The organism is Ruegeria sp. CI1, assembly GCF_056536925.1.
On sequence record NZ_JBQFQP010000007.1, the window covers coordinates 54,770 to 168,081 of the forward strand.

General features: G+C 59.4%; 107 protein-coding genes, 3 tRNA genes and 2 pseudogenes (2 of these 112 running past the window's edge). 60 read left to right on the forward strand and 52 right to left on the reverse strand.

Annotated elements, in window-relative coordinates; all coding sequences use genetic code 11:
* The 5 genes from ACR0LZ_RS09915 to ACR0LZ_RS09935 form a co-directional block, all read right to left on the reverse strand.
* Positions 1–140, reverse strand: the beginning of a protein-coding gene (locus ACR0LZ_RS09915; protein WP_480749642.1) for a glutamine synthetase family protein. It extends 1,219 nt beyond the left edge of the window; 140 of the gene's 1,359 nt are visible here — the first part of the coding sequence; its start codon is at positions 138–140; its stop codon lies beyond the left edge, outside the window.
* On the reverse strand, positions 140–820 hold the full coding sequence (locus ACR0LZ_RS09920) for a type 1 glutamine amidotransferase (protein WP_480749643.1): 681 nt from the start codon (positions 818–820) through the stop codon (positions 140–142). The genes ACR0LZ_RS09915 and ACR0LZ_RS09920 overlap by 1 nt, the downstream gene beginning before the upstream one ends.
* A gap of 59 nt (positions 821–879) precedes the next feature.
* Positions 880–2,199, reverse strand: a complete 1,320-nt coding sequence (locus tag ACR0LZ_RS09925) for a glutamine synthetase family protein (protein ID WP_480749644.1) — start codon at positions 2,197–2,199, stop codon at positions 880–882.
* Between the two features lie 117 nt (positions 2,200–2,316).
* Entirely contained in the window at positions 2,317–2,532 is a 216-nt protein-coding gene (locus tag ACR0LZ_RS09930; protein WP_480749645.1) for a GDCCVxC domain-containing (seleno)protein, read from the reverse strand.
* A gap of 194 nt (positions 2,533–2,726) precedes the next feature.
* Positions 2,727–3,230, reverse strand: coding sequence for a hypothetical protein (locus tag ACR0LZ_RS09935; protein WP_480749646.1), 504 nt, complete (start codon positions 3,228–3,230; stop codon positions 2,727–2,729).
* A 211-nt stretch (positions 3,231–3,441) separates the two neighbouring features.
* Between ACR0LZ_RS09935 and ACR0LZ_RS09940 the strand changes: the two genes are divergently transcribed.
* The 7 genes from ACR0LZ_RS09940 to ACR0LZ_RS09970 all read left to right on the forward strand — a co-directional run bounded on the left by ACR0LZ_RS09940 (position 3,442) and on the right by ACR0LZ_RS09970 (position 10,668).
* Positions 3,442–3,993 (forward strand): YeeE/YedE thiosulfate transporter family protein, encoded by a 552-nt coding sequence (locus ACR0LZ_RS09940; RefSeq protein WP_480749647.1) that lies wholly within the window; start codon positions 3,442–3,444, stop codon positions 3,991–3,993.
* Between the two features lie 2 nt (positions 3,994–3,995).
* Complete coding sequence (locus tag ACR0LZ_RS09945; protein WP_480749648.1) at positions 3,996–4,586, forward strand: YeeE/YedE thiosulfate transporter family protein; 591 nt, start codon at positions 3,996–3,998, stop codon at positions 4,584–4,586.
* Positions 4,587–4,725: 139 nt separating this feature from the next.
* The gene (locus ACR0LZ_RS09950) at positions 4,726–5,694 is read left to right on the forward strand and encodes an XdhC family protein (protein ID WP_480749649.1); all 969 of its coding nucleotides are present in this window, start codon (positions 4,726–4,728) and stop codon (positions 5,692–5,694) included.
* Entirely contained in the window at positions 5,691–6,692 is a 1,002-nt protein-coding gene (locus ACR0LZ_RS09955; protein ID WP_480749650.1) for a molybdopterin-binding protein, read from the forward strand. The genes ACR0LZ_RS09950 and ACR0LZ_RS09955 overlap by 4 nt, the downstream gene beginning before the upstream one ends.
* A gap of 155 nt (positions 6,693–6,847) precedes the next feature.
* Complete coding sequence (locus tag ACR0LZ_RS09960) at positions 6,848–7,333, forward strand: (2Fe-2S)-binding protein (RefSeq protein WP_480749651.1); 486 nt, start codon at positions 6,848–6,850, stop codon at positions 7,331–7,333.
* An 81-nt stretch (positions 7,334–7,414) separates the two neighbouring features.
* Positions 7,415–9,778 (forward strand): xanthine dehydrogenase family protein molybdopterin-binding subunit, encoded by a 2,364-nt coding sequence (locus ACR0LZ_RS09965; RefSeq protein ID WP_480749652.1) that lies wholly within the window; start codon positions 7,415–7,417, stop codon positions 9,776–9,778.
* A 98-nt stretch (positions 9,779–9,876) separates the two neighbouring features.
* Positions 9,877–10,668 (forward strand): FAD binding domain-containing protein, encoded by a 792-nt coding sequence (locus ACR0LZ_RS09970; RefSeq protein WP_480749653.1) that lies wholly within the window; start codon positions 9,877–9,879, stop codon positions 10,666–10,668.
* A 36-nt stretch (positions 10,669–10,704) separates the two neighbouring features.
* Here ACR0LZ_RS09970 and ACR0LZ_RS09975 read toward each other — a convergent pair whose 3' ends face one another.
* The gene (locus ACR0LZ_RS09975) at positions 10,705–11,607 is read right to left on the reverse strand and encodes a MurR/RpiR family transcriptional regulator (protein ID WP_480749654.1); all 903 of its coding nucleotides are present in this window, start codon (positions 11,605–11,607) and stop codon (positions 10,705–10,707) included.
* Positions 11,608–11,702: 95 nt separating this feature from the next.
* Between ACR0LZ_RS09975 and ACR0LZ_RS09980 the strand changes: the two genes are divergently transcribed.
* On the forward strand, positions 11,703–12,485 hold the full coding sequence (locus ACR0LZ_RS09980; protein WP_480749655.1) for a beta-keto acid cleavage family enzyme: 783 nt from the start codon (positions 11,703–11,705) through the stop codon (positions 12,483–12,485).
* Positions 12,482–13,804, forward strand: coding sequence for an aspartate aminotransferase family protein (locus tag ACR0LZ_RS09985; protein WP_480749656.1), 1,323 nt, complete (start codon positions 12,482–12,484; stop codon positions 13,802–13,804). The genes ACR0LZ_RS09980 and ACR0LZ_RS09985 overlap by 4 nt, the downstream gene beginning before the upstream one ends.
* 83 nt (positions 13,805–13,887) lie before the next feature.
* On the opposite strand, the gene infC is transcribed toward ACR0LZ_RS09985, so the two are convergent.
* The 6 genes from infC to ACR0LZ_RS10015 all read right to left on the reverse strand — a co-directional run bounded on the left by infC (position 13,888) and on the right by ACR0LZ_RS10015 (position 18,728).
* Positions 13,888–14,385 (reverse strand): translation initiation factor IF-3, encoded by a 498-nt coding sequence (infC, locus tag ACR0LZ_RS09990; RefSeq protein ID WP_480749657.1) that lies wholly within the window; start codon positions 14,383–14,385, stop codon positions 13,888–13,890.
* 208 nt (positions 14,386–14,593) lie between these two features.
* Positions 14,594–15,427 (reverse strand): ferredoxin--NADP reductase, encoded by an 834-nt coding sequence (locus tag ACR0LZ_RS09995; protein WP_480749658.1) that lies wholly within the window; start codon positions 15,425–15,427, stop codon positions 14,594–14,596.
* A gap of 106 nt (positions 15,428–15,533) precedes the next feature.
* Positions 15,534–15,941 (reverse strand): DUF934 domain-containing protein, encoded by a 408-nt coding sequence (locus tag ACR0LZ_RS10000; protein ID WP_480749659.1) that lies wholly within the window; start codon positions 15,939–15,941, stop codon positions 15,534–15,536.
* Entirely contained in the window at positions 15,938–16,699 is a 762-nt protein-coding gene (locus ACR0LZ_RS10005) for a phosphoadenylyl-sulfate reductase (protein WP_480749660.1), read from the reverse strand. Before ACR0LZ_RS10005 ends, ACR0LZ_RS10000 begins: the two co-directional genes overlap by 4 nt.
* Complete coding sequence (locus tag ACR0LZ_RS10010) at positions 16,689–18,353, reverse strand: nitrite/sulfite reductase (protein WP_480749661.1); 1,665 nt, start codon at positions 18,351–18,353, stop codon at positions 16,689–16,691. Before ACR0LZ_RS10010 ends, ACR0LZ_RS10005 begins: the two co-directional genes overlap by 11 nt.
* Positions 18,354–18,413: 60 nt before the next feature.
* Complete coding sequence (locus tag ACR0LZ_RS10015; protein ID WP_480749662.1) at positions 18,414–18,728, reverse strand: DUF2849 domain-containing protein; 315 nt, start codon at positions 18,726–18,728, stop codon at positions 18,414–18,416.
* 246 nt (positions 18,729–18,974) lie between these two features.
* Here ACR0LZ_RS10015 and ACR0LZ_RS10020 point away from each other — a divergent pair, with 246 nt between their 5' ends.
* Complete coding sequence (locus tag ACR0LZ_RS10020; protein WP_480749663.1) at positions 18,975–19,454, forward strand: Lrp/AsnC family transcriptional regulator; 480 nt, start codon at positions 18,975–18,977, stop codon at positions 19,452–19,454.
* 9 nt (positions 19,455–19,463) lie between these two features.
* Here ACR0LZ_RS10020 and ACR0LZ_RS10025 read toward each other — a convergent pair whose 3' ends face one another.
* The gene (locus ACR0LZ_RS10025; RefSeq protein WP_480749818.1) at positions 19,464–20,645 is read right to left on the reverse strand and encodes a cytochrome P450; all 1,182 of its coding nucleotides are present in this window, start codon (positions 20,643–20,645) and stop codon (positions 19,464–19,466) included.
* 47 nt (positions 20,646–20,692) lie between these two features.
* On the opposite strand from ACR0LZ_RS10025, the gene ACR0LZ_RS10030 reads away from it, so the two are divergent.
* From ACR0LZ_RS10030 to ACR0LZ_RS10065, 8 genes are all read left to right on the forward strand, one after another.
* On the forward strand, positions 20,693–22,426 hold the full coding sequence (locus ACR0LZ_RS10030; RefSeq protein ID WP_480749664.1) for a sensor histidine kinase: 1,734 nt from the start codon (positions 20,693–20,695) through the stop codon (positions 22,424–22,426).
* Complete coding sequence (locus ACR0LZ_RS10035) at positions 22,423–23,652, forward strand: sigma-54-dependent transcriptional regulator (protein WP_480749665.1); 1,230 nt, start codon at positions 22,423–22,425, stop codon at positions 23,650–23,652. The genes ACR0LZ_RS10030 and ACR0LZ_RS10035 overlap by 4 nt, the downstream gene beginning before the upstream one ends.
* Before the next feature lie 120 nt (positions 23,653–23,772).
* The gene (locus ACR0LZ_RS10040; protein ID WP_480749666.1) at positions 23,773–25,113 is read left to right on the forward strand and encodes a hypothetical protein; all 1,341 of its coding nucleotides are present in this window, start codon (positions 23,773–23,775) and stop codon (positions 25,111–25,113) included.
* A 51-nt stretch (positions 25,114–25,164) separates the two neighbouring features.
* Complete coding sequence (locus ACR0LZ_RS10045; protein WP_480749667.1) at positions 25,165–25,470, forward strand: hypothetical protein; 306 nt, start codon at positions 25,165–25,167, stop codon at positions 25,468–25,470.
* A gap of 387 nt (positions 25,471–25,857) precedes the next feature.
* On the forward strand, positions 25,858–26,859 hold the full coding sequence (locus tag ACR0LZ_RS10050) for a DctP family TRAP transporter solute-binding subunit (RefSeq protein ID WP_480749668.1): 1,002 nt from the start codon (positions 25,858–25,860) through the stop codon (positions 26,857–26,859).
* Positions 26,860–26,941: 82 nt separating this feature from the next.
* Positions 26,942–27,637 (forward strand): TRAP transporter small permease, encoded by a 696-nt coding sequence (locus tag ACR0LZ_RS10055; RefSeq protein WP_480749669.1) that lies wholly within the window; start codon positions 26,942–26,944, stop codon positions 27,635–27,637.
* Between the two features lie 4 nt (positions 27,638–27,641).
* Positions 27,642–29,078 (forward strand): TRAP transporter large permease, encoded by a 1,437-nt coding sequence (locus tag ACR0LZ_RS10060; protein WP_480749670.1) that lies wholly within the window; start codon positions 27,642–27,644, stop codon positions 29,076–29,078.
* 159 nt (positions 29,079–29,237) lie between these two features.
* Complete coding sequence (locus tag ACR0LZ_RS10065; RefSeq protein ID WP_480749671.1) at positions 29,238–30,962, forward strand: adenylate/guanylate cyclase domain-containing protein; 1,725 nt, start codon at positions 29,238–29,240, stop codon at positions 30,960–30,962.
* Positions 30,963–31,009: 47 nt separating this feature from the next.
* Here the strand turns inward: ACR0LZ_RS10065 and tpiA are convergent, their stop codons facing one another.
* The 5 genes from tpiA to ACR0LZ_RS10090 all read right to left on the reverse strand — a co-directional run bounded on the left by tpiA (position 31,010) and on the right by ACR0LZ_RS10090 (position 35,036).
* Complete coding sequence (tpiA, locus tag ACR0LZ_RS10070; protein WP_480749672.1) at positions 31,010–31,759, reverse strand: triose-phosphate isomerase; 750 nt, start codon at positions 31,757–31,759, stop codon at positions 31,010–31,012.
* Between the two features lie 119 nt (positions 31,760–31,878).
* Positions 31,879–32,241, reverse strand: a complete 363-nt coding sequence (locus ACR0LZ_RS10075) for a HesB/IscA family protein (RefSeq protein ID WP_480749673.1) — start codon at positions 32,239–32,241, stop codon at positions 31,879–31,881.
* A gap of 123 nt (positions 32,242–32,364) precedes the next feature.
* Positions 32,365–32,631, reverse strand: a complete 267-nt coding sequence (locus ACR0LZ_RS10080; protein ID WP_480749674.1) for a hypothetical protein — start codon at positions 32,629–32,631, stop codon at positions 32,365–32,367.
* A gap of 569 nt (positions 32,632–33,200) precedes the next feature.
* Positions 33,201–33,563, reverse strand: a complete 363-nt coding sequence (locus tag ACR0LZ_RS10085) for an SUF system Fe-S cluster assembly protein (protein ID WP_480749675.1) — start codon at positions 33,561–33,563, stop codon at positions 33,201–33,203.
* A 90-nt stretch (positions 33,564–33,653) separates the two neighbouring features.
* Entirely contained in the window at positions 33,654–35,036 is a 1,383-nt protein-coding gene (locus ACR0LZ_RS10090; RefSeq protein WP_480749676.1) for an adenylate/guanylate cyclase domain-containing protein, read from the reverse strand.
* A gap of 170 nt (positions 35,037–35,206) precedes the next feature.
* Here ACR0LZ_RS10090 and ACR0LZ_RS10095 point away from each other — a divergent pair, with 170 nt between their 5' ends.
* Positions 35,207–36,196, forward strand: a complete 990-nt coding sequence (locus tag ACR0LZ_RS10095) for a hypothetical protein (RefSeq protein WP_480749677.1) — start codon at positions 35,207–35,209, stop codon at positions 36,194–36,196.
* 4 nt (positions 36,197–36,200) lie between these two features.
* Positions 36,201–36,404: a hypothetical protein gene (locus ACR0LZ_RS10100; RefSeq protein WP_480749678.1), complete on the forward strand. Its 204-nt coding sequence runs from the start codon at positions 36,201–36,203 to the stop codon at positions 36,402–36,404.
* A gap of 40 nt (positions 36,405–36,444) precedes the next feature.
* Here the strand turns inward: ACR0LZ_RS10100 and ACR0LZ_RS10105 are convergent, their stop codons facing one another.
* From ACR0LZ_RS10105 to ACR0LZ_RS10115, 3 genes are all read right to left on the reverse strand, one after another.
* The gene (locus tag ACR0LZ_RS10105) at positions 36,445–37,065 is read right to left on the reverse strand and encodes a hypothetical protein (protein ID WP_480749679.1); all 621 of its coding nucleotides are present in this window, start codon (positions 37,063–37,065) and stop codon (positions 36,445–36,447) included.
* A 72-nt stretch (positions 37,066–37,137) separates the two neighbouring features.
* Entirely contained in the window at positions 37,138–37,416 is a 279-nt protein-coding gene (locus ACR0LZ_RS10110; protein WP_480749680.1) for an NfeD family protein, read from the reverse strand.
* Positions 37,413–38,306: an SPFH domain-containing protein gene (locus tag ACR0LZ_RS10115; RefSeq protein WP_480749681.1), complete on the reverse strand. Its 894-nt coding sequence runs from the start codon at positions 38,304–38,306 to the stop codon at positions 37,413–37,415. The genes ACR0LZ_RS10110 and ACR0LZ_RS10115 overlap by 4 nt, the downstream gene beginning before the upstream one ends.
* A gap of 261 nt (positions 38,307–38,567) precedes the next feature.
* On the opposite strand from ACR0LZ_RS10115, the gene tgt reads away from it, so the two are divergent.
* Positions 38,568–39,698, forward strand: coding sequence for a tRNA guanosine(34) transglycosylase Tgt (gene tgt / locus ACR0LZ_RS10120; RefSeq protein ID WP_480749682.1), 1,131 nt, complete (start codon positions 38,568–38,570; stop codon positions 39,696–39,698).
* 17 nt (positions 39,699–39,715) lie between these two features.
* Here the strand turns inward: tgt and ACR0LZ_RS10125 are convergent, their stop codons facing one another.
* Positions 39,716–40,870, reverse strand: a complete 1,155-nt coding sequence (locus ACR0LZ_RS10125) for a sugar-transfer associated ATP-grasp domain-containing protein (RefSeq protein WP_480749683.1) — start codon at positions 40,868–40,870, stop codon at positions 39,716–39,718.
* A 344-nt stretch (positions 40,871–41,214) separates the two neighbouring features.
* On the opposite strand from ACR0LZ_RS10125, the gene lon reads away from it, so the two are divergent.
* Together lon and ACR0LZ_RS10135 are read left to right on the forward strand one after the other, a co-directional pair.
* Positions 41,215–43,623 carry an endopeptidase La gene (gene lon / locus ACR0LZ_RS10130; protein ID WP_480749684.1) on the forward strand — a complete coding sequence of 803 codons (2,409 nt, stop codon included), beginning with the start codon at positions 41,215–41,217 and terminating at the stop codon, positions 43,621–43,623.
* A gap of 303 nt (positions 43,624–43,926) precedes the next feature.
* Positions 43,927–44,001 (forward strand) — tRNA-Val (locus tag ACR0LZ_RS10135).
* 102 nt (positions 44,002–44,103) lie between these two features.
* Here ACR0LZ_RS10135 and ACR0LZ_RS10140 read toward each other — a convergent pair.
* Positions 44,104–44,841: a porin gene (locus ACR0LZ_RS10140; RefSeq protein ID WP_480749685.1), complete on the reverse strand. Its 738-nt coding sequence runs from the start codon at positions 44,839–44,841 to the stop codon at positions 44,104–44,106.
* Positions 44,842–45,392: 551 nt separating this feature from the next.
* Between ACR0LZ_RS10140 and ACR0LZ_RS10145 the strand changes: the two genes are divergently transcribed.
* From ACR0LZ_RS10145 to ACR0LZ_RS10155, 3 genes are all read left to right on the forward strand, one after another.
* Positions 45,393–45,469 (forward strand) — tRNA-Asp (locus ACR0LZ_RS10145).
* A gap of 46 nt (positions 45,470–45,515) precedes the next feature.
* A tRNA-Asp gene (locus ACR0LZ_RS10150) sits at positions 45,516–45,592 on the forward strand.
* Positions 45,593–45,664: 72 nt separating this feature from the next.
* Positions 45,665–46,648: a DUF922 domain-containing protein gene (locus ACR0LZ_RS10155; RefSeq protein ID WP_480749686.1), complete on the forward strand. Its 984-nt coding sequence runs from the start codon at positions 45,665–45,667 to the stop codon at positions 46,646–46,648.
* A gap of 46 nt (positions 46,649–46,694) precedes the next feature.
* Here the strand turns inward: ACR0LZ_RS10155 and ACR0LZ_RS10160 are convergent, their stop codons facing one another.
* Positions 46,695–48,077, reverse strand: a complete 1,383-nt coding sequence (locus ACR0LZ_RS10160; RefSeq protein WP_480749687.1) for a M20/M25/M40 family metallo-hydrolase — start codon at positions 48,075–48,077, stop codon at positions 46,695–46,697.
* A gap of 335 nt (positions 48,078–48,412) precedes the next feature.
* Between ACR0LZ_RS10160 and hemA the strand changes: the two genes are divergently transcribed.
* From hemA to ispG, 3 genes are all read left to right on the forward strand, one after another.
* The gene (hemA, locus tag ACR0LZ_RS10165) at positions 48,413–49,636 is read left to right on the forward strand and encodes a 5-aminolevulinate synthase (RefSeq protein WP_480749688.1); all 1,224 of its coding nucleotides are present in this window, start codon (positions 48,413–48,415) and stop codon (positions 49,634–49,636) included.
* A gap of 129 nt (positions 49,637–49,765) precedes the next feature.
* Positions 49,766–50,980 carry a helix-turn-helix domain-containing protein gene (locus tag ACR0LZ_RS10170; RefSeq protein ID WP_480749689.1) on the forward strand — a complete coding sequence of 405 codons (1,215 nt, stop codon included), beginning with the start codon at positions 49,766–49,768 and terminating at the stop codon, positions 50,978–50,980.
* 72 nt (positions 50,981–51,052) lie between these two features.
* Positions 51,053–52,174 carry a flavodoxin-dependent (E)-4-hydroxy-3-methylbut-2-enyl-diphosphate synthase gene (gene ispG / locus ACR0LZ_RS10175; protein WP_480749690.1) on the forward strand — a complete coding sequence of 374 codons (1,122 nt, stop codon included), beginning with the start codon at positions 51,053–51,055 and terminating at the stop codon, positions 52,172–52,174.
* Between the two features lie 55 nt (positions 52,175–52,229).
* Here the strand turns inward: ispG and ACR0LZ_RS10180 are convergent, their stop codons facing one another.
* The gene (locus ACR0LZ_RS10180) at positions 52,230–52,985 is read right to left on the reverse strand and encodes a DsbA family protein (protein ID WP_480749691.1); all 756 of its coding nucleotides are present in this window, start codon (positions 52,983–52,985) and stop codon (positions 52,230–52,232) included.
* Positions 52,985–54,358, reverse strand: coding sequence for a M48 family metalloprotease (locus ACR0LZ_RS10185; RefSeq protein ID WP_480749692.1), 1,374 nt, complete (start codon positions 54,356–54,358; stop codon positions 52,985–52,987). Before ACR0LZ_RS10185 ends, ACR0LZ_RS10180 begins: the two co-directional genes overlap by 1 nt.
* Here ACR0LZ_RS10185 and ACR0LZ_RS10190 point away from each other — a divergent pair.
* The 6 genes from ACR0LZ_RS10190 (at position 54,357) to ACR0LZ_RS10215 (ending at position 62,911) form a co-directional block, all read left to right on the forward strand.
* Positions 54,357–55,502, forward strand: a complete 1,146-nt coding sequence (locus tag ACR0LZ_RS10190; RefSeq protein ID WP_480749693.1) for a pyridoxal phosphate-dependent aminotransferase — start codon at positions 54,357–54,359, stop codon at positions 55,500–55,502. The genes ACR0LZ_RS10185 and ACR0LZ_RS10190 overlap by 2 nt on opposite strands.
* A gap of 76 nt (positions 55,503–55,578) precedes the next feature.
* On the forward strand, positions 55,579–56,799 hold the full coding sequence (locus ACR0LZ_RS10195; protein WP_480749694.1) for an N-acetylmuramoyl-L-alanine amidase: 1,221 nt from the start codon (positions 55,579–55,581) through the stop codon (positions 56,797–56,799).
* Positions 56,800–56,910: 111 nt separating this feature from the next.
* Positions 56,911–59,400: a penicillin-binding protein 1A gene (locus ACR0LZ_RS10200; RefSeq protein ID WP_480749695.1), complete on the forward strand. Its 2,490-nt coding sequence runs from the start codon at positions 56,911–56,913 to the stop codon at positions 59,398–59,400.
* 69 nt (positions 59,401–59,469) lie between these two features.
* A complete protein-coding gene (prfB, locus tag ACR0LZ_RS10205; protein ID WP_480749696.1) occupies positions 59,470–60,597 on the forward strand; it encodes a peptide chain release factor 2 in 1,128 nt (375 codons plus the stop codon).
* Between the two features lie 84 nt (positions 60,598–60,681).
* The gene (locus ACR0LZ_RS10210) at positions 60,682–62,079 is read left to right on the forward strand and encodes an amidase (protein WP_480749697.1); all 1,398 of its coding nucleotides are present in this window, start codon (positions 60,682–60,684) and stop codon (positions 62,077–62,079) included.
* 25 nt (positions 62,080–62,104) lie between these two features.
* On the forward strand, positions 62,105–62,911 hold the full coding sequence (locus ACR0LZ_RS10215) for a DUF2189 domain-containing protein (protein WP_480749698.1): 807 nt from the start codon (positions 62,105–62,107) through the stop codon (positions 62,909–62,911).
* 36 nt (positions 62,912–62,947) lie between these two features.
* On the opposite strand, the gene ACR0LZ_RS10220 is transcribed toward ACR0LZ_RS10215, so the two are convergent.
* The 4 genes from ACR0LZ_RS10220 to ACR0LZ_RS10235 all read right to left on the reverse strand — a co-directional run bounded on the left by ACR0LZ_RS10220 (position 62,948) and on the right by ACR0LZ_RS10235 (position 66,879).
* A complete protein-coding gene (locus ACR0LZ_RS10220) occupies positions 62,948–63,169 on the reverse strand; it encodes a hypothetical protein (protein WP_480749699.1) in 222 nt (73 codons plus the stop codon).
* The gene (locus tag ACR0LZ_RS10225) at positions 63,166–64,323 is read right to left on the reverse strand and encodes an aromatic ring-hydroxylating oxygenase subunit alpha (protein ID WP_480749701.1); all 1,158 of its coding nucleotides are present in this window, start codon (positions 64,321–64,323) and stop codon (positions 63,166–63,168) included. Before ACR0LZ_RS10225 ends, ACR0LZ_RS10220 begins: the two co-directional genes overlap by 4 nt.
* A 178-nt stretch (positions 64,324–64,501) precedes the next feature.
* Positions 64,502–65,062: an acetolactate synthase small subunit gene (ilvN, locus tag ACR0LZ_RS10230; RefSeq protein WP_480749702.1), complete on the reverse strand. Its 561-nt coding sequence runs from the start codon at positions 65,060–65,062 to the stop codon at positions 64,502–64,504.
* A 65-nt stretch (positions 65,063–65,127) separates the two neighbouring features.
* Positions 65,128–66,879: an acetolactate synthase 3 large subunit gene (locus ACR0LZ_RS10235; RefSeq protein ID WP_480749703.1), complete on the reverse strand. Its 1,752-nt coding sequence runs from the start codon at positions 66,877–66,879 to the stop codon at positions 65,128–65,130.
* A gap of 425 nt (positions 66,880–67,304) precedes the next feature.
* Here ACR0LZ_RS10235 and ACR0LZ_RS10240 point away from each other — a divergent pair, with 425 nt between their 5' ends.
* Positions 67,305–68,153, forward strand: coding sequence for a HalD/BesD family halogenase (locus ACR0LZ_RS10240; RefSeq protein ID WP_480749704.1), 849 nt, complete (start codon positions 67,305–67,307; stop codon positions 68,151–68,153).
* Between the two features lie 53 nt (positions 68,154–68,206).
* Here ACR0LZ_RS10240 and ACR0LZ_RS10245 read toward each other — a convergent pair whose 3' ends face one another.
* Together ACR0LZ_RS10245 and ACR0LZ_RS10250 are read right to left on the reverse strand one after the other, a co-directional pair.
* Complete coding sequence (locus ACR0LZ_RS10245) at positions 68,207–68,854, reverse strand: response regulator transcription factor (RefSeq protein ID WP_480749705.1); 648 nt, start codon at positions 68,852–68,854, stop codon at positions 68,207–68,209.
* Positions 68,851–70,284, reverse strand: a complete 1,434-nt coding sequence (locus ACR0LZ_RS10250; protein ID WP_480749706.1) for a cache domain-containing protein — start codon at positions 70,282–70,284, stop codon at positions 68,851–68,853. The genes ACR0LZ_RS10245 and ACR0LZ_RS10250 overlap by 4 nt, the downstream gene beginning before the upstream one ends.
* A 250-nt stretch (positions 70,285–70,534) precedes the next feature.
* On the opposite strand from ACR0LZ_RS10250, the gene ACR0LZ_RS10255 reads away from it, so the two are divergent.
* The 3 genes from ACR0LZ_RS10255 to ACR0LZ_RS10265 all read left to right on the forward strand — a co-directional run bounded on the left by ACR0LZ_RS10255 (position 70,535) and on the right by ACR0LZ_RS10265 (position 75,037).
* Positions 70,535–71,617 carry a TRAP transporter substrate-binding protein gene (locus tag ACR0LZ_RS10255; protein ID WP_480749707.1) on the forward strand — a complete coding sequence of 361 codons (1,083 nt, stop codon included), beginning with the start codon at positions 70,535–70,537 and terminating at the stop codon, positions 71,615–71,617.
* Positions 71,618–71,737: 120 nt separating this feature from the next.
* Entirely contained in the window at positions 71,738–72,664 is a 927-nt protein-coding gene (locus ACR0LZ_RS10260) for a TRAP transporter small permease subunit (RefSeq protein ID WP_480749708.1), read from the forward strand.
* An 18-nt stretch (positions 72,665–72,682) separates the two neighbouring features.
* Complete coding sequence (locus tag ACR0LZ_RS10265) at positions 72,683–75,037, forward strand: TRAP transporter large permease (RefSeq protein ID WP_480749709.1); 2,355 nt, start codon at positions 72,683–72,685, stop codon at positions 75,035–75,037.
* Between the two features lie 117 nt (positions 75,038–75,154).
* On the opposite strand, the gene ACR0LZ_RS10270 is transcribed toward ACR0LZ_RS10265, so the two are convergent.
* The 12 genes from ACR0LZ_RS10270 to ACR0LZ_RS10325 all read right to left on the reverse strand — a co-directional run bounded on the left by ACR0LZ_RS10270 (position 75,155) and on the right by ACR0LZ_RS10325 (position 85,556).
* Positions 75,155–75,544 (reverse strand): VOC family protein, encoded by a 390-nt coding sequence (locus tag ACR0LZ_RS10270; protein ID WP_480749710.1) that lies wholly within the window; start codon positions 75,542–75,544, stop codon positions 75,155–75,157.
* A 6-nt stretch (positions 75,545–75,550) separates the two neighbouring features.
* The gene (locus ACR0LZ_RS10275) at positions 75,551–76,375 is read right to left on the reverse strand and encodes an arginyltransferase (RefSeq protein ID WP_480749711.1); all 825 of its coding nucleotides are present in this window, start codon (positions 76,373–76,375) and stop codon (positions 75,551–75,553) included.
* Positions 76,376–76,446: 71 nt separating this feature from the next.
* Positions 76,447–76,884 (reverse strand): RDD family protein, encoded by a 438-nt coding sequence (locus ACR0LZ_RS10280; RefSeq protein ID WP_480749712.1) that lies wholly within the window; start codon positions 76,882–76,884, stop codon positions 76,447–76,449.
* A 67-nt stretch (positions 76,885–76,951) separates the two neighbouring features.
* On the reverse strand, positions 76,952–77,395 hold the full coding sequence (locus ACR0LZ_RS10285; protein WP_480749713.1) for a DUF2852 domain-containing protein: 444 nt from the start codon (positions 77,393–77,395) through the stop codon (positions 76,952–76,954).
* A 751-nt stretch (positions 77,396–78,146) separates the two neighbouring features.
* Positions 78,147–79,664: an aldehyde dehydrogenase family protein gene (locus ACR0LZ_RS10290; RefSeq protein WP_480749714.1), complete on the reverse strand. Its 1,518-nt coding sequence runs from the start codon at positions 79,662–79,664 to the stop codon at positions 78,147–78,149.
* A 34-nt stretch (positions 79,665–79,698) separates the two neighbouring features.
* Entirely contained in the window at positions 79,699–80,043 is a 345-nt protein-coding gene (locus ACR0LZ_RS10295; protein ID WP_480749715.1) for a cupin domain-containing protein, read from the reverse strand.
* Positions 80,040–80,405 (reverse strand): cupin domain-containing protein, encoded by a 366-nt coding sequence (locus ACR0LZ_RS10300; RefSeq protein ID WP_480749716.1) that lies wholly within the window; start codon positions 80,403–80,405, stop codon positions 80,040–80,042. The genes ACR0LZ_RS10295 and ACR0LZ_RS10300 overlap by 4 nt, the downstream gene beginning before the upstream one ends.
* Positions 80,402–81,688, reverse strand: a complete 1,287-nt coding sequence (locus tag ACR0LZ_RS10305; protein WP_480749717.1) for a nucleotide disphospho-sugar-binding domain-containing protein — start codon at positions 81,686–81,688, stop codon at positions 80,402–80,404. The genes ACR0LZ_RS10300 and ACR0LZ_RS10305 overlap by 4 nt, the downstream gene beginning before the upstream one ends.
* Positions 81,689–81,712: 24 nt before the next feature.
* Entirely contained in the window at positions 81,713–82,774 is a 1,062-nt protein-coding gene (locus tag ACR0LZ_RS10310; RefSeq protein ID WP_480749718.1) for an ABC transporter ATP-binding protein, read from the reverse strand.
* Positions 82,771–83,553, reverse strand: coding sequence for an ABC transporter permease (locus tag ACR0LZ_RS10315; protein ID WP_480749719.1), 783 nt, complete (start codon positions 83,551–83,553; stop codon positions 82,771–82,773). The genes ACR0LZ_RS10310 and ACR0LZ_RS10315 overlap by 4 nt, the downstream gene beginning before the upstream one ends.
* Positions 83,553–84,407 (reverse strand): ABC transporter permease, encoded by an 855-nt coding sequence (locus tag ACR0LZ_RS10320; RefSeq protein WP_480749720.1) that lies wholly within the window; start codon positions 84,405–84,407, stop codon positions 83,553–83,555. Before ACR0LZ_RS10320 ends, ACR0LZ_RS10315 begins: the two co-directional genes overlap by 1 nt.
* A gap of 78 nt (positions 84,408–84,485) precedes the next feature.
* A complete protein-coding gene (locus tag ACR0LZ_RS10325; RefSeq protein ID WP_480749721.1) occupies positions 84,486–85,556 on the reverse strand; it encodes a polyamine ABC transporter substrate-binding protein in 1,071 nt (356 codons plus the stop codon).
* A gap of 178 nt (positions 85,557–85,734) precedes the next feature.
* On the opposite strand from ACR0LZ_RS10325, the gene ACR0LZ_RS10330 reads away from it, so the two are divergent.
* From ACR0LZ_RS10330 to ACR0LZ_RS10340, 3 genes and pseudogenes are all read left to right on the forward strand, one after another.
* Positions 85,735–86,658 (forward strand): GntR family transcriptional regulator, encoded by a 924-nt coding sequence (locus tag ACR0LZ_RS10330; protein ID WP_480749722.1) that lies wholly within the window; start codon positions 85,735–85,737, stop codon positions 86,656–86,658.
* A 7-nt stretch (positions 86,659–86,665) separates the two neighbouring features.
* A complete protein-coding gene (locus tag ACR0LZ_RS10335) occupies positions 86,666–87,961 on the forward strand; it encodes a nucleotide disphospho-sugar-binding domain-containing protein (RefSeq protein ID WP_480749723.1) in 1,296 nt (431 codons plus the stop codon).
* 159 nt (positions 87,962–88,120) lie between these two features.
* Positions 88,121–88,354, forward strand: a pseudogene (locus ACR0LZ_RS10340) (IS110 family transposase); the annotation flags it as partial.
* Here ACR0LZ_RS10340 and ACR0LZ_RS10345 read toward each other — a convergent pair.
* Positions 88,345–88,566: pseudogene (locus ACR0LZ_RS10345) on the reverse strand (DNA-binding protein); the annotation flags it as partial. The pseudogenes ACR0LZ_RS10340 and ACR0LZ_RS10345 sit on opposite strands and share 10 nt — an antisense overlap.
* Before the next feature lie 331 nt (positions 88,567–88,897).
* On the opposite strand from ACR0LZ_RS10345, the gene ACR0LZ_RS10350 reads away from it, so the two are divergent.
* Complete coding sequence (locus tag ACR0LZ_RS10350; protein WP_480749724.1) at positions 88,898–90,850, forward strand: ATP-binding protein; 1,953 nt, start codon at positions 88,898–88,900, stop codon at positions 90,848–90,850.
* Positions 90,851–90,999: 149 nt separating this feature from the next.
* On the opposite strand, the gene ACR0LZ_RS10355 is transcribed toward ACR0LZ_RS10350, so the two are convergent.
* Positions 91,000–92,052, reverse strand: a complete 1,053-nt coding sequence (locus tag ACR0LZ_RS10355; protein WP_480749725.1) for a site-specific integrase — start codon at positions 92,050–92,052, stop codon at positions 91,000–91,002.
* Positions 92,053–92,380: 328 nt separating this feature from the next.
* On the opposite strand from ACR0LZ_RS10355, the gene dusA reads away from it, so the two are divergent.
* From dusA to ACR0LZ_RS10380, 5 genes are read left to right on the forward strand one after another with little or no spacing between them, the layout of a single operon-like run.
* A complete protein-coding gene (dusA, locus tag ACR0LZ_RS10360; RefSeq protein WP_480749726.1) occupies positions 92,381–93,382 on the forward strand; it encodes a tRNA dihydrouridine(20/20a) synthase DusA in 1,002 nt (333 codons plus the stop codon).
* 30 nt (positions 93,383–93,412) lie between these two features.
* The gene (locus ACR0LZ_RS10365; protein ID WP_480749727.1) at positions 93,413–94,237 is read left to right on the forward strand and encodes a sulfite exporter TauE/SafE family protein; all 825 of its coding nucleotides are present in this window, start codon (positions 93,413–93,415) and stop codon (positions 94,235–94,237) included.
* Positions 94,231–95,016, forward strand: coding sequence for a hypothetical protein (locus ACR0LZ_RS10370; RefSeq protein WP_480749728.1), 786 nt, complete (start codon positions 94,231–94,233; stop codon positions 95,014–95,016). The genes ACR0LZ_RS10365 and ACR0LZ_RS10370 overlap by 7 nt, the downstream gene beginning before the upstream one ends.
* Positions 95,017–95,067: 51 nt before the next feature.
* Positions 95,068–95,784, forward strand: coding sequence for a SpoIIAA family protein (locus tag ACR0LZ_RS10375; protein WP_480749729.1), 717 nt, complete (start codon positions 95,068–95,070; stop codon positions 95,782–95,784).
* Between the two features lie 13 nt (positions 95,785–95,797).
* Positions 95,798–96,154 (forward strand): YybH family protein, encoded by a 357-nt coding sequence (locus tag ACR0LZ_RS10380; RefSeq protein WP_480749730.1) that lies wholly within the window; start codon positions 95,798–95,800, stop codon positions 96,152–96,154.
* Positions 96,155–96,157: 3 nt separating this feature from the next.
* Here ACR0LZ_RS10380 and ACR0LZ_RS10385 read toward each other — a convergent pair whose 3' ends face one another.
* From ACR0LZ_RS10385 to ccmI, 3 genes are read right to left on the reverse strand one after another with little or no spacing between them, the layout of a single operon-like run.
* The gene (locus tag ACR0LZ_RS10385) at positions 96,158–96,388 is read right to left on the reverse strand and encodes a DUF1289 domain-containing protein (protein ID WP_480749731.1); all 231 of its coding nucleotides are present in this window, start codon (positions 96,386–96,388) and stop codon (positions 96,158–96,160) included.
* A 17-nt stretch (positions 96,389–96,405) separates the two neighbouring features.
* Positions 96,406–96,870, reverse strand: coding sequence for a Holliday junction resolvase RuvX (gene ruvX, locus ACR0LZ_RS10390; RefSeq protein WP_480749732.1), 465 nt, complete (start codon positions 96,868–96,870; stop codon positions 96,406–96,408).
* On the reverse strand, positions 96,867–98,093 hold the full coding sequence (gene ccmI / locus ACR0LZ_RS10395) for a c-type cytochrome biogenesis protein CcmI (protein ID WP_480749733.1): 1,227 nt from the start codon (positions 98,091–98,093) through the stop codon (positions 96,867–96,869). The genes ruvX and ccmI overlap by 4 nt, the downstream gene beginning before the upstream one ends.
* Before the next feature lie 177 nt (positions 98,094–98,270).
* On the opposite strand from ccmI, the gene ACR0LZ_RS10400 reads away from it, so the two are divergent.
* The 5 genes from ACR0LZ_RS10400 (at position 98,271) to ACR0LZ_RS10420 (ending at position 103,903) form a co-directional block, all read left to right on the forward strand.
* Positions 98,271–99,515, forward strand: coding sequence for a sarcosine oxidase subunit beta family protein (locus ACR0LZ_RS10400; RefSeq protein ID WP_480749734.1), 1,245 nt, complete (start codon positions 98,271–98,273; stop codon positions 99,513–99,515).
* 16 nt (positions 99,516–99,531) lie between these two features.
* The gene (locus ACR0LZ_RS10405; protein WP_480749735.1) at positions 99,532–99,897 is read left to right on the forward strand and encodes a TfoX/Sxy family protein; all 366 of its coding nucleotides are present in this window, start codon (positions 99,532–99,534) and stop codon (positions 99,895–99,897) included.
* A gap of 18 nt (positions 99,898–99,915) precedes the next feature.
* A complete protein-coding gene (locus ACR0LZ_RS10410; RefSeq protein WP_480749736.1) occupies positions 99,916–100,245 on the forward strand; it encodes a sarcosine oxidase subunit delta in 330 nt (109 codons plus the stop codon).
* Positions 100,246–100,314: 69 nt separating this feature from the next.
* Positions 100,315–103,344 carry a sarcosine oxidase subunit alpha family protein gene (locus ACR0LZ_RS10415; protein WP_480749737.1) on the forward strand — a complete coding sequence of 1,010 codons (3,030 nt, stop codon included), beginning with the start codon at positions 100,315–100,317 and terminating at the stop codon, positions 103,342–103,344.
* Positions 103,337–103,903, forward strand: coding sequence for a sarcosine oxidase subunit gamma (locus ACR0LZ_RS10420; protein WP_480749738.1), 567 nt, complete (start codon positions 103,337–103,339; stop codon positions 103,901–103,903). Before ACR0LZ_RS10415 ends, ACR0LZ_RS10420 begins: the two co-directional genes overlap by 8 nt.
* A gap of 32 nt (positions 103,904–103,935) precedes the next feature.
* Here the strand turns inward: ACR0LZ_RS10420 and ACR0LZ_RS10425 are convergent, their stop codons facing one another.
* Positions 103,936–104,697: an FkbM family methyltransferase gene (locus tag ACR0LZ_RS10425; protein ID WP_480749739.1), complete on the reverse strand. Its 762-nt coding sequence runs from the start codon at positions 104,695–104,697 to the stop codon at positions 103,936–103,938.
* 98 nt (positions 104,698–104,795) lie between these two features.
* Between ACR0LZ_RS10425 and ACR0LZ_RS10430 the strand changes: the two genes are divergently transcribed.
* Genes ACR0LZ_RS10430 through rarD form a run of 3 tightly spaced genes read left to right on the forward strand, consistent with a single transcriptional unit; the run spans position 104,796 to position 107,275 of the window.
* Positions 104,796–105,395, forward strand: coding sequence for a superoxide dismutase (locus tag ACR0LZ_RS10430; RefSeq protein WP_480749740.1), 600 nt, complete (start codon positions 104,796–104,798; stop codon positions 105,393–105,395).
* 4 nt (positions 105,396–105,399) lie between these two features.
* On the forward strand, positions 105,400–106,281 hold the full coding sequence (locus tag ACR0LZ_RS10435; RefSeq protein WP_480749741.1) for a metallophosphoesterase: 882 nt from the start codon (positions 105,400–105,402) through the stop codon (positions 106,279–106,281).
* Positions 106,282–106,324: 43 nt separating this feature from the next.
* A complete protein-coding gene (gene rarD / locus ACR0LZ_RS10440) occupies positions 106,325–107,275 on the forward strand; it encodes an EamA family transporter RarD (protein WP_480749742.1) in 951 nt (316 codons plus the stop codon).
* On the opposite strand, the gene ACR0LZ_RS10445 is transcribed toward rarD, so the two are convergent.
* Positions 107,182–107,733 carry an LOG family protein gene (locus ACR0LZ_RS10445; protein ID WP_480749743.1) on the reverse strand — a complete coding sequence of 184 codons (552 nt, stop codon included), beginning with the start codon at positions 107,731–107,733 and terminating at the stop codon, positions 107,182–107,184. The two genes, rarD and ACR0LZ_RS10445, sit on opposite strands and share 94 nt — an antisense overlap.
* 126 nt (positions 107,734–107,859) lie before the next feature.
* Here ACR0LZ_RS10445 and ACR0LZ_RS10450 point away from each other — a divergent pair, with 126 nt between their 5' ends.
* The 4 genes from ACR0LZ_RS10450 to ACR0LZ_RS10465 all read left to right on the forward strand — a co-directional run bounded on the left by ACR0LZ_RS10450 (position 107,860) and on the right by ACR0LZ_RS10465 (position 112,424).
* Positions 107,860–109,344, forward strand: a complete 1,485-nt coding sequence (locus ACR0LZ_RS10450; RefSeq protein WP_480749744.1) for a LysM peptidoglycan-binding domain-containing protein — start codon at positions 107,860–107,862, stop codon at positions 109,342–109,344.
* A gap of 92 nt (positions 109,345–109,436) precedes the next feature.
* The gene (locus tag ACR0LZ_RS10455; protein WP_480749819.1) at positions 109,437–111,227 is read left to right on the forward strand and encodes an ABCB family ABC transporter ATP-binding protein/permease; all 1,791 of its coding nucleotides are present in this window, start codon (positions 109,437–109,439) and stop codon (positions 111,225–111,227) included.
* A gap of 59 nt (positions 111,228–111,286) precedes the next feature.
* A complete protein-coding gene (locus ACR0LZ_RS10460) occupies positions 111,287–111,694 on the forward strand; it encodes a DUF2147 domain-containing protein (protein ID WP_480749745.1) in 408 nt (135 codons plus the stop codon).
* 82 nt (positions 111,695–111,776) lie between these two features.
* On the forward strand, positions 111,777–112,424 hold the full coding sequence (locus ACR0LZ_RS10465; RefSeq protein WP_480749746.1) for a MarC family protein: 648 nt from the start codon (positions 111,777–111,779) through the stop codon (positions 112,422–112,424).
* A gap of 55 nt (positions 112,425–112,479) precedes the next feature.
* Here the strand turns inward: ACR0LZ_RS10465 and ACR0LZ_RS10470 are convergent, their stop codons facing one another.
* Positions 112,480–113,312, reverse strand: partial view of an efflux RND transporter permease subunit gene (locus ACR0LZ_RS10470; RefSeq protein WP_480749747.1) — the 3' end only. 2,962 nt of this gene lie beyond the right edge of the window; only the last 833 of its 3,795 coding nucleotides appear in the window; its start codon lies beyond the right edge, outside the window; it ends in the stop codon at positions 112,480–112,482.

Below are 113,312 nucleotides of genomic sequence, written 5' to 3' on the forward strand. Positions count from 1 at the left end.
CGTGCGAATTTCGATGCGGGTACCGCCTTGCCGCGGGCAATGCCGGGCAGGTCCGAGATGATACATTCGACTTCGTCCAGCCGCCGCCCTTCGAGAAAATCGCGGGCGGATTGCGGTAAGTTGTCAGTCCAATCGGCCATCAGGCCCTCTCTTTCCTCAAAAAATCGGCCATGAAGCGTCCGATGGCCTTGCTGTCGTTTGGTCCGTCCTGCCGGTTCGCTGCCTCGAGCAGCAGATCGTCGGGCACCACACCCTTGCCGCGTGTGCGCATCAGGCCATGCAGGAAGTCGTTGTCATATTCGGGGTGTGGCTGAACCGTCCAGATGGTGTCGCCATAGGCCACCACCGCGTTGCGGCAAAACTGGTTGCTGCCCAGCACGGTTGCCCCTTCGGGAAGTTCCGTCACCTGATCCTGATGCCAGGCGTTCAGGGTGACGGTATCCCCGTTCAGATCATAGTCGGTGCGCCCGACGGCCCAGCCGCCCTTGAATTTTTCAACCTTGCCGCCAAGCGCCTGCGCAATGATCTGATGGCCGAAGCAGACGCCGATCAGCGGCTGCCCCTGTTGCCGGATTTCCCGGATCAGGGTCTCGAGTTTCGGAATCCATGGAAGATCCTCGTAAGCCCCGTGGCGAGAACCGGTGATCACCCAGCCATCGGCATCGCCGGCGCCTTGTGGAAAGACGCCGTCGACGACCGCGTAGGTTACAAACTCGAACCCGTTGCCGCCCAGAAGCGCGCGGAACATGGCGTCATAATCGCCCGTGCTGTCGATGAGCATGTCCGGGGCATGGCCGGTTTGAAGAATGCCGATTTTCATGATTCACCAAATTTGATCAAATTAAACCTAGCCGATCTGAGCTGACCCGACAAGGGGGGTCAGACGGCCTCCAGATAGCTGAGCCAGTGCGACTCGGCGGGGCGGTCCGCGAAGCGGAGGATTTCCTGACGCTTTGTCATCGCCATGAAGCGGATCAGATCCGCTGACAGGATACGGGCGATCATCGGGTCGGTTTCGAAAGCTGAAACCGCCGCAGACCAATCCGACGCGAGTTGGGGCAGCCCTTCTATCTTGTAGGCGTTGCCCGAGATCGGGGCGGGCGGGGTCAGGGAATCCTCGATGCCGACAAGGGCTGCGCCAAGCACAACGGATAGCATCAGGTAAGGGTTGATGTCGCCACCTGCGACCCGATGCTCGATCCTGCGCGCCACCGGTGCGCCGCCGGGGATACGGATGGCGGCAGTGCGGTTTTCGTAAGCCCAGCAAGCCCCTGTCGGTGCGTGTGCGCCGGGAACCAGTCGGTCATAGGAGTTGCCGTGGGGCGCGAAGATCAGCGAACTGCCCGGCATTGCGGCGAGGCATCCCGCGACTGCGGAAAGCAATTCCGGGGTGCCTTCGGATCCGCCGTTGTCGAAGATGTTTTTGCCCGCCGCGTCAAGAACGGAGAAATGCACATGCATTCCGTTACCTGCGTCATCGGCATAGGGTTTTGCCATGAAGGTGGCGGCAAATCCGTGCTTGCGCGCAAGGCCGCGCACCAACGCCTTGAATAGCCACGTATCATCGGCGCAGCGCATGGCGGCCTGGTGGTTCAGGTTGATCTCGAACTGGCCAATGCCGCTTTCGGAAATGGCGGTTTGCGCGGGAATGCCCATCGCTTCGCAACCGTCGTAAAGCTCGGTAAAGAAGGCGTCGAAGGCATCCATTTCGGCCATCGACAGCACGGATTCGTTGACCAGACGCCGCTTTGTGATCGGGTTGCGCGGCGGTCTTGGGCTTTCCCCCGACGCGTCCAGCAGAGTGAATTCAAGCTCGGTCGCCGCAACCACGGACCATCCCCGCCGGGCATAGCGGTCGAGAACGGCGGCAAGGGCATGGCGCGGATCGCCGGCAAACGGGGTGCCATTGTCGTGAAACAGGCACATCGGGACCAGCGCGGTGGGTGTTTCGAGCCAGGGCATCGGCACCGGGCCGCGATCAGTTGGCAACAAGGTGCCGTCCGCGTCGCCGGATTCGAAGACCAGGGGGCTGTCGTCAATGTCCGATCCCCACAGATCGACGTTGAGCGCCGAATACGGCATCCGCACTGCGCCCTTGTCGAGCTTGCCTGCGTAACCGGGCGGAACGCGCTTGCCACGCATCTGACCGTTCAGATCGCAAGCCGCGACGCGGAAAGTGTGCAGGGTGCTCAGGTCCATGGGTATCTCCATTGCTCTTGGCAAGAGATGTAGCCGAGCAAAAATGACTTGTCACGACATTTGATCAAATTATTTCCAGCTCTGAAACCGACCGGCGGGCGGTTGTTAGGAACTGGTTCAGGATCCGCAACAACTTTGGCCGTCCTGGATGGGCGGGCAGGGGACAGTGCCGTAGGAACAGAACACGCAGCAGTCGCCCGGCTTTGGCTTCAACAGGGTCTCGCAGGACGTGCACTCATAGAACCACTGGCAACTGTCTGTCGGCATGACTTCATCCTGCGCATGGCCGCAAATCGGGCAGGTGAGGGTGCTTTGAAGAACGAGATCGGTCATACGGGCCTCGGAACCAAGAAACGCCGGGCAGGCAGGCGTCGGGACGGAATCTGGTTCCCTCGGTCTGGATTGTCCAATCGCGATTGTGCGAGGGATTGCAGATCGAGTGCCTCCCAGGCGCGCCGTCCGAGTTGCGTTGAGGGGCGCTGCCCCTCAACAAGACATTCAATACACGCGCTCAATGCGTTCTGTTGCTATTGCAACTGTTTGGCGTTGCATTCCCTTGCCATTTCGATGGCCTTGTAGGTTCCAGTCAGATCGACGTTGAATCCGAACTCTTTTTCAGGGAACACCGCCATGACCTTTTCCTTGGCTACCGCATCGACAAAGCCGGGATCGTCGGTCAGGACATATCCGCCGGAATACCCCTTGGTTATGTTCCCGCGCATGCCGGTGGCTTCCCCGACATAAAGGTTGTCGCCAAGAAGGATGGCAACGCCCTCTTTCTCGCCTTTCTTGATTTTGGTTTCGGCCTTGGTGAACACACCGACATATGCGACTCCGCGGTCGTCGGTCAGGCCCATCTGGACTACGTTCTCGGCCTCGTCGACGGCTTCGATCAGGCAGGATTTCTTTTCGTTGTCGATGAAGACCTTCCATCCCTCGACTTCGCCATATCGCTCAAATGTGTCGGCCAAAGCACTCAAAGGCGCCAATGCGCCAAATGCCAGGGCAATTGTTGTTGTACGAAAACTCAATGATTTTCCTCCATGTTCCGGCGCCCGGTTGTCAGATAACGAAAGCCCTGACCTTGCCGGAGCGCCCCGAGGGCAATGATCGCCACGCCAGCCCGGGTTTTGTCAAACGGAAATCTCCATGCCGAGATATCCGAACTTGATCTATGTCATGCAGTTCTTGGAATATGAATTATATTCTGATAGCAGAATGTGAAATCCGAAAGGAAACGCCATGCCTTTGAACTGGAAAACCGGAGGGCTTTTGCTGGGACTGGTCTTTTTTGCCGCCGTCCTGCTGGTCAAGCCCATCGGTGTTTCGACGCAATTCGTGATCCTTGACGGGATTGTGGCGGATATCGTCAATCCGGAACTCGTCACCCAAACGGACGAGGGGTACACCTCGACCAACGCCTATCTGGCGAAATCGGGTGGCAAATACGCCAAATCGGTTGCCAATCCGCTCAACTATTCCTTTGTCTTCGTGATCGCCATGATGATCGGCGGGTTCCTGTCTGTGCTGGCACGCGGCGGTCTGAGCGCGTCCGAACGCACCATGCCCGCCCTCTGGCGCGCCAATTTCGGGGACAGCCCGGTCAAACGCTATGCCGCCGCGTTCCTGGGCGGTTTCGTCGTTCTGTACGGCGCGCGCCTGGCGGGGGGATGCACATCCGGCCACATGATGTCGGGGATGATGCAGACGGCGCTCAGCGGTTACATCTTTGCCGCCGGAGCCTTTGCCGCCGCCATACCCGTTTCGATCATGATGTTCAGAAAGGAGGTCTGACCATGACTTCGATTCTTCTTGCCCTGCTGATCGGCGCCGCCTTTGGAGTGGTGCTTGATCGGGTGGGGGCCGCGAACCCCTCTTATATCAATGCGATGCTGAACCTGACCAATCTCAACCTTGCCAAGGCGATCCTGCTGGCGATCGGCACCGGCTCGGTCCTGATGTTCGGCGGCCAGATGCTGGGTCTGGTCGATGTGGGGCATATGTCGGTCAAGTCGGCCTATGTCGGCGTGTTTATTGGCGGTCTTTTGCTGGGCGCGGGCTGGGCGTTTTCGGGGTATTGCCCGGGTACCGGCGTTGTCGCCGCAGTATCCGGACGCAAGGATGCGCTGTTTTTCATTGCCGGCGGGTTGCTGGGCGCCGCAGCCTATATGGTGACGTATCCAGCATGGAAAGCCTCGGGTCTGTTAAGCGACATCGCCGGCGGCAAGGTCACGTTGGGCACGGTTTCGGGATCGAAGTTCGATGGGCTGACGGGGCTGCCCGGGGATGTTCTGGGCATCGCGCTTGGCCTGGTTTTCATCCTCGTGGCCTTTATCCTGCCTGAGCGGCTGGTCGGGCAGGCGACCGAAACCCAACCCGCCGAATAAGCGCCTACAGAATACGCGTGGCGACTCGCGCTATCATTCCCGCCACGTGTGTGCGGCCCGGCGTTCCGTGTTCCCGCCGGGCCGCTTTTCATTGCCCGATTCCTCCCTATGTTGGACGCAAGGACCCTGGGAGGAGCAGATGGACCGATTCGACAACAGTCCCGAAACCGCATTGCGCTGGCACCGGAAGGGTACCGGCGCGGCATTGGCGACCGTGGTCGAGACCTGGGGCAGCGCGCCCCGCCGGGTCGGAGCGCAACTGGCCATCGGTGGTGACGGGCGTATCGAGGGATCGGTTTCGGGCGGCTGCGTCGAGGGCGCGGTGATCGTCGAGGCGTTGGAGGCCATCGACGAGGGCGAGGCCCGCCTTCTGGAGTTCGGCGTCAGCGACGAAGACGCCTTTGCCGTCGGCCTGGCCTGTGGGGGCACCATCCGCGTGCTGGTAGAGCCGGTCGGATCGGTTCTGCCCGAGGTGATGCTGGCAGAACTCGTAACCGCGCGGGCCGGGCGTCAGCCGCTGGCCTATGAAGTCAACCTGGCCACCGGCCATCGGGAGTTGAAGCGCGGCGCCTATGCCGAGCGCATGCGCATGGATCGGTCGGGCTTTGAAGAGGACGGCCAGACCTTTGTGGCCGTGCACAACCCGCCCTTGCGCCTGATCGTCGTCGGTGCTGTCCATATCGCGCAGGCGCTGGTGCCGATGGCCCGCATCGCGGGTTATGACCCGGTGATCATCGACCCGCGCGAGGCGTTTGCGTCGGCCAAACGGTTTCCGGGCGAGACGATCCTCACAGACTGGCCGGACGAGGCGGTTGCAAAGCTCGGGCTGGATGCGCGCACGGCACTGGTGCTGCTGACCCATGATCCCAAACTGGATGATCCCGCGTTGCAGGCGGCTTTGCGAGCGGACGTTTTCTATATCGGCGCGCTCGGGTCGAGCCGCACCCAAGGCAAGCGGGTGGAGCGGATGAAGGCCGCAGGTTTCAATGACGCGGATATCGCGCGCATTCACGGGCCTGTCGGTCTGGATATCGGTGCCGCGGGGCCGGCGGAAATCGCCGTTTCGGTCCTGGCCGAGATGACGGCCGTGCTGCGGGGCAAGGCGTGAAATTCGGTCCGGTCCCCGTCGCAAATGCCAAAGGCGCGATCCTCGCGCATTCGGTGAAGGCCTGTCAACGCAAGCTGCGCAAGGGCATCACGCTGGGTGCGGATCATCTGGAGGATTTGTCCCGGGCGGGTGTCGTCGAGGTGATCGTGGCGCGGATGGAACCCGGCGATTGCCACGAAAACGAGGCGGCACAAACCCTGGCCGCAGCCCTGGTGCCCGATCCCGAAAAGGCCAACGTTCGTGTGACGGAGCCGTTCACCGGTCGGGTCAACATTCTGGCCGACGGTCCCGGTGTGGTCGTGCTGGATGTTGCGGCCATCGAGAAGTTCAATCAGGTGCATCCGATGATCACCGTCGCCACTGTGCCGCAATATCAGCAGATGGACGCGGGCGGCATGGTGGCGACGATCAAGGTGATTTCCTATGCCGTGCCGCGCACCGATGTCGAACGGGCCGCATCGCTGGCACAAGGTGCGATCCGGCTGGTTCGGCCAGTGCATGCCTCCGCCGGTCTGGTAGTCACCGACATTCCCGGCGGACCGCCGAACGACAAGGGCATCGCATCGGTTCGCGCCCGGATCGAGACGCTGGGCATGGAACTGGCGGATATCCGGACCGTGCCGCACACGATGCAGGATCTTGCTGAGGCGCTTGCCGTGGTGCGTGGGGACATTGTGTTGATCCTCACCGGCTCGGCCACTTCGGACCCGCATGATGTTGCGCCGGACGCGGTGCGCGCCGCCGGGGGGCAAGTCGACCGGTTCGGCATGCCGGTCGATCCGGGCAACCTGCTGTTTTTGGGGCTGATTGGCGCGCGCCCGGTGATCGGCCTGCCGGGGTGCGCGCGATCTCCGGCGTTGAACGGAGCCGACTGGGTGTTGTCGCGCGTGGCCTGCGGAATCGAAACCACCGGTGCGGATATCGCCGCCATGGGCGTGGGTGGATTACTCAAGGAAATCCCCACGCGTCCGCAGCCGCGCGCAGGCAAAGCAAAGTGACGCAACGGCACTTTTGGCACCGTTCCAAGCTGGCTTAGATGGTGCAGGTCAGGCGCGAAGCTTGCCCGGAAAATTGACAAATATTTTTGTTCTCAAAAGAAATTTGCCGTGTTTAACTCCGAAACAAGGGAGAAAAAATCAAAAGGGAGGATCTCATGACACAGGTCACCATGACCGTGAACGGCAAGTCCGTGAGCGGTGATGTCGAAGGCCGGACGTTGTTGTCCAGCTTTCTGCGCGATCACCTGTCGCTGACCGGAACCCATGTCGGATGTGACACCGCGCAATGCGGCGCCTGCGTGGTTCACGTCAACGGCGAGGCGGTCAAATCCTGCAACATGCTGGCGCTCGAGGCCGACGGGGCCGATGTCGGCACCATCGAGGGGCAGGCCAATGCCGACGGCTCGCTCAACGTGATCCAGCAGGCATTTCAGGATCACCACGGTTTGCAATGCGGCTTTTGCACACCCGGCATGGTGATGAGCGCATCGGCGCTGCTCAAGGACAATCCCAAACCGACCGAGGCGGAAATCCGCAAATACCTCGAAGGCAACCTGTGCCGCTGCACCGGCTACCACAACATCGTCAAGGCGATCATGGCCGCGTCCGGGCACGACGTCGGTTCCATCGCCGCCGAATGATGTCGCTGCGGGCGTGACGACGACGCCCGTGGGAGAGGAGAGGGTGCGCAACTGCACCCGTTTATGGGAGGAGAACAAGCAATGCCCAAAGACAGTGGCATCGGAGCCAGTTCCAAGCGCCGCGAGGACGTGCGCTTTCTGACCGGAGCGGGCAATTACACCGACGACATCAATGTGCGGGGACAGGCCTATGTCTATTTCCTGCGCTCTGATATCGCACATGGAAAGATCAACAGCATCGACACCACGGACGCCGCGGCGATGCCGGGCGTGGTGCGCGTGTTCACCGGCGCCGATTTCGAAGGTGTGGGGGGCATACCCTGCGGCTGGCAGGTCAGCGACCGGCATGGAAACCCCATGCAGGAACCGCCGCACCCGATCCTGGCACAGGGCAAGGTCCGGCACGTGGGCGATCCCATTGCGGCGGTCGTGGCCGACAGCCTGGAACAGGCCCGCGACGCGGCCGAGGCCATCGTCTTTGACATCGAAGAACTGCCGGCGGTGATAGATATGAAGGCGGCGGCGCAGGACGGCGCCACCAAGGTTCACGACGATCTGACTTCGAACATCTGCTATGACTGGGTGATCGGCGAAACCGACGACGCCAAGGTGAACGAGGCATTTGCCAACGCCGCCCATGTCACCACGCTGGAACTGACCAACAACCGACTGGTCGCCAACCCGATGGAGCCGCGCGTTGCCGTGGCCGAGTACAGCCGGGGAACGGACGAATACACGCTCTACACCACCTCGCAGAACCCGCATGTGATCCGGCTTTTGATGTGCGCTTTTGTGCTGGGTCTGCCCGAGCACAAGGTCCGTGTCGTGGCCCCGGATGTGGGGGGCGGTTTCGGCTCAAAGATCTTCCACTATGCCGAAGAAGCGTTCTGCACTTTTGCGGCCAAGGCCTGCAACCGCCCGGTCAAATGGACCGCCAGCCGGTCCGAGGCCTTCCTGTCGGATGCGCAGGGCCGTGACCACGTCACCAAGATCGAACTGGCGCTGGATGCGGATAACAATTTCGTCGGGTTGCGCACGGATACCTATGCCAATCTCGGCGCGTATCTGTCGACGTTCTCCAGTTCGGTGCCGACCTATCTGCATGGCACGCTGATGGCGGGCAATTACACGACGCCGGTCATTCAGATCAACGTCAAGGGTATGTTCACCAATACCGTGCCGGTCGATGCTTACCGCGGCGCAGGTCGCCCCGAGGCGACGTTCCAGCTGGAACGGGTGATCGACAAGGCCGCGCGCGAATTGGGGGTCGATCCCATCGCGCTGCGCCGGCAGAACTTCATCACCCAGTTCCCCTATGACACGCCGGTGGCGCTGACTTATGACACCGGCAATTATCACGGCACGATGGACAAGCTTGAGGCCGCCGCCGACATCGCCGGTTTCGCCGCCCGCCGCGCGGAAAGCGAGGCCAATGGCAAGCTGCGCGGGCTGGGCATCAATTGCTATATCGAGGCTTGTGGCATCGCGCCGTCGAACATCGTGGGCATGCTGGGCGCGCGGGCAGGGCTTTATGACGCCGCGACAGTACGGGTGAACGCCACCGGCTCGATCAGCGTCATGGTAGGCGCCCACAGTCACGGGCAGGGGCACGAAACCTCGTTCCCGCAGATCGTGGCCGAGATGATCGGTATCGACGAGTCGATGATTGAAATCGTGCATGGCGACACCTCCAAGATCCCCTTCGGAATGGGGACCTATGGCTCGCGCTCGCTGGCGGTCTGTGGCTCTGCCATGGTGCGGGCGACCGAGAAGGTCATCAACAAGGCCAAGAAGATCGCGGCCCATTTGATGGAAGCCTCGGACGCGGATATCGAGCTCAAGGACGGCCAGTTCACGGTCGCGGGCACCGACAAGTCGGTGGCCTGGGGCGATGTCACGCTGACGGCCTATGTGCCGCACAACTATCCGCTGGAAGACCTTGAACCGGGGCTGGAGGAAACCGCGTTCTACGATCCGGCGAACTTCACCTATCCGGCGGGCGCCTATGCCTGCGAGGTCGAGGTCGATCCGGATACCGGCCAGGTTTCGATCCAGCGCTTCACCGCGGCGGACGATTTCGGCAATATCATCAACCCGATGATCGTTGACGGCCAGGTTCATGGCGGACTGGGCCAGGGGATCGGCCAGGCGCTGTTGGAAAACTGCGTCTATGACGAAAACGGTCAGCTGCTCAGCGCATCTTTCATGGACTATGCCATGCCGCGCGCCGATGACGTGCCGTTCTATGCGGTTGATCATTCCAGCCAGACGCCGTGCACCCACAACCCGCTGGGCGTAAAAGGCTGTGGCGAGGCCGGGGCCATCGGCTCGCCGCCTGCGGTGGTGAATGCGGTGATCGATGCGCTGCATTCGGCGGGCAAGCAGGTCGGTCATATCGACATGCCGGTCAGCCCGTCGCGCGTCTGGACCGCGATGCATGGTTGATCTGATCAGGGCGGACCGGGGGCCAGCCCCCGGACCCCCGAAGTATTTGGGAAAAGATGAAGCAGAAGCCCTGGGCTTTGAGACTTCAGGAGGACGAAATGTACAGTTTCGAATTTGAAAAACCCTCGACGATTGCCGAAGCGGTATCTGCGCTGGCTTCCGAGGAGGCGCAGGCGCTGGGTGGCGGGCAGACTTTGATCCCGACGCTCAAGCAGCGTTTGGCGGCCCCTGCCAGGCTGGTCAGCCTGAGCGGGATCTCCGAGATGCAGGGCGTGTGCGTCGAGGATGACGGCTCATTGGCGATCGGCGGTGCCACGACACATGCCACTGTGGCGCGGGAGGCGGCGGACAAATATCCGGCGCTGGCCGATCTGGCCGGCCATATCGGTGATCCGGCGGTGCGCAATCGCGGCACGATCGGCGGTTCGCTGGCCAACAATGACCCTGCGGCCTGTTATCCGGCGGCAGCGCTTGGATCGGGCGCGACCATCGTCACCAACGGGCGCCGGATTGCGGCGGATGATTTCTTTGAAGGCATGTTCACCACCACCCTGGCGGATGGCGAGATCATCACCTCGGTCCGGTTTCCGGTGCCGCAGACGGCAAGCTATCAGAAGTTCCTGCAACCTGCCTCGCGCTTTGCGCTTGTGGGGGTCTTTGTCGCCCGTTTCGCGGATGGCGTGAGGGTGGCCGTGACAGGAGCCAGCGAGAACGGCGTGTTTCGTTGGACCGAGGCGGAACAGGCGCTGAACAAGGAGTTCCGCGCGGACGCCCTGATGGATCTCAGGATCAATCACCTGAACATGATCGGGGACCTGCACGGCAGCAAGGAATACCGCGCGCATCTTGTCGGTGTCATGGCGCGGCGCGCGGTTCAGGCTGCGGGCTGAGCTCAACTCCGGGCATGACCTGCCACAAACGCAGGTTCACGCCCCACGGACGCGCGGAGGTTTCGGGGCTTTCCAATAGGCCCCGGTATCTTCGCGCATCGCCTCGTAGTCCGAGATGCGTTTGCGCGCCTCGCGCCCGCCTGCGGCGACGAGATGGCCGAGCAGGCATTCCAGCACCACCATCGCCCCGGCGAAGCAGCCGAAATGATGTTGCGACCGGGTGCTGACCGGAAACACGATGTCGGGATCGATCTTGGGGGCGATGATGTCGCTGTCGGAAACCAGAATGATCCGCGCTCCCCGTCCCCGTGCGAATCTCAGCGACTTGATCGTCTCGGCGGAATAGGGGGCCACCGTGACGGCCAACAGGCAGTCGTCCTCATCCGCATCCAGCAGATCGTCCACCGCCGATCCCATGTGACGCGGGACCAGTTGCAACCCCGGCAGCGCCATGCGCCCGACATAGTGAAAATAATAGGCCAGCGCGTAACTGACCCGCGTCGCCGTGACAAAGCAGCGGCGCGACCGGGTCATGAAGTCGACGGCTGTTTCCACCTTGGCCGGGTCCATCTGCCGCAGCGATCGGGACACCACGTTGATCTCGTTGCGGGCCAGACCGGCCTGAACCTTTGCGATACCGTCACCCTGCGCCAGACTGTCCAGCCAATCGATGCCAAGCCGGTCTTCGCCTTCGGTGACAAGAGCGTTGCGGAACGGCGCGCGAAAGTCTTCGAACCCGTCAAAGCCCATGCGGTCGGAAAGCCGAACCAGCGAGTTCGAGCTGACACCGACCTTGTCCGCCGTCAGCCGGATCGGATCAATCCCGAAATCGCCGGGGTGGTCAATGATGTATTTCGCTACGGCCTGCAGTTGCGGCGGCAGGGTGTCAATTTCCGTCCTGAGGCGGTCGATGATTTGCAAGTGTGATTGAGTCGGCATGACAAAACAAAAACATATGTTCTTATTTTTTCAAGTTGAAAACGTCGGCGGCTCCTTTCATGTAAACCACGATGCCTTCTTACCGGATGAACGTCTTGGAAAATGCCCGCACAACGCCTCAGGAAAAAAAGCGAGATCCTTATCTGCTGGTCGCGATGAACGGTGCGCGCCGAACTCATGCGGACCATCCGGCAGTTCCGCTGAGCCCTGATGAGATCGTGGCGAGCGCAGGTGCCTGTCACGCGGCCGGGGCGCAGGGGGTGCATCTGCATGTGCGCGATGATGAAGGCCGCCATTCGCTGGACGCCGGGCGCTATCGCGAGGTCATCGAGGAGCTTCGGCGAACGGTCCCCACCATGGACATCCAGATCACCACCGAATCCGCCGGCCTTTATGATGTTCCCGAGCAACTGCATTGCCTGACACAGGTGCAGCCCGAATGGGCCTCGATCTCGGTGCGTGAAGTTGCGCGCGCGCCGGACCTCGCAGACAGGATTTACGGGGCCTGCGCTGAACAGGACACGCGTGTTCAGCATATTGTCTATGACAAAAAGGATGCCGCACTGCTGGATCTCTGGCAGGCCAGGGGAACCGTGCGTCCGGAACAAGTGGATCGGTTGTTCGTTCTGGGCCGTTACACGGCGGGTCAGAAATCATGCCCGGACGATTTGAAGCCTTTCCTGCCAACGGGTGCGCCGTGGATGGTCTGTGCCTTTGGGCCCGATGAACACACCTGCCTGATCGAAGCGGCCCGACGCGGGGGCGATCTGAGGGTTGGATTTGAAAACAGCCTGACCGATTCTGAAAACACCCCCTGGGCCGACAACGCCGCTTCGGTTGCGGCCCTTGTTCAAGCGCTCGAAAGGAGCCGGATATGAGCCATGTATTCCCCCGCCACACCAAATCGGTTTTGCCTGTCGCCGTGGGTGGTGACGGCTGTTACCTGATCGACGCGGCGGGCAAACGCTATTTGGACTGCGGCGACGCCGCGGTATCCTGCCTTGGACATTCGAACCAGAACGTCATCCGCGCGGTTCAGGAACAGGTGGAAAAGCTGGCTTTTGCCCATACGGGCTTCATGACTTCGGACCCGGCTGAACGGCTGGCGGATTTGCTCATCGAACATGCGCCGGGAGATCTTGACCGGGTCTATTTCGTCTCGGGCGGGTCCGAGGCGACCGAGGCCGCAATCAAGCTGGCGCGACAGTATTTCCTGGAAACCGGACAGCCAGAGCGCCGCCGCGTGATCGCCCGTCGGCAAAGCTATCACGGCAACACGTTGGGGGCGCTTTCGGCAGGGGGCAACGCCTGGCGTCGGGCACAGTTCGCGCCGCTGTTGATCGAGATGAGCCACATCCCGGCCTGCTACGAATACGCTGAAAAGCCCGAGGGCGAGAGCAGTTTTGACTATGGTCAGCGGGTCGCGAGCGAGCTGGAGGCCGAAATCCTGCGCCTTGGGCCGGAAACCGTTATGGCTTTCATGGCGGAACCCGTCGTTGGCGCAACCCTTGGGGCGGTGCCCGCGGTCGAAGGGTATTTCAAACGCATCCGCGAGATCTGCGATCAGTATGGTGTGCTGCTGATTCTCGACGAGGTGATGTGCGGTATGGGGCGCACCGGGCACCTGTTCGCCTGTGACCATGAGGGCATAGCACCGGATATCCTGTGCATCGCCAAGGGGTTGGGGGCCGGGTATCAGCCGATCGGTGCAATGCTTTGCAGCAAGACGATCTATGCCGCGATCCGCGACGGGTCGGGGTTTTTCCAGCATGGGCATACCTATGTCGGTCATCCCGTGGCAACCGCCGCCGCCCTGGCGGTGGTGACCGAGTTGACCTCGAAAGACCTGCCAGCGCGGGCGGGCGTCATGGGGAAAAAACTGCAATCGGCGCTGGAAGCGGCATTTGGTCAGCACCCGCATGTCGGCGACATTCGAGGGCGGGGGCTGTTTCGCGGCATCGAACTGGTGCGCGATCGCGACAGCAAGGAGCCGTTCGATCCGTCCTTGGGGATCGCGGGCAAGGTGAAAAAGGCAGCCCTTGAAAGCGGGCTGATCTGTTATCCCATGTCCGGCACGCGTGACGGGAAAAACGGTGATCACATCCTGCTGGCGCCACCTTTCATCATTGAAGACGCGCAAATCGGTGAACTGGTTGAAAAGCTATCCATCGCTCTCGCCGAAGCAGTGTCCGGCTGAATGGCATAAGTCGCAAAAGGCTTGAAATGGAAAACCCCGCCAGACGCTTTCTGACGGGGTCGAAACAACGAATATCAGTCGGGTTATTTCTGCGGCAGCGGGCCGATCATCATGATCATCTGACGGCCTTCCATCTTCGGCATGTTCTCAATCTTGCCGATTTCCTTGATGTCCTCGGCCACCCGTTCCAGCAGCTCACGACCCAGATTCTGGTGGGCCATTTCACGGCCGCGGAAGCGAAGGGTGATCTTGACCTTGTCGCCGTTTTCCAGAAACTTCACGACGTTCCGCATCTTCACATCGTAATCATGCGTATCGGTGTTGGGACGGAACTTGATCTCCTTCACCTCGATGATTTTCTGTTTCTTGCGGGCTTCGCTCTCGCGTTTCTGCTGTTCGTACTTGTATTTGCCAAAGTCCATGATCTTGCAGACCGGCGGCGTGGCGTTCGGCGAGATCTCGACCAGGTCGAGACCGGCTTCTTCGGCCATTTGCAGGGCTTTTGCGGGATGAACCACCCCGACATTTTCGCCGTCAGCGCCGATCAGGCGGATTTCGGGGGCACGGATCTTTTCGTTCACGCGCGGGCCGGTTTCGCGTTGCGGCGGCGCGTTGTGAGGTCTGCGGGCTATGGGTTCATTCCTTTGCTGATTGCAGAATAACGAGGCCGGAATTTAGACCGGCGCGTCAGCCGTTTCAAGCGGCTTCGCGCCGGCAAAGGCGGAAATATCGTCTATATGTCACAATGATACTGTGAAGAGTCCCGACAAATCGGGGGTTCTCGCCGTCTTACCCGACAAAGGCCTTTTCGATCACGAACTCTTTGGGTTCGGAATTCGCGCCCTCGCGCAGGCCGAACTCTTCGAGGATCGCCTTGATGTCGTGGTTGAACGCCAGCGAGCCACAGACCATCGCACGATCCGTTTCGGGCTTGATGCCGCCGTCGATGCCCAGATCGGCAAACACCGTGCCATCTTTCAACAGGTTGGTGATGCGGCCCATCTTGGGGCTCTCTTCGCGCGTGGTGGTGGGGTAATAGCGGATCTTGTTCCCAAAGCCTTCGCCGATCAGTTCGGCCAGCATTTCGTCCTGCTTGATGCTTTCGATCAACTGGCGGCCATATTCCAGTTCGGCCACGTCGCGGCAGGTGTGGGTGATGATCACCTCGTCGTAATCCTCGTAGGTCTGCGGCTCGCGCAGCAGCGAGGCGAACGGGGCAAAACCGGTGCCGGTGGCAAAGAACCAGATTCGCTTGCCGGGCAGCAGCGCGTCATGCACCAGCGTGCCCACGGGCTTGGGCCGCAGGATGATCTGGTCGCCGGGCTTGATATGCTGCAGCTTCGAGGTCAGCGGGCCATCCTGGACCTTGATCGAGTAAAACTCCAGTTCTTCGTCCCATGACGGCGAGGCAATCGAATAGGCGCGCAGCAGCGGTTTGCCGTTGTCACCCAGCAGGCCGATCATCACGAACTCACCCGAGCGGAACCGCAGCGATTGAGGGCGCGACACCTTGAACGAGAACAGGCGGTCGGTCCAGTGTTTCACATCCAGAACGGTCTGGGCGTCGGGCAGGACGGGGGCTTTGACTGCGGTGGCTTCGGTCACGGATTTCATCTCTGTCATCGTTTCACTACCGGCCTGCTAGACCGGCGCCTCTCCATATTCTTTGATATACGTCATGAAAAGGGGAAAGTCTCCCCTTTTGTTAGTGTACAAATGATTGTGATGATCAGCCGCGCAGGCGGGACTGATAGTTGTGAGACTGCCAGTCGGCACGGGCCAGCCACTGATCCTCGGGCTGGCGGTTGGCAAGATTATGGTCGATCTCGACTTCATCAAATCCGCTGCGCCGTGCCATCGCATACTGGTCTGCCAGTACATGCCCCTTGGCGCGCAACCGGCCCGTATAGCCTTTCAGGCGCAGGGTGCGGGCAATGGTAAAGCCGCGGCCGTCGGCGAAGGAGGGGAAATCCACCCGCACCATCCGGGTGTTGCCCAAACGGTCGTACAGCTCGTCCGGGTCGGTATCCGAACTTACATCGAGTGCCACTACATCGTTTGCGGCATCGTCGAGGGTGACAAAGCCGTCGGTCCAGTCATCTGGGGCAAAGCCCTCATCGGTCACGATTACATTCATTTCGTCTCTCCAACGCGGACCATCTTGCCATCTACAAAATGGATGCCGCATTCTTCCTTGTTCTGATCGCGCCAGCGTCCGGCGCGGGGGTCTTCGCCTTGCTTGACGGCTGATGTACAGGGCGCACAACCGATCGACGGATAGCCCTTGGCCACCAGCGGGTGCCGGGGCAGGTTGTTTTCTTCCATATAGGCGCGCACATCCTCTGGCGCCCAATGGGCCAGCGGGTTGACCTTGATCCGTCCGGTACCGTCCTCGACCTCGAAGAAATCGAGCGTCGCGCGCGTGCCCGACTGGAACCGTTTGCGCCCGGTGATCCAGCCGTCATAGCCCGCAAGCGCCCGTTGCAGAGGAATGGTCTTGCGCAGTGTGCAGCAGGCATCGGTATCCCGCAGACGCAGAGCGCCGTAAGGGTCGGAACGATCCAGATCCTCTTGATCCGCGCGTATGATCCGCACATTGCGCAGGCCCAGCCTTTCGCTGACCTCCTGCTGATAGATCAGCGTTTCGGTGAACAGCATCAGCGTATCGACAAACAGCACCGGCGTGGCCTTGTCGATCACCGCCGCCATGTGCAGCAGCACAACCGATTCCGCGCCAAAGCTGGATACCAGGACGATCTCGCCAGCCTCATCCAGTGCGCCATGCATGACGTCATGGGCGCTGTGGTGACGGAACCGGGCATTGAGCGCATCGACCTTTTCGGTCAGCGCGCTGCGATCCTTGCCCAGTTCGGTCTGGATCTCGTCAAGCGGCATTGGCCCGAGCCTCGGGGTAGAGGGCAGCCTTGAACGGTGCCATGCCCAGACGGCGGTAAGCCTGCAGGAAGCTTTCGTCGGCCCCGTCGCGCAGGTCGAGATAGGCGTAAACCAGACGTTCCACGGCCGGAACGATCTCGTCATAGGCAAAGCCCGGTCCGACCCGCTCGCCAATCGCGGCGGTTTCGGTTGCGTCGCCGCCCAGCGTGATCTGGTAGTTTTCCACGCCCGCGCGGTCGAGGCCCAGAATTCCGATATGACCGACATGGTGGTGACCACAGGCGTTGATGCAGCCCGAGATCTTGATCTTCAGTTCGCCGATGTCGTTTTCCAGCTTCAGTTCTTCGAACCGGGTTGCAATCTGTTGTGCGACCGGGATCGACCGCGCCGTCGCCAGCGCGCAATAATCCATACCGGGGCAGGCGATAATGTCACTGATCAGGCCGATATTGGCGGTGGCCAGTTCGTATTCCTTCAGCTTCGCATGGATCGTGGGCAGGTCCGACTTGTGAACATGCGGCAGGATCACGTTCTGCTCATGGCTGATGCGCAGCTCGTCATAGGCGAACTTTTCGGCCAGATCGGCCATCACGCGCATCTGCTCGGCAGTTGCGTCACCCGGCGTTGCCCCATGCTTCTTGATCGAGATCGTGACAATCGCGTGGTCCGCGTTTTTGTGCGGCGCGATGTTGGTATCGACCCACGAGCGGAAAACCGGGTCGTTGGTATAGGCCGCCTCGAACGACGCGACCGAAGCTTGGCGGAAGGACGGCGGCGCAAAGTGGCCCTTGATCTCTTCCAGCAGGTTCATATCCGCGCCTTTGAACTGCGGGCGCACCTTCAGGAATCGTTCGTTGACCTTGGCGCGAATGGTGTCGATACCGTTCTCGTGCACGGTGATCTTGATGCGCGCCTTGTACTTGTTGTCGCGGCGGCCGATCTGGTTCCACACGGAAACGGTGGCTTCGAGATAGGCGAGCAGATCGTCAAAGGCGACGAACTCGGACAATTCCTTGCCGATCATGGGTGTCCGACCCAGACCACCGCCGACGATGACACGGGCGCCCAGTACCCCGTCACGTTCGACCAGTTGCAGGCCGATGTCATGCGCCTTGATCACGGCGCGGTCGTTTTCGGACCCGGTGATGGCAATCTTGAACTTGCGCGGCATGAACTGGAATTCCGGGTGGTCGGTCGACCACTGACGCAGAAGCTCCGCATACGGGCGTGGATCAGCGACCTCATCTGCGGCGGCACCCGCAAAGTGGTCGGCGGTCACGTTTCGGATGGTGTTGCCGCTGGTCTGAATGGCGTGCATGCCAACTTCGGTCAGCGCATCCAGCATGTCCGGCACGTCCTTCAGCTTGGGCCAGTTATACTGGATGTTCTGCCGCGTGGTGAAATGGCCATAGCCCTTGTCCCACTTCTCGGCCAGCAGGGCCAGTTGCCGCATTTGCGCGCTGTTGAGCGTGCCATAGGGTACCGCGACACGCAGCATATAGGCGTGCAACTGCAGATAGAGGCCATTCATCAGGCGCAGCGGCTTGAACTCATCCTCGGTCAACGACCCGTCAATGCGGCGCTCAACCTGGGCGCGGAACTGGGCGTTGCGTTCGGCGAGGAAGGCGTGATCAAACTCGGAGTAGCGATACATGGTTTGCTGTCCTTGTTGCAGCCCCGGATCCGGGGCCTAGATGGGGAGAAGGGACCTGATTCAGGTCCGGGGCTGCGGGGAAGATTCCTGTTTGCCGTGGGCATAGTTGGACGGACCAGTCCGGCGGAAATCTTCCCGGAAATGCGTTGGCTCGGGGCCGTTCGCACCCGGCAGAGCATCGGCCAGATAAACCCCGACCACCTTGCCGGTTTGCTGTTCGGCATCGAGCAGGCGCAATTGCGCGTGGGCTTCGTCGGTGATCAGCTCTGCTTCGGACAACTCGCGCGACCAGCGGTCGTCCTCGGTCAGATAAACGACGTCGCCTTCCAGCAGATCATTGGCGGTGACGATTTTGGGCGTGAATGCGCGGGCCATCAGGTAAACTCCTTGTTAAAAATCCGTCACGTCCCGACCCGCGACAAGCGGTCGGGGGGCTGTCAAAATCAGGGTGTCCATGTTGGCGTACGTCGTGGGCATTGGTAGTCCGTGCGATGTGTTTGACTTGCTCTGCAATATAGGAAATATTCCCGCTAATTCGCCATACGGGCGAAGAAATAAGGACGCATGTTCCAGCTTGATAAGAAAACGGAACATTGGTTTCGAATATGGGGAAAAACAGGAATGACGATGCGCCTGGACGACACGGATCGAAAAATTTTGGCCGAGCTGCAACGCGATGCCAGCCAGTCTCTGGACGAAATCGCCAGCCGCGTGGGCAGTTCCAAGACCCCGGTCTGGAATCGAATCCGCAAGCTCAAAAGCGCGGGCGTGATCGGGCAGCAGACGGTTTTGCTGGATGCCGAGGCGCTGGGGTTCGAAGCCACGTTCTTTGTACTCATCCGCACCTCCGAGCATGAGGCCGAATGGCAGAAACGGTTTCTGCAAGCCTTGCGAGATCGCCCCGAAGTGCAGGAGGCCCACCGTCTGGCAGGCGACATCGACTATATCCTCAAGGTCAGGGTGAAAAACGCCCGCGCATATGACGCTTTCTATCAGGCCTTGATTTCGGAAGTGCGCGTGCACAACGTCACCGCGTTGTTGTCGATGGAAGAGATCAAGTCCACCACGATGCTGCCGCTTGACGCGCTGTCAGATGGCTGAGGTCGCCAACTAACACCGGACCATCAGCGACTCGAGTCCGTGGAAATGATAGCTGTTGGAATACCTTGGCTTTCCAACAAGGTGCAGGCCGGGGCAGCGTTCGAACAGGATCGGCAGCGCGATCCGCATTTCCAGCCGCGCCAGTGGTGCGCCGACGCAGAAATGCAGGCCTGCGCCAAAGCTGGTGTTGGTCTGGATCTGCCGCGACGGATCGAACAGCTCGGGCTGCTGCCACATCGCCGGATCGTGGTTCGCGGCGCCCAGCAGCAGCGCCACCTGATCGCCACGTTGGAACCGATGGCCGCAGACTTCGACCGGTTCATAGGCATAGCGCGTGAACATATGCAGCGGTGGATCGAACCGCAGTATTTCCTCGACCGTTCGGTCGATCGCGCCTGGCGCAAGAACCGTCGGATCGGTTCCGGTTTCCAGCAAGGTTTTCACACCGTTGCCTAGTGCGTGAACCGTTGCCTCATGGCCGGCATTCAGCAACAGTATGCAGGTCGCGATCAATTCGTCGGTCGACAGCCGCTCGCCCTCTTCCTCGGCGGAGATGAGCCGCGTGATCAGATCGTCGCGCGGGTCCGAGCGGCGCTGCCCGACATAGTCCCGCAGAAAATCGGTGAACTCCTGCGCCGCTCGCGCCGCCGTCTCTTCCGTTTCACGTGTCCGGCTGGCCTGGTACATCGCCACCATCGCGTGCGACCAATGCAGCAGCTGCGGCGCCATAGCTTCGGGTACCCCCAGCAGGCGGCAGATGGTGATAACCGGCACCTGGGTGCAATAGGCCTGCAACAAATCGAAAGGCCCATCTGGAAACCTGTCCGCCAGATCATGACACAGCGCTTCGATGTCGGGGGCCAGCGCCGCGATCGCGCGCGAGGTAAAGGCCCGCAGAACCAGCGCCCGCAGGCGGGTATGCCGGGGCGGCTCGGCCTCCAGCAGGCTGTGCGCCTCGACGGCCAGCCAGGGCGCAAGATGTGACGGACCCGCGGTGGCGAGTTCGACAGGAATCTCGCGCCCGAACCGCCGGTCGCGCAACAGGCCGTGAACAAGGTCATAACTCAGCGCAGCGGGCTTGCCATAGTCGGCCCAGTATACAAGCGGCCCCTCGGCCCGTGCGGCCTGATAGACCGGATAGGGGTTCTGGACAAAACCGGGTTCGGTCGGGTTCTGGTGCAGCGTCTTCATCGGCTGCACACTTGCCATGAGGCGCTGTGAATGCAAGACCCTAGAACATGCAAAGAGTCCTGATCATTCTTGGTTTCCTGTGCGCCGTCGGGCTGCTGTCCGTCGGGGTCTGGACATATGGGTATCGTCAGGCATTGTCTCAGCTCAGTGAAAAGGCCGAAGCTGATCTTGAACTTGCCGCTGACCGGCTGACCACGCAAATGCAGGTCTATCAGGAACTGGCGGTGTTGATGGCCGATCACCCCGTCTTGCGAAGGCTCGAAACGCCAGCGCAACAACAGGCGGCGCAGGCCATGCTGCTGGATGTGGCCGACAAGACCGCCGCGGAAAACATGATGTATATTGATCGGAATGGGCGGGTGCTGGCCGCGGCGCAGCCGGTCGAGCAAGACAGCATGGCCGAGCACCCCGCCTTCAAGCGGGCCATGCAGGGTGCGCTGGGCAGTGCGCATGGGTTTCTGCCGGCCAGCGGCGACAGGTTCTATACCTATGTCGCACCTGCCTTCGGCCCTTCGGGGCAGGTCGAGGGCGCGCTGATGGTCGATGCCGATGTGCAGGATGTCGAGCAGACCTGGCGTGGCAGCACCGAGACGGTGTTCTTCATCGACGCGGACGGGATCGTCTTTATTTCAAACCGGTCCGACCTGCTGTTCTGGCGTCGCGACGACGGGCAACCGGGGCTGACACCGCCGGGAGGAGAGCCTGTTGATTTCGCCTCCACGCGGGTTGGCGGGCATGAGATATGGAAGCTGAACTGGGCCCGCTATCTGCCCGGTCGCGCCTTGCATCTGACGCTTGATCTGCCTGTGATCGACATGACCGCCGAAGTGCTGGTGGATGTGGGGCCGGCCCGACGACTGGCGACGTTGCAGGCGGCGGCGGTGGCGGCCATCTGCCTGGCGTTCGGCGCGATGCTTTATCTTGCCACCGAACGCCGCCGGACGCTGGCAGAGGCAAATCTGGTTCTGGAAAGCCGGGTGGCGCAACGTACCCGTGCGCTGACGGCGGCCAACACCGCCCTGCGCCGCGAGGTTGTCGAGCGGCAAGAGGCCGAGGCCGCGCTGAAACGTGCCCAGGCGGATCTGGTGCAGGCGGGCAAGCTCAGCGCTCTGGGGCAGATGTCGGCGGGGATCAGCCACGAGCTCAACCAGCCGCTGATGGCAATTCAGCAGTTTGCCGACAATGGCGCGGCGTTTCTGGAACGTGGCAAGGATGAGCGGGCCAGTGAAAATCTGGGCCGCATCTCGCAGATGGCGGCGCGCATGGCGCGGATCATCAAGAATCTGCGCGCCTTTGCCCGCAACGAAAGCGAGCCGATGGGCAAGGTCGATCTGGTGCAGGTGCTAAACACCGCCGTTGAACTGACCGAGGCTCGCCTGCGGGCTGACGCCGTGACGCTGGACTGGCAGCCGCCCGACGCGCCGGTTCTGGCCTGGGGCGGCGAGGTGCGGTTGGTGCAGGTTTTCGTCAATCTCATCAACAACGCCGCCGACGCCATGTCCGGGCATCCAGACAAGCACATCTCGATCACCTTTGCGACCGGCGACCGGCTTTCGGTTTCGGTGCGCGATACCGGTCCGGGCATCAAGGACCCGGAACGGATATTCGAGCCATTCTACACCACCAAGGCGGTCGGTACCTCAGAAGGCATGGGGCTGGGCCTGTCGATTTCCTATGGTTTGGTGCAGAGTTTCGGCGGTGAGATCAAAGGCGCGAATACGCCGGATGGCGCCGAATTCACGGTCGAACTGGACCATTATCGCGAGGAACAGGCCGCATGATCCGCAAGGTTCTTTTGGTGGATGACGATGCGGCGGTGCGCGAGGCGCTGGGTCAGACGCTGGAGCTGGCGGATTACGAAGCTATAACAGCCAGTTCCTTTGTTGCCGCCAAGGATCATATCCGCCCGGATTTTCCCGGTGTGATCCTGTCCGATATCCGCATGCCCGGGCGCGACGGGTTTCACCTGTTGGGATATGCGCAAGGCATCGACCCGGACTTGCCGGTGATCCTGCTGACCGGCGAGGGCGACATTCCGATGGCGGTTCAGGCGATGGGGCAGGGGGCATTCGACTTTCTCGAAAAACCCTGCGCTTCTGCCGATCTTCTGGACGTTCTGGAACGGGCTTTCGATATCAGGTCGGCCGTACTGGAAGACCGGGCGCTGAAACGGCAACTGGAAAGCGGCGACCCGGCGGCGCGGATGCTCTTTGGCGTGTCGGCCCAGGCCGAAGCGCTGCGGGAAAAGGTTCGCAGCGTTGCGCCAACAAGGGCCGAGGTGCTGGTAACCGGCCCGCCGGGCAGCGGCATTTCAAAGGTGGCCGAAGTCATTCACCTGATGTCGCCCTCGGCTCAGGGACCTTTCGTGAAGCGGCCCGCCTCCGGTCTGGATGCCGAGGAGTTTTCCCGGCTTTGCAATGATGCGGCTGGCGGGTCGATTTATCTTGACGAGGTTTCCGCCATGCCCGAAGCGACCCAATACGCCGTTCTGGAACGGCTGGAGCAGGGGGCGGGACTGCGCGTTCTGGCCGGAACCACCAGCGATCTGGCCAATCTTGCCGCCGGCGGCAAGTTCAATCCGGACCTGTTCTATCGCCTTGATGTGATGCGCGTTCGCATTCCGTCGCTGTCCGAACGTCCCGAAGATATCCCGGTGATTTTTCGCCACTATGTCGGGCAGGCCGCCGAACAGGCCGGCATCCCGGAACCTGAAATCAGCCAGGATCATCTGGCCGGGTTGATGGCGCAGGACTGGCCAGGCAATGCGCGCTCGCTCATGTCGGCGGCCATGCGGTTTGTTCTGGGAATGCCCGAAGATGTCGCGCAGGCATCTGACCTTGGGCTGACCGAACAGATGGCAAGGGTGGAGCGCAGCCTTTTGACGGCGGCACTTGGACGGCATAACGGCAGGGCGGCCGAAGCGGCGAAGGCGCTGAAACTTCCAAGAAAGACATTTTACGACAAGCTCGCCAAATATGGCATTCGTCCCGACGCTTACCGCCGCTGACGGCGTCGGAAAATGGTCCGACACACCTGCCGGGGAAGACTGTTCAAGTCGACCCTTGGCGTATTCCCGACTTGACTGAACCGCAGACCTGCCCGTTACTGAAGGTCAAGGGAGGCCAGAATGGGAAAAAAGTCAAAGTCCGAATTGGCGGCCGAAGCCAAGGAAGTGTCCGGCATCATCGCGGCAGCCCGAAAGATCAGGCACAACTTTGCCCTGTTTCATGGGCCGGACGACCTGATCTTCAAAGCGCATAAGTCCAAGAACAAGTCCGCGCTCAGAAAGATGGCCAAGGACGATGGCGCCGGTGCAAAAGGCGCCGTGGGCGCGCTCGAAGTTGACGGGAAGATTGCCGACCTGATTGTCGAAGACCCCGACTCGACGCCAGCGAACTTTGCCAAGACCTTTCGCAAATATCTCAGCGCTCGTGGCATCAAGATGAAAGTGCGCTTGCTGTCCGAGACGGGCGATGTCATCGACGACGGCGACGAAGAGGACACAGGCAAACCGGATGCGCCCGCAGAACTTGGCGACGACATCGAGAAGGTGCTGGAAAAGATCGCCAGCCATTTCGATGCAATGAAGGTGCCTCTCGTGCGCAGCCTGAATTCTGCGCCTCCCGATCATCGCGAAAAGATGGCCAAGGTGGCTGCCCTCTATAAAAAGGCAATGACCGCAAAAAGCCCGGATAACGCGGTCAAGGCGCTGACTGCGTTGCGGAAACTGGTCATGTCCACACCGTCGGCGGTGCGGCTGTCCGACTGCCTGAAATCCGCTGGCGAGGATCCGAAGGAACTCGGAAAACTGGACGGGATGGTCAAATCCTGCGCGGCACGCGTCAAGGCTGAACCGGAATTCATGGATCAGGCCTTTCCCGAAATGCGTGACATGCGAAAGGCATTGAAAAGTGCGCTGTCCAGGAAACCACCACCCGACAACGCGACCGAACTTCAGGCGATCAAAGACGAGATGGATGCGCTGTTTTTCGATCACGTGGACAAGCCGCCCAAGGCGCATGGCCCAGAATGCCATGGGCCGGGATTGTCGATCCAAAACCAGGAAGACCGGATATTAAAGAAAAAGAACCCGCGCACCGGAAAAAAGTTCAAGGGCAAACCGGTTCACAAGGCCTCGAACTTCACCGACAAGGGCGCCTATGTCGACAGCCAGATGGCCTTGCGGACACAGGCGTTGGCGCATATCGAAACCAACAAGATTTCGCCACCGCCGAAAGGGGCTCAACCCGTCAGGTTGGTACCGCCGATGGAAGCAAAGCTGGTTGATGTCCTTGGCGCGCAATGGAAAAACTACGTTCAAGGGGTCAAGCGCAAGAAGAAGAAAGGTCAGCCCGACACCTGCATAGACGCAACCTGGGGTCCCAACAGCACGTGCAAGGCGATCTATGACCTTTTGGACGACGGAACCTTGCGATTGGTGACGCTTTATCCCAATCCGGTCGCATGACGGGGCGGACAGGAAGACCGGCAATGAAACCTGAAGACGGAGACTCAAGACATGGCTGACCGCGATCCCATGCAGGTACTGAATGACATGGCCGGTGGGTATCTGAATCCCCAGGCCTACGACCTGGAGGACCTGAAGGCGTTTCTTGAAGAGGCGCACAATGCCGAAGCTGCACAAAAGTTCAAATCCGCCCTGGCCGAGACCGTGAACGGAAATGGCATGAGCCGAGCGGCATGGGAACAAACGACGGACGACGAGTTCGATGATGACGAGGAATGGCAAGCCTATCTGGCGTCTGTTCAGGCGTTCCTGTTCAACGGTGGACCCTATCCCTTTCCCGATGACGACGAAGAATGAATTCAAGACAGGCAAGCGCATGGAATTCAGATCGTGACCATCGATCCCGAGATCTGTCAGTGGTGATCGAACGCAATCTCCGGTCACGCTCAGGATAATGTTTGGCGGCACAGTTGGGCCGCACTTCCGCAACAAGCGAATCAAGTTGTGCGAAATCCCGCACTAGGGCCGCCGAGAGAGTGCGGATTTCCGCACACGATTCGCCTCGCCCACAACGACATCCCGCGGACGGGCTATTTACCCTGTTGTAAAAAATAGAAAAAAATAAGAAGGGGGCAAGGTTTCACAAATCGTTGAGCCAAGCTTCATGATTCGCTTCACTCCCTCACAGCGGCGTCTGTCCGGCGTCCGACAGAGATTTTACTGAACTTCGGGAGGAGTAGAGAAATGAAATTCCTGACTACCGCAGCCACCGCCCTGGCGCTGTCCGTCACCGCCACCGCAGGTTTTGCCGCCTGTGATGACGGTGAAATCGTGGTCAAATTTGCCCACGTCACCAACACCGACAAGCACCCCAAGGGGATTGCAGCCTCGCTGCTGGCCGATCGGGTGAACGAAGAGATGAATGGCGTCATGTGCATGGAGGTGTTCCCCAACTCGACGCTCTACAATGACGATCAGGTCCTCGAAGCGATGCTGCAGGGCAACGTCCAACTGGCGGCCCCCTCGCTGTCCAAGTTCGAAGCCTTCACCAAGCAATTCCAGATTTTCGATCTGCCTTTCATGTTCAAGAACATCGAGGCCGTCGACGCATTCCAGAAATCCGACACCGGTCAGGCGATGAAAGAGTCGATGACACGCCGCGGATTGCTGGGACTGGAATTCTGGCATAACGGCATGAAACAGATGTCGGCCAAGAAACCTCTGATGACGCCGCAAGACGCCCAGGGTCTCAAGTTCCGCGTACAGCCCTCGGACGTGATCGTTGCCCAGATGGAAGCGCTGGGTGCCTCGCCGCAGCCGATGGCCTTTTCCGAAGTCTATGGCGCGCTGCAGACCGGCGTTGTCGACGGGCAGGAAAACACCTGGTCAAACATCTATGGCCAGAAATTCTTTGAGGTTCAGGACGGTATCACCGAAACCAACCATGGCATCATCGACTATCTGGTCGTGACGTCGGTGGACTGGATCGACAGCCTTGATCCGGCGGTGCGCGAGCAGTTCACGACGATCCTGAGTGAAGTGTCTGATGAGCGCAACTCCGCCGTGGGCGAAGTTGATGCAAGCGCCCGCCAGTCGGTTCTGGATGCCGGTGGCGTGATCCGTGAACTGACGCCCGAACAGCGTCAGGACTGGGTCGACACGATGAAACCTGTCTGGGACAAGTTCGAGGCCGGGATCGGCGCCGACAACATTGCCAAGGCGCAGGAATTCAACGCCTCAAGCTGATGCGACGATCTGGGCGGCCCGCGATGCGGGCTGCCCTTCCTGACGCTTCGAACGAAACGCATCTTGCTCCCGGAGAGAGATCATGTCCCGTCCGTCGCATGACACGGCTGGCCAGTCGGTTTCCACACTTGGCCGCGTGATCAACAACATCGAGGAGACCGGTATCGCGGTCATTCTCGGGCTGATGACAATACTGACCTTCATCAACGTGGTGCTGCGCTACGTGTTCAACAGTTCCCTGATCTGGGGACTCGAAGTCGTCCTGATCCTGTTCGCCTGGCTGGTGATCTTCGGTATCAGTTACTGCGTGAAAATCACCGCGCATCTTGGCGTCGATGTGGTCATCAACCTTCTGAAACCCGGTGGGAGGCGCATTCTGGCGCTGGTTTCAGGCGCTTGCTGCATTGCTTATGCGATGCTTTTGCTCAAAGGGTCGTGGGATTACTGGGCGCCGTTTGCGGCATTGCAGCCAACCGAAGGCCGCTGGTTCCCGCTGGGCTTTACCGAAGGCGTTCGGGACCGGGCATTCTATGTAACCGATCAGGTTCCGATGCTGGGCATCTTTCGCTGGCTGGAACCATTGATCAACTATGGCGATACCTACGAAAAGCTGCCGCGGGTCATCCCCTATTTCGTTCTGCCTTTCGGGTCGGCGCTGCTGCTGTTGCGGTTCGTGCAGGCGTTCATTGGCGTTGCCACGGGAGCCCGTGAAAGTCTGATCGTCAGTCACGAAGCTGAAGACGCCGTGGCCGAAGCCGCAGCACAGAACAAGGAATAAACCGATGGATGTTGTCATTCTGTTTGCAATGGTCATTGGTTTTTTGCTGATTGGCGTGCCGATCGCTATTTCGCTGGGCCTCAGCTCGATCATCTTTCTTCTGGCCTTCTCCGATACGTCGCTGGCCTCGATTGCGCAAAGCCTCTATCAGGCGATGGCGGGGCACTACACGCTGTTGGCAATCCCTTTCTTCATCCTTGCGTCCAGCTTCATGTCCACCGGCGGCGTGGCCAAACGCATCATCCGCTTCTCAATCGCTTGTGTCGGGCATCTGCGCGGCGGATTGGCGATTGCGGGCGTGTTTGCCTGTATGCTGTTTGCGGCGCTGTCCGGGTCCTCGCCGGCTACCGTTGTTGCCATCGGCACTATCGTGATCGCGGCCATGCGGCAGGCCGGGTATACCCGCGAATTTGCTGCGGGCGTGATCTGTAACGCCGGTACGCTGGGCATCCTGATCCCGCCCTCGATTGTCATGGTGGTCTATGCTTCGGCCACCGATGTCAGCGTGGGGCGGATGTTCCTTGCCGGGGTCATCCCAGGCGTTCTCGCCGGTCTGATGCTGATGGTCACCATCTATATCATGGCAGTCCTGCGCGGCATGCCCAAGGGCGAATGGCAGGGATGGGGAGAGGTCTGGGCATCCTTCCGCGACGCGTTCTGGGGATTGATGCTGATCGTCATCATCATGGTGGGTATCTACGGCATCCCCGGCGTCACCGGCGCGATCTTCACGCCTACCGAAGCTGCAGCCGTCGCGTCTGTCTATGCCTTCATCATTGCGATGTTCGTCTATCGTGACATCGGCCCGCTGCGCCCGCGCGAGGCACGCAGTCTTTCCGCTGCGGCGGTGACCGAGGGACTGCCCGAGTCAAAGCCGCTGTCGCTTTTTGACAAGCCTCAAGCCCTGATCACGGCGTTCTTCCACAGCGACACCAAGCACACGCTGTTCGATGCGGCCAAGCTGACCGTCACGCTGATGTTCATCATCGCGAACGCGCTGATCCTCAAGCATGTGCTGACGGATGAACAGATACCTCAGGCCATCGCGGGGTCGATGCTGAACGCCGGTTTCGGCCCGGTGATGTTCCTGGTGATCGTCAACGTGATCCTGCTGATCGGCGGTCAGTTCATGGAGCCCTCTGGCCTGATCGTCATCGTGGCGCCGCTGGTCTTTCCGATTGCCATCGAACTGGGCATCGACCCGATCCATCTGGGCATCATCATGGTGGTCAACATGGAAATCGGCATGATCACGCCGCCAGTGGGCCTGAACCTCTTCGTCACTTCCGGCGTGGCGGGGATGCCGATGATGAGCGTGGTGCGCGCGGCGCTTCCCTTCCTCGCCGTGCTCTTCGTGTTCCTGATCATGGTGACCTATATCCCCTGGCTTTCGACACTCTTGCCGACTGCGCTCATGGGGCCGGAAATCATCGTGAAATAACACAAAACCGGACTGCTGAACAAAGCCGGGCCTGATCCAGGCCCGGTTTTCACGGTCTCGCTGATCACGGCAATGTCATCGGAGGAAGACACCGGATGTTTGCCGTTGGCGAAATCCGTGTCAGGATGGCGCCATGCGCCCCAGTCTTACGACGCCCTCATGAAACGCCGCCTTGCCGCCATAATGGCCGCGGATGTCGTCGGGTTTTCGACCCTCATGAGTGCAGACGAAGACACAACCCTTTCCGCCCTTCGTGCGCACCGGGCCGAGGTGTTCGACCCCGAGGTCGAACGCTACGGTGGGCGGATCGTCAAGCTCATGGGAGACGGGGCGCTTGTCGAATTCGGCTCGGTGGTCGACGCCATCGAGTGCAGCCGTTCAATCCAAACCACTCTTCACGCCGGGGACGGGCCGATCAATCTTCGCATCGGCGTGAACATGGGCGACGTGATTGCCGACGGCGATGACATATATGGCGACGGGGTCAACATTGCTGCGCGGCTCGAAACCCTGGCCGATCCCGGCGGCGTGTGCATCACGGCGTCAGTTGCGGCCATGCTCGGCCAGGATGTTCGCGGACAATTCACCGACATGGGACCGCAGCAGATCAAGGGAAAAACGCGCCCGGTCGAGATCTGCAAATGGCACCCCTCAGGCACGGTTCAGGACGGGGAACCGCAGCGTCGGATCGACCGGCCAGCCATTGCCGTTCTGCCCTTCGCCAATATCGGTGGCGATCCCGAGCAGGAATACTTCGCCGACGGCCTGACCGAAGATATCATCATTGCGCTGACCCATTGGCGCACTTTCCCCGTCATCGCGCGCCATTCCTGTTTTCAGTACAAGGGGCGCGACGTGAACCTTCGCGATATCGGTCGCGAACTGGGCGCGACCTATGTGCTGGAAGGCAGTATTCGCAAGGCCGGACCCCGCGTGCGTGTGAGCGTGCTGTTGGTCGATTGTGCCACGGAACGTCACATCTGGGCCGAAAAATATGACCGCGACCTGTCCGACATCTTCGTGGTGCAGGATGAAATCGTGCAGAACATCGCCGCCCATATCGCGCCTGAACTCGTGGTGGCGGAGGCCAATCGTTCTTCCGGCCGCCGTGCCGAAGACCTCGAGGCGTGGGAAATGTGCATGCGTGCGTTGCCTTTGGTTCGACGCCGCACCGCCGAAGGGGTCGCCGAAGGGAGGAAGCTGTACCAGGAAGCCATCGAGCTGCGCCCTGACTTTGCCGAGGCCCACGCAGGGCTGGCAATGTCCTATAACATCGAGATGCTGACTGGGATGACCAGCGACCGCGCGGAAACCGCCATGCGCGCCATGAACGCCGCCAATCGGGCCATCGAATGCGACGAGGCATCCTCCTTTGCGCATCATGAACTCAGCACCGCATTCCAGTGGCTGGGAAGGTTCGATGATGCCCTGGCCGAAGCCCGGATCGCCGTCGATCTCAATCCCAACGATGCATATGCCCTGCACGCGCTGGGCAACAAATCCGATCTGGCGGGCGAACCGGATGGGATAGGGCTGATGCAAAAGGCGCAAAGGCTCAATCCTGCGGATGCCAGTCTGCATTCGCATCTGACATTCCTGGCCCGGGCACATGCCAACAGCAGCAATTTTCACGCTGCAGTGGACTGTGCCCGTCGCGCCCTGCGCCGGCAACCGGATTACGCGCCAGCCTTGTTCATCCTTGCGATTTCACTCTCCTTGCTTGAAAGGCTCGAAGAGGCGCGAGAGGCGCTGGACCGGTGCGAGGCGGTTCAGCCCGGTTTTGTCAAATCCCGGCAGAACTGGCAGCCATACAGCGATCCGGCCAGCAATGCGCGGCTGCGCGAGGGCATTCAAAAACTGGTAGGCGATGTGATCGACGGTTAGGTTTGACAGGCCTGCAAGCCATATACCCCTGAGCGCAGCGGAAAGTCTCAGATTGCTTCCAGTGCTGCGATGATTGGCGAGAAATCCGCCGCTTTCAGGCTTGCCCCACCCACCAAAGCGCCATCCACGTTCGGAACACCAAAAATGTCAGCCGCGTTGCCTGGTTTGACCGAGCCGCCATACAACAGCCGCACCGACCGCCCCACACCCGCGCCGAACCTGCGTTCCAGCCGCGTGCGGATGAAATCGTGCACCTCCCCGATCTGTTCCAGCGTCGGCACCTTGCCGGTGCCGATGGCCCAGATCGGTTCATAGGCCACCACAAGGTTTTCACCGGTCGCCTGATCCGGGATCGACCCCGACATCTGCCCCGCGATGATATCCAGCGTGTTGGCAGCCTCGCGCTGCGCCAGGCTTTCACCCAGACAGATCACCGCCGTCAGTCCGGCCTCCATCGCGGCGCGGGCCTTGGCCCGGACGGCTTCGTTGTCTTCCTCATGATCCTCGCGCCGCTCGGAATGGCCGACGATCACCGCTGTCGCGCCGGCGTCCCTAAGCATGTCGGCGCTGATATCGCCGGTATGCGCGCCCGAGGCGGCGGCGTGGCAATCCTGCCCGCCTACGGCAATGGCCGATCCGGCAAGTGTCTGGGCAGAGCGCGCAAGCAATGTCGCCGGAGGACAGATCAGGATGTCGACACCGGGGGCAGGGTGGGCCCGCGCCAGCGCCTCCAATTCGGCCAGCGACGCACCGGTGCCGTTCATTTTCCAGTTGCCCGCCGCCAGTTTACGCCGCATTCATCCGTCCCCGTCTTCTTGTCAAAACTTGGCCTTGGGGATAGCACCGGCGCGCACGGGTGACAATTGCCGCCATGCATCGGCGACAACGGCTGAAATCAACGCAAAATGAAATGCGTTCAGCGCTGCGGCAGGCTTTCATCGAACTTGATCGATTCCCCGCAACCGCAGGCGTCGACGACGTTCGGGTTCTTGAATTTGAACCCGGATTCCAACAACGAGACTTCATAATCGATCTCGGTCCCGAACAGGAACATCTGCGCCATCGGCGCGATCAGCACCCGCGCGCCGTCCTGTTCGACCACCTCGTCATGCGCCTCGGCTTCGTCGACATAGTCCATGGTATATTCCATGCCCGCGCAGCCGCCCTTTTTGACGCCGATGCGCAAACCTGCATGGCCGCCCTTTTCCATCAGGCGGTTGATCTGGGCTGCGGCCCGTGGGGTCATGGTCACGGCCTGCTTGCCGGGAATGCCGAACATTGCGGTCTCCGATTGTCGCGCGTCTTCCTCAATTTAGTGGCGCGGGCAACAAGGCTCAAGAGACTGCCGCAGAAATGATTCATTCCGTGTTCAGGATAAGCGATCAGAGAATTCCACCGCAGATCAGCGGAAGATGTATCCAGGCAGGAATACGATACCGAACGACATGGCCAACAGCACGATGACCGGCCAATAGGCCAGCATTGTGAACACCTCAAAGGTGAAACCGACATATTGCGCGCCACGGTTGAAATACGATGTGCTGGCGGGCTTCAATGCCGGATAGCGCGACATCACGGCCTGAAACGAATAGGAAACCATGCGGACGACCAGCATGTACAGGCCGAAGGTGACGACGAATATGACGCCATAAATCGTGAGTGGAACCAACGGCGGACCTACCTTTCACACCTTGCAGCACGCCCGGATTCACGTTTTCCTTTTACGTGCTGGCCGAGGAGGCGAGGCGAAAGCCCCTGCGCGGCCAACCGGATGCCGAACGGATACGACTGAAGATCGACAGCCCCCTTTTGCGATCATTGAGAGAAAGCTAACCGCTTGGTCACCTATTTCGCCAGAAAAAAGGGACACAATTTTGCCTTAAAATTGCCCAAATATCCATCAACAGGGACAATGATGTTGATTTGGCGCTAGAGTTTCCATTCGGGAAACAAAGGGGTTGGCAGTTGCCCACGCCGTGAACCTGACCGCGAATTCTCACTTGGAGTTTCCTGACCGATTCGCGGCATTGGAAATGGCAGAAAAAAAACGGACCGCCCCGGGCAGAGCGGTCCTCAGAACAGGGTCGCAATCCTTGGGGGGATGAACCAAAACGGAAAGACCCCACCGGCACGGCCAAAGCGTGACCGCCGACAGATTGGCAGTTGATTGTAACGGGTCTAAAACAAAGACGTAACAATATTGCTACGCCTCGGTAAGTTCCTGGATCTTCCGGTCAGTTACATAAAGCCAAGCTCAAGCCGGGCTTCGTCCGACATCATCTCCATGCCCCAGGGCGGCTCCCATGTCAGCTCCACGTCCACGCTTTTCACCCCCGGAACCGGCTCGATCGCGTCCACCAGCCATCCCGGCATGTCTCCGGCCACCGGACAGCCCGGCGCGGTCAGCGTCATGATGACCTTGACGTCATTCTCGGCATTGATGTCGACGGTATAGATCAGGCCAAGCTCATAGATGTTGACCGGGATTTCCGGGTCATAGACCGTCCGGCAAGCTTCCACGACCGGTTCGTAAAGCGGATGGTCAACGGAAGAGGGCGCAATCAGCGGCGCGCCTTCAAGCGGTTCGGTGGCGTGGGTCATCTGATCCTCGGGTCGGTTACCTGAGCAATTATATAGGGAAATCGGCAACCAGCGTCCAGAGGGGGCGGGGAAGTTCGGCCAATGGTGCGCTCATGTGTCCAACGCGATCCACAAAAAACCGTCGTCAACATGGGTCGCAAAGGTCTGCAAGGGTTTGCGGTTCTTTGAAATATCGCCCAGAAACTCCATGCCTTCGGATGTCCCGTCATCGTTCAGCAACTCGCACCACACGATGACCTCGCCGCTGGCCAGGTCGAACCGACTGTGATGCCAGCGGCAGACCACCTCGTCATCCCGCGCTTCGCTTTCGTCCGGGCGCAGCCGGTCGGGATCGTCCAGGTTCTGGCGGCGGTTGAACAGCGGCAGGTTGATATGCGGACAGGCGTTGTTGAACGCATAGAAGTTTTCGCCGCGGCGCAGGATCGCAAGGTCAAGCCTGGAAAACTCGACGATCCGAGTCTCACCATCCTTGATCGAGTCGACCTCGAAAACCCGCGTCCAGTTGCGACCGGCAAAACGCATCGTCTCACGGTCCGAGGTCGCATTCATTCGGGCCGCCGCTTGCGGCTTTAACTCGGAGATTTCGTAAAGGGTGGTGCGTTGCGACGTTCCGGGCAGCCTCACACGCACAAAATCGGTGGTTTCGACGCTCTCCTTGACCTGGTCGTGCAGCGCCTCCGACACCAGAAACCGGGTTCCGGCTTCCTTGTTGGCGCTCTCCACGCGGCTGGCCACATTCACCACGTCGCCAATCGCGGTCAGCCGCGCACTGCCGACCGATCCAACCGATCCGATGACCGCCTCGCCCCAGTGCAATCCGATCCGGGCGTCAAAATCGATGTCATACATGCTTTTGAAAAAGGGCTTCATCCGGTCGATCGCCGTCAGGCATTGCAATGCGGCGTTGACCGCGCGCAGGGGCGCTTCATTCTGATCGTCGATCCCGAAAATCGCCATCATTCCGTCGCCGACGAACTTGTCGACATAGCCGGAGTTGCTCTCGATGATCTCGCCCATCTGGGCGAAATAGCGGTTCAGCAGATGCATGACGTCATAGGGCATCAGGCTTTCGGATATGCCGGTAAACCCTTCGATATCCGAAAAAAACACCGCCACGTTCTTCAATTCCCCGACCTTGCGCTCGCCGCGCGCGTCAAGCTGGCTGGTCAGCATGATGTCGGTCTCATCCAGAACCAGCCGCCGAAACGAAATATCGCCAGAGGGGCGCAGCTGGCACGACAGGCGCACATGCGGGTCCAGCCCAAGCTGATCGGCCAGTTTTTGCTCCGGTTCCGACCGCTCGGGGCAATGTTCCAATCCGTCCAGAACCCAAATCCGGCAGGTTGAACATTTCGCCTTTCCGCCGCAGACATGGGTCAAAGGCAAATCAGCCCGCTTCGCCGCCTCCAGCAGGCTCTCGCCATCCCGGCACTCAAAGGACAGGTCGTCCGGATAGGATCGCAATATCGGCATGCGGTGGGCTTTCCGGGTTCATTCGCCGTGGTCTGTTTCACCAATCTAACACGGCCAAACCAGAAAGCGGAAAGATTTCGCAGGCCACGTGCAGCGCTAAACCAGAAGGAGAACTGGAAAAAAATCTATGCAAATGCTACAATAACCCCATTGTTTTGAGGGTTTGAGCCATGCGCGTGTTTTTTCTTTTGATGGTGATGGCATTCCTGTCACCGTCTCTCCTCTCGCATTTCGCCCTCGCCCAGTCGGAGGACGATTACTCGCGCGATGAGGAAGAAGAGGAACAGCATAGTGGCGACAGCGGCGGCGGCGGCGGTGGTGAAACCGGCGGTGGCGGATGGGGTGGCTGCACGTACTGTGGCACTTCGGGCGGCGGTTGGAGCACCTATGGCTATTCCAACAGCAATTCCAACGGCTACGTGATTGTTCCGAAAAGCCGTGGGTCGCTTCAAATCACGCCGGTTCAACCTGCAACCCCATCGAGGCCCGCCACTGCCGTGCCGGATACCGCAGTCGCCGCTCTGCGTCCGCCTTCCGATCAGGGCCGGGCCACCCGAATTTTTGCGGGGCCAGGCATGTTCCCGCCCGAGCATTTTGCCGCTTATGCGATTATCTCGTTCAAATCCAAGCCCCTGCCGCAGGATCGCGACCGGTTTCTCAATGTATGTCGTGGCTATGTTGCGGCCATCCTTGCCTATTCCGAGGTCGAACAGCCACTGGATCGCCAGCTCGTTACTGTATGGCCAGTCAATCAGGACTACGTTGCCGTCGAGGCAATGGCGCAAAGCGATGAAGAAGGGTGCGCCAAGGCCGTGGATGACTATGGGCTGGCCACGTCGCTGAAGGCGCTCAACGATGCCCGCGCCGCGCTGACCGAGTCGGATATCGGCACATTGCAAGGCCACCGAGGGCCGTTCGTTCTGGCGTGGAGCCCCACGCATCAGAAAGGCGCTTCGGACGCCCTGATCCTGCGCATGGACCTGTCCGACGTTGAAACCGCCACGCAGGCGCGCGAGAAATTCGAAGCCTGGCGGGACGAGATCGAGGCCAAGCAGGATCTCTGGATTGATGGCTGGAAAGAGGACAGCCTGTCCGACACAATCGGCAACTGGGCGGACAGATGGGGCAACGAGATCCTGTCTTTCCTCGGAAAGGACTGACGCGATGGATTGGCTGTCTTACGGGGCCTGGGGGGCTTTCGGCCTGCTTGCCGGTATCGGGTTGGTCAGCTGGGCCGCGCCCGACACAAACGCGGGCGTTGGTCTGCTGCTGGTGATCTGTCTCGCGGTGAGTCTGGTGATCCGGGGGCTTTGGAAATGGGGTACCGCCAAACCCAAGGCCGAGGAAGAGCCCGAAGGCGAGGGGTGATACTGCATCGCCGGATGCCGTTGACGTCACGCCGCAAAAGCTATTCAGCCCACGTGCATTCGGGTGGTGGAGCAATCGCAGGCACTTCGCGCCAGCGGTCGGGGGCATATTGTTCCCAGGTGATCAACTGGTCCTGTGCCCTTTCCAGCCAGCCACGCCACATGCCAAAGAACTCCGCGTCGGACAACGGTCCGTTGTCGTCCCGATAGGTTTCGGCCCATCGCCACTGACAGGGGTCACCCATCCACTGCCTCAGTTCAGGCGGAACCTCCACCGACGCATCCAGAAACACGTTCCGCCAGTCGCTCTGCCGATCGAAAGCGGCGTCCGATACCAGCCAGGGCTGAATGAGATCGGAAAGCGGTTCGGCAAAATCGTTCTGGTAGGGGGCCGGTCCCAACGCATCCCAAAGGCGGATCAGATACAGGTGGAAATAGCCATAGACGGCCGCAACCAGGAACGGTGCGGCGTAAAAGAAAAGGCGTGTCGGAACCGAGACGTTGACAAGCGGAAGCTGCGTGGCCCGATCCACACCGTAAAAGTCGATGGCGTCCACCTGCATCAGGGTGAGGCCGACAAAAATCAGTGCGCCGAGCAACACGAACCAAGTGTTTCTGGCGTTACTTGTCAGTGCATTGATGCGGTCAATTTGATTTTCCATATCATCCTGACGGCACAAGCAACTTGGTCAAATGCCGACAGGATAACAGAATTTGGCAGATCCGGTTAGGGCTCAGCCGTTGATGTCGTCCTTGAACCGCTTTACTTGCCCATGGGGCAGGGCAAAGAGGCGGCGCAGGATCAGCCACGCGGCCAGCGACAGCACGGCAAAGATCAACAGTAGCACCGGCAACGAAATCGACAGGCCGGGAAGAACCAGCAGCAGACCGGTCACCGCTGCGCCGATGGCAAACCCCAGAAAGATGAACCCCGGCAACAGCACCTCGGCTATGGCCAGGATCAGCGCCCCGGCCAGCCAGATCCACCAGATGGACCAGAGCGGTTCGGTCATGCCTTGCCTCCTTTCAGCATCTTGAACGCATCGCCAAAGGCTTCCATTGCGTTGGCGGGCAGAACGATGGTCTGCTTGCCACTGCCATTGCCCAGCGCATTGAGCGCCTCGACCTGCTTCAGCGCCACCTGGTACTGCGCCGCCTCGATACCGTTCTCGCGGATTGCCTTTGCGACAACCTCGGTGGCATAGGCCTCGGCCTCGGCCTGAATGCGGCGGGCCTTGGCGGTCTGCTCGGCGGCATAAAGCTCGGCATCGGCGTTCAACTCGACGGCACGCTTCTGGCCCTCGGCCTTGGTCACTTCGGCGCGGCGGGCGCGTTCGGCGTTCAGCTGCTGCAACATTGCGTCGCGCGTCGCCTGATCCAGGTTCACGTCCAGAATTTCGGCCCGCGTCACTTCGATTCCCCAGTCATCGACCGCCGTCTTGACGCTTTCCTGGATGCGCGAGATCAGTTGGGCGCGGTTGGATTGCACCTCGTCCAGATCCATCTTGCCGATCTCGGCACGCACGATCCCCGCCACGGTCGTTGCAATGGCGGCATCGACATCACGGATGCGATAGACAGTCTTTTCCGGCTCCAGAATGCGGTAAAAAACCGAGGTGTCGATCTGCACCAGCACGTTGTCCTTTGTGATCGCATCCTGCGTCGCATTCGGCAGCTGGCGTTCCAGAATCGAAATCTTGTGCCGTGCAACGTCCAGAAACGGCACGATAAAGTTGATCCCCGGCCCAAGCACCGAATGCAGCCGCCCGAACCGTTCGATCACGTATTTCTCGGATTGCGGCACAATCTTGATGCCTTTGAAGATGATGATGACGACAAATATCGCCGCCAGAACGTAGATGATGTTCTGCGTAATAAGGCCAATGATCAGTTCTTCGGTCATATGTGTCCCTCAGTTTTTGTATACCGTGGTATGCATTTGGTGATTGAGTCGCAAAATTTCAATACTGGTAGGAGGAGAGCGTCTGGTGGCGCAAGTCACCATTCCTGCGAATTGGCGTCTCCATAAAAGCCATGTGACCGTTTTGCATCCGGCCTTTGCCCGCCTTGGCCGGTGCCAAAAGGCGATTCGGATGCGAACCGCTTGCAATGCCGGAGCCAATCAGGCAAAGCCTGCCCGGTTCAGCGATCCGGGGCAAAAGACATGACCGAGCGTTTTTCATTCGACCTGCACGCCACCGACGGCAAGGCCCGTACCGGTGTGATCCACACACCACGCGGCGAGATCCGTACACCAGCCTTCATGCCGGTCGGCACGGCAGCGACGGTCAAGGCGATGATGCCGGAAAGCGTGCGTCAGACCGGGGCCGACATCCTGCTGGGCAATACCTATCACCTGATGCTGCGCCCCACGGCGGAACGCATTGATCGTCTGGGCGGCCTGCACAAGTTCATGAACTGGGAACGCCCCATCCTGACCGACTCGGGCGGGTTTCAGGTCATGTCGCTGGCCGGGCTGCGCAAGCTGACCGAACAGGGCGTGACCTTCAAATCCCATATCGACGGCTCGAAACACGAACTGACCCCGGAACGGTCGATGGAAATCCAGCGACTGTTGGGATCGGATATCGTTATGTGTTTCGACGAATGCCCGGCATTGCCTGCCGACCGCGACCGCATTGCCGGGTCGATGCGGCTTTCCATGCGCTGGGCGGACCGGTCGCGCGAGGCGTTCGGTGACCGCCCCGGCCATGCCCTCTTTGGCATCATGCAGGGCGGGTTGGAACAGGACCTGCGCGAGGAAAGCGCCGAGGCGCTGAAACGGATCGGGTTCGACGGCTATGCCGTCGGTGGTCTGGCCGTAGGCGAGGGGCAGCAGGCGATGTTTGACTGCCTTGATTACGCCCCCGGTTTCCTGCCTGCAGACAAGCCCCGCTATCTGATGGGGGTGGGCAAGCCCGACGACATTGTCGGCGCCGTGGCGCGCGGCATCGACATGATGGATTGCGTTCTGCCGTCCCGCTCGGGCCGTACCGGGCAGGTGTTCACCCGGCACGGCGTTCTCAACATCAAGAATGCCCGCCACATGGATGATCCCCACCCGCTGGATGAAAACTGTTCCTGCCCCGCCTGCCGGAACTACTCCCGCGCTTACCTGCATCACGTGTTCCGCAGTCAGGAGATCATCAGCTCGATGCTGCTGACCTGGCACAACCTGCATTACTTCCAAGACATCATGCAGGGCATGCGAGACGCGATTGCGGCAGGCACGTTTGCGGCCTGGCAGGCGGGATTTCATTCCCAACGGGCACAGGGAGATATCGAGCCGCTGTGACCATTACGACGAACAGGCTAGCGAGAAAATAGCCCCTTTTTGGGCTTTGCGTTCAGGTCAACACCGCAATCTTCAAAAAAGGAGCGAACGTCAGCAGTCAACAACCCACGACCGCTGGCGTATTGGGGCAAATCAAAACCGCCGCCATAGTTGATCTCCACGACCACAGGGCCGGCATTCGTGATCGCGATGTCCGTTGATTGATACCGGATCGGCGCAAACAGTCGGGCGGCACGGTTATTGAATTCTATCAACTCTTTCCAGCAAGGCAGTTGTCGCCCAATAAGCCCCGGGATAGTGGGATGATCGTCCAGAAATTCGGTTTCCAGTCCACGCAGCGCGACTGTCCGAATTCGACCAGTGCCGACATCGACCTCGCAGGCAAGGTTGCCCGGCCTCCAGAAGGCATCCGCAATGTTATTCCCCTGGGGCATTTTGATGATGGCTATTGGGTTGTGGACACCTGAAGGTGATACGAGGTTTACCATCCGAACGGTTGCGAGAGCCGAGCAATAATCTGAAAAATCAGCATGATTTTTCAACTCCCGTTGAAGGACATACGCATTGTTGCCGACAAAGCTTTCAATGAATTCCGAATAGCTCATCGGGTCTTGACCGGTACAATGTATATGGTCGTGATCTGCATGTTCGATGCGGAACGCGCCGAAACTGACCATACCACCGACAACTTTTCCAAACAGCGTTTCGCTCGCGTGCTCCGACAACACGTTGCGCAATTCGTCGGCGGACGAAATCTTTTTTGTTTTCGGATAAATTCGGGAGGAAGAATCAAGCACAGCAATTGTTTCAGGAACTGGCACACCGCCCGCCGACAGTATGGTCGCTGCGAGGATCTTGTCTTCGGCTGCGCCTGCCCAGCTCTGATCATTGCATTTATGTGTGATCGGCCAATGCAAATCGTTGGAAATGAATCGCGAACGTTCTTCTTCAGAATACCTGTCTAAGTCGTATAAGCCGTTGCGGACATATTCTACGAGGTTGATGCGATTGGGCGATTTGGCGAGCTGTCGAAACTCGCGGTGGATTTTCAACGGAGAGCGTCCCGTTTTCCTTGCGGCATAGGTCAAAAGCTCTTTGTCACTGCTGTCCCGAGCCGAATAGTAGCTTTGTTTGTCCAATTCTGTTGCGGAAAGGGTGCTTTGCTGGTTCATGTTGCCTGCCTTTGTTTCCGAATCTGCTACAAACCGTTTTCCGCCAATATAGCCAGAGCGGATGGCCGAATTGTGGCAGCTCCCAGATGCGCGTTTCAGTGGACGCCAGGAAGTCTCAGGTAACGCGCCTTGTGAAAAAATCTGCCAGTTGGCGGGTATTGTGGCTTCGATGGCGTTTGCACTCTTGTGATCCCGGTCTCACGAAGGCAAGGTGAGGTCAAACACCAGGGCAGCGAGCTTGAAAAACATCAACCGCAGTACCAGATAAAAGCATCCAATGTGGAGACGGGCCAATGCCGCCGATTGCTGGGGCCGGGTCGTCTTGCCAAGAATAAGGATAGAGCATGCAAGAGCCTCTGAATTCCTCTTACCCCGTCCTGCCGCTGCGCGACATCGTGGTGTTTCCGCACATGATCGTGCCGCTTTTTGTCGGTCGCGACAAATCGGTCCGGGCGCTGGAAGAGGTGATGCAGGATGACAAACAGATCCTGCTGTCCAGCCAGATCGATCCCAGCGAGGACGATCCTGACACCGACGGCATCTATGATACCGGTGTGCTGGCCAATGTGCTGCAACTGCTGAAACTGCCCGACGGCACCGTCAAGGTTCTGGTCGAAGGGCAGGCACGGGTAAAGATCACCGAGTTCCTTGAAAACGAAAACTTTTTCGAGGCACGGGCTGAATATCTGACCGAAATCCCCGGCGATGTGACCACCACCCAGGCGCTGATCCGCACCGTCGCGGACGAGTTCGAGCGTTACGCCAAGGTGCGCAAGAACATCCCCGAAGAGGCGCTCTCGGCTGTGGGCGAGACCGCCGAACCCGCCAAACTGGCCGATCTGGTCGCGGGCCACCTGGGCATCGAGGTCGAACAAAAGCAGGACCTGCTGGAAACGCTGTCGGTCAGCGAGCGGCTGGAAAAGGTCTATGGTCTGATGCAGGGCGAAATGTCGGTTCTGCAGGTCGAGAAAAAGATCAAGACCCGCGTCAAATCCCAGATGGAGAAGACCCAGCGCGAATACTATCTGAATGAGCAGATGAAGGCCATTCAGAAGGAACTGGGTGACGGCGAGGACGGCAGCAACGAAGTGGCCGAGCTTGAGGCGAAGATCGCCGAAACCAAGCTGTCCAAGGAGGCCCTCGAAAAGGCCGAGGGCGAGCTGAAGAAGCTCAAGAACATGAGCCCGATGTCGGCCGAGGCCACCGTCGTGCGCAACTATCTCGACTGGATCTTGTCGCTGCCCTGGGGCACCAAGTCGCGCGTCAAGAAAGACCTTGGCCGTGCGCAGGAAGTCCTGGATGCCGATCACTATGGCCTTGAGAAGGTCAAGGAACGGATCGTCGAGTACCTCGCCGTGCAGCAACGGTCGAAGAAACTCAAGGGTCCGATCCTGTGTCTGGTCGGTCCTCCGGGCGTGGGCAAGACCTCGCTGGGCAAATCCGTCGCCAAGGCGACGGGGCGCGAGTTCATCCGCATCTCGCTGGGTGGGGTGCGCGACGAATCCGAGATCCGCGGTCACCGCCGCACCTATATCGGTTCGATGCCCGGCAAGATCATCCAGTCGCTGAAAAAGGCCAAAACCACGAACCCGCTCATCCTGCTCGACGAGATCGACAAGATGGGGCAGGACTTCCGTGGCGACCCGGCCTCGGCCATGCTCGAAGTGCTGGACCCGGAACAGAACAACACCTTTATGGATCACTATCTCGAGGTCGAATATGACCTGTCGAACGTGATGTTCCTGACCACGTCCAACAGCTACAACATGCCCGGGCCGCTGCTCGACCGGATGGAGATCATTCCGCTCGCCGGCTATACCGAGGATGAAAAGCGCGAAATCGCCAAACAGCACCTGATCTCGAAGCAGATCAAGAACCACGGGCTGAAAGCCAAGGAGTTCGAGCTGACCGACGAGGCGCTGACTGCGATCATTCGCACCTATACCCGCGAGGCGGGAGTGCGGAATCTGGAACGCGAGATTGCCAAGGTGGCGCGGAAATCGCTGACCAAGATCATCAAGAAAGAGGCCGACAGCGTCACCGTGACGCCCGACAACCTCAGCGACTTTCTTGGCGTGCCGAAATTCCGCTATGGCCTGGCCGAGCTTGAGGATCAGGTCGGTGTCGTCACCGGTCTGGCCTATACCTCGGTTGGTGGCGAGTTGCTGTCCATCGAGGCGCTGCGCCTGCCGGGCAAGGGCCGGATGAAGACCACCGGCAAGCTGGGCGACGTGATGAAGGAATCGATCGAGGCCGCGTCAAGCTATGTCCGGTCGATCTCGCCCAAGCTGGGCATCAAGCCGACGCAGTTCGACAAATGGGACATTCACGTGCACGTGCCTGACGGTGCCACGCCCAAGGACGGCCCCAGCGCCGGTCTTGCGATGGTCACGGCCATCGTGTCGGTGCTGACCGGCATTCCGGTGCGCAAGGACATTGCCATGACCGGCGAGGTCACCCTGCGCGGCAATGCCAGTGCCATCGGAGGTCTAAAGGAAAAGCTGCTGGCGGCCCTGCGCGGCGGCGTCAAGACGGTGCTGATCCCGCAAGAAAACGAAAAAGACCTGCCCGAGATCCCCGATAACGTGAAGGATGGGTTGACCATCATCCCGGTCAGCCATGTGTCCGAGGTCCTGAAACATGCTCTGGTCAGCCAGCCCGATCCCATCGAATGGGACGAGGCGGCGGAAGAGGCGGCCGCAGCCGCAGCAAAAACGGCCAGCGAGTCGGGACCATCCGCAACCGCTCACTAAGCGCGATCGCAAAACTTTGAAAAGGCGGGCATCGCGGCCCGCCTTTTTTTGCTTCCACTTCAGGAATTTCTACATTCCCAACTCCCACAGAAAGCTTCGCACCGCGACACCCGGCGCTGGCTGAAAAGTCGAAAGGTGTATCTGACGTATGCCCAGATTTACATTGGTGTTTGGATTATCTCATAGAATCAAGGAATTGCCGGTTTGAAAACCGTGGCATGGCCGTTGGCTTGCAATTTGGGAGGCACATTCAGGATTGGCCTCTTGCGAAGATCAGGAAGACGCTGTAATACCCGCGCCCATGGGTGATTAGCTCAGTGGTAGAGCGCTTCGTTCACATCGAAGATGTCAGGAGTTCAAATCTCTTATCACCCACCATCAAAACCTCGGTGAACAAGAGATTTCAGGTACGTGCGGAGTACCGAAGAGTCTCGACTTCAAAGTGACCCCGGCGCAGATAATGCGCCGGGGTTCGCTGTCTTACAGGCCAGGAAGCTTGTCCAGAACGCCGCGACGGCCAAAGGTGGTGCCGCGCGCATTGCCAAGGTTCATCCGAACGCCCACGCCGACATAGGCCTCGGTGTTGCTCAGGCCGAAAGCGTCGTAACGGGCAGTTCCCAACTCGCCGTAGATTTCAGCATTTTCGTTGAAGTGGTAGTTTGCACCGAACGAAAAGGTGCTGGCATCCAGAAAACCGGCGAAGTTGTCGATGTAGTCATAGTTCGCCGAAAGTTCCCATTCTTCGGTCACGAATCTCGCAACGGAGATGCCGAAAATGGTGCCGTCCGTGCCCGAGAAATCGCTCAGATCCTGGCGGCCCAGATATCCCTCGATGGCGACCGGACCCGCGTCGTATCCGGCCTCGATGCCGTAGAAGTCGATGTCCAACGAACCCGCGCCCGTCACATCCAGCGAGTCCTGACCATAGAACGCACCCAGTGACAGATCTTCGCTGGCGTGGTAGTTCGCGTGAAGCGTCACGTTGGTGCCGGTTTCATCGATCTCGCGGAAGCTGTAGCCGCCAAGATCCAGCTGCAGGCTGAACTGGCGCGAAAAGGCAAGCTCACCCGAACCGTTGAGGTTGTATTTGCTGCCGAGATCATTGTCGGTAAAAGTCGAATACCCCAGGTCGATATACCCGCCGGTAACTTCCACCGCATGCGCGGCACTCGCCAAAAAACCGGCTGCGAAGGCACCGGAAACAATAATGTTTTTCAAGATTCTGCTCCTGATTTTTTTATGTGGTCCGGTCCGGAAATTGGCCGGCTCCACTGTCGCCGAAATATCTGCAACGTTCGCGCTCAGGTAGCGGGCGCGCGCAAAAGTTCAGCTCTGTTGCGCGGCGAGCACGATCCATCGGGGCAGCGGTTGTACAAAATGGAATATCGGGGGTTTTGGTCTGTACATTTGGGACAACTCAACGAATTGCGCGTCTTCACAGATTGTCTGGGGGCCATCGAGGTCTGTCATCTGATTCCGGGGACACATCTTTTCGGGAAGGTGGTGGCACGGTGTCTTCACTCACATCGAGGCGTCACAGGGTGGCGTGGAATGAGCGGTGTAAACATGCACCTCATAGCTAGAGAGTCACCTTGCAACAATCTGAAAATAAAAGAAAATATCTTGTTCTTCCGATGTAATGCGGGTCTTTCCCTCTGGTAGCGGGCGGGAATTTCTTGCCCCCGCTTGAAAAAAGTTGGAAACGCCGCTTGACGATGCACGGGCGTAGCCATAATACACCCCAACGTTCAGCAATGAACGGGCAGCGAGCGGTTGTAGCTCAGTTGGTTAGAGTACCGGCCTGTCACGCCGGGGGTCGCGGGTTCGAGCCCCGTCAACCGCGCCACCGCTGTCCAGCCCAGGATCCGGGCCAATGGGTTCAAGACATATGCGCGGTTGTAGCTCAGTTGGTTAGAGTACCGGCCTGTCACGCCGGGGGTCGCGGGTTCGAGCCCCGTCAACCGCGCCATTTCTTTCCCCTTAAGTAGCGCCAGAGTTGTGTTAGGATTTCCTTTACGTACCGAGCGTGAGGGAGAATGAGATGGCAATAAAGGTAAAGACCAAACTGCCGAAACCGTCCAAGAAAATGCTGACCGTGTCCGGCGTCGATTTTGAAGCGTTATCGACCATTCTGGACAAACGGCCAACCTGGGGCAGCTATAATGCCAACCCGAGCCTCATCCCAAAATACGACAAGTCCAAGAAGGTGACCGAGATCACCTTTGCCTTAAAGCCAGAGATGACGCTTTTGAAGTGGAAGGAGCAGTCAAAAAGCACCAAGGACCGGCAGGCCGAGTGGAACCGGATGGTCAAGGCTTTGGAGAAATATCTGGGAAAGTTGCACGCACTGGCACTGGAAGCCGCGGCCAAATCCATCAAGGAACTCGAAGGAATGGATCTGGACAAGTCAAGCTTCACCTCAGCGGCGAAAAAGATCAAAGAAGGCATAAAGAAAGCCTCACAGGACTATGACGACAAACAGTTGGGTGGCTACAAGCAAGGCGTTGAACTGAAAGACGTACCGCCCGATCCGGCAGAAGTGAAACGGTCGATCTCCAGCCCCAAGCTGGTCACATATTCCGTCGTTGGGAACACCATTCAGCAGGTGTTCGATAACCTCAACAAGCGCCAGTTCTGGGGGCGCTACCGTTCGAACGCATCGATGAGCGCCTCTTTTCAATTGGATGGCCATATCAAGACTATAACAATCACTGCCAAGCCGATCATTACCATGCCCAAGTGGAAAAACTACTCGAAGGGAAACAAGGGTCAAAAGGGCAGCTGGGACACGATGTGGAAAAAGCTGAAGGCCCACGAGGACAATCACCACAAGATTTTCAACGAATGTGTGGATGCCTTTGAAGCTGACCTGACCGAGGAAAACGTCAAAAAGGCAGACTTGCCTACCCATTGGAAAGACGAAACGCAAGGATGGCAGGACAAGCAGGACGCCTATGATTCACCTGGCCAATCGGATCACGGCAAGAACGAAGGCGTGGTGCTGGATATGTCCCACGACCCCTGACAATGAGGCGGGCACCGGCCAGAAAGCGGCCGGTGCCGACCGCGCGCTAGTTCAACGCATCCAGAATCCGCGCCCACGAACGGATGCCTTTGTGGAAGCTTTTGACATCGTACTTTTCATTCGGAGAATGGATGGCATCATCGTCGTTGGCATAGCCGACCAGCATCGAATCCAGCCCCAGAATGGATTTGAAGAACCCGACAACCGGAATCGATCCGCCCATGCCGGTAAAGACGGCCTCGCGGTCCCATTCATCCGACAGCGCGCCTCGTGCGGCTTCGAATTCGGGGCGGGTGATATTCATGACCGAAGCGCGTGAACCTTCCAGATCGTTGTCCCAAACGATCTTGGCATCTGGCGACAGGCGATCCTGAACGTGTTTGCGGATCTTGTCGCGCAGGGCGTCGGGATCCATGTCGCCGACCAAGCGGCAGGTGATCTTGCAATGTGCTTCGGACGGGATCACGGTTTTGGAGCCAGCTCCGTTGTAACCGCCCCACAAGCCATTGACCTCGAGCGTCGGACGCGCCCATTGCTGTTCCAGTGTCGAGTACCGTTTCTCGCCGTGGGCTTGCGAATAGCCGACGGAATTGAGGTATTCCGCCTCGTCGAAACCGCAACCTTCCCATTGGCGCAACTGGTCGGCAGGCACTTCATGCACGCCTTCATAGAACCCTTCGACAGCCACGCGCCCGGTTTCCTCGTCATAAAATGACGAAACGATCCGCGAGAGTTCGCGCAGCGGGTTCAGGCCCGGCCCGCCATAGTGGCCGGAATGCAGATCGATACGGGGTCCGACAATGGTAAACTCATCCTTGAGCATGCCGCGCAGTTGCGATGCGATCGAGGGCACGCCACGGGACACCATCGAAGTGTCGCAAACCAGCGCCAGATCGGCCTGGAGCTCTGCGGCGTTTTCCTGAAGGAACGGGATAAGAGAAGGTGAACCGGATTCCTCTTCGCCTTCAAAGAAAAAGGTGATGCGGCAGGGCAGTTTGCCGTGAACGGCCTTCCATGCACGACAGGCTTCGACAAAAGTCATGAGCTGGCCTTTGTCATCTGAAGAGCCGCGCCCGCGAATGACCTGCCCATGGTCGGTCTCTTCGAGGGCAGGGTCGAACGGATCGCGCTTCCACAAATTCAGCGGGTCAACGGGCTGCACATCGTAGTGACCATAAAACAGCACGTGCGGCGCGGAGCTGTCTTCTCCAACGTGACCAACGACCATCGGATGGCCCGGTGTCATGCGCTTTTGCGCGGCGATGCCGATGGAGTTGAGATCGGCAACCAACCAATCAGCCGCCTTTTCGCATTGCTCCTTGTAAGCCGGGTCGGTCGAAATCGACGGAATGCGCAGCAGTTCCATCAACCGGTCAATGGCAGCAGGCAGATCGGAATCGATCCGGTTGAGTACGGGGTCTAGCGACATGGAAAGCTCCTGAGTGATCAATTTTCGGGGAGCCTAGCACCGGCGGCAGGACAGTCCAGTGCAAGGGTGCGAGAAATCATGTACTATGATGGAATCCGGGCGCTGCCACGCGGCTGCGTCGTTTCCTCGCGCCGGTGCGCCGGAACTTTGCTTGTTTGAGCGGTCTTAAAAATATATTTGATGCAAATCAAAGCTGCGTCGTCTTGCCGGACTATAGGCAGTTGATCTGAAGGTACATGAAAGATATTCATTCATGAACGTGAATTTGTTGGCGTTGGTGGATGGCTCCGGAAGCTTGAAATGGGGAAAGCGGACGGATGATGAAGGAGACACCAGTGGACTATACTGCTCAGCTCGATTCCGCGATTGCCAAGCTGCATGAAGAGGGCCGTTACCGGACCTTTATCGATATCGAACGTCGCAAGGGGCAATTCCCGCATGCGGTCTGGACACGTCCCGATGGCAGCCAGAAGGACATTACGGTCTGGTGTGGCAACGACTATCTGGGCATGGGACAGCACCCGGTTGTTCTGGCCGCCATGCACGAGGCCATCGACGCCACCGGGGCAGGGTCGGGCGGCACCCGCAACATTTCGGGCACTACCGTTTATCACAAGCGCCTTGAAGCCGAACTGGCCGATCTGCATGGCAAGGAAGCGGCGCTTTTGTTTACCTCTGCCTATATTGCCAATGACGCAACGCTTTCGACGCTGCCCAAGCTGTTTCCAGGCCTGATCATCTATTCCGACGCGCTCAACCATGCCTCGATGATCGAAGGCGTGCGCCGGAATGGCGGGGCCAAGCGTATCTTCCGCCACAATGACGTCGCTCATCTGCGCGAACTGCTCGAAACTGACGATCCGGCCGCTCCCAAGCTGATCGCCTTTGAATCGGTCTATTCGATGGACGGTGATTTTGGCCCAATCGAAGAGATTTGTGATCTGGCCGACGAATTCGGCGCGCTGACCTATATCGACGAGGTGCACGCGGTCGGCATGTACGGTCCCCGCGGTGGCGGCGTGACCGAACGGGACAGGTTGGCGCATAGGATCGACATCATCAACGGCACGCTCGCCAAAGCCTACGGCGTGATGGGCGGCTATATCGCGGCCAGCGCCAAAATGTGCGACGCGATCCGGTCTTACGCGCCCGGCTTCATCTTCACCACGTCACTGCCGCCCGCAGTAGCGGCCGGAGCGGCTGCGTCGGTTGCGTTCCTCAAGCAGGCGCCGGAATTGCGTGAACAACACCAGACGCAGGCCGGCGTTCTCAAGCTGCGCCTCAAGGGGATGGGTTTACCGCTTATCGACCATGGCAGCCACATTGTACCCGTAATTGTCGGCGATCCTGTCCATACCAAGAAATTGAGCGATATGTTGTTGAACAACTACGGCATCTACGTTCAGCCGATCAATTTCCCGACCGTCCCGCGTGGAACCGAGCGTTTGCGCTTTACTCCATCACCAGTGCATGGGCCCAAAGAAATGAACCGTTTGGTTCAAGCTTTGGACGAACTTTGGTCACATTGTGCGCTAAATCGCGCCGAACTTGCCGGATAAGGTGAGGCCAAGGTGTGCAACTCGTTTGCAGCGTGTTAGTCTTACGGTAACAAAAGCACGAGCGAATCGTTATGGGGACGATTGACAGCTACGTGTAAGAATCGCGGCAGGCAACATGGGGCGGCAGGAATGATTGGGCGCAGCAATCAGCGCGACTCCGGAGAAGTTGATATCGGCAGACCCAAAGGGTTTGACGACTTCGAGCTACGACTTGGCGATGTGATGCGCGGTGAGCGCGCGACAATGGGCAAGTCGTTGCTGGATGTTCAGCGTGAGTTGCGGATTAAGGCCAACTATATAGCTGCCATCGAAAATGCTGAACCCGAAGCATTCGACACGCCCGGCTTTATCGCCGGGTATGTGCGTTCTTACGCCCGCTATCTGGGCATGAACCCGGATGAAACATTTGCCACATTCTGCGAGGAAAGCGGGTTCGAAGTTGCCCATGGCATGTCCGCCGAGGCGTCGGTGGTCAAGAAATCAACAGGCGCTTTGCCCGCGCGTGGCCCGATGGGGCGAGATCCCTTCATTTCCCCCAATACACCTTTCGTTCCGGGCAAGGATTCCTTCTTGAGCCATGTGGAGCCGCGCGCTTTGGGCTCGCTCTTTGTGCTGGTGGCGATGATCGTCGGTATCGGATATGGCGGTTGGACCGTACTTAAGGAAGTTCAGCAGGTCCAGGTCGCCCCGGTCGAACAAGCACCGCTCGTGCTGACCGATCTCGATCCGCTGCAAGAGGCGCGCAACCGTGAATCGGTCACGGAAACGGCTGGGATAACAAAGCCTTCCTCCGATGCGCTTGACCGCCTGTACCGGCCTCAAGCGCTGGACGTGCCGGTACTCGTGGCCCGTGACGCGCCGATTTCGACCCTTGATCCCAGAACCGTCGGATCCTTTAGAGCACCGGAGCTTCCGGAAGTGCAGGTCGCGGAATTGCAGCGGGCAGCGCCGCATCCAGTCACGCCCCAGGTTCTGGAAGAAGCTGGACCATCGCTGACGATGGTTGCGGTACGCCCGTCGTGGGTGCGGGTGACAGCGGCAGATGGGTCGACGATCTTTGAGAAGATCATGGAGTCGGGCGAAACCTATGAGGTGCCGCTGACCGAAGAACCGCCGACGCTGCGTGCAGGCGAAAGCGGCGCGATTTATTTCGCCACGAATGGTGAGCATTTCGGGCCTGTAGGCGAACGTGGAGTCGTGACCAAGAACCTACCGCTGTCAATCGGTGCGGTAACGGAACGCTATCAGGTCGCCGATCTTGGGCAGGATGACGATTTGGCCCGCATGGTTGCCGAGGCCCAGACTCAGATCGCAGAACAACCGGCCGAAGCGCCCAGCGAGTAATCCGACCATTGCAGGCACCGGGCGCGCGGCCTATGTATCTGCCACAACCGGAGCAGATGCGGACCAGACCTCATGTCGCTGAACCACGTGCGCCCGTGGCGCAATATCTATCGCCGCAAATCCCGTCAGATCATGGTCGGAAACGTCCCCGTTGGAGGGGATGCGCCAATTGCGGTGCAGACCATGACGAATACGCTGACAACCGACGTGGCCGCGACAGTGGCGCAGGTTCAGGCAGCAGCCGAAGCAGGCGCGGATATCGTTCGGGTGTCGGTGCCGGACGAAGCCTCGTCCAAGGCGCTGAAAGACATTGTGCGCGAAAGTCCGGTTCCCATCGTGGCAGATATTCACTTTCATTACAGGCGTGGCATCGAAGCAGCCGAGGCGGGCGCGGCCTGCCTCAGGATCAATCCCGGTAATATTGGCTCTCCCGACCGCGTACGCGAAGTCATCAAAGCGGCGCGCGACCATGACTGTTCGATCCGTATCGGGGTCAATGCGGGCAGTCTGGAAAAGCATCTGCTTGAGAAATACGGCGAACCGTGCCCCGAAGCGATGGTCGAAAGCGGGTTGGAACATATCCGCATCCTGCAGGACAACGACTTTCACAATTTCAAGATCAGTGTGAAGGCCAGTGACGTGTTCCTCTCTGCCGCCGCGTATCAGGGCATTGCCGAAGCGACCGACGCCCCGATCCATCTGGGTATCACCGAAGCGGGCGGGTTGGTTTCAGGCACAATCAAATCCGCAATCGGCCTGGGCAACCTGTTGTGGATGGGCATTGGCGATACCATCCGTGTCAGCCTGTCCGCAGATCCTGTGGAAGAGGTCAAGGTCGGCTTTGAGATTCTGAAATCTCTGGGCCTGCGCCACCGGGGCGTCAACATCATCTCTTGTCCCTCTTGCGCCCGCCAGGGGTTCGACGTGATCAAAACGGTTGAGACGCTGGAAAAGAGGCTGGAACACATCAAGACGCCGATGAGCCTGTCGATCATTGGTTGTGTTGTGAACGGGCCGGGCGAAGCGCTGATGACAGACGTGGGCTTTACCGGTGGCGGTGCTGGATCCGGCATGGTTTATCTCGCCGGAAAAGCCAGCCACAAGATGTCGAACGACCAGATGGTCGATCACATCGTCGAAGAGGTCGAGAAAAAGGCGGCGGAGCTGGAAGGCTTGAAGGACGCCGCAGAATAGGAAAAAGCCCCCAACGCAGCGCATTGGAGGCTTTTGTCGAAGCTGCGCGTCAAGCTCAGCTTCTTTGACCGCGGATGTCTTCGACGATCAGTTCCATTTGCTCGGCGGGCACATAGCCGCGCAGCATTTCGGATTCCAGAACAAAGGTCGGCGTGCCGGAAATTTTCAGCCGCTGCGCCAATGCGCGGGTCTGCGCAATTTCGCGGGTCACATCGTCGCTGTCCATATGTGCGATGATGGTTTCGGTTTCCAGGCCAAGCCCGTCCGAGATGCGACGCAATGTGACTTCGGTCACATCTCCGCCGAACTCAATCAGGGCGTCATGGACCTGTTTGTATGCTTCGTTACCAGCGGTCTGTTTGGTAGCGACCGCAAAGCGCGAAGACAATACAGATGCCTCTCCCAGAATTGGGAACTCTTTGATGATCAAACGGATGTTGCCGTCTTGTTTCAGAAGTTTGGCGACCTCGGGAACGGCTTTGCGGCAATAGCCGCAACGGTAATCCATGAACTCGACGAGGGTGATGTCGCCTTCGGGGTTACCACCGACCCAGCTGTAACCGTCGTCGAACAGCGCATCGGCATTGGTGGCAACCAGTTCAAGATCGGCTTGCGCTTCGGCAACGGCCTGCCTTTCCTCAAGGATGTTGATCGCCTCGAGAATTACCTCGGGATTATCCAGCAGATACTCGCGTACCTGGGCACCAAAGGCGGCCTTTTCGTCGTCGGTCATGTCGCTCAGGTCCGTAGCCTGCGCAGGACCGGAAATCAGTGTCAGGCCCAAAAGGGCCGGGGCGGCAAATCGGAGCATTATCTTTTCCTTTTCCGTGCTCGTTCCGATGCAATTAGTACGTCTTGTGCGCGCTGCCAGCCCGGCGAGCCTTCGGGCAACTGTCCGACAGCACGTTTGGCATGAATTCCTGCGTCTTCCAATCGGCCTTGCAGAGCAAAGCGTTCCGCAGTGACCATAGAGGCCATGCCGTTTTCGCTCGCTTTGGCATAAGCCATCGCCAAATCGTGCATCATTCGGATATTACGGTAGTCCCGTGCTCGGGCCTTTTCCAGTGTCTCCAATGCAGATTTGGTCTGACCCGCGCCCAAAAGGGCACGCCCGTATCCCGCCAGGATCAGCGCATCATTGGGGGCAAGATCGACCGCTTTCCCGTATTCTGCCACGGCGTGTTGCAGCTCGCGGTTCTCCAGCAGGATCTGCCCCTTGAGCTCATGATAGAACGGATCGTCCGGCCGTATTGTCAAAGCGCCGTCGATGGCCGCAATCGCGTTGGGAAGGTCGCGGTTGAGATGGTAGGCCACGGCCTCGCGCATCAGCCGGATGTCACGGTGTTGTTCTTCACGCGCGCGGCGCAGGGTCCAGGAAGAGGAACGGGTGAAAGCCGACACCTTGCCCTTGATCCGGGCAAACCAATAGTCGGCAATTGGATTGGGGCTGGATTTGTCGCCGTAGGCGGCCAGAAAATCCTCGGCCGCGCGGAGCCTGTCTCGGCTCAACGGGTGAGAGCGCATATAGGGGTCTTGCAGCGCCGGTGACAGCAACTCCTGACCCGCAAAAGCGCGATGCAGATCGACCAGGCCCTTGGGCGACACATCTGACCATTGCAGAAAGCTGGCCGCGGAACGGTCGGCCGAGGCCTCTTCAGCGCGTGTATGGCTTAGAAAACCGCGCAATGCAGAGGCTGAAGTGCCAGCGGCAATACCACCGGCCGCTTCGCCAGCTCCGGCGGCGGCGGCGATCAAGGCAAGTGCGGTGCCAAGCGTCGCAACACGTTGCGCGCTTTCCAGATTGGCGGTGCGGCGGGCCAGATGACCATTGGTTATGTGGGCGGCCTCGTGCGCGATAACGGCCTGAAGCATTTCGGGCGTATCAACTTTCAGAATCAGGCCATAGTTCAAAAAGATCGTGTTGTAGTCGATGACGAAAGCGTTGAAACTGTCGTCGTCGACCAGCAACACCCTCACGCGGTTGGTGTTCAACCCCGCCGCGCGCAGGATCGGAAACGCCAGTTCGCGCAGGCCATGTTCGATATCCGGATCGCGCAAAAGACCGACCGCATATACCGGTGCGGCCGTCACAACCCAAAGGACAGCCGTCAAAAACAAGGCCGGGATTGACGCCAGCCGGGATACGCGGTCAAAAGCCATGCTCGCAACATGGGAGATGGGCATGCGAAACTCAAGCCGATCCGAGGTTGATCCTTTTATCGTGATGGACGTGATGGAGGCCGCCCGCAAAGCCGAAGAGGCCGGTCGCCGCATCATCCACATGGAGGTCGGCCAACCCGGGACCGGCGCGCCGAAAGGCGCCATCGAAGCGCTTGGGGCTTCGATGCACGATGAGCCATTGGGTTATACCGTGTCACTGGGAATTCCCGCCCTGCGCCAGCGCATCTCACGTCTTTACGGCGACTGGTACAATGTCGATCTGAATCCCGACCGCGTGGTTATCACGCCGGGATCTTCGGGCGGGTTCCTGCTGGCTTTTACGGCGTTGTTCGATACCGGGGATCGCGTGGGCATCGGTGCACCGGGATACCCTTCATACCGTCAGATCCTCAAGGCTCTGGGTTTGGTGCCGGTCGATATTCAGACGGCCGCAGAAAACCGCCTGCAACCTGTACCCGTTGATCTGGCGGGGCTGGAACTGGCCGGGCTGATGGTGGCATCACCCGCAAACCCAACCGGTACTATGCTGGATCGAAATGCGATGGGCGCCCTGATTGATGCGGCCCGGGGGCAGGAGGCTTCGTTCATCAGCGACGAAATTTATCATGGGCTCGAATATGAAGCGAAGGCGGTCACGGCGCTGGAACTGACCGACGAGTGCTATGTGATCAACTCGTTCTCGAAATACTTCTCGATGACGGGCTGGCGGGTCGGCTGGATGGTGGTGCCCGAGGATCAGGTGCGCATTGTGGAACGCATTGCCCAAAACCTGTTCATCTGTGCCCCGCACGCAAGTCAGGTTGCCGCCCTGGCCGCAATGGAATGCGACGACGAATTGCAGGCCAATCTGAGTGTTTATCGCGTAAATCGCGACTTGATGCTGCAGGGCCTGCCCAAAGCCGGGTTCACCAATATCGCGCCGCCGGATGGGGCTTTTTACGTGTATGCGGATGTTTCAGAGCTGACCAACGACAGCCGGGCCTTTGCCGCCGAGATATTAGATAAGGCGGGGGTCGCCGTCACACCCGGCCTAGATTTCGATCCGGTGCGAGGACATACCACATTGCGGTTCTCCTATGCCCGCTCGACAGCGGATATTGAAGAGGGGCTGGAACGGCTCAAAACATTCATGCAGTCGCGAACCTGAACAGGTCAAGGCCGTTCACAAATCGATCGGCTTGATATAGGGTCCGCGCGAACGATCTCGGGGATGCACTGAGGCAATGAGCAGGATCGCCACTCTTTTTGCGCTCGTCTGGGTGCTGGTTTCCGGTGCGCAGGCACAGGAATTTGGCGGTCTCGCGCGGGTCGTCCCCGAAGACAGTCAAATAACCAGCCTGGGCAACAAGGGCGTGTCGCTTCAATTGGCGCTGAGCCAGGGCGTGCCTTATCGCCTGTTCACGCTTGATGCGCCTCGCCGGCTGGTGCTGGACTTTCAGGAAGTTGATTGGACCGGTTTAAAAGGCGACAGGTTTTCACGCACCGATCGGGTGGGCGCGGTGTTATTCGGCACCTACGTGCCGGGCATGTCCCGCATGGTGGTGGAACTTGCGTCTCCCATGACCGTTGATCGGGCCGAATTGCAGGTCGACCCGGTGAGCGGTGGAGCGGTTCTGGAACTGGCCCTGCTCCCCGCGACCGAACCGGAGTTTGCCAAATCTACCGGTGCGCCACAGGATCGTCGCTGGGATGTCCCACCGCCAGAAAACCTGGACAGACCCGCGCCACGCGGACCGGATGCACCCCTGCGTGTGATGCTGGACCCGGGGCATGGCGGAATCGATCCGGGGGCCGAGACGGAACGCACGAACGAAAAGACCCTGATGCTCACCTTCGCGCGCGAACTGCGCGAATTGCTGATGCGCATGGAGGGGTTCGAGGTGATGTTGACGCGTGAAACCGATCACTTCGTTTCGCTTGAGCGGCGGATCACGCTGGCTCACCAGTTCGGCGCGGATGTGTTCATTTCACTGCATGCGGATGCCCTTGCCGAAGGACGGGCGCATGGAGCGACGGTTTATACCCTGTCGGATGAAGCCTCTGACGTCGCCAGCGCCAAGCTGGCGGAAAGGCATGACAGGGGCGACCTTCTGTCTGGCATCGATCTGAGCGATACCGACGATCAAGTGACCAATGTTCTGTTGCAGCTGGCCCGTCAGGAAACGCAGCCGCGAACCGAGACTTTGGCACGGGTTCTGGCAGACAGCATGGCGCAACAGGGCGGACCAATGAACAACAGGCCGCTGCGCGAGGCGTCGTTTTCGGTGCTCAAGGCCGCAGATATTCCGTCGGTTTTGATCGAACTGGGCTTCTTGTCGAGCCCGCGCGACCTCAAGAACATCTCGAACCCGGCTTGGCGTGCAACGATCGCCAAGGGCATTGTTTCCGGATTGGAGAGCTGGCGACGGACGGATACGGCAAACCGGGCCTTGGTACGCCGTTGACCTCTGGCCAAATCGCGGGTCGTGGCGTAATGCGGCCAAAATGCGCCATGTGTTTTGACCCGGCGACGGCGCGTGACTATATAGGCATCACCGCGGAATAAAGGCATCAACGTGATCCGGTTCGTACTCTCCTTCTTCGGGGCCATTTTCAGCCTCGTAACCCTTGGTATCTTCATGGCCGCCCTGACCATCGGAGGGGTGTTCTGGATGTATGGCCGCGACCTGCCCAGCCACGAGTCGCTGGCGCAGTACAAACCACCGACGATCAGCCGGATTTACTCGGGCGAAGGGCACCTGATCGACGAATTCGCACAGGAACGCCGCCTGTTCACGCCCTCCGAAGAGATCCCTGAACTCGTCAAGCAGGCATTCATTTCGGCTGAAGACAAGAATTTCTATGCACATCAGGGTTATGACATTCGCGGCATCGTTGCTGCGGGCGTCGAAGCGGTACGTTCCAAGGGCGAAAACGTGCGGGGTGCATCGACCATTACTCAGCAGGTGATGAAGAACTTTCTGTTGTCCGGCGACAGGCGCGCCGAACGTAAGATCAAGGAAATCATCCTTGCCACCCGCCTCGAAGAGACACTGAACAAAGAGCAGATACTAGAATTGTATCTGAACGAGATTTTCCTCGGCCAAAACTCCTATGGTGTCACGGCCGCAGCTCAGACTTATTTCAACAAGACGCTGCAGGAACTGACACCGCATGAGGCCGCAACGCTGGCATCGATGCCCAAAGCGCCTTCGGACTACCACCCCGTACGCCAAAAGGAGCGATTGCTGGCCCGGCGCAACTATGTGCTGCGAGAAATGCAGGAGAATGGTTTCATCGACAAGGCAACTTACGAGACCGAAGTCGAACAGCCCCTGCGTTCGGTGCAGAATGGCGATTTTGACAGTTTCCGCACCGCTTTGCCGCCGCGCGACTATTTCACCGACGAGATTCGCCGCCAATTGAGCGAGAATTTTGGTGAGGGTGAGTTTTTTACCGGCGGTTTCAGCGTGCGCGCCTCGATCGATGAGGAAATGCAGGTCGAAGCCGCGCGCGCCCTGCGCGAGGCGTTGGAAAAATATGACCGCTCGCGCGGTCGCTGGCGCGGAACTGACGTAACCCTGACCGAAGAACAGATGACCAGCGAGGAAAGCTGGCGTGCAGCGCTGGCTCTGACCGAGGTGCCACGCGATGTGATCCTGCCGACGCAGTGGTTTCCCGCTGTCGTGCTGGAGGTCTCGTCCGAGAAACTGACCGTCGGAATTGAGGGCGGACCCGCGGACGGTACTGTTCCACGTTCGGACATCAAATGGATGCAAGGGGATTTCGCCAAGAATTTCAAGCGCGGCGATGTGATTCTGGTTCTTCGGGGTGAAGACAGCCAATGGTCGGTGCGCCAGGTCCCCGAAGTGCAGGGCGGCTTTGTGGCGATGGACGTGAACTCGGGCCGTGTTCTGGCGATGCAGGGTGGGTTCAGCTATCAGGATTCGGTGTTCAACCGTGCCACGCAGGCATTGCGACAGCCGGGGTCCAGCTTTAAGCCCTTCGTCTATGCGGCGGCGCTGGACAGTGGATACAGCCCCGCGACCATCGTCGTGGATGCGCCCATCGAAGTGAACACGCCTCAAGGTTTGTGGCGCCCGAAGAATTCGTCGAACAAATTTTATGGGCCAACGCCTTTGCGGACGGGAATCGAGCAGTCACGTAACCTGATGACCATCCGACTGGCGCAGGAAGTGTCGATGCCGGTGGTGGCCGGCTATGCCGAACGGTTCGGCGTGTACGATCACATGGGGCCTTACCTGGCCAATTCGCTGGGGTCCCAGGAAACCACGCTTTACCAGATGGTGTCGGCCTATGCGATGTTTGCCAATGGCGGCGAGCGGGTACAGCCAACACTGGTCGACCGCATTCAGGACCGGTTCGGCAAGACGATCTATCGCCATGACAAGCGGGATTGTGTGGATTGCAATTCAGACCGGATCGCGCGCGATGCATCGCCCCGTATCGTGACCAACCGCGAACGCGTGATGGACCCGATCACCGCCTATCAGTTGACCTCGATGATGCGGGGTGTTGTCGAACGCGGGACTGCTGCGGGGGCGGTGAACCTGCCGGTGCCCACCGCTGGCAAAACCGGAACGACCAACGATGCCAAGGACGTGTGGTTCATTGGCTTCACCTCAAACATCGTCGCGGGCTGTTATATCGGTTATGACCAGCCGCGCCCGATGGGCCGTGCGGCTTACGGATCGTCGATGTGTGGCCCCGTCTTCCAGAGCTTTATGGAAAAGGCCGTGGCAAAGTTCGGTGGCGGACCGTTCGATGTACCGCCCGGCGGGCATTTCATCAAGATCGACCGTTTCACCGGTGCGCGCCTGCCGGATGATGCAACCGGGCAATATGTCGTGGCCGAGTATTTCCGGGACGGTGTCGACCCGATCTTTGGCCTGACCTTTGACGGCGGTTTCGCGATGGGTTCCGACCTGCCGCTGTTTGAAGAGGTCCAGCAGGCCGGTCAACAGGTGCGAACCTCGACCGGTCAGACCACCACGGTCGGACCCAAGGCGAATTTCGGCACGGTCAGTTCCGGCGGCCTTTACTGACCGCTTGCCCAGAGTTTGGGGCTGGTCTATCAGAACCCCTCAGTTGACCCGAATTTTGCAGGACTCATCATGCGCGCCGAAATACAAAACATCGTGGCGGATATCCAAAAGTCGCTCGAGCTTCTGGCTCAGCGAATGGACTATGAAACCGCGCCGTATCGGCTGGAAGAGTTCAACGCCCGTGTTGAAGACCCCAACCTGTGGGACAACCCCGAGAACGCGCAAAAACTGATGCGTGACCGGCAGGTTCTGGTAGATGCCATCGAAACCTATGAGTCGATCAAGACGGACCTCAACGACAATGTCGAACTGATCGAGTTGGGCGAGATGGAAGAGGATCAGGAAGTTGTCACCGATGCCGAAAACGCGCTGAAGTCGCTCAAGGGGAAGGCAGCGAAAAAAGAACTCGAAGCACTGTTGAACGGCGAGGCCGACGGCAACGACACGTTCCTTGAAATCAACGCCGGCGCAGGCGGCACCGAAAGCTGCGACTGGGCGTCGATGCTGGCACGGATGTATGTCCGCTGGGCCGAAAAAAAGGGGTACGACGTCGAGCTGCAGTCGGAAACACCCGGCGAAGAGGCCGGGATCAAATCCGTTGCCTACAAGATTTCCGGCCATAACGCCTATGGCTGGCTGAAATCGGAAAGCGGTGTGCATCGTCTGGTTCGAATTTCGCCCTTCGATGCGGCTGCCAAGCGGCATACTTCGTTCAGTTCGGTCTGGGTTTATCCGGTGGTCGACGACAATATCGAGATCGAGGTGAACCCGTCGGATATTCGCGTCGACACCTACCGGTCGTCCGGGGCAGGTGGCCAGCACGTCAATACCACCGACTCGGCGGTTCGGATCACTCACATTCCGACGGGGATCGTCGTGACCAGTTCGGAGAAGTCCCAGCACCAGAACCGGGATATCGCCATGAAGGCTCTGAAATCGCGCCTGTACCAGCAGGAGCTTGACCGCCGCAACGCCGAGATCAACGCAGCGCATGAGGCCAAGGGTGACGCAGGCTGGGGCAACCAGATCCGGTCCTACGTTTTGCAACCCTATCAGATGGTCAAGGATCTGCGCACAAATCACGAGACTTCGGACACCAAGGGTGTGCTCGATGGGGATCTTGATGGATTCATGGCGGCAACACTGGCGTTGAATGTATCAGGCAAAAGCCGGTCGGACGCACGGACGAAAGACTGATCCCCAAAAGATACATTCAAACAGTGGGTTTAAAAGAAATCGGACCGCGTCTAGGGTAGGCTCAACCATCAGATGTGAGCGCCTATGGACCTGACCCGATCTTCCGCGACCGAGCTGCTTTCCGCCATTTCCGAAGGCCACCTTTCGGCGGCGGAACTGATGCGTGCAACACTCGACCGGATCGCAACCGTCAACGACAAGGTCAACGCAATTGTCGCGCTGCGCGACAAGGACGAGTTGATGGCCGAGGCCGAGGCGCTGGATGCGGGTCCACGCCGCGGCGCGCTGCACGGGCTGCCGATTGCGGTAAAGGATCTGGTAAATGTGGCCGGTGTGGCGTCGACGCAAGGATCTCCGATCTTCAAGGACCATATCCCGAAATCAGATGACCTGATTGCCGCGCGGATGCGAGCGGCGGGGGCGATCTTGATCGGGAAAACCAATGTGCCTGAATTTGGTTTGGGGTCTCATACCTTCAACCCGGTCTATGGCGCGACCCGCAATCCCTATAATCCGGACTTGTCCTGCGGCGGCTCTTCCGGTGGTGCGGCTGTTGCATTGTCAACAGGGATTGTAGCCCTTGCCGACGGTTCGGATATGATGGGCAGCCTGCGCAACCCGGCTGCGTGGAGCAACGTTTACGGGTTCCGCCCCAGTTGGGGGCGGGTGCCGTCTGAGCCAATTGGAGACACGTTCCTGCATCAGCTTTCCACGCTGGGGCCAATGGCGCGTAGCCCCGAGGATATCGGGTTACTGCTCGACGTGATCTCTGGCCCCGACCCGCGTCAGCCACACCCATTTGCCAGCGATCCGGTGTCACCGGTCAGACCAGGTGAAGCGGATGGTCTGCGAATCGGATGGCTGGGCGACTGGGACGGGGCCTTCCCGATGGATGACGGCATCATGGCGCTTTGCGAAAGCGCACTGGAAGTGTTCCGGGCTATCGGGTGCTCGGTCGAGCCGGTGTCCCCGCCATTCGACGCCGAACAGATCTGGGACAGCTGGATCACCTTGCGCTCGTGGAGCGTCGCGGCAGGTCTCGCCCCGCTGGATGAAAAAAAGGCAATGCTCAAAGACAGCGCCCGCTGGGAAATGGATCGCGGATTGGCGATGACCGCGATGGAGGTGCATCGTGCCAGCACCATCCGGTCGGCGTGGTTCCGGCGCGCAGCCGCACTGTTCGAGGAATATGACGCGCTGGTGTTGCCCTCCGCACAGGTCTGGCCGTTCAATGTCAACCTACCGTATCCCGGTGAGATTGCGGGCCGCGCTATGGACACATACCACCGATGGATGCAGGTTGTCACTCCGGTCAGCCTTTTGGGCCTGCCCAGTCTGGCCGTTCCGGCGGGGTTCGGAGATTCGGGCCTGCCGATGGGTATTCAGATCTTCGGCCCGCGCGGCAGCGATGCAAGGCTGTTGGGTTTGGGCGCGGCCTATCACGCAAAAACCGAATGGCCGCAAAAACGACCGGCAATGTAAGTCTTGAAATCGCAGGGAGGAGTTCATGCAGAAACCGTTTGGCGTACCGCGTATGAAAACAGCCGATATTGGTATGCTGCGCGCGGCGCTTCGCCGGGGTTGGCGCGATTTCCTGCGCGCGCCTGTCTTTGGCCTGTTGTTTGCGGGCTTCTACGTACTGGCGGGTTGGGCAATGGCGTGGATTACGATCCAGACTGGAACCACGTTCTGGTTGGTTCTTGCAGCGATCGGCTTCCCCCTAATCGGCCCGTTTGCAGCGGTGGGGCTTTACGAGGTTTCGCATCGTCTCGATCAGAAGGAACCGCTGGATTACGGGGCGATTTTCGGCATTGTGGTTCAGCAAAGTCGTCGGCAACTGCCGTCGATATGCGCGATCATCGTTGTCGTGTTCCTGTTCTGGTTCTTCCTTGGTCACATGATCTTTGCGCTGTTTCTGGGGCTGTCGACCATGACGAATGTCTCGTCCTCATTCGAAGTGTTCCTGACCCTGAACGGGTTGACGATGCTTGCGGTCGGAACGGCTGTAGGGGCGGTGTTCGCCCTTTTGCTCTACATGATTTCCGTCCTGTCGATCCCGATGCTTCTGGATCGGGAGTTGGATTTCGTGACCGCCATGATCGCCAGCTTTTCTTACGTCAAGAACAACGCGGTTGTGATGCTCGGCTGGGCTGTGTTCGTTGCAGGGGTGACCTTTCTGGCGTTGCTGCCCTGGTTTTTGGGCCTGCTTGTCGTGTTGCCCTGGTTGGGGCACGCCAGTTGGCATCTCTATCGCCAGATCGCCACAGCCGATGAAGCGGCGCCCGACCAAGGCGGTGTGGCGGAAACCGCCTGACACAACTGGGCAAATGCGTTGGGCGTGAGCACCTGGTCATTCCGGCGGAGTTTCCCGCCCCATCGCAACCAGACGCGTGCGCAGGCTGGCGGCTTTGGTCAGTCCGGCCTCCAGCGCGAACACATAGGCATGGGTCAGGAAGAACCCACAGGCGGTTTCATCCGTCGCAGAGTCGGCGGCCTCTTCGTACAGATCAACCAGCGCCTGGCGGTCGCCGGCCTCATGCGCGGCAAGAAGCCGTGCATCCAAACGGTTCATTCTGCCGCCTGGCTGGTGCGGTGGGCCTGCAACCGACCAGCCACCCAGTCATGGAACAGATGCGTCGGGCCATCCATTGCAGGCGAGAACCGGCCACCGTCAAAGCCCGGAGCGCTGCGGCCCTTTTGCATGCTTTCGACCGCCATGATGTCTTCGACAAATACAACGCGCCATTGCTCGGCGTTCTTTTCCCTCAACGACTTCGAGGTGTCCGGGGTGGCATAGAATAGGTGGACCGTCTCCAGTGTCCGGTTGACGGACAAGGGGTTTAGGATGATCGCGAACATATGATCGCGCTGAACGCCGACCATGACATTGGGCAGAAATGTCAGATACTCACCTGCCGTGTCCCATTTGTCAGACAGGCCGGGGAAATCAGGGAATGTACTGCCATCCTCGTCGGTGATCTGGCGATAGACAAGAGTTCCCTGACCAGAAAATTTGCCTTGCTCCTGAATATGATAATGGTCCTCCAGCCGGGAATAGGAATTCAGTCCGGGGTGCACCCAGGGCAAGTGGTAGCTCTCGCAATAATTCTCGACCACGAGTTTCCAGTTGGTCTTCAGGTCCAGCTGCATCGTGCTTTCCGGTCCGCCGTGATAGACCGGCACATCGAATTCCTTCCAGCGTTCCAGCAAATCCGCGAAATATTCTGAAAACGGTGCGGCGTTGCCGGATACGTTGATGAATACGACCTCATTCCAGATGTGGCTGCGCACCTCGATCAGGCCCAGATCGTTCTTGTCGATATCCTTGTGAGTGTTCTGTCCCGGACCGCCGACATGAGGGGTTGAAACCAGCTTGCCCTGGGTGGAATAGCACCAGCTGTGATAGGGACAGCGGATGGCGCCTTCGATCTTGCGCGGCTCTTCGACCAGGATCATGCCCCGGTGGCGGCAGATGTTCTGAAACACCCGCACCTGACCTTCGCGATCGCGCAACAGCAGCAGGGGAATGCCCAGAAACTCCATAGGAACCGCGTCACCGGGTTCCGGCACGTCCGCAGTCACTGCAAGACCTGCCCAACCGTCCAGGAACAACGCGCGGCTTTCTTCGGCATGTACCGCAGGGTCGGTGTAATGCTCATTGGGCAGGCCGCGAGCCTGCTCAATGGGTTGCCGGACATCGGCCAGAGTGGTCATTGATGTGGTCATGCGCGTTCTCCTGAGCTTGCAGGAAGAGGCCACACAAAAACGTCTGCTGCTTGAAGCTTCGCGACTTCTATATTTCCCGAAGCGACATGACCGGTTCAGAGCCGGTCGGATCACAACGCGTGACCCGACGCATGAAGTCAGAGCGCGCCCGCTGAACTTGGCCGCGCGCAGGGTGGCTTCAGTCGCCGCGCAGCAAGGCCGCGACACCGGTCCTTGCGATCTCGGCCAACCCAAGCGGTCGCATCAGATCGGCAAAGGCGTCGATCTTGTCCGGCGCGCCGGTGATCTCGAAGATGAACGAGTTCAGCGTGCTGTCGACCACGTTGGCGCGAAAGATATCCGCCAGCCGCAGCGCCTCGACCCGCTTGTCGCCTTCGCCCACCACCTTGAGCATCGCCAGTTCCCGTTCGACGGACGCGCCTTCGACGGTCAGGTCATGCACGTCCCGGACCGAGACGATGCGCCCCAATTGCGCCTTGATCTGTTCGATCACCTGCGGCGTGCCGGTGGTGACGATGGTGATGCGTGACAGGTGGCCGGTGTGATCCACCTCGGCCACCGTCAGGCTTTCGATGTTATAGCCGCGGCCAGAGAACAACCCGATGACACGGGCCAGAACGCCGGGTTCGTTCTCCACCAGAACCGCTATCGTGTGCTTTTCCTGAACGTCCGAAAAAGTCGGCCGCAGGTTATAGGCGGAATGGCGGGTGGAACCTTGTTTGATATGTAGGGCAGACATTTACGTCCCTTTCTTCACTCAATTCATGCCCGTCCCATATGGGTCGGGAAATTCGCCGAATTCGGTTACACCAGCACCGCACCGCCGGCCTGGATCACACCCTGCGTCTCGGCCTCGCCCAGCAGCATCTCGTTATGCGCCTTGCCCGACGGGATCATTGGGAAGCAGTTCTCGTGCTTTTCCACCAGACAGTCAAAGATAACCGGGCCGTCATAGTTGATCATTTCCATGATCGCATCGTCCAGATCCGCCGGATCGCTGATGCAGATACCCTTGGCGCCAAAGGCCTCGGCCAGCTTGACGAAATCGGGCAGGGATTCGGACCAGCTGTGAGAATAGCGCTCACCATGCAGCAGTTCCTGCCACTGGCGCACCATCCCCAGGCGCTCGTTGTTGAGGATGAACTGTTTCACCGGCAGGCGGTACTGCGCGGCGGTGCCCATCTCCTGCATGTTCATTAACCACGAAGCTTCTCCCGCAACGTTGATCACCAACGCTTCTGGGTGCGCCATCTGCACCCCGATCGAGGCGGGGAAGCCATAGCCCATTGTGCCCAGGCCACCCGACGTCATCCAACGGTTAGGATCCTCAAAGCCCATGAACTGGGCCGCCCACATCTGGTGCTGACCGACCTCGGTACAGACATAACGATCGCGCCCCTTGGTCAGTTCCTCAAGACGTTGAAGCGCATATTGCGGTTTGATCGTTTTTTCGCTGTTGGTGTAGGCAAGGCAATTGACCTTCCGCCACTCGGCAATCTGCGCCTGCCACTGTTTGACAGCGGCGGCGTCTGTCTTGCGGCCGCGGGATTTCCACACTTTCAGGATGTCCTCCAGAACATGAGCCACGTCGCCGACAATCGGGATGTCGACGCGGATCACCTTGTTGATCGAGGAGGGGTCGATGTCGACATGGGCCTTTTTCGAATGCGGGCTGAAGGCATCGATGCGTCCGGTAATCCGGTCGTCGAAACGGGCGCCGATATTGATCATTAGATCACAGTCGTGCATGGCCATGTTGGCCTCATAAAGTCCATGCATACCCAGCATACCCAGCCAGTTATCGCCCGACGCCGGATAGGCGCCCAGCCCCATCAGGGTCGAGGTGATCGGGAATCCGGTCGCATCTACCAATTCGCGCAAAAGCTGGCTGGCCGCCTTGCCGGAGTTGATCACGCCTCCGCCGGTATAGAATACCGGCTTCTTCGCCGTTTCCATCGCGGCGACCAGTTCGGTGATCTCTTCAAGATCGCCCTTGAGAACAGGCTGATAGTGTGAGGTCGAAGGTTTAGGCGGCTGGTATTCTCCGCTGGCGAACTGGACGTCCTTGGGGATATCGACCAGAACCGGTCCGGGGCGACCGGCAGTTGCGACGTGGAACGCCTCATGAAGGGTCGCTGCCAGTCTGTCGGTATCCTTCACCAGCCAGTTGTGCTTGGTGCAGGGCCGGGTGATGCCGACGGTATCGGCCTCCTGAAACGCGTCCGATCCGATCATGAAGGTCGGTACCTGGCCGGTCAGAACAATGATCGGAATTGAATCCATCAACGCATCGGTCAGGCCTGTCACCGCATTTGTCGCACCGGGTCCAGAGGTTACAAGCGCGACACCCGGCTTGCCGGTCGATCGGGCATACCCTTCGGCGGCGTGCACCGCGCCCTGTTCGTGCCGCACCAGAATGTGGCGGATGTCGTTTTGCAGGAAAATCTCGTCATAGATCGGCAGGACGGCGCCACCGGGATACCCAAATACCGTGTCCACACCCTGATCCTTCAGGGCCTGAACCACCATTTTTGCTCCGGTCATCTCACGTGTCATCTGCTTTGCTCCATTGGCGACATGCGGTTTGGCATAAAAAAAGCCCCCGAACTTTCGGAGGCGCATGGGTTCGATTATGGTTTTCCGTTACCGGCCCATGCGCTTGGTTCCTACGATTACGACTAGTGTGGTCATCGCCACCGGCTCCTTCTTGCTGGCGGGGACATTATGGTCGGGGGCAAAGGGCGTCAACAGTCAATCTGGCGAAATCCGGATGCTTGGCGCTGTTTTCGCGACATTTTGTTGCGCAGATTGCCGCATGCGGGGAACATCCGCCAACAGCTCTGACAGAAAACTGAGCTGCGCCGCGAAATGAGGTCCAAAACCGTCAAGCCAATGTCCGAAACAGACCTGAACGGTTCCGGTACCGCTGCCACGCTGCAGGGACAGCGTGGAAGAAGGACACAAGTGCAAGGACCGTTTACATGAAGCTTTACGATTTGGTTGATTTGGGCCGCTATCCGATCGACAGGCGAGACGCGCCCGCCTACGCCCGTATGATCAAGGATCTTCGCCGCGAGCTCGGTGAAGATGGTTGTGCCGTTTTGCCCGGCTTTGTTCATGAACAAGGCGTTGAAACCCTTGTTCAGGAAGCCGATGCAGTGGCACCGATGGCGTATCGCTCTTTCAATCGCACCAATGCCTATTTCAGCAAGGACGACCCGGCACTAAGCCCCGGTCATCCGGTAAGGCGTTTTTATGACCGGTCGAACGCCTTTGTTCCGGCAGACAATTTTCCTGCGACAGGACCCTTGCGGCAAATCTACGAATTTCCGGGCTTCATGCCGTTCATTCGCGATGCGTTGAATGAAAGCCAAGATCGGTTTTTCCGTTATGACGATCCTCTGGCGGATGTGATCATCAACGTTGTCGAGGAGGGGCAGGGGTTCCCCTGGCATTTCGATACCAACAACTACACGGTGACGCTGGCAATCCAGAACGGTGAGACCGGCGGCGAGTTCGAGTACGCACCGAACCTGCGCAGCTCGGACGACGAGAATTTCGACAGTGTGGCCAGTGTTCTTGACGGAAACATGACACAGGTACGCAGGCTGGAGCTTCGCCCCGGTGATCTGCAGATCTTCAAGGGGCGGTATTCGCTGCATCGCGTGGCGCCGGTCCAGGGTGACAGAAAACGCTATGTAGGAATCTTCTCATTTGTCGAAACCGAGGGCATGTGCGGCGGCGTGGAACGGACCAGGCAGCTTTATGGTCGGGTTCTTCCGCATCATTTTGAACGTGAAGGGCGTCGTCTGGACAAGCTGCTGGACTAGCATCCCATTGGGCGGTGGCTCGAATTGATGGTTTCGGTCCGTGTTCGAGGTTGTCAGAACCCGACGCCGGTGCCTTGCAACATGCCGTGTTCCATCGCGTACCGAGTCAGGCCTGCGGTCGAGGAAATGCCAAGCTTGCGCTTGATGTTCTTGCGGTGCGTCTCGACGGTGCGCACCGAGATGTCGAGTACGATGGCAACTTCCTTGTTCGACTTGCCCTGCGCCAATTGTAGTAGGATCGTCTGTTCGCGTCCGGTCAGCGCCTCTCGCGCCTCATTCTCTTTTGGCTCCAACGATCCGATTGCGCCGGTGCACAGATACCGTTCGCCGCGCATCACGGCGTCGATCGCCTGTTTGATCTCGTCGGTCGGTACGTCCTTAAGCACATAACCCAAAGCGCCATGACTGAGCGCAGTTGAGATATATTCGGGGCTGTCATGCATCGACAGGATCAGGACGCGTGTTTCGGGCAGGCGCTCCAGGATCATCTCGGTGGCAGTCAATCCGCCCAGGCCGGGCATGTTGAGGTCCATCAGCACCACGTCCGGTGCCAGCGTTACGGCGTTCTCTACTGCCTCCTGGCCGTTTCCGAGCGTTCCGACCACCAGGATATCGTCGTAGCTTTCGAGAATCGACTGGATGCCCTCGGCAACCATGGGGTGGTCATCCACAATCAGGACACGGACAGGCTCAACGTTCATGTTCCGGCCTTTCTTTTCGGCAATGCTTCCTCGCCGGGAGGCAACAGGTGGCTGAGCGGCAGGCTGACTTCGATAACCGTGCCGCTTTGTGCCCCGCGTGATGACAGGATGCGCAAAGTGCCGTCAAGCTGTTCGATCCGTTCCTGCATGTTCCGCAGGCCGATGCCACGGGCAATTTCCCCTGGCTGCGACCGCAACCCGCGCCCGTTGTCGGCGATACGCATCGTCGCCCCCTTTTTGTGCCCGCGCAGGTCGATCGAGACATGCGAGGCACCGGAATGGCGTTCGATATTCGTCAAGGCTTCCTGCGCGATACGGTAAAGCGCGATCTTGCTGTCCTGATCTAACCTGTTGCGAAATACAACGGTGGTGAAATCGGTCTCGATGCCGGTGCGCTCGCGAAAGTCGTCAGTCAGCGCCTTGAGGGCTGGACCAAGGCCCAGATCATCCAGAACGCCCGGGCGAAGGTCGCGGCTGATCCGGCGCACTTCGGTGATAGCAGCCCCCAGATTTTCGATGCCCGTTTCCAACGGTTCGCGCGCGCCTTCGTCATCGCCGCGACCCAACCGCCGACGGGTGTTGTCCAGCGCATAACGGACGCCGACGAGGATCTGGCTGATACCGTCATGCAGTTCGCGGGCCACGCGGCCGCGTTCTTCTTCCTGCGCGTCGAAAACCCGCTGCGTCAGTTCCTTTAGCTTGGCATCCGCCAGCCGCCGCTCGCGGATGTTCAGCAACATGCCCGACAGGAACACGATCAAAAGCGCCGCCAGCACGATGGCCCCGATATAATAGAACGTGCGCTGGACCCTTGCCTCGACCTCGGCACGGGCGTTGGCAACCGTCGCCAGAATGTCGTCGATGAAAACGCCGGTGCCGACGGCCCATTGCCAGTCTTGCAGACCCACGACATAGGCGATCATCATCGCCTCTTCGCCGGTCGAGGGTTTTTCCCACATGAAACTGTGCCAACCTGCACCCTCGCGCGCAAGACGGATGAATTCATCAACGACGGGAATGCCATTGCTGTCGGTCAGCCCTTCCCAATTGCGGTTGATGAATTCGGTCTGCCGGGGACTGACCAGATTGGTGCCGTCATAGTCGTAGACGAAAAAGAACCCGTCCGTGCCATAGATCATCGCCGCCAGGATCTGCGCGACATGGATTTTGGCCTCCTGATCATCGGGCGAGGCGGGGCCGTAGATATAGCCGAACCCGTTGCGTGCCTGTGTCACGTAGTTCCGCAGTTCGTCCTTCTTGGTCTCGATCAGCCTCTTTTCCAGCGCCCTGATTTCGCGCTCGGCGGTTGCGCGGGCCTCGTACGCCACCATCACGGCAATCGCCGCCACCGCGACCACCAATGGGACAGCAGCGATCAAGGCCAGCTTCTGGGCGTAACTCAGCTTGATCAGTTCACGAAAAGACCGCATGCGCGAATCGTTACGCAATGGCGGCCGCAAAATCAAAAGGATTGCGGTATTTTTCGCCGCTCGCCCCGGCCAACACCGCTGGCCCGTTTCGTATCGGCGCAGGAAACCTGTGTTTATGGCCGAAAAAATGGGTGGTCTACGCAGTACTAGGTATTCACATCGGAATCGGTATCGCTAGGCTGACCTCACCTGAAACGATCCGTCCGAAGCCTTGCTTCGGGCAAGACTATCATAGGGGAGGACTACTCACATGGATCGTCGTTCATTTCTGAAAAATACCGCTTTGGGCGGTTCGGCGGCTGCCGCAACCGCGCTGGCGGCTCCGGCATATGCGCAGGGCAAGCGTACCCTGACGCTGGTCACCACCTGGGGCCGGGGCCTGGCGGGCGTGCACGATTCCGCGCAGCGCGCAGCCGACAATATCACCGCAATGTCCGATGGACAGCTGACGGTTGATCTGAAGGCCGCCGGTGAACTGGTCGGCGCGTTCGAGGTTTTCGACGCTGTCACATCAGGCCAGGCTGACATGTACCACGGTGCCGACTACTACTTCGTCGGTCAGCATCCGGGCTACGCGTTCTTTACCGCCGTACCGTTCGGCATGACCGCGCAGGAACTGGTCAACTGGTACTATCAGGACGGCGGCATGGAACTGCATGACGAACTTGGCCAGATTTTTGGCCTCAAGTCGTTCCTGGCGGGCAACACCGGCGCTCAGGCGGGCGGCTGGTTCTCGAAAGAGATCAACAGCCCCGAAGATTTCAACGGTCTCAAGTTCCGCATGCCAGGTCTGGGCGGCAAGGCGCTGGGCAAGCTGGGCGCATCGGTGCAGAACATTCCGGGTTCCGAAGTGTATCAGGCGCTGTCGTCCGGCGCGATCGATGGCACCGAGTGGATCGGGCCGTGGGCCGACGAAAAGGCCGGTTTCCAGGAAATCACCAAGACTTACTATACCGCGGGCTTCCACGAGCCGGGTGCAGGTCTGTCGCTGGCAACCAACCGAGAAGTCTTTGAAAGCCTCAGCCCCGCGCATCAGAAGATCATCGAGATCGCGGCGGGCGAGTGCCACCAGTGGAACCTGGCGCAATTCCTGGCCAACAACGGAGCAGCCCTGCAGCGACTGCAGGCCGGTGGCGTCAAGATCATGGAATTCCCTGACAGTGTCTGGGATGCCTTTGGTCAGGCTTCGCAGGACGTCATGAACGAAAACATGGGAGATGAGCTGTTCAAGAAGATTCACGACAGCGCCATGGCATCCATGAAGTCGTCCTCTGCCTGGTTGAACCTGTCTTCAGGGGCCTATACCGCACAGCGCGACCGCGTTCTGGGCTAAGCCAACCTTCCCGAAATGAAAGTTCCCCCGCCGCGCGCGGGGGAGCATTTTCGGTTTCCCAAGCACGAACGGATGCCAGACAGGCACAGGCTTGGGAACTGACGAGACTCTGGGGACAACATGCAAGACGAAAACGGCACGTCGTTTTTCGGCGCCTTGTTCGACGGATTGATCTGGTTCTTTCTGAACATCGCCGAGGCATTTTACAACTTCGGATACGCGATCACGCATCCGCAGCTCTGGCTCAACTGGTCCGACAAGGAAGCGATCATGCGCTTTGTCTACTACGGGGGCTCGGTTGAGTTCTTCTTTGTCGTGTTCACGCTGTTTCTGCTGCTGACGGCTATTGGCCTCTACAAGCGCGAATTTATGTGGGGCATGGTTCGCGGGCTGGAGGGTTTTGCCAACACGACCGGGCGCTTCTTTGCCTGGGCCGGGTTGCTGATGGTGATCCAGCAGATCGTCATCGTCTTCATGCAACGGGTTTTTGCCCGCCCCGACATGGCCTTTGGTCTTGGCATCCCGTTCCAGATGGACATCAGTTGGTATGCCGAAGAGCTGAAGCTCTATAACGCGATGGTTGTTTGCCTGTGCGCGACATACACATTCGTGCAGGGCGGGCATGTGCGCGTCGATCTGATCTATGCCGGCCTCAGCCACCGCGGCAAGCGCGTCGTGGATATGTTCGGGTCGCTTTTGTTCATGATGCCCATGGCGGTGCTGGTCTGGCTTTACGGCTGGTACTTCCTGTGGCGGCACCTGATCGTGCCGAACCCGTCCGCCAGCGATACGTTGGACAGGCTGCTCATGAAATCCCGCGCGCTTCGCTGGAATGTGGAAACCATCGGCTTCAGCCCAAACGGATTCAACGGGTACTTCCTGTTCAAGATCCTGCTGGTTTCTTTCGCAGCCATGGTCTTTCTGCACGCAATCGCCTTTTTCTACCGCTCGTATCTCGAATTCGTGGAAGGGCCGGAAAGTGCGGACAAATACCTCGACAAGGATACCCTTGGCGAGGGCGAAGAAGCCTATGAAGGCGCTCATTAAGTACGGGGACTAGAGAATATGCTATTCGGTCTTGATGGCGTCGAAATCGGCCTCATAATCGTGTTTCTTTGCCTTTTCGGAGGCATCCTGAGCGGCTTCCCGGTGGCTTTTGCCATCGGTGGCGCCGGTATCATCTCGTTCGGTATCATCGCCGCGCTCGACAGTGCCGGTATGCTGGTGCATCAGGCGATCGACACGGGCTCGCAAATGTATGCCGACCTGATCGCGTCAGGGGTACGACCCGATTCGATCTCGGTTTTCCGATACCCGGATTTGCCACGCGTTGCCGAGCACGTCTTTGTCGGCGGTTGGGAAACTGCGCTGGATCGCAATGTTTCCTTCATCGTCAACCGCATGAACGAGCGCGTGCTGGCGGGGCAATCCATTGAAACGCTTCTGGCGGTGCTGATGTTCGTCCTGATGGGCATTACCCTGGAACGCTCCAAGATCGCCAACGATCTGCTGACCACCATGGCGCGTGTCTTTGGCCCGCTCCCCGGCGGCCTGGCGGTGTCCATCGTGGTAGTGGGCGCGTTTCTGGCCGCCTCCACGGGTATCGTCGGCGCCACCGTGGTGACCATGGGCCTGTTGGCCTTGCCCACCATGTTGCGCAACAACTATTCTCCGGAACTTGCGACCGGCGTTATCGCCGCGTCGGGCACGTTGGGACAGATTATCCCGCCTTCTATCGTGATCGTTCTGCTGGGCACCCTCGCGGGTGATCTCTACTCCACCGCGCAGGAAACCCGGGCTGCGGCCGCAGGTTGCTCCGATGCACTGACCTATCTGGGTGAGCCCGCCGTGGTTTCGGTCGGCACTCTGTTCCAGGCCGCCCTGCTGCCAGGGATCATGCTGGCAATCCTCTACGCGCTCTATGCATTCGGCTATGCCCTGCTGAACCCCGAACACGCGCCAGCCGTCGCGATGTCGGGCGGCACCGGTGAGCCGATCACGCGCGCCGAAGGGCTGACATGGCTGTTGGCCGCTCCGCTCGGGCTGATCGTGGGTGCGGTCCTGATGGGAAGCGTTGGGCTGATCGGAACTCAGGATGTCTCGGTCTCCGGCTTCTCGGATATCTCCGAGGGCGCTTCGCTGCGCACCAATGTGTCTGCCGAATGCAAGGCCTCGATGATCGAGTTGCACGGACAGTCGGCCTGGGATCAGGCCGTCACGGAACAGGCGCAGATCGATGCCGCCGGGGGCGTTGAGGCCTCGCACAAGCTGAGTGACGAGGAACTGGCCGAGGCCCGTGCCGCCAAGATCGCGGCCGCCGCTCCAATCGGAACGGGTGTTGCCGTGATTGTTGTCCTGCTTGGACTGACGCTGATCCTGGGTCGGGGAATTGCACCGTCGCGGCCCACGGCGCCGTTGATACTCGGGGCTCTGGGCTTGTTGGGCATGGTGCTTGTCGACATCCTTGCCGTTGCTCCGACAACCTCGTCCGGTGTGACATTCGTCCTGCTGGCGCTGCCGTTCCTGCTGGCGCTCTATGGCTGCAAAGAAGCAGCCGCACGCTGTGCAAGCAATGAACTGATCCGGGTGGTTTTCCCACCGCTGGTTCTGATCATCGCGGTTCTTGGCTCGATCCTGGGCGGTATTACCAATCCGACACCCGCAGCCGCGCTTGGGGCGGGCGGGGCCATCATGCTGGCGGCCTATCGCAAGCTTCAGGATCAGGGTCGGTCCGGCCGGGTCATCATCTGGTCGACCTTCGCGATCATCATCTGCTTGTTGATCGGCGTGAACTTTGACCTGCGCATCAACCAGGGTGATGTCAGCGTCGAATCGTGGATCGCCTTCTTTGCGGCTTATGCGACCTACATCTACGCTCTGTTCGGGCTGCTGTTCGGCTGTTGGGTTCTGTTCACAAGCGGCGTTTTGACACCTGTTGTGCGTGAGACCGCAAAAGTGACCTCGATGGTTTTCACCATCCTGATCGGGTCGCAACTGCTGAACCTGGTGGTGATCTCGTTCGGGGGCGAGCACTATATCCAGCAGTTCCTGAAGAGCTTCGACAACGAGTTTACGGTCTTCCTGATCGTGATGCTGGTGCTGTTCATCCTGGGCTTCGTCCTGGACTTCCTCGAGATCATCTACATCGTGATCCCGATCGTGGGGCCGGTGATTTATGGCGGGTCGTTCGATCCGAAATGGGTCACGATCATGGTGGCAGTGAACCTGCAAACCTCGTTCCTGACCCCACCATTCGGCTTTGCGCTGTTCTACTTGCGAGGGGTGGCACCCAAAGAGGTCACAACCGGTCACATCTACCGGGGGATCGTGCCATTCGTCATCATTCAGGTGGTGGGGATCGGTATCCTGTGGTTCTTCCCGGCCATCGTGACAATCGTACCGGCACTGATCCCGAACTGATTGCGGGAGTGAATGCTGAAACGAAATGGGAGCTTTCGGGCTCCCGTTTTTTGTCGGTATATAAGGTGTTGCGCTTTCATGCCTCGCACCTTTGCCAGGCAGTATTTCTGGTTTGCGTCAGATGAACTGCAACAAATCCCAGCGGTTGCCGAACGGGTCACGCCAGACGGCGACCTTGCCATAGGGTTCCCGGCGGGGTGCTTCTTCAAAATGCACACCTTTTTCCAACATCGCCGCGTGATCGCGTTCGAAATTGTCGGTGGTCAGGAAAAAACCGACCCTGCCGCCGGTTTGGTTGCCAATGGCCGCGCGCTGTCTGTCTCCATCAGCCTTGGCGAGTATCAGCGATCCGTCAGAGGCGCCCGGAGGCGCGATCCGAACCCAGCGTTTGCCGCCGCCCAGATCCTCGTCCTGCGTCAAAGTGAAACCCAGCGCTCCGACATAAAACGCGATGGCCGTATCATAATCGGGCACGACAAGCGTGACCGCGAACAGGGATTGCTGCATCCCGCCTCAACCCTTGGTCGGATGCCGGTCGGGCAGCTGGATATTCGCGACCTGTTCGGCAATCGGGTCGGTGGCCAGCGGGTGATGGGCAATATCCTCGTAGTGCCGGGGGTTCGTCACCTTTTCCCAACGCCCCCCAAGATAGATCTCAAGGCCAGAGAACTTGGCCTTGTATCCCATCTTTGAACTTCCCGGCACCCAATAACCCAGATAGACATAGGGCAACCCGGCCTCGCGGGCGATGTCGATATGATCGAGGATCATGTAGGTGCCCAGTGAGTTTTGAGGCTGGTGCGGGTCATAGAAAGAATAGACCATGCTCAGCCCGTCTTCGAGGACATCAGTCAGGCTGACGGCAGTCAGGTCGCCGGTACGACGGTCGGAATATTCGACGACACGGCTGCGGATCGGGGTTTCCTCGATCATCGCGGCAAACTCGAACACGTCCATATCGGCCATCCCGCCATCAGCATGCCGGGTGTCCAGATATCTTCGGAACAGTTCGTACTGATCGTCCGTTGCCCAGGGCGACATGGCGCGCCGTTCCAGATGCTCGTTGCGTTTGGCGGTCCGCTTCTGGCTTTTGCCGGGGCTGAAGACGGAAACGTCGATCCGGGCAGACAGGCAGGCGGAACATTCGGTGCACGAGGGTCGGTACAACACGTTCTGCGAGCGGCGAAAGCCTTGCTGCGACAGGGAATCGTTCAATCTGTTTGCGCCTTCGCCCTGTAAGGCGGTGAACAATTTCCGCTCCATCCGGTCCTCAAGATAAGGACACGGCTGGGGGGCCGTCACATAGAATTGTGGCGCTATCGGCAGCGTATGGCGCATGCAGGTTCCGTGTTTGCTTGGGAGATGATACCAATCGTTTCGAAACCCGCCAAGGATTCAATGCACTGTTTTCAGGCGATTGCCCGCCGGTTCAATGCCACCGTTCCCAGAAACGCATCGGTCAGGCCCTGACAGCGAGCGCTGGTCAGCATCATGATCACCGACACGACCTGGATAACCGGGAAGGCCATGCTGACGAAATAGCCAGCGGTATGCGCGATTGCCTTTCCTGCATCCATCCTTGCCCCAAACGCATCGCGCAGTTCGATCCCGACGAACCGCATCCCCCATGTGGCCGACCCGTTGGCGATGGTGGCGACACGATAGACAAAGCTGACCAGCATAAAGATCAAGGCAACAAAGAACAGGCCAACGCCCACGGTCAGCAATACGGCGAACATGGTGAAGGTCGATATGACGACGACGTCGATCAACCACGCAACAAAGCGTTTGATCGCCACGCTCTGATAGAATTGGGGCTGGCGGTCAGGGTCGGGCAAATGGTTCATTTTGATCGTCCTAAGAAACTGGGGCGACGAACCCCGCCCGGCGAAGCCGGACAGGGCGGTTTTTTGGTCAGACGTCGTCTTTCGGTGCATCCGTATCGTCGCGAGATGCACGGTCATCGCGAGCTGTACGCACTCGTTCGTCCATGAACTGGTCGAATTCGGCCTTGTCTTTGGCCTCACGCAAACGTCTGAGGAACTCTTCAAAATCCTGCTGTTCGCGTTCCAGCCGCGCCAGGGTGTCGGCCTTGTAGGCATCGAACGCGCTGTTGCCCGAAGGTTTCATGGCGCTCATGTGACTGTGCCAGTTTTTGCGGCGGCTGCAGGATTTGCTGAACATGCGTTTGCTCCAGATCATATAGGCGAGAAGGGCCAGGCCGATGGGCCAGAAGAAGACAAAGCCAAGGACCATCGCGGCGATCCAGGCGCCTTTGCCTTTGCTGTCAAGCCAGGCTTCGCTACGATAAAGCCATCCCGGATGAGCGGGAGGGACGGGGTCGGACAATGTGGACATCTGGGCTCTCCTGATTGATGTAAACACCTTTCACATTGATCAAGATGGGGAAGGGAAAGGGGAATGCAAGAGGTAATGTGAAAAAGATTTACATTTGTGTCACCCACCGATTGAACATTCGCCACCGACATTGGCAAAAAGGGAAAGATCGGGCTGCTGCACAGGTCGGTGGGATGTGTCAGATGCTGTGCGCTCGAATCAGAAACCTCCGAAAACCCACGAAGACTGCTCGATTGCGCTGGGTTCCAACATAACGTGGCCGTGATGACGCTTGAGGCAGTAGGACAGAAAACCGACCCGCAATAAGCGTCCATGCTCTCCGTCGCCCCTATGGTGGGGTGAGGGTATAGATGTTTAATTTCAGTTAGTTAAGTGGCATCTTGTGCAGTGTGTGTGCAACATGAAATCGCCTTCTGGCGCGCTCCGTAAGGCGTTTGGCGGCTGTGCGGATTTAGTCAAATAAAAGAGCGTAAGAACCAAAACAACTTGGGGGCCTTGTGAACCCTGCAACGGGACACAGCCAGCTGTCCCCAGCCGAGCAGATTTGTTATGAGTGATTTGACGATGGGATTAGGGCAGGGGCGACATCAGCCTTTGCTCGTCGCCCTTTGATCAGTTCTTGACACGCGACTAATCGAGCAATGAGTGAAAGCGGACCTTTTCCACACTCGAGGCGAATGTTTCAGATGCGGGACAATCCTGCCGTTAGCACATCCTCCGTTGTAGAGTCGACCAGGCCGTACCGGTCACCCTAGCCGGTGTGCTTTCTCCCGCCCTGTACGCCTTCCGAATAGAACCAATCGTCGGGATAGGGATACCACCAGTCTGCTTCCTTCGCCTTCGGGTCGATCACGACCATCTTGGATCGCCTGAAGGCTTCGAGTCCCTGAAGGCCTAGCATGCGCCCAAGCCCAGAATTCTTGACGCCGCCAAAAGGCAAGGCATCGTTGTCCACCAGCGGGTTGTTGACCCAGACCATCCCCACCTGTAGTTCATTCACCCCCTGAAATGCCTCGTTCAAGTCGCTGGTAAACAGGCATCCGCCGAGACCGAACTGTGACGCGTTTGCCAGTTCAAGCGCTTGGTCAAAGTCGCTCACCCGAATGACCGAGGCGACTGGCCCAAAGACCTCTTCCCGAGTTAGCGCCATTTCTGTCGTCACGCCGGTCAGAATCGTTGGCTCGAAAAACCAACCCGGTCCGGCGTCATCCGGGATACCGCCTCCTACCTCAACCACCGCGCCTTTCTCTGTTGCATCGCGCACCAGCCGCTCGACCTTGTCGCGCGCCTCCTTGGAGGCCAACGGTCCGATTTCCGCCACCCCCATACCGTCGCCGATGCGCAGTTTCCGGGTTCGGGCCACGAACTCATCGACAAAATCGTCGTATACGTCATCCACCACAAAAATCCGTTCAGACGATGTGCAAACCTGACCCGATTGCAAAAAGGCGGCGGTAACCGCCCCGGCAGCAGCGACCGCGATGTCGGCGTGTTTACTGACGATCAGCGGGTCGCTTCCTCCAGCCTCGATCACTGCGGGTTTCAGGTTTTCCGCTGCGGCCACTGCCACCGCACGACCTGTCGGCACGGACCCGGTAAAGGCGACCACGTGGGTTTTGGGGCTAGCAATGAGTTGCTTGCCCACGTCTACCCCACCTGGCAGGCAGGCAATCAGGTCTTCGGGAAGAGCTCGGAAAAACTCCATGAAGGCCATCGTGCACAATGTTCCTGCGGGCGAGGCCTTCAACACAACGCCGTTGCCTGCTGCAAGCGATGCCGCCATCGACCAGCACCCAAGAATGAGAGGAAAATTGTACGGAACCACGTGCACCGACACACCGTAGGGTTCGTATGTCTGATACTGGAAAGATCCGGTCTGCATCGTGCCGGCTATCTTGCCTGCGTCATTGCGAGCCATCTCGGCGTAGTACCGGAACACCGGCGGGATGTTCGCGATTTCACCGATGGATTCCGGATACGGCTTCCCCGTTTCCAACGTCATCAGACGGGCGACCTCATGCATGTCGCCGCTTTCGATGTCGTTGGCAATCTGGTGCAATACCCGCGCGCGAGACTTGCAGTCCATTGCAGACCACTTCCTTTGCGCCGCATTGACCCGATCCAGAACCTGGTCCACGATCTGCGGCGACGGTTCACCAAAAATCCCGACGGGCTGCAAAGTTGACGGATTGATCAGCGTGGTCCCACCATCCTGCAACGGAACATGCCTGGGGTTGAGGTAGTAGCTGGATTGGAACGGGTCACGCATTGGGCAGTCCCCTTGTTTGACAGGCATTGCGCCGTTAGCGGATCATGTACACTTTCTTGACCGTATCGTGGACAGTGCAGACGCCTTTCCAGTCCTGCGGAAAAAAGGCCACCGTATCGGGCGTGATCTCAATTACCTCGCCGCTTTCATGGACATATGTACAACGGCCTTCCAGAAAGTGGCAGAACTCGTCCTTGGTGACGTGACATTCCCACTTACCGGGAGTGCAGACCCAAAGGCCGCATTCGGACTGGCCGTCAGGCCCCTTGTGGATCAGCTTTCCTGACGTGCAGGATTGCCCTTCGATCATTGTCGGGATTACCCCCCAATCGACAAGGTCAGTCTGCTGGAGCGGGTTTTGCATACGTGGCGTGGTCATGATTCAGGTTCGCGATCCGTTAGGTAGTAGGTGTTGCGCAATGTTTCCTCGACCGTGCATTCCCCTATCCAACCGGCGGGGAATAGTACGGCCGTTCCGGGCGTGATTTCGATGCTTTCGCCTGTATCCGACCGATAGACCGCGCGGCCCTGAACAAAATAGCAGAACTCGTCACGCGGTATCGTTAGGCGCCAGCGGCCTGGAGTGCAGACCCATGCGCCGATCTCCGGCCGGTTGTCCGGGCCCTTGTGAACCAGCAAGCCCGATGAATGCGACTGGCCTTCAATCATGTCCGGCTGTAGCCCCCAGTCCGTGAGGTCAGCGCGGGTCGAGATTTCGGAAAGATGCGGGGCGCTGCTCATTCCGCGGCTTTCAGGATGTCGTCAAGAATGCCAGCTGCCTTGGTCGGGCCATGCCGTGACTGCATGTGCGCAGAGGTTGCCGCCATCTTCGCCTGTATGGCTGGATCGTTGATGCATTTGTCGAGGGCAATAGCCAATTCATCATCGGTCCAGTCGTATCGGTGAAACCCGAACCCGTGGCCGGTTTCCTGAACACGAGTGGCGTTATCGTGGCCGTCCCAGACATAGGGCATAATGATTGCTGCTTTGCCGAAATACAGGCACTCGGTGAACGAGTTGTTACCGCCATGATGTATCACCGCGTCAACCTGCGGAATTACCGAAGGCTGGGGATACCAGCTCTGTATGTGCACGTTGTCGGGAATGTCTGTGTATTCGTCCATGTAATCCCCGACATTTACGAGCGCCCGGTAGGGCAACCTGGAAATGGTCGAAATGATCCTCTTTAGCAGGTCGGTGTCGCCTGCGCCAAGCGACCCGAAAGATACATAGAGAAGTGGTTTGTCATTGTTGGACTTAAACGATGGCACCTCAAAGGGTTCTTCTTCGCGTACGCAACCTTCAAGATACTGGAAGCGGTTTGGGTCCAGTGGGTTCTGCCGTTCGTACTTTGCCGGCTCGGGATAAAGCAGAAGGTTCATTGTGGGCGACGCTTCGAAAAACTCTCCAATCGGATAGGCGCCTTCGTTGCATCTGGCCAGGAACGCATTGTAGTCGTCGTGGATCGGCTTGATCACCTCGTGGAACTTTGCCTCATAGGCCTCCATGCCCTCGCGGTCATCCACCCGGCAGCCCGATAAGTGTGGCGGCACAATCGGGTCAGGGATTTCATTTTCGGAACATGAGATGATCCGTACCCACGGCACGCCGAACTGCTTGATGGCTGGGAACATAATGACATTATCCACGCAGATCATATCTGGTTTGATTTTTGCCAGTACCCCCGGCAGATCTTTTTGCGCCCATTTTGCGCTGTCGACGATCGCCTCCCAGCAATCCTTGACGTAGTTATCGATTTGGTCAATCGGGCTTTTGCGAAAATTCGGGATGTGGCCGTTGATGAAATCCTCCCAGAACTTTGCCATCGCTTCGGGTTCCATCGGCTCGGAAAGGGCAACGGGATGCGCCTCAAACCCATAACCTTCATATACCTCGACAAAGCCAGGATCGCTCAGAAATACTGCCTTGTGGCCCAGTTTCTCGCAGGCCTGCGCGATGCCAACCGAATTCAGCGCAGGGCCAAAGGCAGCTTCGGGGAAGAAGGCGATGGTTTTCTGTGACATTGTAGGTCTCCGGTTAGATTTGGCTTAGCAGTTGGGCAGGATGCGGGAATGTTTCGCATCCCATACGCAGTGGACATCCTGACCCGGCTGGATACTTTCACGGTCGGCTTGGCTGGCGGGAACGCGGGCGGACAGGGTGCTCCTCCCGCCGCGAACGCGCACATGCACACCCAGGTCTGACCCGTGATAGGCGACTTCCTCGACAGTGCCGGGAATGCAGTTGCGTCCATCTTGAGGGGCGGTCTGCATCAGGCTGACCCGTTCCGGGCGCACAGCAATCGTGGCAGCACCGCGCAGCTCGGAAACGCCCCTCAGCATTCCCGCCCCGTGGACATCGACACCGCCGTCGACGGCGTTGCCATCCAGAAAGTTCATCACGCCGATAAAATCTGCAACAAAGCGCGATCCGGGGTGTTCGTAGAGCTCGTGAGGAGTACCGACCTGCGCCAGCTTGCCATCATGCAAGACCGCGATCCGGTCGGCCATGACGAGGGCCTCTTCCTGATCATGGGTCACAATCAGAAATGTAATCCCCACCTCGTGCTGCAACCGTTTGAGCTCCAGCTGCATCTCTTCTCGTAGTTTCTTGTCCAGAGCTGAAAGGGGCTCATCCAGCAACAGGACCTTTGGCCTTTTGACCAGCGCGCGCGCCAAAGCAACCCGCTGTCGCTGCCCACCAGAAAGCTGATCCGGCTTGCGCCCGGCAAATCCCGAAAGTTTCGCACTTTCCAGAACCTCGGCCACTCGCGTGGCAATTTCGTCCTTGGGTAATTTCTCCATCTCTAACCCATAGGCGACGTTTTTTTCGACGCTCATGTGCGGAAACAAGGCATAGGACTGGAACATCAGGTTCAAGGGCCGCCTGCTGGGGCGTATGTTTGTCACGTCCTGCCCGGCAACGATTACCTGTCCTTCCTGTGGTGTTTCGAACCCCGCCAGCGTCCGCAACAGTGTGGTCTTGCCGCAGCCCGATGGGCCCAGAAGTGCAAAGAACTCGTTGTCGCGAATATCCAGTGAAACGTTGTCGATCGCAGTAACCAAACCGTATCGCTTGGTTATATTCCTGAGTTGAACCCCTTGGCTCATCGGCTGAAAACCTCTTTGTCGGCACGCTGCGCGAAGAAGACCAGCGTGAACGAAACGAACATGACGATGGTAGCCATCGCATTGATTTCCGGCGTGACGCCAAATCGGATCATTGCGTAAATCTGCATCGGCAACGTGGTCGAGGATTGCCCGGCACCGGCGGTGAAAAAGGCAATAATGAATTCGTCCACTGACAGGGTGAAAGACAACAGCGCCCCGGCGATAACCCCCGGCGCGATGGCGGGCAGCAGGATGCGGCGAAAGGTAGTGAATTCGCTGGCCCCAAGGTCGGCACTGGCCTCAAGTATCGAATGGTCGAAATTGCGCATCCGCGTACGCACCACGGCGACAACAAAGGCTATGTTAAATACGACATGGCTGAGGATGATCGAATGAAGCCCGAGCGTCATGTTGAGCAGTGTGAAAAAGGACAAGAGCGCGATGGCTAGAACTATGTCGGGGATGATCATCGGCGCGAACAGAACCGCGTCTAGAACTGAAGAATTGCGCCGTGTCTCGACGCCGACCGCTAAAAGCGTGCCGATTATTGTCGCCAGAACGGTCGAGATCAAGGCCACGATGAGCGTGTTGCGCGCCGCCGACAGTATTGGATCCGCGGTAAACAACTTGCCGTACCATTCCAACGAAAATCCGGTCCACACAGTTGGAAGTCCGGCCCGGTTAAAGCTTAGTGCCATGAGCACAAGGATTGGCACATAGAGAAACGTGTAAAACAAAACCAGGTGCAGCTTCAGGCCCATGTTGGCTCGGTTCCGCATCAGTCCTGCCCTCTCTGTCCTGCTGCGCGATTGGCCAATACCGCCTGAGCGAACAAAAGCCCCATCATGATCGCAATCAGGAGCATCGACAGGGTTGCTCCGAACGGCCAGTCGCGGGCGCTCAGGAACTGGTCATAGATCAGGTTTCCAACCATCTGAAGTCGCCCGCCACCAAGCAAATCGGGCGTTATGAAATTGCCGATCGACAGCACAAATACAAAAACACCACCTGCCGCGACGCCCGAAATGGTCTGTGGCAGTATCACCCGGTAGAAAGTGGTCCAAGCGGGCGCTCCAAGATCTTCCGAGGCTTCTATGGTTTCGACGTTTATTCGATTCAGCGATGAATAGATCGCAAGAACCACAAAGGGGGTGTAGTTGTAGACAAGCCCAACGATCACAGCGAAATTATTATAAAGCAGAGACAACGGCTCATCGATCAAGCCGGCCCCCTGCAGGGTATTGTTGATCAACCCCTCGCGGTTCAGCATCACGATCCAAGCGTAAGTGCGGATTAGGTAGTTGGACCAGAACGGCAGGATCACCAAGATCAGCAAACCGGTCTGCCAACGGCGCGGCGCCAGCGTGATAGCATAGGCCGCCGGATAGGCGATCAGGATGGCGATCATGGTGGCCAGAAATGCAATCTTGGCTGAGCGCAGGAAGATCCCAAGGTAAAGAGGGTCGGCGGCCCGCACAAAATTTTCAAACGTAAAGACGTAGTCGATGCCGCCATAGACGCCGCGTTCAAAGAACGCATAGGTGAAAATGAGGCCGCACGGCACCACCATCAGAAGTGCAAGCCAACCCAGGCCCGGCCCCAGCAAGATCACCGATTTCAGTCGATTGGTCATATACTTGGCAATCTGTGGAGTAGTGTCGTATAGGCCCGACCCTTTGTTCGGGTCGGGCTTTGCTCAGGGTTCGATCACTTACTGTGCGGCCATGATTTCGGTCACTGTCCGAGCAAAGGGTTTTTGGCCCTTGCCGAGATCGCGCAGCTGCTCGTACTTGGTAAGATCTGCAGGCGACATTCCCATATTCGGGAAAGTTTCGATCAAGGACGGGTCCAGTGCCTCCATCGCAGCCTTGTTCGGCGTTTTGTACAGGATATTGCTGGCAACCCAGACACCGACATCCGCGCCTAAGACATAGTTCACAAAAGCATGCGCCGCGTCTTTGTTTTCAGATGCATCTGTGATGACTAGCGCATCTACCCACAGATCCGATCCTTCTGATGGAATCGTGTACTTGATGTCTGCGTTCTCACCGATGCCGTAGTTACACCAGCCATCCCAGGCGTGAACCATCGTTGCCTCGCCCGATACCAACTTCAGATAAAAAGTTGCATCGTCATAGGCCAGCAGATCCTGCTTCGCCGCAACCAGCAGGTCCTTTGCAGCCGCCAACGCCTCGTCCGACGTATCATTCAGAGACTTTCCGAGGGCTAGCGCGGCAGCCCCCATCAGCCAACGATCCGTAGAGAGCATTGTCACTTTACCTTTGAGGTCGTCAGAGGGTTTGAGCAGATCGTTCCACGAAGTCGGTTCTGCCATCAGGTCTGACCGGTAGCATAAGCCCGTCGTGCCCCAAGCGTATGGCATTGAATAGTCGTTGCCCGGATCATGAGCCAATTCTTTAGCTTCGTCATACAGGTTGGACGCATTTGGAACCTTGTCGTGGTCGATAGCAGCCACCAGCCCCAAGTTGTTTAATGCTTCGGCAAAAGGCGACGAGACGAAAAGAACGTCGTAGCCCTTACCGCCACCGGCTACGACCTTGCCCATGATTTCTTCGTTGGTGCCATGAACCGAGAGCTCGGCCTCTATACCAGTTTCCTTCGTGAAATTCTCGAGCAGGTCCGGCGGCATGTAGCCGTCCCAGTTCGAGATGACGATTTTCTCTGCTTGGGCCGCTCCGGCGAATACACTGAGTGCGCAGACCGCCCCGGCGGTGAGCCAAGCAAATGGCAAACGGAACGAATTGGTGAACTTGTTGGTCATGTCTTCCTCCCTTGACATTCGCGCTCGCTTCTGGGGCGAGATATATGATGCAATCACGGTATTTTTTGATGAATTAAAACTCAACAATTTTTTGAATCATTTTTGTGTGGCTCGGTGAGGTCATTTAAGATACGGTTTTTATTGTATATTAGTTGGGTATGACGAAAGCGTCCTTCTTATGCCGCCAAGCAAACACTTGAAACTTGCCCAAAAAATACTGGATGTCGCGATGGATCTCGATTTGCATCAGGGTGACAGGCTGGTGGAAAAAACCCTTGCTGATTCGTGCAGCGTCTCTCGCACTCCGGTCAGATCCGCATTGAGGCTGCTGGAGCAGGAGGGGATGGCACGCAAAGCGGCAGAAGGCGGGTTTGTTCTGGAATGTGAACCCGAGAAGGGGCATTCGGTACTCAACCAGCATGCGGTCGGAGCTGGTGCCGATCTCGCCAGTGCCATCCTACGCGATCGCGGCGCCCGACGCCTGGGCGGCTCCATCAATGTCACGGACCTGATCCGGAGATATTCGGTTTCCCGCAGCGCTGCACAGCGTGCGCTCGAAGCTCTCCTGGCCCAAGGCGTGATTCAGAAAGCCGAAGGTCAATCCTGGGTGTTCACGCGCATGCCCGGAGACCGTTCTGGACGAATTGAGAGCTACGAATTTCGTCTGATACTGGAACCGCAGGCCATTCTGTCCGACGGTTTCAAGTTGGACACCAAGCGCGCCGATCTGGTCCGCAGCCAGACCGAAGCGCTTCTGGCGCAGTCGGAAAACTCTTTCAATAGCCAGGATTTCCAAGACGCGGATCTTGCCTTTCACAAGCTCATCGCTCGATCGTCCGGAAACCAGTATCTAGCTTCTGCTCTCATGGCCCATCATGGGTTGCGCCACCTACCAGGCGGATCATTCGGTATGATCGACTTTCGGATGAGGCAGGCGCTCGATGAACATCTGCGTATACTTGATTTCATAGCGCAGGGTCATTTCGACCTTGCTGCGGATCTGATGAGGGTGCATTTGCGGCTTTCAATGAACCAAAGACCCAGCGTCGCCAATCGTGGTGCTCCGGCGCTAGTCCAAGCGACTCGCGGGTCAATCCGATGAGTGAATGATGAACCGCGAGGAAGCACCCGTAATCGCCTTTTTCCCCGAAGCTAGTTTTGGGGCTGCACTGAATTGTGTGGGGATCGCTCAGGAACTTCGCGCAATGGGCGCACTCCCCGTTTTCCTGACCCACGGTGGCTTTGGTGGCGTATTCGCAGATTACGGTTTTGACGAGTTCGCCGTCCCAGTTCAATCAAAGTTGACAGAAGAGGAAACCCAGACTTATTGGCAGGAATTCCTGAGTCATCACCTACCGCATTTTAGCATGCTCCCAACTGACCAACTGGCCACCTATGTTGAGCCCGTTTGGAGCGCAATCGTCGAGACAGCGGAATCGGTTGAGCAGGGGTTGGAAACGGCGCTAGAGCGGATCAACCCGGATGTCGTCGTCCTCGACAACGTCATCATGTTCCCGGCCATCGTACGATCCGAGCGCCCATGGGTCAGGGTCATTTCTTGCGCGGAAACCGAGTTGCCAGACAACCGCCTACCGCCGTACCTGTCCGGCTTGCCGGCATCTGACGCTGCCGGGTGCGCGGCATTCCGGAACCAGTACCTGGAGACCCTTGGCCCAATTCATGCTCGCTACAACAAATTTCGCATGGATCGGGGACTTGAGGTATTGCCTAAAGGTGAGTTCCTAGAAACATCACCGCATCAAAACCTTCTTTTGGCGCCATCTATAATTCGCCATGATCGTGATCAGGCGCTGAGTCCTGGACAATTCACCTTTCTCGAAGGCTGCGTACGCCAGGAAGGTCCCTACCGTGTACCTCAGATGCCCCGTAACGACGGGCCTCTGGTGTATGTGAGTTTTGGTAGCCTGGGTGCTATGGATGTCACTTTTTTTGAAAGCCTGTTCGACGTATTCAAGAAAATGGACATGAGGTTTCTGGTCAATGTCGGGGCCCAGATCGATGCCTATTCCAGAGTACCAGACAATGTTCATCTGCAGGAATGGTTCCCGCAGCCGTCCGTGGTTGAACAATGCGATCTGTTTATTCACCACGGCGGCAACAACAGCTTTTGCGAAGCGCTGTATTTCGGGGTCCCGTCGCTGATCCTTCCCTATTGCTGGGACGGACACGATAACGCCCAGCGGGCAGTTGAAACCAGTGTCGGACTCAGGGTAAATCGATGGGATTGGACACCGGAGCAGTTGGAGAATACGATTAACCAACTACTTGGGGACGCGGAGATGAAGACCCGGCTGGCTGCGAACTCAGAGATCATGCAGTTGAAAAAGTCGGTTCCGTTAGCTGCTCAAAAAATTCTGGATTGTGTAAAACCTAACCGAATCTAGTTTATTCCCGTCGGTCATCCGTTTTGTCATGAAGGATGGAAGGGTACATCGCAACGAACTCTAAATCACTGAACCTAAAGCGCTTTGATGATGTGACCGCCCCCTGACGGCATCATTGTGCCAAGGTGGGTCTGCAACGATCCACAAAGGAGAGCGGTCATGTCAGAGATTATCACGGTCGGGCTCGATCTGGCGAAGAATGTATTTCAGGCCCACGGGGCAGATGCAGCGGGGCAGCCTATTCTGCGCAAGAAACTGCGTAGAGTTCAGGTGCTGACCTTCTTCAGCGAGTTGCAGCCCTGTGTTGTCGCGATGGAAGCCTGTGGCGGCGCTCATTTCTGGGGTCGCGAGATCGGCAAGCTGGGTCATGAGGTGCGGCTCATCCCACCCGCCGGGATCGTGTACATGCCGGTCTCGGCGCCGCTGTCGTCCATCACCGGCCGCACGGTGATGGAACTGAGCAGCGTGCGTCGCGCGATGTCCTCGGCCAGTTCCTCGATCGACACGCCCGCCTTGACGTGGCGCACGTTCGACTGGCTGAGCATCAGCTTGTTGAAGGGGATGTCGCGCGAGGCGCTGAGGGTGATCTTCTGGTGCTTGGTCATCGGGATATCTCCGTGTACGGGGTGACGACGGGTGCGTTGAAAACGCAAACGACGCCCCACCGGGGGCGTCGTTACGGAGGAACCGGGAGCCTCTCTCCCGACCTCCAAACCCGTCACGGAAAACCCGGCCCACCTCTGACTCTGTGCTAGATGAGAGCAGGAAACCAACGACCACAGTACGTCGAAACCTCGCTGTATCTGAGCGTTCTTTTGGTAGAAGTACATCTCGAACTTGGTGAAACGCCAACAGGAAGAGATGGTTTGGTCGCACAACTGGCGGAGACCAAATCGATCAGATAGACAATGAGCTCATGAGTTATGTGAGGTCGAGATGGGCTACGGATTAGAGAACTTGAAGGCGGAGACCATGTCTGCCTTTTCGCAACTTTTTACAATCAATGCCGATTCAATTCGCCAACACGAAAATGGCGAATACTTTGTTTTGTACGGGCGTGGCTCAAAGCGAGTTCAGAGCATCTTGGGTGCGGAACGCGAGATCTTGATCATTGGGAACACCTATGTCGATCAACAAGCGCGTTCACTTCAGTTTGCCCGTCGCATCATTAACGAGTCTGATGGGCGACTTGAAACAAGTCTCTGTGTTTTCGTGCATAAGGACCCAAGAGGAAACGCCAAATTAAAGAGATGGGGTCGGGAGAATGGTGTTGCAGTAATTCCAGTTTATACCTCTAATGGCGTTTTGCCGCGTGGTCAGGAAATGGAGAGACTGCTCTCTTATGAGTTCTTCACGCAAGACCCATTCGACGTCACTGGGCCGGTTGCGAATGATGCACAGTTCTACGGTCGACGCACCGAAGCCCAAGAGCTAGCTCGCAAACTACAATCCGGACATATAAGGGCCTGTTTTGGAATACGAAAAATCGGAAAAACCTCAGTGCTTCACCGGGTTCTGGCGGAACTGAAGGACCACTATGACGCGGTTACGTTGTTTATCGATTGCCAACGAGACGATGTGTTTAGCCTAGATGCGGCAGGGCTCCTCAATTCCATTACCCGATCACTACTTGAGCTCAAGGACTCTGGTCGGCCCTACGCAGAAGTTGATGCGACAACCTCGGGCAATTCGCTCGCCGATGCGGCAAAGGAATTTCAAACTGCATTGGGACAGTTCGACGTTCCAGTGATACTAGCTTTCGACGAAATTGACTACATTACGCCGAGCAACGGTGGTGCAAAGCAGTGGCGTAGCGGATTTGTTGAGTTCTGGCGAAACGTTCGCGCCGCCTACCATGCTGCCGCCCGTGATGGACGCAAGGTATCTTTATTGATCAGTGGAGTTTCCAGCCGGTGGTTTTCAGTGGAGTCAATTGACGGGGTTGAAAATGCAGCGCTCGCCTTCATCCCGGAGGAATATCTCAGCCCTCTGCCTCGAGGGGCATCGAACGCAATGATCAAGAGTATTGGTGCGATGGCCGGTCTTCGGTTTGATGAGGAGGCGTTACAAGCAGTTTCATCTTTTTGCTCGGATATGCCGTTTTGGATTCGCAAGGCTTGCTCATCGATTCACGGGAAGGTGGAAACCACTTCTCGCCCGGTTACTCTATCTGCAACGGCGGTTACTTCCATGCTTGCTGCCTACGGTCGCGATGAGGGTGCAGCATTGGCCAAGGTCGCTCTACAGCATCTGTTCCGAGTTTATCCCGAATTGAAAAAGCCTGCATTGACGCTACTTCAGGACAGCCCAGACCTGCCTGCAAACGTTTGGCGCACCCTAAACCGTTACGGTATAGCCAGCTCAGACAACAAGGTTTCAGGTGATATGATGCGTATGGCGTTGACGATGGTGGCAGAAGAAACACCTCTGATCGATGTTGAGACCTCTGCAGGTTCGGAACAAACACGGCCGCTTATCAGTGAATGGGCTGAGGAGTTGGCAGGTATCTCATATCGGCGGAATAATCTGGAGCGCGCACTTAGAGCAATAGTCATAAACTTCCTGCGTGTTTCCGCTCTCTCTTCGAAAGGTGAAGCATCAGCCAAAACCACTCTGCTCGCCGCTGTGCCCGAGAGGCGAAGGGCCGAATTAGAACCGTACAACCTAGAAATTGTTTCTGAGAGACTATTCTGGCTTGAGTTGGTCGCTGTTATCAATAAAAATTGGACCCTCTTTGAGCGTGTATTTGGTGACAAAACGGTGTTCAATGAAAACGCGAACATTATCAACGACAGGCCAGATGCCCACGCGAAACACCTGGAACCGTCCGATGTTGCGATGCATCGGCGAGCGCTACAGTGGCTTGACGACCGCATTGGCCGGATTTGAGCAAGAGCACACTTGGTAGGCGATACATTTGAAACTTCATCATGCAGAGGTTAGGTGCTGGATCAATTTCTTGCTTCAAGGTGACATGCTATGGTCAATCGGGCTCACGGGGGAGGAACACTTCTCGGCCCGCCCCCGAAACCATTGACCTAGGCGACAATCTCCAACAACGCCTTCGCCTTCCCCTCCATCGCCAGCCGCGCATCCTGCTGCGGCCTCGACCGGGCGACCGCGGTGATCCCCTGCACGAAGTCGAAGACGCTCTCGGGCGGGCGGCCTTCCTCGGCCAGCACCGTCTCGACAATCCGCCCCGTCTCCGTCTTCGAGAACCCGCGCTTGCGGAGGAAGTCCTGACGGTCCTCGTCTGAGCGCGCGACGATCTTTTCCCGCGCTGCCCGGATATGCGTGTAGCGACGCAGCATTTTCCAATCCTTGTGGCCGGTGACCAGCGAGACCTGTTCGATGGCGAAGCCGGCCTCGAACAGGCGGCTTGTGCCCTCATGGCGTAGATCGTGGAAATGCAGGTCCTTCACGCTGACCTCGACGCAGGCGCGCCGGAAGGCGGTTCCGACCGATTTCGAGTTATAGGGAAAGATCCGGCCTCTTGCGTGCCCGAGTTCCTTGGCCTGTTCGGTGACCAATGCCCGGGCATCGAACCCCGTGGCGGCGAAGAGTGGGATCCGCTGGTCGTTCCCGGTCTTGTTGCGCGGGTCCTTTCTGTCGCGGATCATGAGCATCCGGCGGTCGACGTCGAGATCGGTCCATGCGACGCGGCAAATCTCGTCGAGCCGCATCGCCGTGGCCACCGCGAACTTCACGATCCGTGTCATCGGCAGGGTCAGGCGTCCGTTGTCATCGAAGCAACGGAAGAGGCGGTTCAATTCATCCGTGGTGGGGCGGCGGTCCCGCTCGGTGCCTTTGCCGATCAGGCCGAGCCACTTGAGCGCGACACGTGCCAGATCAACGGGTTCGGGAGAAATGTCGAGCCCGTGTACGGCTGCCGCATGGGTGATGATCATCTTGATCACGCCGATATCGATGCTGAGGGTCACCGGACCGGCGCCTTGATCAGCGCGCATCTTGCCGTAGTCGATCAGCTTTTGCCGGTCGAGGTGCCCGATCTTCTCCTTGCCCAGATCGCGCTTGAGCGTCTTGAGCGTGGCGGCCTTGGCTCGCGACGCGGCGGTTTGCCTACCTCGCACATATCGATTATGTGGAGATCGATGAGATCGCCGAAGGTGGTCAGGCGGGAGACGGACGACTTGTTCGGCGCCAACCCCTGATCCACCCGGGTCTCCGCTAGGCGGGCCCAGCGATGGGCATCGTCGCGACGTAGAAACGTCTCGCTCGCGTAGCGGCCCTTTCGTCTGATCTGGACCCGGTATGCACCGGAGGGGAGCTTGGTGATGGAGGCCATTTTCGTGTGCGCTGTGTGTGCAATGAGTCGTCGTAGAGGGGCAAATTCGGGGATATTGGGGCGTATTCCAGCGTAGCAGCATCCGCCGCCAACAGTTTGAAGATACACAAAAAATGCAAATAAATCAACACGCTAGATTATCCTGTGCCCCTATGATGGACTGGACGGACCGCCATTGTCGGTACCTGCACAGGTTATTGAGCCGCAATACCCTGCTTTACACGGAAATGGTCACGGCGCCTGCATTGGTGCGGGGTGGTGCGTTGCACCTGCTTGACTACAACACCGAAGAACACCCTGTGGCACTGCAACTGGGCGGTTCCGACCCCGAAGAACTGGCGCAGGCCGCGCGGTTGGGGGTGCAAGCCGGGTATGATGAAATAAACCTCAACTGCGGCTGTCCCTCTGACCGGGTGCAGTCCGGCACATTCGGCGCGGTGCTGATGCAAGAGCCGGATCGCGTCGCCGCCTGCGTTTCCTCCATGCGCGACGTGGTTGACGTGGACGTGACCGTGAAATGCCGCATCGGTGTCGATGATCAGGACCCCGATCAGGTACTGCCGGCCTTTCTGGAGAAGATTGCGCAGGCCGGGTGCGAGCGGGTCACCATTCATGCCCGCAAGGCGTGGTTGCAGGGCCTCAGCCCCAAGGAAAACCGTGATATCCCGCCTCTGGATTATGACCTCGTGCACCGGATGAAGCGCGATTTCCCACAGATGCACATCTCGATCAACGGAGGGATTTCGTCCTTGGCGCAGGCCAGAGCGCATCTTGAGGCCGGGCTGGACGGCGTGATGATCGGCCGCGCCGCCTATCACCAGCCGTCAGACATTCTTTGCGGGGCGGATCGCCAGATTTTCGGAACTGGTCAGATCACGAATCCGTTGGATGCGGTGGCCGGGATGTTGCCCTATATCGAACGACATCTCAGCCAGGGCGGGCGTTTGCACCAGATTACCCGGCACATGCTGGGCCTGTTTGCCGGGCGTCCCGGCGCACGGGGCTGGCGGCGGGCCTTGTCCGAAGGGGCGGTGCGCGAAGGGGCCGGGCCGGAAGTGGTCGAGGCAGCCCTGAACCGGATCGCGCCTCTGGTCGGGACTGCACAAGCGGTGTAACAAGGCCCGCAGGCTGATCGGGAGGGGACGATGCCAGAGACGATGCTGTTGGTCCAGATGCTGGGCCTGTTGCTGGTGATCGGCGCCTTTGCGGGCGTTCTGGCAGGCCTGTTGGGTGTCGGCGGGGGTATCGTGCTTGTGCCTGCCTTTTTCTACACATTTCAAACTCTTGGCTATGGTGGTCCACAACTGATGCAGATGTGTCTGGCCACGTCGCTGGCCACGATCATCGTCACCTCGGTCCGCTCGGTTCTGAGCCACAACAAGAAGGGCGCGGTTGATTGGTCCATCCTGCGCGGCTGGGGGGCGGGGATCGCTCTGGGGGCAATCATCGGCGTTCTGGTGGCCTCGACCTTGCGGTCAGAGGCGTTGCAGGCGCTGTTCGGTGTGCTTGGTATGGTGATCGGCGCCTATCTGGGACTTGGCAAGTCCGAATGGCGCTTGGGCGACGCGATGCCCGGCGGTCTGCGCCGTATCGCATTGTCGCCGATGGTGGGGTTTCTATCGGTATTGATGGGGATCGGCGGCGGCAGTTTTGGTGTGCCGTTGATGAGCCTTTACAACACGCCGATTCACCGGGCGGTCGCAACTGCTGCCGGGTTTGGCGTAATCATCGCGGTGCCCGGCGTTCTGGGCTTTCTGTTTCTCGACATCGCACCTGAACACCGCCCACCCCTGACGTTTGGTGCGGTCAACCTGATTGCTTTTGGCATCGTTATCGCCATGACGCTGATCACCACGCCCTGGGGGGTCCGGCTGGCGCATGCGATGGACCCCAAGCCGCTCAAACGGGTGTTCGCTGTGTTCCTGACGCTGGTGGCGCTCAACATGCTGCGCAAGGCGTTGGGATGGTAAACGACTTCTTTGTTCGCGGCTGGCTCCGCTTTCCTTATGATCCGGTTCTGGCAGACTGGGTCAGCCATGCCTTGCCCGCGGCGCAAAAATCGGTTCACGACCCGGCGCACGCCCAGTGGCACGATTGCGAAGGTACATGGTTCATTGGCGTCGATGCACTTGGCAATGATGCGCAGGGCAGGGTGGGCAACTCCGGCCCCTTGTCCGGCAATGCAGTGGATTTCATCACGCGACATCTTGGGTTTCACCCGCTGCACAAGGGTCAGGTTTCGGTGATTTACCCCGGCTATCCGCGCCCGCGCCGCGGCGAAGGCGAGGCGGCCGCGCGATATCGCGTCAGACGCGACGCGGCGCATGTGGACGGGTTGAAACCCAGCGGCCCGGATCGCCGCCGCAAGGTTGACGAGCCGCACGCCTGGATTTTGGGTATTCCCCTGACCGTAACCAGCGCCGACGCAGCTCCCTTGGTGGTCTGGGAAGGCAGCCACAAGATCCTTGGCGACGCCTTTGCTCAGGCGCTCGCGGGCCTGCCGCGCGACACCCTTCACCTGGCCAATGTGACAGACATCTATCAACAGGCCCGGCGTGTTGTGTTCGACACCTGCCCCCGGATCGAGCTGCCCGCACGCCCGGGCGAGGCCTACCTGCTGCACCGTCACACCCTGCACGTGGTCGCCCCCTGGGCCGATACCGCGACCGGCGGACCTGATGGCCGCATGATCGCCTATTTCCGCCCGGAATTGCCCGGAGGTGTGGCCGAATGGATCGAATCCCCGTAACCTTCCTGCAATTCTTTTTAATTGCGGGGATTTGAGACAATGATCAGCATCATGACCCAAATGGACGGCGCCTTGATCGAGGCGGAACTGTCCGGCGAAATCACCAGCGCCGACTATGCCGACACTCTGGTTCCGGCGGTCGAGGCCGCGCTTGCCGATCACGACCGTGTCCGTCTGCTGGTCATCATGGGGCAGGAGTTCAAGGGATACGACCTGAGCGCAGCCTGGGCCGATACGATGCTGGGCCTCAGCCATTGGCGCGGCTTTGATCGGATTGCGGTCGTGGCCGATCAGAGGTGGGTGCAGAACGGCGTACGTCTGGCCGCGCCGATCCTGCCCTGTCCGGTGAGCGTGTTCGAACTGGCCGAGGTCGAAACCGCCCGCCGCTGGATTCGCGAGTCGCTGGGAACGATCCACGTTACCGATCTGGGCGGCCCGTGCATTCAGATCAAGCTGATGGGCAAGCTCGACCCCGAAGCCTATGACGAGGCCGAGGGCGATCTGGACGCAATGATCCGCGCCAAGGACGGGTTCCGCCTTTTGATCAACCTGACCGAATTCGAAGGATGGCAAGGCCTGTCAGGACTGGCTGCGCATTTCCGGCTTGCCGGCAGCCACGTGGGCTTGTTGGACCGGGCTGCCATTGTCGGCGACAAGACCTGGCAGCGCATGGCCGAACGGGTGGGGCGACATATCGTCAACGCCAAGACACAGTTCTTTCCCGCCGCTGAACTGGACGCCGCCAAGGCCTGGCTCGCGGCAGGTTGATGCCGGGGCAATCATGAGTATCCGCACTGAACTGCAATCTCTCTTCGATCATTATGTTTCGGCCTATCGCAAGGGCGATGCGGCGGGATGTTCAGCCTGTTTTACCGACAACGCCGAACTTTACTCGCCGTACGGACCGGCAGCAAAAGGGCGCAAGGCCATCGTGGATACCCACGCCGAATGGGTCGCGGAGGGTGGCGAGGACAAGACAATCGCGGTCGTGCAGGCTGGTCAGGATGGCGACTTGGCCTGGTGTCTCGCGCAGTTTGCCGAAGGCGATGGAGCCGACGAAGGGATATCTCTCAATGTCTGCGAACGTCAGCCGGACGACACCTGGCTGATCCGGATGTGCAGCCTGAACGAACGGTAAATTTCAGCGGTCCAGTCGCGCCGCACGCCCGCCGCGCCGCTTGAACAGGCGCGGTTTGCGGTTGGGCAGCTCTTCCATGATCCCGGCGCGCTCGGTGCTGTCCATCTTTGACCAGCGGCTGATCTCGTCGATGGTGCGGAAACAGCCGGTGCAGATCCGTTCGGTCGGGTGCACGACGCAGATCTGGACGCAAGGGCTTTCAACCTCGTTCCGTTTCCAAACCATCTTCGTCATCGGTGGTCTCCGACCCGTTACAGAAAGCGCATCCGATCCAGCGCACCCTGCAAGATATAACCTGCGGCGACGTGATCAATCACCTGTCCGCGACGTTTTCGTGTCGTATCCGCCTCAAGAAGTGCTTTTTCAGCCGCAACCGTGCTTAGCCGTTCATCCCAGAACCCGATGGGCAGGTCCGTCAGCCGCGACAGATTGCGGGCGAACGCGCGCGTCGACTGGCACCTTGGCCCCTCGGTCCCGTCCATGTTTCTGGGCAGGCCCAGCAGGATTCCCCCGATCTCGCGATCCCCGGCGATTTCCAGCAGCCGCGCGGCGTCAACACCGAACTTCTTGCGGCGCACTGTCTCCAGCGGGCTGGCAATCCCGCGCGTCCGGTCCGAAACCGCGACCCCGATGGTCTTTTCCCCCAGATCCAACCCCATCAGCGCCGACATGGGCGCAAGTGCCGCGGCAAAATCCTCGAATACGTCGTGGATCATTCGCCCAGACCCGCCTGCCTAGCGGCGTTGGCGATCATCTCCCGTGCCGCGTCGTTCTCGGCAAATACACTCAGCGCTTCATCGCGAATTGCAACGGCCCTGTCAGCCTCTCCCAGAACGCTCAGGGCCGTGATCAGACGCGCCCATTCCTCCGGCGCGCCGCCCTCGGTCGCAAGGCGGTCGGACAGATTCTCGACCATGCCGCGGATCATGTCCTGCCGTTCTTCGGCCGTCATTTCGCTGGCTGCGTCCACGTCATCACCCGTTGGTCCCGACAAGGGCGCCGGGCTGGCCGGAGGCGTATAGTTGACGCCAGCGCGATAGGCCAGGTCCTCGATCTGCGCGCGAATGGCCTGCGACCACGGCGCGTGCGGCGACGAAATGCGCAGGGTTTCCTCCCACAGGCTGAACGCCAGGTCGGGGCGCCCGACCTGCGTCAGCATCTGGCCCCAGTAATAGCGCGCGGGTCCGTTTGCCGGATCGATATCCAGCGCTTGCAGCAGCACCGCTTCGGCTTCCGGCGACACGTAACCGCCCGCCGCCTGGATCATCAACTCTGCCTTGTCGCCAAAATCATCCGCCGTGGCCGCGTCGCCCATCAGTTCGATGGCCCTGTCCTTGGCCTGATAAGCCGCCTTGAAGTCTCCGACATTCGCCTCGTGCTGCGCCAGCAGGTTATGGCCCTGAATGTCGTCGGGCCGCCCCGCGACCGTCTCGCGCAACTGCCGCAGCAGGTTGGCGTAACTGTCGTCGATCTCGGGCTTGGGCTGGACGGGCAGCTTATCTTCGGCGGTCAACTGGTCGGGCCGGTCCTTGCGGAACTCTTCGGCCATCTCGATCCGCAGCGTCAGCGGCAGGTCGCCATATCCCGGTGCGCCCAGCCTGTCATAAAGCAGAACACCGCCGCCCGTCAGAATCAGCGCCGACAAAACTGCGACAACGATCGTGACCGCCCGCGTCGGCCCGCCACCGTCACGTTCCTGCTGTATCTGGGCGTCGGCAGCCAGAATGCGGCGCGAAATCTCGGTGCGCACGCGCTCGGCATCTGCCTCGGCAATCACCCCGCGTGCCAGATCCCGGTCGACACTGGCAAGCTGTTCGCGATAGACACGCAGATCATAGGCCGCCGCCGGTTCACCGTTACGCCGTCCACGCAGCATGGTCAGGCCAAGCAGCGCCGCGATCATCAGCGCCATTAGGGAAATCAGAATCCAGAAGGTCATGTGCTCTCCGAGAGTGTTGCCCCCATCTAGACCTGCAGGCGGGTCGAAAAAAGAGGCAAATGGCCGCGATCTTGGGCGTATGTCGCAATAGTGCTCTATTGCGACGCAGTACGGCACGGGTAAACTCCGGTCGCGCGGCATATCTGCGACCAATCACGAACCGGATCGGATTCGCTCATGAGACACTATTCAGCTTTTGCAGTGGCGCGCGAAGCGCTGCGCCATCACACCGGATGGGAACGCGCCTGGCGTTCACCCGAACCCAAGAAACGCTATGACGTCATCATCGTCGGCGCGGGCGGGCACGGCCTGGCGACCGCCTACTACCTTGGCAAGAACTACGGCATCACCAACGTTGCCGTGATCGAAAAAGGGTGGCTGGGCGGTGGCAACACCGGCCGCAATACCACGATCATCCGCTCGAACTATCTGCAGGACCCGTCGGCAGCGATTTATGAAAAGGCGCGCGGGCTTTACGAGGATCTCAGCCAGGAACTGAATTACAACGTCATGTTCAGCCCCCGCGGCGTCATGATGCTGGCTCAGACCCAGCACGAGATTCGCGGATATCAGCGCACGGCGCATGCCAACGCGCTGCAAGGCGTCAAGACCGAATGGATCACTCCCGAACGCGTCAAGGAACTGGTGCCGATCATCAATATCCACGGCCCCCGCTATCCGGTTCTGGGTGCGCTCTGGCAGGAACGCGGCGGCACCGCGCGCCACGACGCCGTGGCCTGGGGCTATGCCCGTGCCTGTTCCAACATGGGCATGGACATCATCCAGAAATGCGAGGTCACCGGCGTGCGCCGCGAAAACGGTCGCGTGATGGGTGTCGAAACCACCAAGGGCGCCATCGAATGTGACAAGCTCGGCATCGTGGTTGCAGGTCATTCGGGCCAGTTGGCCGAAATGGCGGGCTTCCGTCTGCCGGTCGAATCGCTGGCGTTGCAGGCGCTGGTTTCCGAACCGATCAAACCCTGCATGGATGTGGTGGTGATGGCCAACACCGTGCACGGTTACATGTCGCAATCCGACAAGGGCGAGATGGTGATCGGCGGCGGCACCGACGGGTTCAACAACTTCACCCAGCGCGGCAGCTTCCACCATATCGAAGAAACCGTGCGAGCGCTCAACGAAACCTTCCCAATGATCTCACGTCTCAAGATGCTGCGCCAGTGGGGCGGGATCGTCGACATGACAGGCGACCGTTCGCCCATCCTGTCGAAAACCCCGCTTGACGGCTGCTTCATCAACTGCGGCTGGGGCACCGGCGGCTTCAAGTCGATCCCCGGTTCGGGCTGGGGCATGGCACAGCTGATGGCCACCGGCCATTCGTCGCTGACCGAGGCGTTTTCGCTCGACCGCTTCAAGGAAGGCCGCTTCATCGACGAAAGCGTCGCCGCCGGGGTGGCGCACTGATGACCATCTATCGGGCATGTCGCGAACGCTCCGGCGTTCGGAAAGGGTGGGCGTGATGGCCTATTCCGAGGACATGGCCGAAATCATGCGTGCGGATCTGGGCGTGGAGCCGGGACTGACCGAGAAGAAGATGTTCGGCGGCCTGTGTTTCCTTCTCCATGGCAACATGGTCTGCGGCGTTCACAAGGACGGGGCGATGTACCGCCCCGGCAAGGGCGGCGAGGCCGAGGCGTTGTCCGCCGGGGCGCAACCGCTCTCCTTCACCGGTCGCCGGATGGGCGGCATGGTCGAGGTGGATGCCGGAGGCTTCGAGAACACTGCGCTGCGCGCAAAACTGACTGAATTGTCGCTGGCCCATGCGGCCAGCCTGCCACCGAAATAACGTGCAAAGGATGACGATATGCTGATCCTGAATTGCCCCTATTGCGGCGTCGACGCCGAAGAAACCGAACTGGCCGCAGGCGGCGAGGCGCATCTCAAGCGCTTCGGTCCCGGCTCTTCCGAGGATGATTTTCACGACTACCTGTTCATGCGTGAAAACCCCAAGGGTGTTCACCTGGAACGCTGGCGGCATGCCAATGGCTGCGGCAAGTGGTTTCACGCCGCGCGCTGCACCAACACGCTCGAAGTGTTCGGCACCTATCCGGCCCAGACCACCGAGCCGCCGCAAGCGATCAAGGATGCCATCTCGGCCAAGCGCCCGGGCTGGTCGTGGAAAGACTTCTCCTGATGCTTCATCTCTTCAAAAATACTCCCGCCGGAGGCTCCGACGCCTCCTCTTGCGAAAGGTCCGCATGACATGAGCACCCGTCTCGCAAATCAGGGCCGGCTGATTAACCGGTCCAAGCAGGTCACATTCACGTTCAACGGCGCCACGATGCAGGGCTACGAGGGCGACACGCTGGCCTCGGCCCTGCTGGCCAACGATCAGATGATGATGGGCCGGTCGTTCAAGTACCACCGTCCGCGCGGCGTGGTGGCGTCTGGCGCCGAAGAACCCAACGCCCTGGTCGGGCTGGGGCAGGGCAGCCGGTTCGAGCCGAACCAGCGCGCCACCACAACCGAGCTGTTCGAGGGGCTTTCGGCCGCCTCGCAGAACCACTGGCCGAACCTGAATTTCGACATCCTGGCGGTGAACAACAAGCTGGCGCGCTTTCTGCCGTCGGGCTTTTACTACAAAACGTTCATCCATCCCAAACCGTTCTGGAAACACGTCTACGAACCGATCATCCGCCAATCGGCGGGTCTGGGCAAAGCGCCCGACAAGGAAACCCGCGACGCGGATACCTACGAGCATTTCTATGCCTTTGCCGACGTCGTCGTGATCGGCGGCGGTGTCGCCGGTCTGCAGGCGGCCAAGGTCGCGGCGCAGTCGGGTGCCAGGGTCATGCTCATCGAGCAGACCGCACATTGGGGCGGTCGCGCTCCGGTTGACGGCGGCACCATCGACGGCGAGCCTGTGGATAACTTCGTGGAGCAAACCGTTGCCGAGCTGCAGGCCATGGACAACGTCACGTTGCGCACGCGCTGCATGGCGGCGGGCGTCTATGACCACGGCTATCTGTTGGGATACGAACGAATTTCCGATCACAAGCCCGGCGCGCAGGGTCCGCGCCACCGCTTGTGGCGCATCCGTGCCAAGCAGATCATCACCGCGACAGGCGCCATCGAGCGCCCGCTGTCCTTCGCGGGCAACGACGTGCCCGGCGTGATGCTCGCCGGGGCGATGCGCGACTATGTGGTGAACTGGGGCGTGACGCCGGGCGAGCGGGTCATCGTCGCCACCAACAACGACGATGCTTATCGCACCGCGATAATTCTTAAGCAGGCTGGTGTTGACGTGCTGCGCATCGTCGATGCCCGCACAACAGCAGGCGCGCTGGCCGACGAGGCGCGCGCGCTTGGTATCCGGGTCGACCCCGGCAAGGCCATTGCCAAGGTCAAGGGTGGCAAGCGCGTCAAGACTGTTGCGCTGTGCAATCAGGAAGGCGTTGGCGGCGCACGGGAAGAAGTCGAATGCGATGCGGTCGCCATGTCGGGCGGCTGGTCTCCGGTTGTTCACATGTGGTCGCATTGCGGCGGCAAGCTGATCTGGGACGAGGCCAACGCCCATTTCCGCCCCGACCCCGACCGCCCGCCGCTGGGCGCGAATGGCGAAGGCTTCGTTGTTGCCGCCGGGTCCGCCAACGGTCCGTTGTCGCTGGGCGATGTGATGGCCGACGCGCAGGCGGCAGGCAAGGCCGCGGCCAGGGCCGCAGGCTTCAAGCCCAGGAACACCAAGGCCCCGGTCGGCGAAAGCACCGAAGAGGCCGCGATGCAGGCCGTCTGGCTGATGCCCGCCAATGCCGACATGCAGCTGCGCGCCAAGTCCTGGCTGGACTTCCAGAACGACGTCAAGGTCTCGGACGTGCAGCTGGCTGCGCGCGAAGGCTATGAAAGCGTCGAACACACCAAGCGCTATACCACGCTCGGCATGGCAACGGATCAGGGCAAACTAAGCAACATCAACGGCTTGGCGATCCTTTCTGATGCACTGAATTCCGAGATTCCGCAGGTTGGAACCACCACGTTCCGCCCGCCCTATACCCCCATTTCGATGGGTGTGATCGGCGGAGAGGCGCGAGGCGACATCTTCCAGCCGATCCGCCGCACGCCGATGCACGATTGGCATGATCGCAACGGCGCGGATTGGGAACCGGTCGGCCAGTGGCGCCGGACCTATGCCTATGTCCGTCCCGGCGAAACCGTGCATGACGCGGTCAATCGCGAGGTCAAGAACACCCGCCAGAACCTTGGCCTGCTGGATGCCTCGACGCTGGGCAAGCTGATCGTCAAGGGACCGGATGCGGGCAAGTTCCTGGACATGCTCTATACCAACATGATGTCCACGCTGAAGCCCGGCAAATGCCGTTATGGCCTGATGTGTTCGGAAAACGGCTTCCTCATTGACGATGGCGTTGTCGCCCGCATCGACGAGGACACGTTCCTGTGCCACACAACCACCGGCGGCGCCGAACGCATCCATGGCCACATGGAAGAATGGCTGCAGACCGAATGGTGGGACTGGAAAGTCTATGTCGCTAACGTGACCGAACAATATGCGCAGGTTGCCGTGGTCGGCCCCAACGCCCGCAAGGTGCTGGACAAGCTGAACGCTCAGGCCGGCGGCGGCATGGACCTGTCGAAAGAGGCGCTGCCCTTCATGGAATGGCGCGACGGCAAGATTGGCGCGTTCGATTGCCGCGCCTACCGGATCTCGTTCTCGGGTGAACTCAGCTATGAAATCGCCGTGCCTGCGTCGCAGGGGCAGGCCTTCTGGGATGCCCTGATGGAGGCCGGGAAGGAGTTCGGCGTGATGCCTTACGGCACCGAATGCCTGCACATTCTGCGCGCCGAAAAGGGCTTCATCATGATCGGTGACGAAACCGACGGCACCGTGATCCCGCAGGATCTGGGTCTGCACTGGGCGATCTCTAAAAAGAAAGAGGATTTCCTGGGCAAACGGGCGCAGGAACGCACCCACATGACCGATCCCGACCGCTGGAAACTGGTGGGTCTCGAGACTGTGGATGGTTCAGTTATCCCCGACGGCGCCTATGCGGCGGGTGATGGCGTAAACGCCAACGGCCAGCGCAACATGATCGGGCGCGTGACCTCGACCTACTACTCGGCCAACCTGGGCCGTGGCATCGCCATGGGTCTGGTCAAGCACGGCCCCGACCGCATGGGAGAGGTGATCGAGTTCCCGGGCACCGACGGCAAAACCTACAAGGCAAAGATCGTTGACCCGATCTTCTTCGACAAGGACGGGGAGAAGCAGAATGTCTGAACCCATCAGCGCACTGAACCACGCCAGCTATGACGGTATCGCCAAGATCGAGGAATGCGGCCTGCAGGGTATGATCACCCTGCGCGGCGATCTCGCCGACAAGGCTCTGGCCAAGACCGTCAAGGACGCAACCGGTCAGAAAGTCCCCGGCCAGCGCGAGGCGCTCGTCGATGGTGACAGCGGCGTGTGCTGGATGTCCCCGGACGAATTGCTGGTGCTTGTGCCCTATGCCGAGGTCGAGGCCAAACTGGCCGCGATGACAAAGGCGCTTGGCAGTACTCATTCACTGGCCGTCAATGTCTCGGACGCCCGTGCGGTGTTCCGCGTCTCGGGGGCCTATGCCCGCGAGGTGATGGCCAAGGTCTCGCCGGTCGATCTGTCGAAAGAGGCGTTCCAGCCCGGCCAGATCCGCCGCTCGCGACTGGCCCAGATTGCCGGCGCCTTCTGGATGGATGGCGACGATACCTTCCGCGTCGTCTGCTTCCGCTCGGCCGCGGATTACGCCTTCAAACTGCTCAAGGTTGCCGCGCAGCCGGGCAGTGAGGTCGACTACTACTGAATATCTGCCAAACGGTCCCTTCGGGGGCCGTTTCAGTTTGTGAACAAATAGGTTCCGAACCGCTCCAACGCCGGGTCACGCACCGCGTCATCCTTCACGATTGGGGTTCCCTTGTCATCCGTACAGTTCGGATAGAATGACAGGGCATCGAACAACTCCAGCGTCCTGTTCTTGCGTTCAGTGTCATTCAGATACGGCGCGTGTGTCGAAAGATAAAGCGCCGGGCGCTGGTCTTTCAGCCAGCCCACCAGCGTCGGAAGAACCGTATACTCCGCCCCTTCGATATCCATCTTGACCAGCGAGACACGCGATAGATCCGTCGCGGCGGCAAACTGATCCCAACCGATGGTCAGCGCATCGGTTCCGTTCTCTGCATCGCTCAGCAGCGAGGTGGTGGAATCCCCCGGCTCCCCGCGCACCGAGGCCATGCGTGCCACCCCGAACCCGTCCGAAAGCGCCACCCCAAAGGCAGAGACATTGCGGATATCGTTCAATTCCAGATTCCATGCCAGATGGCGATAGGCCGTCGGGTCGGGCTCGAAACACCACACATGCCGTGCCCTGCGCGCGCCATACAGAACCGTCGGGCCGATCCACCCGCCGATATCCAGGTAATCCCGGTCGGGTGACAGGTATTCATCAAGCACCGCGAAGGTCTCCGGCTCCCAACCTCCCGCCGATGCCTTGCGCCAGAACTTGGAATGGTACGGGTCCAGCCGGAACCGCTCGCCATTCAGGTTCCCCGCATAGTATCCGCGGGCGCGATAGAACATCTTGCGCGCTTTGGTCAGCATCCCTGCCTCCGGGTTTTCTTGTCTCGGCCCTTGACCTCGCGGCGCTGCCAAAGCATGTAAACTTGGGAACGCAACTCATATTTCAACAGGGGGCCGAGATGGCTTTTGAACTTCCTGATCTTCCTTATGCACATGACGCGCTGGCATCCAAGGGCATGTCGGCGGAAACGCTGGAATATCACCACGATCTGCACCACAAGGCCTATGTCGACAACGGCAACAAGCTGATCGCGGGCACCGAATGGGACGGCAAGAGCCTGGAAGAGATCATCACCGGCACCTATGACGCCGGCGCGGTGGCACAGAACGGCATCTTCAACAACATCAGCCAGCTCTGGAACCACAACCAGTTCTGGGAGATGATGGGCCCGGGCGGCAACGCCATGCCCGGCGAGTTGGAAAAGGCTCTGACCGAAAGCTTTGGCTCGGTCGACGAATTCAAGTCGCAGTTCAGCGCCGCCGGTGCCGGTCAGTTCGGCTCGGGCTGGTGCTGGCTGGTCAAGAACGCCGACGGCTCGCTGGCCGTGACCAAGACCGAGAACGGCGTCAACCCGCTCTGCTTCGGCCAGACCGCGCTCTTGGGCTGCGACGTGTGGGAGCACAGCTACTACATCGATTTCCGCAACAAGCGCCCGGCTTACCTGTCGAACTTCCTCGACAATCTGGTGAACTGGGAAAACGTCGCGTCCCGGATGTGATAGATTGACCCGACGCGGGTTTATCAAGGGGCTGCTGGCGTCGTTGCTGGCAGCCTTTTTTGCGGCCACCTACGGTTTCTTCATCGAACCGGCCCTGCGCCTGCGGGTGCGGCGCTGGATCATCCGGCGCGACGACTGGACAGCACGGCCCCTGCGTATCGCGGTGATCGCGGATCTGCATGTCGGTGAACCCGTTGTCGGGTTGAGCCGCGTCGAACGCCTGGTGCGCCGCACCAACGCATTGGGTGCCGACCTGATCGTGCTGCTGGGCGATTTCGCGGCGGGGCATCGGTTCGTGACCGAACCGGTGCCGATCAGCGACCTGGTGCCGGTACTGGTCAAACTCTCGGCCCCGGAAGGTGTCTATGCGGTCCTGGGCAATCACGACTGGTGGGACGACCTGTCGGCGCAGGCTCGTGGCGGTGGTCCGAATCTTTATGGCGAGGCGCTCAGACAAGCGGGCATTCCCGTCCTGTCCAACGCCGCCGTCAAACTGGCCCGATCCGGCACCTGGCTGGCAGGGTTGGAGGATCAGCTCGCGCTGGTGCGGGGCGGGGGCAGGTTCGACGGGCTGGACGATTTGCCCGGAACGCTGGCGCAGATCACCGATGACGATCCGGTCATCCTGCTGGCGCACGAGCCCGATATCTTTCCGCAGGTTCCCGCCCGCGTGGCCCTGACCCTTTCCGGGCATACGCATGGGGGGCAGGTGCGCCTGTTCGGATACTCCCCGATTGTCCCCTCGCGGTTCGGCAATCGCTACGCCTATGGGCACGTACGCGAAGATGGGCGCGATCTGGTTGTCTCAGGCGGCATCGGGTGTTCGATCCTGCCGGTCCGGTTCGGTGTGGTGCCCGAGATCACCCTGATCGAGATCAGCGCTTGACCTTGCCCCGTCCCCGTGGTTCCGGTGGCGGCGGAGGGCGATCATGACAGAAGCATTCAAGGGCATCCTTGCCATGGTCGCGGCCTGCACGATCTGGGGCCTGTCGCCACTGTTCTACAAACTCCTGACGCATGTTCCACCACCCGAGGTGCTGTCGCACCGCACGCTGTGGTCCGTCGTCTTTTTCGCCGGAATGCTGGCGCTTCAGGGGCGGTTGCACGAGATTGCCTCGGCCTTTGCCGGGCGCAGGCAGACGGCCGTCATTGCCCTCGCGGCGGCGATGATCTCGGCCAATTGGTTCGTGTTCATCCTGTCGATCCAGATCGGCAAGGCGACCGAAGCGTCGCTGGGCTATTACATCTTTCCGCTGATCACGGTGCTGATCGGCTGGTTCTGGTTCGGCGAACGGCTTGGTATCGCGCAATGGGGCGCCATCGCGCTTGCCGCTCTGGCGGTCATCGTGCTGACCGTCGGCCTTGGCGTGGCGCCGTGGATATCGTTGATCCTGTCCTCGACCTTTGCCGTCTATGGGGCAGTGAAAAAGAAACTGGCGCTGGGGCCAGTCGTGTCCGTTACCTGCGAGATCCTGATCTACCTGCCGTTCTGGCTGGCGGTTCTGGCCTGGTATCACGGCATGGGGCAGGGGCATTTCGCCAGTGACTGGCGCACCAGCCTGCTGCTTATACTCGCCGGCCCGCTGACGGCGATGCCCCTGATCCTGTTCAGCTATGCGGCCCGCCGCGTCCGCCTGTCCACCGTGGGCGTGATGCAATACCTCAACCCGACCCTGCAATTCTTCTGCGCCGTCTTGGTTTTTGGCGAGCCCTTCACCTTCTGGCACCAGGTCGCATTTGCGCTGATCTGGACGGCGGTTGCGATCTTTTCGGTCTCGGCGCTCGCTCAGGACAGGGCCGCGCGCAGGGCATCCATGGCGGCGCTTGGTGTGTCCGCCCAGATCAGGAACTCCCCCAGCGACGGGTCGGCAAAACCCTGAGCGATCACCTGATCCAGAAGCTCGCGCAGCTTGTCCCAATAGCCATCGACATTCAGAATCAGGATCGGTTTGTCGTGCAGTCCCAGCTGCCGCCATGTCAGCGCTTCGAACAACTCGTCCAAAGACCCCGGTCCACCCGGCAAAACCACGACCGCATCGGCGTTCATGATCATCACCTTCTTGCGCTCGTGCATCGTCTCGGTGATGACGAAATGGGTCAGATCTGTCTTGCCGACCTCACGGCGTACCAGATGAACCGGGATTACGCCGAAAGTCACACCGCCCGCCGCCTGGGCCGCGCGCGCAACTTCGCCCATCAGACCCAAATCTCCGGCGCCATAGACCAGCCGCCAGCCCTGAACGGCCAGCATCTGGCCAAACGCCCTTGCCGCGTCCGAATAGGCAGGGATTGCACCATTGCGTGACCCGCAATACACACAGACGGATTTCTGGGACATGAAACGGCCTTTCCGGGCTTGTGTCAGAGCTTTTGACCCGTGATAGCGGGATTGGTAAGCTGGCTCAACTGCGTGGCGCGGATGCCGGCCTGGGGATGGCACACGCCACGGATTGAAAGGACTGAAATGGCTGCGAAGTCGGGAAGCGGGAGTTTCACCTGGGGGCTGCTCGCCGGGGGTGTTGCCCTGATCGGGGCAGGAGTTCTGTATTACACCGGGATTTTCGGGACATCACCCGAGCCTGTGCCGGAACCGGCAGAGCAGGCGGCGCAGGCCGAACCGCAGCCACAGGATACGGCGGAACCTGCGCAAGAGGGCAACACGGATCCGCAGTCCGCAACCGAAGAGGCCGAAGAACACGCCGCGGCCAAGGAACCGGCCCCTTCCGAACACCCGGCCCCCGTGCTCGATCAGATCTATGTCGAAAAAGACGGCAATGCCTTGCTGTCCGGCAGCGCGGTGCCGGGCAGTTCCATCACGGTTCTGCTGGATGGTGCGAAAGTGCACGATTTTATCGTCGACAACAGCGGCAGTTTTGCCGAGTTCCTGTCACTTCCCTTCAGCGATGCCGCCCGCGGGCTGGTACTCGAAGGCGAACTTGATGGGCAGAAACAACTCTCCGACGACTATCTGATTGCCGCTCTGCCAGAACCGGAGCCCCAGCCGGAACAGGTTGCGAGCGCCGAGAGCATTGCGCCGGAACCCGCCGCCGAACCTGCGCAGGAAACCGCGTCCGCCGATCCGCAGGATAGCCCGGCGCAAGAACCAGCGGCGCAAGTCGCACAGGCCGATACAGACACGGGCTCGCAAGAGCAGGGCACCGAAGCGGCCGCAATCGATGACGCCGCAGACGCTTCGACCAACACGGATACCGCCGAAACCGTCCAACCGGCGGAAACCGCTGAAACTGCCAGCGCCGAACAGCTCCCTCAGCCCGAAACCACCGAAACACCCGCCCCCGAAAGCACGGGCCAGGTTGCCATTCTCCGCTCCGGAGAAGACGGCGTCGAACTGGTTCAATCCCCGGCCAAACAGGCGGACGTGCCAACAGGGCAGGTCACGCTTGACACGATCGGCTATTCCGAGAGCGGCGATGTACAGCTTTCGGGCCGCGCCCAGCCGCGCGCCGTGATCCGCCTTTATCTCGACAATCGCGCGATCACCGACATGCCGACCAGCGATCAGGGCAGATGGCGCGGAGAGATCGAAGGCATCGAACCCGGTATCTATACCCTGCGGCTGGATGAGATCGGCGGCGACGGCACCGTTCTCAGCCGCCTTGAAACCCCGTTCAAACGGGAGTCACTTGAGGTTCTGCAACCAGCAACTCCGGTTGTTACCGCCGAAGCGTCCACCGAGGCACCCGCCACGACCACAACTGCAGAAACAGCGCCTGCGGCAATCGCAGAGACTGAATCGCCGGTGCCAGCCCCAACCCCTGCGCCGGCAATTCGTGCCGTGACCGTGCAAAAGGGCGACACCCTCTGGGCCATTTCGCGCGAACGTTATGGCGACGGATTTTTGTACGTGCGGGTGTTCGACGCCAACCGCGAGTCGATCCGCGACCCGGATCTGATCTACCCGGGGCAGGTCTTCACTATCCCCGAATGATCCCTGCCTCTGGCCTTTCCCGGGCCAAGGGCTATCTCTGACCGCAATCAAGGTACGCGATGAGACGTCTGGCCCCTTTGCATTCCGACGACATGCCGCCCGAGGACGACCGCGCCTCGGGCTGGCGCACGATCCGAAAGGTGGCCCCATACCTGTGGCCAGAGGACGAGCCGTGGGTGAAGAAACGTGTCATCCTGGCGATGGCTATGCTGGTGCTGGCCAAGCTGATCGCCGTCTATACGCCGATCCTCTACAAGGGCGCGGTGGATAGTCTGGCCAAGGACGGCGCGCCGCCGATGCTGCTGGGCGCGGTCGGGCTGACCGTGGCTTATGGCGTTGCTCGGATGCTGACGGTCGGGTTCCAGCAACTGCGCGACGCTTTGTTTGCACCGGTCGGACAGCGGGCGTTGCGGGCGCTGGCGCTTGAGACCTTCCAGCATATTCACCGCCTGTCGATGCGCTATCACATCACCCGCCGCACCGGCGGTCTCAGCCGCATCATCGAGCGCGGGGTAAAGGGCGTCGAATTCCTGCTGCGCTTTCTGCTGTTCTCCATCGGGCCGCTGATCCTGGAACTGCTGCTGGTCGCCATCATCCTGATGTGGCTTTTCGATGTCTGGTATCTGGTCGTCGTCGCCGTCACCATCGCGCTTTACATCTGGTTCACCTTTGCGGTGACCGAATGGCGGGTCAAGCTGCGCCGCGAGATGAACGATCAGGATACCGAGGCCAACCAGCGCGCCATCGACAGCCTGTTGAACTTCGAAACCGTCAAATATTTCAACGCCGAAGACCGCGAAGCTCAACGTTACGACGTATCGATGAAGGCCTATGCGCAGGCGGCGCTGAAAACGGCCTATTCGCTGGCTCTCCTGAATTTCGGCCAATCCTTCCTGATCACCTGCGGCCTGATCGGGGTGATGGTTCTGGCGGCTCTCGGTGTACAGAACGGCACGCTGACGGTGGGCGATTTCGTCATGGTCAACGCGTACATGATCCAGATCACGGTGCCGCTCAACTTCCTTGGCACGGTTTACCGCGAAATCCGTCAGGCGCTGGTGGACATGGGCCAGATGTTCCAGCTTCTGGAACAGCCTTCGGAAGTCACCGAAAAACCCGACGCGCCTGCGCTCAGGGTCAATGGCGGCGAGGTGGCGCTCGACAAGGTCCATTTCGGTTACGACCCCGATCGCGAGATCCTCAAGGGCATTTCCCTGACTGTCCCGGCAGGACAGACCGTCGCCATCGTCGGCGCCACCGGCTCGGGCAAATCGACCATCGGGCGGCTTCTGTTCCGGTTCTACGACGTCACCGTCGGGGCGCTCAGGATCGACGGACAGGATGTGCGCGACGTGTCGCAATCCAGCCTGCACGCCGCCATCGGAGTGGTGCCGCAGGACACGGTGCTGTTCAACGACACCATTCGCTACAACATCGCCTATGGCCGCGACGGGGCCAGCCAGGCCGAAGTGGAAGAGGCCGCGCGCGCCGCGCAAATCCATGATTTCATCGTGACGTTGCCCGAGGGCTATGACACCCGCGTTGGCGAACGCGGCCTGAAACTGTCAGGCGGTGAAAAACAGCGCGTGGGCATTGCCCGAACCCTGCTCAAGAACCCGCCGATCCTGCTTCTGGACGAGGCGACGTCGGCGCTCGACACCGAGACCGAGCAGGAAATCAAGGGCGCTCTGGCCCGCGCGGGCGAGGGGCGCACGGTGATCACCATCGCCCACCGCCTGTCCACCATTGCCGAGGCCGACCGCATCGTGGTGCTGGAACGCGGTGAGATAGTCGAGCAGGGCACGCATGACGAATTGCTGTCGCGCGACGGCCGCTATGCCCAGCTCTGGAGCCGCCAGCAGGCGGATGCCGACGCCGCCTGACAGCTTTGTCGGGCGCAAGGGAAATGATATGATGGGGCCCTGATTCCGGAGGTCTCATCATGTATCGATACCTGCGAATGACCCTGACCCTGGCCACCCTTTCCGCAAGCCCGTTCTTGCTGCCAGCCGTTGTATACGCCGATCCGATCATCGGCGTCTGGAAAACGCAGCCAGACCGCAAGAACCTGACATCGCACATCCGGATATCCGCCTGTGGTGACAAGTTCTGCGGTCAGATCCTTTCGGCCTATGATCCGTCGGGAAAGAAAGTCCAAACCCCCAATATCGGCAAGCGGCTGTTCTGGGGGGTCACCAGTGAAGGCGGCGGGAAATACGGCGGCGGTACTTTCTGGGTGCCGCTGGTCAACGTTCAGGCGGTGCCCCAGATGACGCTCAAGGGAAACACCCTCAAGGTCAGGGGCTGCGCCCACCACATCTGCGGCCACCAGTCCTGGACGCGGCTCTGAGTTTTCTTCGCGTCACATCAACAGCCAGAGTCTGTTTCGGGCGGGAATGAAACGATCAAGCCGTCAACCTTGGGGAGGGCATATGTTCAATCAGGACTTGTTTATCGATTTCTCGCTTGCGCTCTTTGCGTTCGTCAATCCGCTCTATACAGTCCCCGTCTTTGTCGCCATGACACAAGGCTTCAACAACGCAGAGCGCCTGCGAACCTCGCTCATCGCAGCCGCAACGATGTTCTGCGTGCTGATGCTGACCGTGATAGTCGGAGATCAGGTCCTCCTGATTTTTGGCATCAATCTACCGTCCTTCAAAATTGCCGGAGGACTGATTATTCTGGGTCTTGCATTCAAGATGCTCTTTCTGAACCCGGACAAGAACGAAGACCCCGCCCAGTCGTCGCAAGACATGCCCGTGCCGCCAAAGAAGGATATCGGCGTCTACCCGTTGACGATCCCCGTTCTTGCCGGACCCGGACTGTTCACGACGGCCATCGTTTTCAGCAGCGAGCTGACAACGCTTTCCGATTTCGCCGCGATCTGCGCCGTTGCGGTCGTCACCGCGCTTCAGTACTGGCTATCCATGATTTTTGCAGGCGTCGTGACGCGATACCTGAACAACACGACAATTCAGATCGGCACAAACGTCCTCGGAATTCTGTTGGCCGCAGTTTCCGTGGAACTCATGCTGTCCGGCGTTGAAGAATTTGTGCTTTCTATCCAATTGCCGGTCTGAACGCATTTCCCGGCGCAGGTTCCCGCCGGGAAATATGGGCTTTGGCCCCTGGCCGTTACTCCGCCGCCTTGAGCGGTGGTGTTGGCGGCTGCGTGCTTTCCGGGTCTTTCGGGCTCCCATCGCGGATCTCCGGCGCCGTGCTGTCCTCCCAAATCACCTCGGTTGCCTGCATTCCGCTCGCCGCCCGGCCCAGGGCCATGTCCTGCGCGATACGGCTGGACCGGCCGGCGGTCAGACGCGCCAGCGCGCGGCCCAGCCAGATCGCATAGGTCGTGACCCACACCCGCAGCGCCAGGAACGACGGGGTGACGATCAGCGTCAGCACAGTGGCAATGCCCAACCCGAACACAACCGCCGTGGCCAGCTGCTTCCACCACAGCGCCGTGGGGCTGTCGATCGAATAGCCGCCATTGATGAAATCCAGCGACAGGCCGAACATCATCGGCGTCAGGCCCGCCATCGTGGTCAGCGTGGTCAGCAGAACGGGGCGGATACGCGCCTCGGCTGTGCGTACGATGGCCTCGATCTTGGGCATATAGGCGCTGTATTCCTGATAGGTGTCGATCAGCACGATATTGTTGTTCACCACGATACCGGCCAGCGCCACGATCCCGGTTCCGGTCATGATAATCGAAAACGGCTGGTCCATCACCAGCATGCCCACCAGAACGCCCGTGGTGGACAGCACCACCGCCAGCAGCACCAGAACCGAATTGTAAAAGCTGTTGAACTGCGCCAGCAGGATCACGAACATCAGCCCCAGCGCCGCCAGGAATGCCTTGGACAGAAACTCCTGGCTTTCCGCCTGATCCTCCTGATCGCCGGTCCATTCCCAGCTGATGCTGTTGGGGAAGGGGCTGGTGTTCAGCCATTCGGTCAGCGCCACGA

Coding starts and splice junctions, on each gene's coding strand:
- ACR0LZ_RS10240 (WP_480749704.1), top strand. CDS start 67,305: ATGAAGCTTTACGATTTGGTTGATTTGGGCCGCTATCCGATCGACAGG.
- ACR0LZ_RS10225 (WP_480749701.1), bottom strand. CDS start 64,323: ATGACCACATCAATGACCACTCTGGCCGATGTCCGGCAACCCATTGAG.
- ACR0LZ_RS10105 (WP_480749679.1), bottom strand. CDS start 37,065: ATGGAAAATCAAATTGACCGCATCAATGCACTGACAAGTAACGCCAGA.
- ACR0LZ_RS10350 (WP_480749724.1), top strand. CDS start 88,898: ATGGGCTACGGATTAGAGAACTTGAAGGCGGAGACCATGTCTGCCTTT.
- ACR0LZ_RS10050 (WP_480749668.1), top strand. CDS start 25,858: ATGAAATTCCTGACTACCGCAGCCACCGCCCTGGCGCTGTCCGTCACC.
- ACR0LZ_RS10110 (WP_480749680.1), bottom strand. CDS start 37,416: ATGACCGAACCGCTCTGGTCCATCTGGTGGATCTGGCTGGCCGGGGCG.
- ACR0LZ_RS10375 (WP_480749729.1), top strand. CDS start 95,068: ATGACCCAAATGGACGGCGCCTTGATCGAGGCGGAACTGTCCGGCGAA.
- ACR0LZ_RS10305 (WP_480749717.1), bottom strand. CDS start 81,688: ATGTCACAGAAAACCATCGCCTTCTTCCCCGAAGCTGCCTTTGGCCCT.
- ACR0LZ_RS10380 (WP_480749730.1), top strand. CDS start 95,798: ATGAGTATCCGCACTGAACTGCAATCTCTCTTCGATCATTATGTTTCG.
- ACR0LZ_RS10385 (WP_480749731.1), bottom strand. CDS start 96,388: ATGACGAAGATGGTTTGGAAACGGAACGAGGTTGAAAGCCCTTGCGTC.
- ACR0LZ_RS10280 (WP_480749712.1), bottom strand. CDS start 76,884: ATGAACCATTTGCCCGACCCTGACCGCCAGCCCCAATTCTATCAGAGC.
- ACR0LZ_RS10430 (WP_480749740.1), top strand. CDS start 104,796: ATGGCTTTTGAACTTCCTGATCTTCCTTATGCACATGACGCGCTGGCA.
- ACR0LZ_RS10255 (WP_480749707.1), top strand. CDS start 70,535: ATGGATCGTCGTTCATTTCTGAAAAATACCGCTTTGGGCGGTTCGGCG.
- ACR0LZ_RS10365 (WP_480749727.1), top strand. CDS start 93,413: ATGCCAGAGACGATGCTGTTGGTCCAGATGCTGGGCCTGTTGCTGGTG.
- ACR0LZ_RS10325 (WP_480749721.1), bottom strand. CDS start 85,556: ATGACCAACAAGTTCACCAATTCGTTCCGTTTGCCATTTGCTTGGCTC.
- ACR0LZ_RS10415 (WP_480749737.1), top strand. CDS start 100,315: ATGAGCACCCGTCTCGCAAATCAGGGCCGGCTGATTAACCGGTCCAAG.
- ACR0LZ_RS10295 (WP_480749715.1), bottom strand. CDS start 80,043: ATGACCACGCCACGTATGCAAAACCCGCTCCAGCAGACTGACCTTGTC.
- ACR0LZ_RS10075 (WP_480749673.1), bottom strand. CDS start 32,241: ATGTTCGGCATTCCCGGCAAGCAGGCCGTGACCATGACCCCACGGGCC.
- ACR0LZ_RS09925 (WP_480749644.1), bottom strand. CDS start 2,199: ATGGACCTGAGCACCCTGCACACTTTCCGCGTCGCGGCTTGCGATCTG.
- ACR0LZ_RS10220 (WP_480749699.1), bottom strand. CDS start 63,169: ATGAACCGTTTGGATGCACGGCTTCTTGCCGCGCATGAGGCCGGCGAC.
- ACR0LZ_RS10020 (WP_480749663.1), top strand. CDS start 18,975: ATGACGATGCGCCTGGACGACACGGATCGAAAAATTTTGGCCGAGCTG.
- ACR0LZ_RS10190 (WP_480749693.1), top strand. CDS start 54,357: ATGCGAAACTCAAGCCGATCCGAGGTTGATCCTTTTATCGTGATGGAC.
- ACR0LZ_RS09945 (WP_480749648.1), top strand. CDS start 3,996: ATGACTTCGATTCTTCTTGCCCTGCTGATCGGCGCCGCCTTTGGAGTG.
- ACR0LZ_RS09975 (WP_480749654.1), bottom strand. CDS start 11,607: ATGCCGACTCAATCACACTTGCAAATCATCGACCGCCTCAGGACGGAA.
- ACR0LZ_RS10040 (WP_480749666.1), top strand. CDS start 23,773: ATGGGAAAAAAGTCAAAGTCCGAATTGGCGGCCGAAGCCAAGGAAGTG.
- ACR0LZ_RS10315 (WP_480749719.1), bottom strand. CDS start 83,553: ATGCGGAACCGAGCCAACATGGGCCTGAAGCTGCACCTGGTTTTGTTT.
- ACR0LZ_RS10055 (WP_480749669.1), top strand. CDS start 26,942: ATGTCCCGTCCGTCGCATGACACGGCTGGCCAGTCGGTTTCCACACTT.
- ACR0LZ_RS10290 (WP_480749714.1), bottom strand. CDS start 79,664: ATGCGTGACCCGTTCCAATCCAGCTACTACCTCAACCCCAGGCATGTT.
- ACR0LZ_RS10445 (WP_480749743.1), bottom strand. CDS start 107,733: ATGTCCCAGAAATCCGTCTGTGTGTATTGCGGGTCACGCAATGGTGCA.
- ACR0LZ_RS10215 (WP_480749698.1), top strand. CDS start 62,105: ATGCAGAAACCGTTTGGCGTACCGCGTATGAAAACAGCCGATATTGGT.
- ACR0LZ_RS09930 (WP_480749645.1), bottom strand. CDS start 2,532: ATGACCGATCTCGTTCTTCAAAGCACCCTCACCTGCCCGATTTGCGGC.
- ACR0LZ_RS10160 (WP_480749687.1), bottom strand. CDS start 48,077: ATGTCGCTAGACCCCGTACTCAACCGGATCGATTCCGATCTGCCTGCT.
- ccmI (WP_480749733.1), bottom strand. CDS start 98,093: ATGACCTTCTGGATTCTGATTTCCCTAATGGCGCTGATGATCGCGGCG.
- lon (WP_480749684.1), top strand. CDS start 41,215: ATGCAAGAGCCTCTGAATTCCTCTTACCCCGTCCTGCCGCTGCGCGAC.
- tpiA (WP_480749672.1), bottom strand. CDS start 31,759: ATGCGGCGTAAACTGGCGGCGGGCAACTGGAAAATGAACGGCACCGGT.
- ACR0LZ_RS10030 (WP_480749664.1), top strand. CDS start 20,693: ATGCAAAGAGTCCTGATCATTCTTGGTTTCCTGTGCGCCGTCGGGCTG.
- ACR0LZ_RS10370 (WP_480749728.1), top strand. CDS start 94,231: ATGGTAAACGACTTCTTTGTTCGCGGCTGGCTCCGCTTTCCTTATGAT.
- ACR0LZ_RS09940 (WP_480749647.1), top strand. CDS start 3,442: ATGCCTTTGAACTGGAAAACCGGAGGGCTTTTGCTGGGACTGGTCTTT.
- ACR0LZ_RS09995 (WP_480749658.1), bottom strand. CDS start 15,427: ATGACAGAGATGAAATCCGTGACCGAAGCCACCGCAGTCAAAGCCCCC.
- ACR0LZ_RS10265 (WP_480749709.1), top strand. CDS start 72,683: ATGCTATTCGGTCTTGATGGCGTCGAAATCGGCCTCATAATCGTGTTT.
- ACR0LZ_RS10180 (WP_480749691.1), bottom strand. CDS start 52,985: ATGCTCCGATTTGCCGCCCCGGCCCTTTTGGGCCTGACACTGATTTCC.
- prfB (WP_480749696.1), top strand. CDS start 59,470: ATGCGCGCCGAAATACAAAACATCGTGGCGGATATCCAAAAGTCGCTC.
- ACR0LZ_RS10465 (WP_480749746.1), top strand. CDS start 111,777: ATGTTCAATCAGGACTTGTTTATCGATTTCTCGCTTGCGCTCTTTGCG.
- ACR0LZ_RS10330 (WP_480749722.1), top strand. CDS start 85,735: ATGCCGCCAAGCAAACACTTGAAACTTGCCCAAAAAATACTGGATGTC.
- ACR0LZ_RS09920 (WP_480749643.1), bottom strand. CDS start 820: ATGAAAATCGGCATTCTTCAAACCGGCCATGCCCCGGACATGCTCATC.
- tgt (WP_480749682.1), top strand. CDS start 38,568: ATGACCGAGCGTTTTTCATTCGACCTGCACGCCACCGACGGCAAGGCC.
- ACR0LZ_RS10260 (WP_480749708.1), top strand. CDS start 71,738: ATGCAAGACGAAAACGGCACGTCGTTTTTCGGCGCCTTGTTCGACGGA.
- ACR0LZ_RS10300 (WP_480749716.1), bottom strand. CDS start 80,405: ATGAGCAGCGCCCCGCATCTTTCCGAAATCTCGACCCGCGCTGACCTC.
- ACR0LZ_RS10115 (WP_480749681.1), bottom strand. CDS start 38,306: ATGACCGAAGAACTGATCATTGGCCTTATTACGCAGAACATCATCTAC.
- ACR0LZ_RS09950 (WP_480749649.1), top strand. CDS start 4,726: ATGGACCGATTCGACAACAGTCCCGAAACCGCATTGCGCTGGCACCGG.
- ACR0LZ_RS10025 (WP_480749818.1), bottom strand. CDS start 20,645: ATGAAGACGCTGCACCAGAACCCGACCGAACCCGGTTTTGTCCAGAAC.
- ACR0LZ_RS09965 (WP_480749652.1), top strand. CDS start 7,415: ATGCCCAAAGACAGTGGCATCGGAGCCAGTTCCAAGCGCCGCGAGGAC.
- ACR0LZ_RS10400 (WP_480749734.1), top strand. CDS start 98,271: ATGAGACACTATTCAGCTTTTGCAGTGGCGCGCGAAGCGCTGCGCCAT.
- ACR0LZ_RS10185 (WP_480749692.1), bottom strand. CDS start 54,358: ATGCCCATCTCCCATGTTGCGAGCATGGCTTTTGACCGCGTATCCCGG.
- ACR0LZ_RS10450 (WP_480749744.1), top strand. CDS start 107,860: ATGGCTGCGAAGTCGGGAAGCGGGAGTTTCACCTGGGGGCTGCTCGCC.
- ACR0LZ_RS10010 (WP_480749661.1), bottom strand. CDS start 18,353: ATGTATCGCTACTCCGAGTTTGATCACGCCTTCCTCGCCGAACGCAAC.
- ACR0LZ_RS10005 (WP_480749660.1), bottom strand. CDS start 16,699: ATGCCGCTTGACGAGATCCAGACCGAACTGGGCAAGGATCGCAGCGCG.
- ACR0LZ_RS10000 (WP_480749659.1), bottom strand. CDS start 15,941: ATGAATGTAATCGTGACCGATGAGGGCTTTGCCCCAGATGACTGGACC.
- ACR0LZ_RS10015 (WP_480749662.1), bottom strand. CDS start 18,728: ATGGCCCGCGCATTCACGCCCAAAATCGTCACCGCCAATGATCTGCTG.
- ACR0LZ_RS10420 (WP_480749738.1), top strand. CDS start 103,337: ATGTCTGAACCCATCAGCGCACTGAACCACGCCAGCTATGACGGTATC.
- ACR0LZ_RS09985 (WP_480749656.1), top strand. CDS start 12,482: ATGAGCCATGTATTCCCCCGCCACACCAAATCGGTTTTGCCTGTCGCC.
- ACR0LZ_RS10285 (WP_480749713.1), bottom strand. CDS start 77,395: ATGTCCACATTGTCCGACCCCGTCCCTCCCGCTCATCCGGGATGGCTT.
- ACR0LZ_RS10270 (WP_480749710.1), bottom strand. CDS start 75,544: ATGCAGCAATCCCTGTTCGCGGTCACGCTTGTCGTGCCCGATTATGAT.
- ilvN (WP_480749702.1), bottom strand. CDS start 65,062: ATGTCTGCCCTACATATCAAACAAGGTTCCACCCGCCATTCCGCCTAT.
- ACR0LZ_RS10275 (WP_480749711.1), bottom strand. CDS start 76,375: ATGCGCCATACGCTGCCGATAGCGCCACAATTCTATGTGACGGCCCCC.
- ACR0LZ_RS10245 (WP_480749705.1), bottom strand. CDS start 68,854: ATGAACGTTGAGCCTGTCCGTGTCCTGATTGTGGATGACCACCCCATG.
- ACR0LZ_RS09960 (WP_480749651.1), top strand. CDS start 6,848: ATGACACAGGTCACCATGACCGTGAACGGCAAGTCCGTGAGCGGTGAT.
- ACR0LZ_RS10425 (WP_480749739.1), bottom strand. CDS start 104,697: ATGCTGACCAAAGCGCGCAAGATGTTCTATCGCGCCCGCGGATACTAT.
- ACR0LZ_RS10320 (WP_480749720.1), bottom strand. CDS start 84,407: ATGACCAATCGACTGAAATCGGTGATCTTGCTGGGGCCGGGCCTGGGT.
- ACR0LZ_RS10235 (WP_480749703.1), bottom strand. CDS start 66,879: ATGACACGTGAGATGACCGGAGCAAAAATGGTGGTTCAGGCCCTGAAG.
- ACR0LZ_RS10460 (WP_480749745.1), top strand. CDS start 111,287: ATGTATCGATACCTGCGAATGACCCTGACCCTGGCCACCCTTTCCGCA.
- ACR0LZ_RS10195 (WP_480749694.1), top strand. CDS start 55,579: ATGAGCAGGATCGCCACTCTTTTTGCGCTCGTCTGGGTGCTGGTTTCC.
- ACR0LZ_RS10310 (WP_480749718.1), bottom strand. CDS start 82,774: ATGAGCCAAGGGGTTCAACTCAGGAATATAACCAAGCGATACGGTTTG.
- ACR0LZ_RS10065 (WP_480749671.1), top strand. CDS start 29,238: ATGAAACGCCGCCTTGCCGCCATAATGGCCGCGGATGTCGTCGGGTTT.
- ACR0LZ_RS10410 (WP_480749736.1), top strand. CDS start 99,916: ATGCTGATCCTGAATTGCCCCTATTGCGGCGTCGACGCCGAAGAAACC.
- ACR0LZ_RS09970 (WP_480749653.1), top strand. CDS start 9,877: ATGTACAGTTTCGAATTTGAAAAACCCTCGACGATTGCCGAAGCGGTA.
- ACR0LZ_RS10455 (WP_480749819.1), top strand. CDS start 109,437: ATGCCGCCCGAGGACGACCGCGCCTCGGGCTGGCGCACGATCCGAAAG.
- ACR0LZ_RS10335 (WP_480749723.1), top strand. CDS start 86,666: ATGAACCGCGAGGAAGCACCCGTAATCGCCTTTTTCCCCGAAGCTAGT.
- ACR0LZ_RS10090 (WP_480749676.1), bottom strand. CDS start 35,036: ATGCCGATATTGCGATCCTATCCGGACGACCTGTCCTTTGAGTGCCGG.
- ACR0LZ_RS10170 (WP_480749689.1), top strand. CDS start 49,766: ATGATTGGGCGCAGCAATCAGCGCGACTCCGGAGAAGTTGATATCGGC.
- ACR0LZ_RS10210 (WP_480749697.1), top strand. CDS start 60,682: ATGGACCTGACCCGATCTTCCGCGACCGAGCTGCTTTCCGCCATTTCC.
- ACR0LZ_RS10405 (WP_480749735.1), top strand. CDS start 99,532: ATGTCGCGAACGCTCCGGCGTTCGGAAAGGGTGGGCGTGATGGCCTAT.
- ACR0LZ_RS10100 (WP_480749678.1), top strand. CDS start 36,201: ATGGATTGGCTGTCTTACGGGGCCTGGGGGGCTTTCGGCCTGCTTGCC.
- ruvX (WP_480749732.1), bottom strand. CDS start 96,870: ATGATCCACGACGTATTCGAGGATTTTGCCGCGGCACTTGCGCCCATG.
- ACR0LZ_RS10155 (WP_480749686.1), top strand. CDS start 45,665: ATGGCAATAAAGGTAAAGACCAAACTGCCGAAACCGTCCAAGAAAATG.
- ACR0LZ_RS10060 (WP_480749670.1), top strand. CDS start 27,642: ATGGATGTTGTCATTCTGTTTGCAATGGTCATTGGTTTTTTGCTGATT.
- ispG (WP_480749690.1), top strand. CDS start 51,053: ATGTCGCTGAACCACGTGCGCCCGTGGCGCAATATCTATCGCCGCAAA.
- ACR0LZ_RS10035 (WP_480749665.1), top strand. CDS start 22,423: ATGATCCGCAAGGTTCTTTTGGTGGATGACGATGCGGCGGTGCGCGAG.
- ACR0LZ_RS10085 (WP_480749675.1), bottom strand. CDS start 33,563: ATGACCCACGCCACCGAACCGCTTGAAGGCGCGCCGCTGATTGCGCCC.
- dusA (WP_480749726.1), top strand. CDS start 92,381: ATGCAAATAAATCAACACGCTAGATTATCCTGTGCCCCTATGATGGAC.
- ACR0LZ_RS10250 (WP_480749706.1), bottom strand. CDS start 70,284: ATGCGGTCTTTTCGTGAACTGATCAAGCTGAGTTACGCCCAGAAGCTG.
- ACR0LZ_RS10125 (WP_480749683.1), bottom strand. CDS start 40,870: ATGAACCAGCAAAGCACCCTTTCCGCAACAGAATTGGACAAACAAAGC.
- ACR0LZ_RS10045 (WP_480749667.1), top strand. CDS start 25,165: ATGGCTGACCGCGATCCCATGCAGGTACTGAATGACATGGCCGGTGGG.
- ACR0LZ_RS10095 (WP_480749677.1), top strand. CDS start 35,207: ATGCGCGTGTTTTTTCTTTTGATGGTGATGGCATTCCTGTCACCGTCT.
- rarD (WP_480749742.1), top strand. CDS start 106,325: ATGACAGAAGCATTCAAGGGCATCCTTGCCATGGTCGCGGCCTGCACG.